This is a genomic window from Pantoea sp. 1B4 (assembly GCF_016925765.1).
In the GTDB taxonomy this organism is placed as follows: domain Bacteria; phylum Pseudomonadota; class Gammaproteobacteria; order Enterobacterales; family Enterobacteriaceae; genus Pantoea; species Pantoea agglomerans.
The window spans coordinates 1-115,343 of record NZ_JAEUWZ010000003.1 but is presented as its reverse complement, the minus strand read 5'-3'; the positions used below and the strand labels follow the sequence as shown (position 1 = coordinate 115,343).

The 115,343-nt window shown below is 53.4% G+C and carries 93 protein-coding genes and 16 pseudogenes (1 of these 109 running past the window's edge); 53 read left to right on the top strand and 56 right to left on the bottom strand.

Annotation, left to right across the window (positions count from 1 at the left end; genetic code table 11):
* The 3 genes from JNO11_RS20290 to ssuD all read right to left on the bottom strand — a co-directional run.
* On the bottom strand, positions 1-70 hold the start of the coding sequence (locus tag JNO11_RS20290) for an LLM class flavin-dependent oxidoreductase (RefSeq protein WP_325177754.1). 1,340 nt of this gene lie to the left of the window's left edge; only the first 70 of its 1,410 coding nucleotides appear in the window; the start codon lies at positions 68-70; the stop codon falls past the left edge of the window.
* Positions 71-138: 68 nt separating this feature from the next.
* Positions 139-1,551, bottom strand: a complete 1,413-nt coding sequence (locus JNO11_RS20285; protein ID WP_325177753.1) for an FAD-dependent oxidoreductase — start codon at positions 1,549-1,551, stop codon at positions 139-141.
* 19 nt (positions 1,552-1,570) lie between these two features.
* Positions 1,571-2,743, bottom strand: a complete 1,173-nt coding sequence (ssuD, locus tag JNO11_RS20280) for an FMNH2-dependent alkanesulfonate monooxygenase (protein ID WP_033774089.1) — start codon at positions 2,741-2,743, stop codon at positions 1,571-1,573.
* A 274-nt stretch (positions 2,744-3,017) separates the two neighbouring features.
* Here ssuD and JNO11_RS20275 point away from each other — a divergent pair.
* From JNO11_RS20275 to JNO11_RS20250, 6 genes and pseudogenes are all read left to right on the top strand, one after another.
* Positions 3,018-4,909: pseudogene (locus JNO11_RS20275) on the top strand (sigma-54-dependent Fis family transcriptional regulator).
* A 95-nt stretch (positions 4,910-5,004) separates the two neighbouring features.
* Entirely contained in the window at positions 5,005-5,955 is a 951-nt protein-coding gene (locus JNO11_RS20270) for a sulfonate ABC transporter substrate-binding protein (protein ID WP_325177752.1), read from the top strand.
* 369 nt (positions 5,956-6,324) lie between these two features.
* The gene (locus tag JNO11_RS20265) at positions 6,325-7,458 is read left to right on the top strand and encodes a glutathione-independent formaldehyde dehydrogenase (RefSeq protein ID WP_325177751.1); all 1,134 of its coding nucleotides are present in this window, start codon (positions 6,325-6,327) and stop codon (positions 7,456-7,458) included.
* Positions 7,459-7,758: 300 nt separating this feature from the next.
* Positions 7,759-8,010 carry a type II toxin-antitoxin system Phd/YefM family antitoxin gene (locus tag JNO11_RS20260; protein WP_033774093.1) on the top strand — a complete coding sequence of 84 codons (252 nt, stop codon included), beginning with the start codon at positions 7,759-7,761 and terminating at the stop codon, positions 8,008-8,010.
* Complete coding sequence (locus tag JNO11_RS20255) at positions 8,007-8,294, top strand: type II toxin-antitoxin system RelE/ParE family toxin (RefSeq protein WP_010257115.1); 288 nt, start codon at positions 8,007-8,009, stop codon at positions 8,292-8,294. Before JNO11_RS20260 ends, JNO11_RS20255 begins: the two co-directional genes overlap by 4 nt.
* A gap of 362 nt (positions 8,295-8,656) precedes the next feature.
* Positions 8,657-8,971 carry a hypothetical protein gene (locus tag JNO11_RS20250; RefSeq protein WP_033759977.1) on the top strand — a complete coding sequence of 105 codons (315 nt, stop codon included), beginning with the start codon at positions 8,657-8,659 and terminating at the stop codon, positions 8,969-8,971.
* Here JNO11_RS20250 and JNO11_RS20245 read toward each other — a convergent pair.
* Positions 8,968-9,786, bottom strand: a complete 819-nt coding sequence (locus tag JNO11_RS20245; protein WP_089415112.1) for a DUF4225 domain-containing protein — start codon at positions 9,784-9,786, stop codon at positions 8,968-8,970. The two genes, JNO11_RS20250 and JNO11_RS20245, sit on opposite strands and share 4 nt — an antisense overlap.
* 258 nt (positions 9,787-10,044) lie before the next feature.
* Here JNO11_RS20245 and JNO11_RS20240 point away from each other — a divergent pair.
* Both JNO11_RS20240 and JNO11_RS20235 read left to right on the top strand, forming a co-directional pair.
* A pseudogene (locus tag JNO11_RS20240) lies at positions 10,045-10,275 on the top strand (helix-turn-helix domain-containing protein); the annotation flags it as partial.
* A gap of 19 nt (positions 10,276-10,294) precedes the next feature.
* A pseudogene (locus JNO11_RS20235) lies at positions 10,295-10,932 on the top strand (integrase core domain-containing protein); the annotation flags it as partial.
* 227 nt (positions 10,933-11,159) lie between these two features.
* Here JNO11_RS20235 and JNO11_RS20230 read toward each other — a convergent pair.
* Positions 11,160-11,294: a hypothetical protein gene (locus JNO11_RS20230; RefSeq protein WP_277950497.1), complete on the bottom strand. Its 135-nt coding sequence runs from the start codon at positions 11,292-11,294 to the stop codon at positions 11,160-11,162.
* A 206-nt stretch (positions 11,295-11,500) separates the two neighbouring features.
* Between JNO11_RS20230 and JNO11_RS20225 the strand changes: the two genes are divergently transcribed.
* The 3 genes from JNO11_RS20225 (at position 11,501) to JNO11_RS20215 (ending at position 13,718) form a co-directional block, all read left to right on the top strand.
* Entirely contained in the window at positions 11,501-12,094 is a 594-nt protein-coding gene (locus JNO11_RS20225) for a GNAT family N-acetyltransferase (RefSeq protein ID WP_325177750.1), read from the top strand.
* A 21-nt stretch (positions 12,095-12,115) separates the two neighbouring features.
* Positions 12,116-13,096, top strand: a complete 981-nt coding sequence (locus JNO11_RS20220) for an asparagine synthetase A (RefSeq protein ID WP_325177775.1) — start codon at positions 12,116-12,118, stop codon at positions 13,094-13,096.
* Between the two features lie 61 nt (positions 13,097-13,157).
* The gene (locus JNO11_RS20215; protein ID WP_325177749.1) at positions 13,158-13,718 is read left to right on the top strand and encodes an MFS transporter; all 561 of its coding nucleotides are present in this window, start codon (positions 13,158-13,160) and stop codon (positions 13,716-13,718) included.
* A 717-nt stretch (positions 13,719-14,435) separates the two neighbouring features.
* Here the strand turns inward: JNO11_RS20215 and JNO11_RS20210 are convergent.
* Complete coding sequence (locus tag JNO11_RS20210; RefSeq protein WP_325177748.1) at positions 14,436-15,173, bottom strand: metallophosphoesterase; 738 nt, start codon at positions 15,171-15,173, stop codon at positions 14,436-14,438.
* 716 nt (positions 15,174-15,889) lie between these two features.
* Between JNO11_RS20210 and JNO11_RS20205 the strand changes: the two are divergent.
* Positions 15,890-16,477 (top strand): annotated as a pseudogene (locus tag JNO11_RS20205) (DUF2913 family protein).
* Positions 16,478-16,550: 73 nt separating this feature from the next.
* Here JNO11_RS20205 and JNO11_RS20200 read toward each other — a convergent pair.
* The gene (locus JNO11_RS20200; protein WP_325177747.1) at positions 16,551-17,471 is read right to left on the bottom strand and encodes an Rpn family recombination-promoting nuclease/putative transposase; all 921 of its coding nucleotides are present in this window, start codon (positions 17,469-17,471) and stop codon (positions 16,551-16,553) included.
* 461 nt (positions 17,472-17,932) lie between these two features.
* Here JNO11_RS20200 and JNO11_RS20195 point away from each other — a divergent pair, with 461 nt between their 5' ends.
* On the top strand, positions 17,933-18,142 hold the full coding sequence (locus tag JNO11_RS20195; RefSeq protein ID WP_111534873.1) for a DUF6434 domain-containing protein: 210 nt from the start codon (positions 17,933-17,935) through the stop codon (positions 18,140-18,142).
* Between the two features lie 236 nt (positions 18,143-18,378).
* Here JNO11_RS20195 and JNO11_RS20190 read toward each other — a convergent pair whose 3' ends face one another.
* Both JNO11_RS20190 and JNO11_RS20185 read right to left on the bottom strand, forming a co-directional pair.
* Positions 18,379-18,669 (bottom strand): XRE family transcriptional regulator, encoded by a 291-nt coding sequence (locus JNO11_RS20190; protein ID WP_010257118.1) that lies wholly within the window; start codon positions 18,667-18,669, stop codon positions 18,379-18,381.
* A gap of 30 nt (positions 18,670-18,699) precedes the next feature.
* Positions 18,700-18,966: pseudogene (locus tag JNO11_RS20185) on the bottom strand (SAM-dependent DNA methyltransferase); the annotation flags it as partial.
* Positions 18,967-18,980: 14 nt separating this feature from the next.
* Between JNO11_RS20185 and JNO11_RS20180 the strand changes: the two are divergent.
* Positions 18,981-19,181: a hypothetical protein gene (locus JNO11_RS20180; protein WP_325177746.1), complete on the top strand. Its 201-nt coding sequence runs from the start codon at positions 18,981-18,983 to the stop codon at positions 19,179-19,181.
* A gap of 104 nt (positions 19,182-19,285) precedes the next feature.
* Here JNO11_RS20180 and arnF read toward each other — a convergent pair whose 3' ends face one another.
* The 7 genes and pseudogenes from arnF to arnB all read right to left on the bottom strand — a co-directional run bounded on the left by arnF (position 19,286) and on the right by arnB (position 26,636).
* Positions 19,286-19,651, bottom strand: a complete 366-nt coding sequence (gene arnF, locus JNO11_RS20175) for a 4-amino-4-deoxy-L-arabinose-phosphoundecaprenol flippase subunit ArnF (RefSeq protein ID WP_010257128.1) — start codon at positions 19,649-19,651, stop codon at positions 19,286-19,288.
* Positions 19,648-19,968: a 4-amino-4-deoxy-L-arabinose-phosphoundecaprenol flippase subunit ArnE gene (arnE, locus tag JNO11_RS20170; protein WP_033770065.1), complete on the bottom strand. Its 321-nt coding sequence runs from the start codon at positions 19,966-19,968 to the stop codon at positions 19,648-19,650. Before arnE ends, arnF begins: the two co-directional genes overlap by 4 nt.
* Positions 19,968-21,637: pseudogene (gene arnT / locus JNO11_RS20165) on the bottom strand (lipid IV(A) 4-amino-4-deoxy-L-arabinosyltransferase). The gene arnE and the pseudogene arnT overlap by 1 nt, the downstream one beginning before the upstream one ends.
* Positions 21,637-22,539 (bottom strand): 4-deoxy-4-formamido-L-arabinose-phosphoundecaprenol deformylase, encoded by a 903-nt coding sequence (gene arnD / locus JNO11_RS20160; RefSeq protein ID WP_157354176.1) that lies wholly within the window; start codon positions 22,537-22,539, stop codon positions 21,637-21,639. Before arnD ends, arnT begins: the two are co-directional and overlap by 1 nt.
* Positions 22,539-24,518, bottom strand: a complete 1,980-nt coding sequence (arnA, locus tag JNO11_RS20155; protein ID WP_325177745.1) for a bifunctional UDP-4-amino-4-deoxy-L-arabinose formyltransferase/UDP-glucuronic acid oxidase ArnA — start codon at positions 24,516-24,518, stop codon at positions 22,539-22,541. Before arnA ends, arnD begins: the two co-directional genes overlap by 1 nt.
* Positions 24,515-25,498 carry an undecaprenyl-phosphate 4-deoxy-4-formamido-L-arabinose transferase gene (gene arnC, locus JNO11_RS20150; protein WP_325177744.1) on the bottom strand — a complete coding sequence of 328 codons (984 nt, stop codon included), beginning with the start codon at positions 25,496-25,498 and terminating at the stop codon, positions 24,515-24,517. Before arnC ends, arnA begins: the two co-directional genes overlap by 4 nt.
* A gap of 1 nt (position 25,499) precedes the next feature.
* On the bottom strand, positions 25,500-26,636 hold the full coding sequence (gene arnB / locus JNO11_RS20145; protein WP_325177743.1) for a UDP-4-amino-4-deoxy-L-arabinose aminotransferase: 1,137 nt from the start codon (positions 26,634-26,636) through the stop codon (positions 25,500-25,502).
* Between the two features lie 699 nt (positions 26,637-27,335).
* Here arnB and JNO11_RS20140 point away from each other — a divergent pair.
* Positions 27,336-27,915, top strand: a pseudogene (locus tag JNO11_RS20140) (YceI family protein).
* A 22-nt stretch (positions 27,916-27,937) separates the two neighbouring features.
* On the opposite strand, the gene JNO11_RS20135 reads toward JNO11_RS20140, so the two are convergent.
* The 4 genes from JNO11_RS20135 to JNO11_RS20120 all read right to left on the bottom strand — a co-directional run bounded on the left by JNO11_RS20135 (position 27,938) and on the right by JNO11_RS20120 (position 30,950).
* Positions 27,938-28,723, bottom strand: a complete 786-nt coding sequence (locus tag JNO11_RS20135) for a hypothetical protein (RefSeq protein ID WP_111534878.1) — start codon at positions 28,721-28,723, stop codon at positions 27,938-27,940.
* On the bottom strand, positions 28,720-29,220 hold the full coding sequence (locus JNO11_RS20130) for an RNA polymerase sigma factor (protein WP_080701328.1): 501 nt from the start codon (positions 29,218-29,220) through the stop codon (positions 28,720-28,722). Before JNO11_RS20130 ends, JNO11_RS20135 begins: the two co-directional genes overlap by 4 nt.
* A gap of 36 nt (positions 29,221-29,256) precedes the next feature.
* Positions 29,257-29,793 (bottom strand): tetratricopeptide repeat protein, encoded by a 537-nt coding sequence (locus JNO11_RS20125; RefSeq protein ID WP_325177742.1) that lies wholly within the window; start codon positions 29,791-29,793, stop codon positions 29,257-29,259.
* Between the two features lie 143 nt (positions 29,794-29,936).
* A complete protein-coding gene (locus JNO11_RS20120) occupies positions 29,937-30,950 on the bottom strand; it encodes a Gfo/Idh/MocA family oxidoreductase (RefSeq protein WP_033774157.1) in 1,014 nt (337 codons plus the stop codon).
* A 107-nt stretch (positions 30,951-31,057) separates the two neighbouring features.
* Between JNO11_RS20120 and JNO11_RS20115 the strand changes: the two genes are divergently transcribed.
* The 3 genes from JNO11_RS20115 (at position 31,058) to JNO11_RS20105 (ending at position 33,553) form a co-directional block, all read left to right on the top strand.
* On the top strand, positions 31,058-32,068 hold the full coding sequence (locus JNO11_RS20115) for a LacI family DNA-binding transcriptional regulator (RefSeq protein WP_301250219.1): 1,011 nt from the start codon (positions 31,058-31,060) through the stop codon (positions 32,066-32,068).
* A 603-nt stretch (positions 32,069-32,671) separates the two neighbouring features.
* A complete protein-coding gene (locus JNO11_RS20110) occupies positions 32,672-33,115 on the top strand; it encodes a PACE efflux transporter (RefSeq protein ID WP_033744181.1) in 444 nt (147 codons plus the stop codon).
* A 234-nt stretch (positions 33,116-33,349) separates the two neighbouring features.
* Complete coding sequence (locus tag JNO11_RS20105) at positions 33,350-33,553, top strand: Hha/YmoA family nucleoid-associated regulatory protein (protein ID WP_010257166.1); 204 nt, start codon at positions 33,350-33,352, stop codon at positions 33,551-33,553.
* Positions 33,554-34,091: 538 nt separating this feature from the next.
* Here JNO11_RS20105 and JNO11_RS20100 read toward each other — a convergent pair.
* Complete coding sequence (locus JNO11_RS20100) at positions 34,092-34,304, bottom strand: DUF333 domain-containing protein (protein ID WP_223566314.1); 213 nt, start codon at positions 34,302-34,304, stop codon at positions 34,092-34,094.
* A gap of 713 nt (positions 34,305-35,017) precedes the next feature.
* Between JNO11_RS20100 and JNO11_RS20095 the strand changes: the two genes are divergently transcribed.
* The 3 genes from JNO11_RS20095 to JNO11_RS20085 are packed head-to-tail and all read left to right on the top strand — an operon-like array spanning position 35,018 to position 38,216.
* Entirely contained in the window at positions 35,018-36,979 is a 1,962-nt protein-coding gene (locus tag JNO11_RS20095; RefSeq protein ID WP_325177741.1) for a pertactin-like passenger domain-containing protein, read from the top strand.
* Positions 36,879-37,859, top strand: a complete 981-nt coding sequence (locus JNO11_RS20090; RefSeq protein WP_325177740.1) for an autotransporter outer membrane beta-barrel domain-containing protein — start codon at positions 36,879-36,881, stop codon at positions 37,857-37,859. The genes JNO11_RS20095 and JNO11_RS20090 overlap by 101 nt, the downstream gene beginning before the upstream one ends.
* Before the next feature lie 39 nt (positions 37,860-37,898).
* Entirely contained in the window at positions 37,899-38,216 is a 318-nt protein-coding gene (locus JNO11_RS20085; protein ID WP_033760000.1) for a NirD/YgiW/YdeI family stress tolerance protein, read from the top strand.
* Between the two features lie 64 nt (positions 38,217-38,280).
* On the opposite strand, the gene JNO11_RS20080 is transcribed toward JNO11_RS20085, so the two are convergent.
* The 14 genes from JNO11_RS20080 to JNO11_RS20010 all read right to left on the bottom strand — a co-directional run bounded on the left by JNO11_RS20080 (position 38,281) and on the right by JNO11_RS20010 (position 58,769).
* Complete coding sequence (locus JNO11_RS20080) at positions 38,281-39,525, bottom strand: HlyD family type I secretion periplasmic adaptor subunit (protein ID WP_010257175.1); 1,245 nt, start codon at positions 39,523-39,525, stop codon at positions 38,281-38,283.
* Positions 39,522-41,000, bottom strand: a complete 1,479-nt coding sequence (locus JNO11_RS20075; RefSeq protein WP_325177739.1) for an ATP-binding cassette domain-containing protein — start codon at positions 40,998-41,000, stop codon at positions 39,522-39,524. The genes JNO11_RS20080 and JNO11_RS20075 overlap by 4 nt, the downstream gene beginning before the upstream one ends.
* Positions 40,945-41,745 carry a cysteine peptidase family C39 domain-containing protein gene (locus tag JNO11_RS20070; protein ID WP_325177774.1) on the bottom strand — a complete coding sequence of 267 codons (801 nt, stop codon included), beginning with the start codon at positions 41,743-41,745 and terminating at the stop codon, positions 40,945-40,947. The genes JNO11_RS20075 and JNO11_RS20070 overlap by 56 nt, the downstream gene beginning before the upstream one ends.
* A gap of 206 nt (positions 41,746-41,951) precedes the next feature.
* A complete protein-coding gene (locus tag JNO11_RS20065; protein WP_325177738.1) occupies positions 41,952-42,755 on the bottom strand; it encodes a TolC family protein in 804 nt (267 codons plus the stop codon).
* Positions 42,756-42,771: 16 nt separating this feature from the next.
* Entirely contained in the window at positions 42,772-43,215 is a 444-nt protein-coding gene (locus JNO11_RS20060; protein ID WP_325177737.1) for a TolC family protein, read from the bottom strand.
* Positions 43,216-43,497: 282 nt separating this feature from the next.
* A complete protein-coding gene (locus JNO11_RS20055; RefSeq protein ID WP_325177736.1) occupies positions 43,498-45,759 on the bottom strand; it encodes a hypothetical protein in 2,262 nt (753 codons plus the stop codon).
* The gene (locus JNO11_RS20050) at positions 45,650-48,577 is read right to left on the bottom strand and encodes an Ig-like domain-containing protein (RefSeq protein ID WP_325177735.1); all 2,928 of its coding nucleotides are present in this window, start codon (positions 48,575-48,577) and stop codon (positions 45,650-45,652) included. Before JNO11_RS20050 ends, JNO11_RS20055 begins: the two co-directional genes overlap by 110 nt.
* Positions 48,531-50,408 (bottom strand): Ig-like domain-containing protein, encoded by a 1,878-nt coding sequence (locus JNO11_RS20045; protein ID WP_325177734.1) that lies wholly within the window; start codon positions 50,406-50,408, stop codon positions 48,531-48,533. The genes JNO11_RS20050 and JNO11_RS20045 overlap by 47 nt, the downstream gene beginning before the upstream one ends.
* Before the next feature lies 1 nt (position 50,409).
* Complete coding sequence (locus JNO11_RS20040) at positions 50,410-52,629, bottom strand: Ig-like domain-containing protein (protein WP_325177733.1); 2,220 nt, start codon at positions 52,627-52,629, stop codon at positions 50,410-50,412.
* Between the two features lies 1 nt (position 52,630).
* Positions 52,631-56,272, bottom strand: coding sequence for an Ig-like domain-containing protein (locus JNO11_RS20035; RefSeq protein WP_325177732.1), 3,642 nt, complete (start codon positions 56,270-56,272; stop codon positions 52,631-52,633).
* A gap of 363 nt (positions 56,273-56,635) precedes the next feature.
* The gene (locus JNO11_RS20030; protein ID WP_325177731.1) at positions 56,636-57,355 is read right to left on the bottom strand and encodes a hypothetical protein; all 720 of its coding nucleotides are present in this window, start codon (positions 57,353-57,355) and stop codon (positions 56,636-56,638) included.
* 140 nt (positions 57,356-57,495) lie between these two features.
* Positions 57,496-57,762, bottom strand: a complete 267-nt coding sequence (locus tag JNO11_RS20025; protein WP_325177730.1) for a helix-turn-helix transcriptional regulator — start codon at positions 57,760-57,762, stop codon at positions 57,496-57,498.
* 40 nt (positions 57,763-57,802) lie between these two features.
* Positions 57,803-58,132: a hypothetical protein gene (locus tag JNO11_RS20020; protein WP_325177729.1), complete on the bottom strand. Its 330-nt coding sequence runs from the start codon at positions 58,130-58,132 to the stop codon at positions 57,803-57,805.
* A 301-nt stretch (positions 58,133-58,433) separates the two neighbouring features.
* Positions 58,434-58,769 (bottom strand): hypothetical protein, encoded by a 336-nt coding sequence (locus tag JNO11_RS20010; RefSeq protein WP_325177728.1) that lies wholly within the window; start codon positions 58,767-58,769, stop codon positions 58,434-58,436.
* Between the two features lie 1,027 nt (positions 58,770-59,796).
* On the opposite strand from JNO11_RS20010, the gene JNO11_RS20005 reads away from it, so the two are divergent.
* The 13 genes from JNO11_RS20005 to JNO11_RS19945 all read left to right on the top strand — a co-directional run bounded on the left by JNO11_RS20005 (position 59,797) and on the right by JNO11_RS19945 (position 71,401).
* The gene (locus JNO11_RS20005) at positions 59,797-60,114 is read left to right on the top strand and encodes a hypothetical protein (protein ID WP_010256762.1); all 318 of its coding nucleotides are present in this window, start codon (positions 59,797-59,799) and stop codon (positions 60,112-60,114) included.
* 9 nt (positions 60,115-60,123) lie between these two features.
* Entirely contained in the window at positions 60,124-60,345 is a 222-nt protein-coding gene (locus tag JNO11_RS20000) for a hypothetical protein (RefSeq protein WP_010256766.1), read from the top strand.
* A gap of 94 nt (positions 60,346-60,439) precedes the next feature.
* Positions 60,440-60,970, top strand: a complete 531-nt coding sequence (locus tag JNO11_RS19995; RefSeq protein ID WP_010256772.1) for a fimbrial protein — start codon at positions 60,440-60,442, stop codon at positions 60,968-60,970.
* 62 nt (positions 60,971-61,032) lie between these two features.
* Complete coding sequence (locus JNO11_RS19990) at positions 61,033-61,770, top strand: molecular chaperone (RefSeq protein ID WP_325177727.1); 738 nt, start codon at positions 61,033-61,035, stop codon at positions 61,768-61,770.
* A gap of 158 nt (positions 61,771-61,928) precedes the next feature.
* Complete coding sequence (locus JNO11_RS19985) at positions 61,929-63,266, top strand: fimbrial biogenesis outer membrane usher protein (protein WP_325177726.1); 1,338 nt, start codon at positions 61,929-61,931, stop codon at positions 63,264-63,266.
* Positions 63,226-64,389: a fimbria/pilus outer membrane usher protein gene (locus JNO11_RS19980; RefSeq protein ID WP_325177725.1), complete on the top strand. Its 1,164-nt coding sequence runs from the start codon at positions 63,226-63,228 to the stop codon at positions 64,387-64,389. The genes JNO11_RS19985 and JNO11_RS19980 overlap by 41 nt, the downstream gene beginning before the upstream one ends.
* Before the next feature lie 12 nt (positions 64,390-64,401).
* Positions 64,402-65,457 (top strand): fimbrial protein, encoded by a 1,056-nt coding sequence (locus JNO11_RS19975; protein ID WP_325177724.1) that lies wholly within the window; start codon positions 64,402-64,404, stop codon positions 65,455-65,457.
* A 214-nt stretch (positions 65,458-65,671) separates the two neighbouring features.
* A complete protein-coding gene (locus JNO11_RS19970; protein WP_325177723.1) occupies positions 65,672-66,181 on the top strand; it encodes a response regulator transcription factor in 510 nt (169 codons plus the stop codon).
* A gap of 34 nt (positions 66,182-66,215) precedes the next feature.
* Positions 66,216-67,538, top strand: a complete 1,323-nt coding sequence (locus JNO11_RS19965; RefSeq protein WP_010256785.1) for a TolC family outer membrane protein — start codon at positions 66,216-66,218, stop codon at positions 67,536-67,538.
* Positions 67,539-67,563: 25 nt separating this feature from the next.
* Positions 67,564-67,839: a hypothetical protein gene (locus JNO11_RS19960; RefSeq protein ID WP_325177722.1), complete on the top strand. Its 276-nt coding sequence runs from the start codon at positions 67,564-67,566 to the stop codon at positions 67,837-67,839.
* A 145-nt stretch (positions 67,840-67,984) separates the two neighbouring features.
* A complete protein-coding gene (locus JNO11_RS19955; protein WP_241773197.1) occupies positions 67,985-68,824 on the top strand; it encodes an HlyD family efflux transporter periplasmic adaptor subunit in 840 nt (279 codons plus the stop codon).
* A 16-nt stretch (positions 68,825-68,840) separates the two neighbouring features.
* Positions 68,841-71,054: a peptidase domain-containing ABC transporter gene (locus tag JNO11_RS19950; RefSeq protein WP_325177721.1), complete on the top strand. Its 2,214-nt coding sequence runs from the start codon at positions 68,841-68,843 to the stop codon at positions 71,052-71,054.
* Positions 71,018-71,401 carry a DcrB-related protein gene (locus tag JNO11_RS19945; protein ID WP_325177720.1) on the top strand — a complete coding sequence of 128 codons (384 nt, stop codon included), beginning with the start codon at positions 71,018-71,020 and terminating at the stop codon, positions 71,399-71,401. The genes JNO11_RS19950 and JNO11_RS19945 overlap by 37 nt, the downstream gene beginning before the upstream one ends.
* A gap of 164 nt (positions 71,402-71,565) precedes the next feature.
* Here the strand turns inward: JNO11_RS19945 and JNO11_RS19940 are convergent, their stop codons facing one another.
* From JNO11_RS19940 to JNO11_RS19910, 7 genes and pseudogenes are all read right to left on the bottom strand, one after another.
* Positions 71,566-72,063, bottom strand: coding sequence for a FidL-like protein (locus tag JNO11_RS19940; RefSeq protein ID WP_033774010.1), 498 nt, complete (start codon positions 72,061-72,063; stop codon positions 71,566-71,568).
* Positions 72,060-72,578, bottom strand: coding sequence for a hypothetical protein (locus JNO11_RS19935; protein ID WP_325177719.1), 519 nt, complete (start codon positions 72,576-72,578; stop codon positions 72,060-72,062). Before JNO11_RS19935 ends, JNO11_RS19940 begins: the two co-directional genes overlap by 4 nt.
* On the bottom strand, positions 72,529-72,894 hold the full coding sequence (locus tag JNO11_RS19930; protein ID WP_325177718.1) for a winged helix-turn-helix domain-containing protein: 366 nt from the start codon (positions 72,892-72,894) through the stop codon (positions 72,529-72,531). Before JNO11_RS19930 ends, JNO11_RS19935 begins: the two co-directional genes overlap by 50 nt.
* Before the next feature lie 200 nt (positions 72,895-73,094).
* Positions 73,095-74,016 (bottom strand): annotated as a pseudogene (locus JNO11_RS19925) (substrate-binding domain-containing protein).
* A 68-nt stretch (positions 74,017-74,084) separates the two neighbouring features.
* On the bottom strand, positions 74,085-74,864 hold the full coding sequence (locus JNO11_RS19920) for a TIM barrel protein (RefSeq protein ID WP_010256807.1): 780 nt from the start codon (positions 74,862-74,864) through the stop codon (positions 74,085-74,087).
* Positions 74,864-75,877, bottom strand: coding sequence for a Gfo/Idh/MocA family oxidoreductase (locus JNO11_RS19915; RefSeq protein ID WP_033774013.1), 1,014 nt, complete (start codon positions 75,875-75,877; stop codon positions 74,864-74,866). The genes JNO11_RS19920 and JNO11_RS19915 overlap by 1 nt, the downstream gene beginning before the upstream one ends.
* A complete protein-coding gene (locus tag JNO11_RS19910; protein WP_010256816.1) occupies positions 75,874-77,337 on the bottom strand; it encodes a sugar porter family MFS transporter in 1,464 nt (487 codons plus the stop codon). Before JNO11_RS19910 ends, JNO11_RS19915 begins: the two co-directional genes overlap by 4 nt.
* A gap of 189 nt (positions 77,338-77,526) precedes the next feature.
* Between JNO11_RS19910 and JNO11_RS19905 the strand changes: the two are divergent.
* The 4 genes and pseudogenes from JNO11_RS19905 (at position 77,527) to JNO11_RS19890 (ending at position 82,887) form a co-directional block, all read left to right on the top strand.
* Positions 77,527-79,486: pseudogene (locus JNO11_RS19905) on the top strand (sigma 54-interacting transcriptional regulator).
* Between the two features lie 144 nt (positions 79,487-79,630).
* Positions 79,631-80,245: a TetR/AcrR family transcriptional regulator gene (locus tag JNO11_RS19900; RefSeq protein ID WP_325177717.1), complete on the top strand. Its 615-nt coding sequence runs from the start codon at positions 79,631-79,633 to the stop codon at positions 80,243-80,245.
* Between the two features lie 237 nt (positions 80,246-80,482).
* Positions 80,483-81,767, top strand: a pseudogene (fabF, locus tag JNO11_RS19895) (beta-ketoacyl-ACP synthase II).
* A gap of 241 nt (positions 81,768-82,008) precedes the next feature.
* On the top strand, positions 82,009-82,887 hold the full coding sequence (locus tag JNO11_RS19890; protein ID WP_010256830.1) for an ROK family protein: 879 nt from the start codon (positions 82,009-82,011) through the stop codon (positions 82,885-82,887).
* Positions 82,888-83,001: 114 nt separating this feature from the next.
* On the opposite strand, the gene JNO11_RS19885 is transcribed toward JNO11_RS19890, so the two are convergent.
* The 3 genes and pseudogenes from JNO11_RS19885 to JNO11_RS19875 form a co-directional block, all read right to left on the bottom strand.
* On the bottom strand, positions 83,002-83,952 hold the full coding sequence (locus JNO11_RS19885; protein ID WP_029519683.1) for an Rpn family recombination-promoting nuclease/putative transposase: 951 nt from the start codon (positions 83,950-83,952) through the stop codon (positions 83,002-83,004).
* 330 nt (positions 83,953-84,282) lie between these two features.
* Positions 84,283-84,405: a hypothetical protein gene (locus tag JNO11_RS19880; RefSeq protein WP_254920079.1), complete on the bottom strand. Its 123-nt coding sequence runs from the start codon at positions 84,403-84,405 to the stop codon at positions 84,283-84,285.
* An 8-nt stretch (positions 84,406-84,413) separates the two neighbouring features.
* A pseudogene (locus JNO11_RS19875) lies at positions 84,414-85,200 on the bottom strand (MipA/OmpV family protein).
* Positions 85,201-85,329: 129 nt separating this feature from the next.
* On the opposite strand from JNO11_RS19875, the gene JNO11_RS19870 reads away from it, so the two are divergent.
* The 4 genes from JNO11_RS19870 to JNO11_RS19855 all read left to right on the top strand — a co-directional run bounded on the left by JNO11_RS19870 (position 85,330) and on the right by JNO11_RS19855 (position 91,462).
* Entirely contained in the window at positions 85,330-86,028 is a 699-nt protein-coding gene (locus JNO11_RS19870; RefSeq protein WP_010256840.1) for a response regulator, read from the top strand.
* Positions 86,025-87,194, top strand: coding sequence for an ATP-binding protein (locus JNO11_RS19865; protein WP_325177716.1), 1,170 nt, complete (start codon positions 86,025-86,027; stop codon positions 87,192-87,194). The genes JNO11_RS19870 and JNO11_RS19865 overlap by 4 nt, the downstream gene beginning before the upstream one ends.
* A gap of 93 nt (positions 87,195-87,287) precedes the next feature.
* Entirely contained in the window at positions 87,288-88,421 is a 1,134-nt protein-coding gene (locus JNO11_RS19860) for an efflux RND transporter periplasmic adaptor subunit (protein ID WP_325177715.1), read from the top strand.
* Complete coding sequence (locus JNO11_RS19855) at positions 88,418-91,462, top strand: efflux RND transporter permease subunit (protein WP_325177714.1); 3,045 nt, start codon at positions 88,418-88,420, stop codon at positions 91,460-91,462. Before JNO11_RS19860 ends, JNO11_RS19855 begins: the two co-directional genes overlap by 4 nt.
* Before the next feature lie 50 nt (positions 91,463-91,512).
* On the opposite strand, the gene JNO11_RS19850 is transcribed toward JNO11_RS19855, so the two are convergent.
* Positions 91,513-91,758 (bottom strand): hypothetical protein, encoded by a 246-nt coding sequence (locus JNO11_RS19850; RefSeq protein WP_010256845.1) that lies wholly within the window; start codon positions 91,756-91,758, stop codon positions 91,513-91,515.
* Positions 91,759-91,829: 71 nt separating this feature from the next.
* Positions 91,830-92,735, bottom strand: coding sequence for a LysR family transcriptional regulator (locus JNO11_RS19845; RefSeq protein WP_022624205.1), 906 nt, complete (start codon positions 92,733-92,735; stop codon positions 91,830-91,832).
* 104 nt (positions 92,736-92,839) lie between these two features.
* Here JNO11_RS19845 and budA point away from each other — a divergent pair, with 104 nt between their 5' ends.
* From budA to JNO11_RS19810, 6 genes and pseudogenes are all read left to right on the top strand, one after another.
* The gene (gene budA, locus JNO11_RS19840) at positions 92,840-93,622 is read left to right on the top strand and encodes an acetolactate decarboxylase (protein WP_033781025.1); all 783 of its coding nucleotides are present in this window, start codon (positions 92,840-92,842) and stop codon (positions 93,620-93,622) included.
* Positions 93,623-93,636: 14 nt separating this feature from the next.
* Positions 93,637-95,316 carry an acetolactate synthase AlsS gene (gene alsS, locus JNO11_RS19835; RefSeq protein ID WP_010256852.1) on the top strand — a complete coding sequence of 560 codons (1,680 nt, stop codon included), beginning with the start codon at positions 93,637-93,639 and terminating at the stop codon, positions 95,314-95,316.
* Positions 95,317-95,338: 22 nt separating this feature from the next.
* The gene (locus JNO11_RS19830) at positions 95,339-96,112 is read left to right on the top strand and encodes a (S)-acetoin forming diacetyl reductase (protein WP_010256854.1); all 774 of its coding nucleotides are present in this window, start codon (positions 95,339-95,341) and stop codon (positions 96,110-96,112) included.
* Positions 96,113-96,317: 205 nt separating this feature from the next.
* Positions 96,318-97,770, top strand: a pseudogene (locus JNO11_RS19820) (flagellin).
* A 341-nt stretch (positions 97,771-98,111) separates the two neighbouring features.
* Positions 98,112-99,426, top strand: a pseudogene (locus JNO11_RS19815) (CitMHS family transporter).
* 169 nt (positions 99,427-99,595) lie between these two features.
* The gene (locus tag JNO11_RS19810; protein WP_325177711.1) at positions 99,596-100,399 is read left to right on the top strand and encodes an MBL fold metallo-hydrolase; all 804 of its coding nucleotides are present in this window, start codon (positions 99,596-99,598) and stop codon (positions 100,397-100,399) included.
* 88 nt (positions 100,400-100,487) lie between these two features.
* Here JNO11_RS19810 and JNO11_RS19805 read toward each other — a convergent pair whose 3' ends face one another.
* Positions 100,488-100,802: a HigA family addiction module antitoxin gene (locus JNO11_RS19805; protein ID WP_325177710.1), complete on the bottom strand. Its 315-nt coding sequence runs from the start codon at positions 100,800-100,802 to the stop codon at positions 100,488-100,490.
* Between the two features lie 99 nt (positions 100,803-100,901).
* Positions 100,902-103,440, bottom strand: a pseudogene (locus JNO11_RS19800) (excinuclease ABC subunit UvrA).
* Positions 103,441-104,103: 663 nt separating this feature from the next.
* Between JNO11_RS19800 and JNO11_RS19795 the strand changes: the two are divergent.
* A pseudogene (locus JNO11_RS19795) lies at positions 104,104-104,232 on the top strand (STM2901 family protein); the annotation flags it as partial.
* A 17-nt stretch (positions 104,233-104,249) separates the two neighbouring features.
* On the opposite strand, the gene JNO11_RS19790 reads toward JNO11_RS19795, so the two are convergent.
* Positions 104,250-105,397 (bottom strand): IS3 family transposase gene (locus JNO11_RS19790; protein ID WP_088234235.1). Its coding sequence is split into 2 segments (ribosomal slippage): positions 104,250-105,160 and positions 105,160-105,397, totalling 1,149 coding nucleotides; the frame shifts between segments, so codons are not numbered across the junction.
* A 64-nt stretch (positions 105,398-105,461) separates the two neighbouring features.
* Between JNO11_RS19790 and JNO11_RS24870 the strand changes: the two are divergent.
* From JNO11_RS24870 to JNO11_RS19780, 3 genes and pseudogenes are all read left to right on the top strand, one after another.
* Positions 105,462-105,796 (top strand): annotated as a pseudogene (locus JNO11_RS24870) (STM2901 family protein); the annotation flags it as partial.
* The gene (locus JNO11_RS19785; protein WP_325177709.1) at positions 105,790-106,083 is read left to right on the top strand and encodes a DUF1493 family protein; all 294 of its coding nucleotides are present in this window, start codon (positions 105,790-105,792) and stop codon (positions 106,081-106,083) included. The pseudogene JNO11_RS24870 and the gene JNO11_RS19785, both read left to right, overlap by 7 nt.
* 99 nt (positions 106,084-106,182) lie before the next feature.
* Positions 106,183-107,276 (top strand): IS3 family transposase gene (locus tag JNO11_RS19780; protein WP_187501847.1). Its coding sequence is split into 2 segments (ribosomal slippage): positions 106,183-106,414 and positions 106,414-107,276, totalling 1,095 coding nucleotides; the frame shifts between segments, so codons are not numbered across the junction.
* A 213-nt stretch (positions 107,277-107,489) separates the two neighbouring features.
* Here JNO11_RS19780 and JNO11_RS19775 read toward each other — a convergent pair.
* From JNO11_RS19775 to JNO11_RS19765, 3 genes are all read right to left on the bottom strand, one after another.
* Positions 107,490-108,968 carry a DUF2382 domain-containing protein gene (locus JNO11_RS19775; protein ID WP_325177708.1) on the bottom strand — a complete coding sequence of 493 codons (1,479 nt, stop codon included), beginning with the start codon at positions 108,966-108,968 and terminating at the stop codon, positions 107,490-107,492.
* Positions 108,969-109,252: 284 nt separating this feature from the next.
* A complete protein-coding gene (locus JNO11_RS19770) occupies positions 109,253-109,375 on the bottom strand; it encodes a hypothetical protein (protein ID WP_325177707.1) in 123 nt (40 codons plus the stop codon).
* A gap of 49 nt (positions 109,376-109,424) precedes the next feature.
* Positions 109,425-109,823, bottom strand: a complete 399-nt coding sequence (locus tag JNO11_RS19765; RefSeq protein WP_325177706.1) for a pyridoxamine 5'-phosphate oxidase family protein — start codon at positions 109,821-109,823, stop codon at positions 109,425-109,427.
* Positions 109,824-110,083: 260 nt separating this feature from the next.
* On the opposite strand from JNO11_RS19765, the gene JNO11_RS19760 reads away from it, so the two are divergent.
* Entirely contained in the window at positions 110,084-110,668 is a 585-nt protein-coding gene (locus JNO11_RS19760) for a GNAT family protein (RefSeq protein ID WP_325177705.1), read from the top strand.
* A gap of 55 nt (positions 110,669-110,723) precedes the next feature.
* Here JNO11_RS19760 and JNO11_RS19755 read toward each other — a convergent pair whose 3' ends face one another.
* The 3 genes from JNO11_RS19755 to JNO11_RS19745 form a co-directional block, all read right to left on the bottom strand.
* Positions 110,724-112,859 (bottom strand): EAL domain-containing protein, encoded by a 2,136-nt coding sequence (locus JNO11_RS19755; RefSeq protein WP_325177704.1) that lies wholly within the window; start codon positions 112,857-112,859, stop codon positions 110,724-110,726.
* A gap of 405 nt (positions 112,860-113,264) precedes the next feature.
* A complete protein-coding gene (locus tag JNO11_RS19750) occupies positions 113,265-113,504 on the bottom strand; it encodes a hypothetical protein (RefSeq protein ID WP_010256895.1) in 240 nt (79 codons plus the stop codon).
* A 361-nt stretch (positions 113,505-113,865) separates the two neighbouring features.
* On the bottom strand, positions 113,866-115,299 hold the full coding sequence (locus JNO11_RS19745) for a methyl-accepting chemotaxis protein (protein ID WP_325177703.1): 1,434 nt from the start codon (positions 115,297-115,299) through the stop codon (positions 113,866-113,868).
* Positions 115,300-115,343 lie beyond the last annotated feature (44 nt).

Genomic DNA, 115,343 nt, shown 5'->3' with positions numbered 1-115,343 from the left:
AGCCGGGCGATTGATGACCGACACAGTTCATATCGAAAGCATTCAGGCGAATTTCACGTTGCGATGACATAGCGACTCCTGGGCGGATGCGGCAATCGCTTGCCGCCCACCTTTTAGTGATTGTTCCAGAAGGGTGATTCAGTAGATGAGTGAGCCGGGACATCGCTCGCTGATGGGCAGCGGCGTGGTGGAGAGTAGCTGCCGTGCTACGGACTCAGCATGTTCTGCAACCTGCGGTAATCCCATGAGTTCGCCAAAGCGACCACGCGCGGCAGGCCCGGCTACATAGAGATGAGGATTGGCATCACCCTGCGCATTCAGCGTCTGTGACAGCGCGTTAACCTGGATGCCCAGCGCCAGCGGGTCGGGCTGAATCACGCCGTCGCCGTGGAGCTGGCGCAGCAGCGCGTTACTTTTAAGCAGTGCGTTGTGCGCTGGCCCGGTGGTGACAATCACTTTTTCCACCACCCGGATTTCTGATTGCGCTCCACGCCGGCGCAGCGTCAGCTGAAGATTGTTTCCCACCGCTTCCGCGCCCATCAGACGCGCCGCCAGCAGTGACAACTGACCGCTCGCCTGCTGCTGGTTGAGTATCTGGCTTACCTGCGGGGCAATCCGGTAGCGGTGAACATCCCACCAGGGGCGTAGATGGTGCAGAAAACGCTGCTGCTCATGCAGTGAAAGGCTCTGCCAGATACGCTGGCCGTTACGGCGGATATCATCCAGCACCAGCTGCCAGGGGAGATTTAACGCGGCTGCCTGTTTTACCTCCTGACGCACCCGATGTAACCAGCCACGTGCGCTGGCGGGCTGTGGCTGACTGTAATCCAGGGTGTAGCTCTCATCGCTGCCGCTCAGGTTGGCTCGCGGCAGCTGTCCACGGCGTGAGAAGGCGGTAATCTCTCCGCGATGCTGCTGGCGATGCAGCGATGCCACCACATCGGACATGGTCAGCCCTGAACCGATAATCGCTACCCGATCGTCAGGTGCGACCTGTGCCAGCGCGCCATTCTGCCAGGGATTGGCAATCAACCCCGGATGCCCCTGTAAGGGCTTCAGCAGCGCAGGCAGGTCCGGCAGTGGATGGCTGATGGCCAGCACCACCTGATCGGCCCGGATCTTCTGCCCTGAGGCTGTGGTCACTACACCATGCTGCAGCGCAACCGCGCTATCACGCAGATGACTAAGTTTTACCGGCGAATGCTGCTGCTGATGCACAAACTGCGCATTGACCCAGCGACTAAACTCCCCGCGTTGCGGGTAGACATTGCCGTCACGCCACAACGCGTCCGGGTCGGCCTGAAAGGCGGGCGATGCGCGATAGTCGCGGTCAAATATGCCCTCCTCATCCCCAGCGAGCTGCATTCTGGCGGCTGGCACATTGATGCGGTGGGCCGGATCGGTGGTGCCGTATGCCACACCCTGAGCAAGCTGCGCTCGTGGTTCAATCACCGTCACATGCAACCCTGCCTGGCCAGCCCGGGCCAGATGGATCGCCAGCGCGGTGCCGGTAAAACCACCGCCGATAATGACTATCTGCTGCTGTGACATAAGCGAACCTTCTCTTCTGTTAACTGGCGCTGGCCTGTTTATCAGGACGACGGTCGCCGCCAATGGTTTCACCAAAAGGACCGGTGTTCACGCTGCGCTGTTTCTTTTCGGCGTTGGCAGCCAGCGGTAACAGCGGCATCACCAGTTCAGCGAAACGGTGCGCCTCTTCAAGGTGCGGATAGCCGGAGAAAATAAAGTTCTCGATCCCCAGCGCCTGATACTCCCGGATGCGATCGGCTACCTGCTGCGGACTCCCCACCAGCGCAGTACCCGCACCGCCGCGCACCAGGCCGACGCCTGCCCAGAGATTGGGGCCAATGCGCAGGCTGTCTCGCGAGCCCTGATGCAGCGCGCTCATCCGCGCCTGTCCGGCTGAGTCCATGCGGGCAAAGATCTTCTGCGCGGCGGCAATAGTCTCTTCATCCAGATGAGAAATCAGCCGATCGGCCGCCGCCCAGGCTTCCTCTTCGGTTTCACGGACAATGACATGCAGCCGGATGCCGTAGGAGAGGCTACGGCCACTCTCCTGCGCCCGCTTACGAACTACCGCCAGTTTTTCCGCTACCTGTTCAACCGGCTCGCCCCACGTCAGATAAGTGTCGATCTGATTCGCCGCAACGTCGATAGCGGCATCAGACGAGCCACCAAAATAGAGCGGTGGGCCATTTTCCTGCACCGGCGGAAAGAGGATCTCAGCGCCTTCCACGCGGATGTGATCACCCGAAAAATCGACCTTCTCGCCTTTCAGCAGGCGCGAGTAGACCTCAAGAAACTCTCTGGTCACCTGATAGCGCTCTTCATGACTCAGAAAGATGCCGTCACCTTTGTTCTCCACCGGATCGCCACCCGTGACCACGTTAATCAGTAAACGTCCGCCAGAAAGCCGATCCAGCGTAGCCGCCATACGCGCCGCCAGGCTTGGCGGTTGCAGGCCAGGACGCACGGCCACTAAATAGCGCAGCTTTTTGGTGATCGGTGCCAGCGCAGAGGCGACCAGCCAGGAATCCTCGCAGCTCTTACCGGTCGGGATTAATACACCGTAGTAGCCCAGATTATCTGCCGCCAGCGCAACCTGCTGTAAATAGGGTAAATCGACTGCTCTGCCGCCTTCGGTGGTGCCAAGATAGCGCCCATCGCCATGGGTGGGCAGAAACCAGAAGAGGTTGAGGTTTTCCTGTGTCGCATGACTCATTAGCAGATTCCTTTATAACGATATTTGAATTTAATACATAGGCATAAATTCTTTAGTTATATAGCTGTTAGCAGGATGCGTGCCAGTCTGCTACTTAATATTTATCTCATTAATTCAACGATATATTCATAATTTCGCTTGATGCATATTGCTGCATTTGCGACAGGTAAAGTTACAGCCTGCTGCATTGGCAACAATCCGGTCCGGTTAGCCTCTCGTTTCCGCGTTAGCCACGCGGTATGGTCATGGCTTTCCTGTTAACCCGGTAAATGAGATGCAGATTACCAGCCCTGAGTTGATTGACCCCGCATCGCGCGCCTTTAAAAGCGTGCTGGATCAGCTTGCGCCTACCGACGCGACGGTGCTGATCATTGGTGAAACCGGCACCGGCAAAGAGGTGATGGCGCGCTATCTGCATCATCACAGCGCCCGCAGCAGACAGCCATTTCTGGCGGTCAACTGTGGTGCCCTCACTGAGAGTCTGGCGGAGTCGGAGCTCTTTGGTCATGAGAAAGGGGCATTTACCGGCGCACAGGATCGGCATCGCGGCTGGTTTGAGGCGGCAGAGGGCGGGACGCTGCTGCTGGATGAAGTCGGTGAACTGAGCGCGTCGCTGCAGGTAAAGCTGCTGCGCGTGCTGCAGGAACGCGAGATTACCCGTGTGGGTTCCTCCCGGGCTGTAAAGGTCAATGTGCGGGTCATTGCGGCCACCAACCGCGACCTGGCGGTGGCGATTCGTGAACGGCGCTTCCGGGAAGACCTTTACTACAGGCTGAATGTGGCCAGCGTCACGCTGCCGCCGCTGCGCCAGCGATGCGAAGATATCCCGGTGCTGGCCACTCACTTCCTGCAGCTCTATGCGCGCCGTCTGGGCCGACCTCAGTTACGTCTCAGTGAAGATGCTGTCGCCACGCTGATGAACTACAGCTGGCCGGGCAACATCCGCGAGCTGGAGAACACCCTGCATAATGCCGTCCTGCTCAGCAAAACCTCGCTGGTCACGCCGCAGCAGCTTCGGCTGAATAACCTCACGGGTAGCGAGCTGCCACCGGGAGAGGAGGCGCTGGATCAGTTTTTACGGCAGCAGATGCAGCAGAGCGAAACACCGCTCTATCCCCGGGTGATCGAGGCGCTGATAAAGAATGCGCTGGAACTCACTCAGGGCAATCAACTGCAGGCCGCCGCGCTGCTTGGCATCAGTCGTCATACACTGCGCACCCAACTGGGCCATCTGGGAGTGATTAAACCGCGCCGCACTTCACTGCGTCAGCGCGACACTTCTCTGAATCAGCAGCCCGAACGGGAGCGGGAACTGCGCATCGGTTATCAGAAATTTGGCAACCTCGGCATCCTGAAAGCGCGCCAGTCACTGGAACAGCAGCTGGCCGATAGAGGCGTCAGCGTGCTGTGGAGTGAGTTTCCTGCGGGTCCGCAGCTTCTGCATGCGCTGAACCAACAGGAGATCGATTTCGGGACGACCGGTGAAGTTCCCCCCCCTTGTTTGCGCAGGCCAGCAACAGCCCGATGGTTTATGTTGCCTGGGAACCCGCCGCGCCGCAGAGCGTGGCACTGCTGGTACCGAACAGCAGCCCGGTTCAGCAGATTGGCGATCTCAGAGGAAAACGCATCGCCGTAAATCGTGGTTCCAACGTTCACTATCTGCTGCTGCAGATTCTGGATGAAGCGGGTTTAGGGCTGGATGATGTGCGCATCGTCTATGCACCGCCCAAATATCCGCTGACGCCCAGCGATCTCAACGCAGTGGATGCCTGGATGATGTGGGATCCGCTGCTCAGCGATGCAGAGAACAGCGGACAGTTCAGGGTGATCGCTGATGGCACCGGCCGGGTCAATAATCATCAGTTTTACCTTGCCGAACGCGGGTTCGCCGCGCAGTCGGGCGATCTGCTGCAGGTTCTGCTCACCGCGCTGGAGCAGACTGGCCGCTACATCGATGCACACCGTGCTGAAGCCGCTGCGTTGCTCTCCACCGAACTCGGGATATCAGCGCCTTCACTGATGCATGCCTTAGCGCGGCGCAGCCACCAGACCCAGCGCATGAACTTAGCCATCATCCGGGAACAGCAGACCATCGCTGACCGCTTCTATGCACTGGGGCTATTGAGTCGCGCCATTCGGGTACGTGAGTCGGTCTGGCATCCATAGCGTTTTTTTCGCTAAGCATCGAACATTTGATCGCTAAGCGCTTCAACCTGCGTTTGTTATGTTGCGCTGACAACAACCAGACTCAGGAATGAGAGATGAAAAGAGTTTTGCTTAGCGCATTAATTATTGCCGCCCAGGCGGGATTAGCGTTCAACACCCAGGCAGCAGCAGAGAAACCCGAAACAGTTAACATTGGTTTTCAGAAAGCCAATATCTTCGCCCTGCTGAAATATCGCGGCACGCTGGATCAGGAATTTAAGAAACAGGGGATTGCGGTTCACTGGATTGAGTTCCCGGCCGGGCCGCAGATGCTGGAAGGCCTGAACATCGGCAGTATCGATCTGGCCGCAACCGGCGACGCGCCACCGACTTTTGCTCAGGCCGCACAGGCCGATCTGGTTTATCTGGCACATTCTCCCGCCAACCCCAAAACTGAGGCGATTGTGGTGCCCGCCGACTCCCCCATTAAAAGCGTGGCGGATCTCAAAGGCAAACGCGTGGCGCTGAATAAAGGCTCTGACGTTAACTATCTGCTGGTCACTGCGCTCGAACAGGCGGGGCTGAGCTATAAAGACATTACAACGGTCTATCTGCCACCCGCGGATGCGCGTGCCGCTTTCCAGCGCGGTGCAGTGGATGCCTGGGTAATCTGGGATCCTTACTACGCAGAAGTTGAAACCAACGCCCACGCGCGGCTGATTAAAAATGCCGAAGGCCTGGTGCCACACTACACCTTCTATCTTGCCAGCCGTAAGTTTGCGGAAACCTGGCCGCAAATCGCCAGCCAGGTGGTGGATGAGCTTGGGTCGCTAAGTACCTGGGCCAATCAACATCAGGAAGAGGCGGCAAAAATCATGTCCACCTCAACCGGTCTGCCGCAGCCGATCTGGCAACGGGCGCTGGCAAGGATGCCGTTCGGGGCTGAGCGGATGACACCTGAAGTCTTCACGCAGCAGCAGGCTCTGGCCGATAAGTTTACCCAGATTGGTCTGTTACCAGTGAAGGTCGATATCCGCAGTGCAACCTGGTCGCTGGATAAGCAGTAAGGTAGGGCCAGGCGGAGTGTGTTATGACAAACTCTGCCTGTTTCCGTGTGTTCATCCGGCATTATCGACAGCCATGAAAAGAGAAATCGGGGGCTCGATAATCTCTATCAGGCAGGAAAAGTAGTGCGCTGTTTAAGGTGCTGATGCCTCGATAAACAGAGGAACCAAATGAGAATTTAACGAAGCGGCGCCTATATTTCAAAGAGTTACAGCATGTTTGTTTCACCCGACCGCTTCATAAACTGTTCTACACTCACATATTCCATCAAGCAGTTTGATGGAAAAAGCAGCATCACGAAGAGGGTCGCGACAGCAAAAAGTCATGCAGTCGCCGCCATCAAAACTGATCATGCATGAGAGGAGAACACCATGAAAGCAGTTGTCTATAACGGACCTTTTGACGTTTCAGTCAAAGACGTTCCGGATCCCACAATCGTTCGTCCCACCGATGTTATTGTCCGTATTACCACCACCAATATCTGCGGTTCCGACCTGCATATGTACGAAGGGCGAACCAGCTTCGAGCAGGGGCGCATCTTTGGCCATGAGAATCTGGGACAGGTTATTGAAATCGGCAGTGGAGTTGAGCGAATTAAAGTCGGTGACTATGTCTGCCTGCCCTTTAATGTCGGCTGCGGATTCTGCGAAAATTGCGAGAAAGGATTAACCGGTTACTGTCTGACGGCAAATCCGGGTACGGCCGGTGCCGCCTATGGCTTTGCGGAGATGGGTGAATGGGAGGGTGGACAGGCTGAGTTACTTCGCGTTCCCTTTGCTGATTTTAACTGTCTGGTACTGCCTCCGGATGCGTCAGAAAAGGAGGAAGACTACGTTATGCTTTCGGACATTTTCCCTACCGGCTGGCATGCCACTGAACTGGCAGGATTACGCCCGGGAGAGAGTGTTGCCATTTACGGCGCTGGCCCTGTCGGCTTAATGGCAGCGCATTCGGCGATGATTAAAGGCGCATCGCAGGTGTTTGTGGTCGATACCCATCCAGACAGACTGGCATTAGCCGAACAAATGGGCGCTGTGGCAATCAATGGTGTGGGTGATGATGCGGTAAATAAAATCCTTGAATTAACCAATGGCCGCGGCACGGATTGTGGTTGCGAATGCGTAGGTTATCAATGCTGCAATAAACATGGCCACGAGGATAACTCCGCCACACTAAATAGCCTTGTCGCTTCAACCAAAGCCACGGGCGGCATTGGTACGGTAGGCGTTTTTGTTCCACAGGATCCCGGAGGAGCAACCGATCTGGCTAAAGAAGGTAAAGTGCCTTTCGATTTTGGTACTTTCTGGTTTAAAGGTCAGTCAATGAAGACCGGCCAGTGTAATGTGAAAGCCTATAACCGTCAGCTCGCAAGGCTTATCCATCAGGGCAGAGCCAATCCGGCACAGATTATCTCGCATCGTCTTGCACTGGCAGATGCTCCCGAAGGCTATAAGCATTTCGATGATCGTGATAATGGCTGGACAAAAGTCATCCTGAAGCCCTGAATGGTGAGCCACAGGACATAAACCACATTCAGGCCGTGGTGAGAAGGAGAACTAAAAGCCTGTCTGTGGTTTGGTGCTTTTCATCGTTTGTCATGCTGCTCTTGGGAAAGAGGAGAGGTGAAAGCGGCAGGGGGTTGCGAAAATTGTACTCAACAGTTTTTACTGTTAACAGAATTAGCGTTTACTTTTTTTTGAAGCGAGTAAGTGTTTACACTAACGAATTCTGTAAATGGGAAATGACTGGTTAACTGGTCTCCACCCTGATAATATTAAAACCTGTTAAGCAGTCCTGGAGGCCCTATGCCAAACATGATTTTAAGCGATATCAGTGCCAGCGTAAGCGAACTGAAAAAAAATCCAATGGCTACTGTTAATGCCGGGGACGGTTATCCGGTCGCCATTCTCAACCGCAACCAGCCTGCATTCTATTGCGTGCCAGCTGAGCTTTATGAGCAGATGCTTGATGCCCTTGACGATCAGGAACTGGTTAAGCTGGTCAGTGAGCGCAGCGGCCAGCGTCTGCTTGATGTCGATTTGGATGCGCTTTTGTGAGTTATACCGTCAAATTCAGGGAAGAGGCATTTAAAGAATGGCAGAAGCTGGACAAATCTCTCCAGCAGCAGTTTGCCAAAAAACTGAAGAAATGTTGTGACAATCCCCATATTCCTTCTGCCAGACTACGTGGGATTAAAGACTGCTATAAAATCAAACTCAGAGCGTCCGGGTTTCGCCTGGTTTATCAGGTAATAGACGACCAGCTGGTGATTGCCGTTGTTGCTGTGGGTAAACGCGAGCGCAGCGATGTTTATCATCTTGCCAGTGAAAGGATGCGGTAGGGAGGGCGGATTTGGCTGTACACACCTATTTTTGACAGGGCTACAAATCTTATCAGGATTTACTACTAATAAGGGTCAGGAGGATGTTGGCATCAAAAACGTATATTGTGTTGGCAGAGATGAAAACGTTAGCTACGGTCTGTTTTGATACGCCGTAAAACCCGAAAAAGCTGGAACACATGACAAATTCCTTCCTGGCTGTGCGATGACTTAGGTGTAATATTATCAATAATTTGTAGGGGAATCTCACGTATGACATCTAATAGTAGTCGGGTCAATGTGGGGAAAACCGGGATCGATAACCGGACCACTTTTTGTTATATCTTGTGGTGTTCCCTGGAGCATTTTAAGGATGAAAAGCAATGATAGTAAGTGAAGATGCCCTGCTGCGCTCAGGCTTTAGCTCCGCAGACCTGCGAAAAGTCAAAAACAACCTGGAAAGTTATGGCGGTTCCCTGGGGGATGCCATTCAGGATCTGTCCAGACGCTTCACAATAGCGCTGACCGTTGTGCTGTGTTGTCTTGCTATCTTTATTTTTTTGCTCTTTGCTGGCTCCAGCGAGACCGTTTTTTCCGGCGGAATTGCGCTGCTCTGCGGTTGTGCGGTTGCCATTTTTGTACAACCGCCTGTGTTGTCTTATAAGTCCTGGCGATACCAGAGAGCGAACAGAAATTAGCGACTCTGCTGATCGGTCGTGAGAAGGTCAAAAACCACTTTCGCTTTGACGCCATAGTCCACGATTTTCATCGTTAATTTTGGTCTGCTCATGGTGTCAACTTTCCGGTAATAATCACGGGGCAACCACCGGAACAGACGCCACGCGCCGGGTTTTCTTGCCAGACCAAAAACACTGTAAACACTGGCGCTCAGTGTAGCCGCATTGTAAAGTGCCATTCCTGTATTCGGGCTGAATCCCATGAACTGCGCAGCCTCTATTACCCCATCTGCAAAAATTCCTTCAGAGTGCGACTCTTTGCCGTAACGGAGATGACTGACTTCCTTCGATATGCCATTTACGCCGTCAATGAACAGCGTGGCACCGGCTAGCATACCGATGGGGATCATGGAAGAGATCATGATCATCCCGCCAAACATGGCAACCCCGGATAAAACGATATGTACCGCAGATATGACGTACCCGACAATTTCGTTATTGTCCCGGACAAACTCCACTTTAGCGATGAGTTTTGCGGTCTGCATCCGTAGCAGGCGATCCTGTTCACGAAGGTTCTCAGTCTCTTCCCGTAGGTTTTTTATACAGGCTATACAGTCTTCGTCGGTCCTGGCCTGACGTGCTGCGGCAAACTGTTTCTCAACGACATCCCTGATCTCCTGAACAAACTGAAGTCGCGTGAGGCTGTCGCGCAGATGAAAGCCTGAAATTACGTTAGCGGCTTCTACCAGCTTTCTCGCTTCCAGATTAACCATTGTTTCGGCCCATGCCCGGTTGCGGCCACCTGAACGCATCATTGAAAGTAGTGCAGCATCCATTTTCACTCTCCCTGTGTAGATTTTACCGTTCCAGAGATAATAAATTATTCTCTCAATGTGTAAACCGTACGACAGGGAGGGAACGAGAAGAAGTGATAATGGAGTATATACAGATGCTGTTTAAGAAAAGAAGAGAGAGCAACAACCCTTCACACTATCGCAAATCATTAATATTTTACATATTTATTATTATGCGCATATTGCTTATGCAGGCAAAGCTAACCTGGCCGCTTCGGGCTACCTGCTGAGTATCCTGATATGACGGCTTCTTGTGCGGAGTTTTTCACGATGAACGAAGTTAACCGGCTTAGAGTTATTCAGGACGTTGTCGACCGGCGGCTGACAACCCATCTCGCTGCTGAGCGTCCAGGTATTTCAGACAGGCACTGTCGTCGCCTGCTTCAGCGCTATTATACAGACGGTCCGCTGGGTATGGCTGACCGCCGCCGTGGCAAGCAAGGCAACTATCAGCTGCCTGCAAGCCTTGCTGAACGCGAGGTTCAGATAGAAGCGGGAAGCCGTGGAGGTCATGTGTGATGAAGCGGGACTGTCGCAACGGCGTGCCTGCAGGCTGGCAGGTCTGTCTCTTTCAACCTGCCGTTATTCGGTTCAGCGTCCCGCTGCTGACGCACAGCTGTCTTTACGCATCACAGAGCTGGCACCTGAACGCCGTCGCTTTGTTTACCGGCGCATCTGGCTGTTATTGCGCCGGAAGGGCCTTCACGTCAACCACAAGCGGGTATACCGCATCTATCACCTTAACGGCCTGGGTGTAAAGCGCAGGCGACGCCGTAAGGGGCTGGCGACTGAGCGGCTTCCGATTCTTAGCCTGGATGCGCCGAACCTGACATGGTCGATGGATTTTGTCATGAATGCACTTGCCAGCGGCCGCCGGATTAAGTGCCTGATCTGCGTGAATGATCTCACAAAAGAGTGTCTGACGATCACCGCCGCTTTCGGGATGAATGTCTGAATGAGCACTGGTTCAGCGATGTTCTTCATGCCCGGAAAATTATTAATGACTGGCGGCAGGACTATAAAGAGTCAAGACCTCATTCATCGCTGAATTACCAGACTCCAGCTGAATTTGCAGTAGGCTGGAGAAATGGAAAATCAGAAGGTAAACAAACCGACATTAGTAACTGATCGTTGTATCTAATACTGGGGGCAAATCAGTTCTGAAACTCCGAGTGCCAATTAACAGGCCGCCCCCGCCCCGGCCCGAAGGGCCGGAACAGGAGTGGCTGTAATGAATGGTGTAACTAATCCTCTAAGCTTTACTGTTCATAATGAACAGTAAACCTAAGACCCCGGAAATCACGGGCTGTACGTCGCTCTGCGCCGTACAGCCCGTGATTTCCGGGGCTCTGGGATTAGATAACCGTAATCATCGCTTTGAGGCCGTCTGGCTTAACAGGAAGGGGTTGGGTAGCGCCATATATCAGGCCGTAACCGACTTCGCCGGGCGTACGGCGTCGTCTGACCACTATACCCTGCTCTGACATCATCTGGCGCCTCCATGACGCTAGCGCGTCATTCATAAGGCCAGCTGCGCACTGCTCGCTGGCCGTTAAAAAAAGAAGCTGAATTGGATTATCATCAAACACCAGTATTTGAAAATATCTCATATTCTTAACAGTTATTCTGCTTTTAGCAAAAATGTCATAATTGGTATAACGGAGGCTCACTGAGTGATTACGGAAGGAGTCATTACATGGGAATTAACCACAAAGGTACTTTATTAATTGATTCTAAAGATATTATCTTAAGACCTTTTACAAAAAATGATTCAGCCAAGGTCTACGAGAATTGGGCGTATGATCCTGAAGTAGCGAAGTATCTTACCCGGAAAGCACATAAAGATATTAATGAAACTAATGCAATAGTAAGTGGATGGGTTGAGAATTACAGTAATAAAGAATTCTATCTCTGGGCATTAGAACTTCGCAATTCAGGAGAGGTTGTGGGCTCTGTGACCCTAAGTCATGTCGATAATTTCAGAGAAAGCGCCGAACTCGGCATCGCTTTGTCACAGAAGGTATGGAGAACTGGAGTAGGAACGCGGGCGGCCGGACTTGTCATAAGTCATGCTTTTAATGTGCTTAATTTCAAACGCATCTCTGCGAATCATCAGCCAGATAATCACGCATCTGAAAAACTGCTCACTAAACTCGGTTTCAAACTTGAAGGTGTTGCACGTAGTTATACAAAAAACAAAGATGGTGAACTAACTGATGTAGTACAGTATGGATTGCTAAAAGAGCCAAAGGTAAAAGAAACGAGCCGTTTCAGAACAGATCAAACCTGAAAAGATACGCGCAACCATTATCTGAAAGTGCTGGGTAAGCCATGGTATCAATTGTTGGCGGAACTTCAGAATACACTATCTTTTGCTACTTTTGATTTTTACAATCTGCGAAAAATAAAAACACTTCATCTGCCTATTACAACTGGATCTATTTCCAGCCCGATGGGTAAAGGCAGTGACTCGCTTCCGGTTAAAGTAAAAATGTTTGAGCAGGATGTTTATCTCGCCGACTCAATGCAGTTTATGCTTGAATACGGTACAAGATTATTCGGAAATGGTGCATGGTACATTATGCCATCTTTCCGTGGTGAAGATAACGATAAACGCCACCTCTCTCAGTTTTACCATAGTGAAGCTGAAATACCGGGTACGATAAATGATGTGATAGTACTTGTTGAAGATTATCTTGTTCATCTCGCAAGACATATATTGCTTCGACATGGTGACTTATTGAATGAAAAGTTAGGTGACATTTCTCATTTAATTTCTCTTGCGGAGAAGAATACTCCTTTCATACAGATAACATTAGATGAAGCTGATGACCTACTTAAACAGCTATCGCCTGATAATTACACTAGCTACATTGAAGACGTCGGTGAATTCAGGAATTTAACTCATGCGGGAGAACGGCGTCTCATAGAACATTTTGGCGGGTTTGTATGGGTAACTAACTATGACATTCTGAGTGTTCCATTCTATCAATGCAGGGATCCCAACAAACCGCATTCTGCACTGAATGCAGATTTATTATTTGGTATTGGCGAGGTGGTGGGAGCAGGTGAACGTCATAGTGATGGCGCCGGGGTGAGAAAAGCACTCGAAGAACATCAGGTTGCACCTGATGATTATGAGTGGTACATCAGAATGAAAGAGGAATATCCAGTAAGAACCGCAGGCTTTGGGATGGGGATTGAAAGATTTTTAATGTGGGTAACAAGAGAAAATGATATTCAGGATTTCCAGTTGCTTCCACGCGTTAATGGTGAAAATATTGTACCTTGAATGAACGATAACGCTACCGGATGGTAGCGTTAGTTTTTCTGATTATGTAGGGAGAATAATTGTGCTTAAAAGCAGTGCCGCCGTCAGATTCACTGGCATAATGTACTCCGGTGTAAGGATGTTGATTGGTGCATATTCTGTTATATATATGCTCCAGAATGGTCTTTCCGTTAGCCAGGTAGGCCTGCTAAAGACATTTCAGGGAATCATTATCGTCTTTTTGGATATACCCCTTTCTTATTTTTCTGACCGCTATAGCAGAAAGTTTTCAATCAGCGTCAGTATACTTTTCTCTTCTGCATGGCTGCTTACTATGGCAGTGGCAGATAATTTTTGGTTTTTCATGCTGGCCGAACTCTTCAACGCCTTATCTTTGGGAATGATGAGTGGTACATTTGATAGTTATCTTTATGATCATAGTAAAAATGAGAACAATAATATCTCTTCCCAAAAAATATTTTCCTTATATTATAAATATCAGTTTATGTTTATGGGAGTGACATCTCTTATAGGAGCGACTGCTTATTTTTATATAGGGAAGTCTTCTATATTTATATCAGCTTTATTAATGTTTATGATTTTTTTTAATGTCAGCCTTCTTACCTTCCGATCGTCAATTTAAAAGTGAGGAAAAATCAAAGTTTTTTTCCTTCACCATGCTATGTAATAGTATCCGGCAGGTTTTCGCAGGTCGTACAGGATTGTTAACGTTATTAACCGTCATTATATCTTCATTCTTCCTCCAGTCTCTCATTCAATACTGGCAGGTTATAGCAGGACAAGATCTACCGGAAGATGGTCAGGCTATAATTCTCGGTATCGTTTTCTTTTTAATTATGCTTGCACAGTCCACAACGGGCTTTGTGACAGAGACTCTACCTTCATCTTCTAATGCTAGATTTCATTTTATATTTTTCCTTTTGGTTATAATTTCATCAGTGTCTTCTCTTTATTTTAACAATATCTACATGTCAGCGTTTTTCCTCTGTATTATCTTCTTTTATATCAATTTTGTTCAAATTATTTCTTATGCCAGGATGGTGTCACATACTGAAAGCAGTCTGCGATCTGTCACATTGTCTACTATTGCTACAGTAAATAAGATAGTGATGTTTGTCATGATTGCACCTTTTGGTTTGTTACTACAAACGTACGATTGGTTATTCATAATCCCTGCTTTTTTTAATAATCACCCCTCTGTTTTTCTTATATTTTAGAAGTGGCAGGTGAGATTTATGTAGAGCCTAATTAATTTTTCCCCTGCCCTTTAGACAGAAGAATATAAAGATAAAGATGAAAGCGTCAGGCAAAACGCTTTCTTATTTCAGAGGATAAATAATCAGGTACAGACATGGTGACTGCTGATTTTCCCCTGATCATACCGGTGAATCATCAGCATGGGGTTTTCTCTGACTGGCGGAACATTTGCTGAACCGAACCATAATGGATTGGCTGGACAGACCGAACCACAGATATTTGCCGGGATCCCCGCAAAGTTGCCAGCAACAGGTCGGTGGACATGTCCTGAAGAAACAGCCAGTATCCTGTCAGGATATCTTCTTATCAGGTCTTCAAACTCACTCAGTCCCCTGCACATCGTTTCATCAAGAGTGGGTATGCCGGAAGGGAAAATGTGATGGTGAAGAAACAGCAGAAACGGAGCACCATCAGCCTCGCCAAGTTGCTTTTCCAGCCATCCCATACGTCCCGAAAGTGATCCATAGCTCTGTCCGCTGACGGTTGAGTCCACGCCCGCCAGGCTTATTACGCCCGCGTTATAACTGAAGTGCAGCAACTCTCCCGGTGAGTCAGGCAACCAGAGTTTATTACCCCACGTTTGTCGCATATAGTTTCGATCGTCTGAATTTCCGGGCAGCAGCAGGTAGGGGTAAGCCTGTTTTTCCAGTTGAGCAGCTATCTGCTCGTATCCCTCATCCCAGCCTTCATCCGTCAGGTCACCACTAAGAATCATTATGTCCGGCCCCACCTGTTCAAGCCACGACAGCGCCTGCCCGAAGCGCTGAAGATGATCATTATCGGGAGCGGCGTGGATATCTGTTATCTGTGCTATCAGCATGAATACCTCACGAAGAGCCGATGCCGGCAGTCATTTCAGAATCAGACCTGGGTTGGTCAGCGAAAATTATGACCCGGCCTCATGCAGCGACAAAGCAAGGCGTTCGTGGTAAACGCCCATCGCCTCCATATTCAGGTAAACGTCACCGGGTCCGCTGTGCTGCAGGGGCAGCCAGCAGAATATACTGGCTAACGCGCTGCGGTCATTTTTTTATCTTTTTTCCCCGTATGCGTTCTTTTATGTCGTAATACAGTATGCAGAGAACAAGAGTGTCTTTACTTACGTCTATGCCTACAGGAAACATCGTATTTCTCCTCTCACAATGGCCGTCACGCCTGTTAGCCTTGTACATACGGAGTCGGGCACCCGGTAACCGCTCAACAAAATGTGCTGGCGTGAAAAGTGAAAAAAGGGGGCCATAAAGCTGCCAGACGGGATCGATAATTAAATCGTGCGCTGGGAGGGGACTGGCTCACTCTGCTTCGTGTGATGGTAGCTAATCACCACATAATGTTAGATACAAGGATGGGGTTGGGTCGCGCTACATATCAGTCCGTAATCGGCTACGCCGGGCGTACGGCGCCGTATGACCAATGTCCTGCTCTGACATCATCTGACGCCTCCATGCCGCTAAGCGGCATACAGAGCACAATATTTATTGTTTTACTAATTATTAAGTAAATTTTCCGTACATGAATTATTAGGAGGACAGACTAGTGACGCTGACACATAAATCTGGTCATCTGGCCTGGTGCGCTCTGACAGCCCTTGCACTAGCACGTCAGGACGGTACCGTTTGCTCTGCTGCTCAGGAAAATCTCTTTCTGACACGCTGGCTGGCAACCGCCCTGAAGCAGCGTCGCTTTTCCCGTGAGGTGGCTCCCGACATTGAGTGGCTGCTAACGCAGGGGCGCTAGTATGGCGTTGGCGCAAAGCTTGCCGGCAAGCTGGACTACCTATGGCGTTCATGCACAGGCGAGCTGTCCCAGCAGAATGACCTGTTCCGTCTGACATATGCTTTAGAGATGGCGAAAGATATGTGCTGGGCTTACCAGCTGTTCAGCGACCGGGAGTGGTCAGAAAGGCATGCCGCTGTCCTGAACGCTGCCGTAAACGGAATTTATCTGTCCCGGAGCAGCCTGGATGCTGCATTTGACGATGACGGCCAGCAGGTCGCACCGGTGATGGCGCGACTGACAGGGCGCGTGCAAGGGCTGGAAACGCTTCTTAACCGCTGTGGATGGCAGATGGCTATTGATGGGCCTTCCGGGTTTTATGTGCTGACGGCAGAAAAATTGAAGTAACGATGGGGCAGTGAGCCCCTGTGCGGCTGTACCTGGCGGATCAGCAGTGCAGCCGGAGAGGCCGCTAAATAGGTCAGTGGCGGATCTGCGCCAGGTCGTCTTCAGTCAGTCCGGTCATTTTCATGACGGTATTAGGGTCAAGACCGTTCTGCAGCATGGTTCGGGCAACTTCCAGCTTGCCTTCATTCCGGCCTTCCTGCCTGCCTAGCTGGATACCCTTCTGGATGCCATTCTGTTCGAGCTGTTGTGCGATGGTCATAAGTGCGTCTCCGTGTTGCGGCACACGCTGTGCCAGTTCGCGTACAAAACCTTCGGCGTCGGCTGTTTCGCCTGCCTGTACAATATAGTGTACCAGCGATATCACCTGTGATGAAGACAGATAGCCGGCCAGCAGAATGGGCGCCAGCCGGTCAGTCAGTTCTGCCAGGTCCCGCTGATGAATATGTTTCTGCAGCAGGGTCAGGGCGGCCATGCTGCGATGGCCGGCGATTTCATCATCAGGAATGACGGTAACGTCAACCAGCGGGAAAGCGCTGCTGTAGAGTTTGCCTGCCAGCGCCGGATCATCAAACTCATTCAGCCACCGGGTGGAGTAAGGATACGGGCTGCGTTTACCCGTATAGAACAGCACGGGTATCACCAGTGGCAACTTCTTATGGCCCGCCTCAAGGTGGCGCTGCATGGCAGCCACCGCATAACGCATCAGGCGAAAAGCCATGTGTTTATCAGGTGAAGACTGGTGCTCAATGAGCACGTGGACATAACCCTCACCGGCTGTGGTTTTCAGACTGTAGAGCACGTCGCTAAAGTACTGCCTCAGGTCATCCTCGACGAACGAGCCGGATTCCAGCTTTAGCGTACTGAGGTCACAGATAGCACGCAGCTCTGCGGGCAAGTGGAGTTCCATGAAATCACGGGCGACATCCGGGTGGGTCAGAAACTGCCGGAACGTGGCATCGTGAGGAGTTGGTGTGCGGTTTTTCTTCTTCTTCATCAGTCCCGGCTCTGAAAAATAACCGCTGTATGTTACCACAGGCAAAAAACCGTCTGTATTGATGGTGAACAGATCTGCAATGCCTGCAGGTAGCCGTTCGGATTATTTTTAATTTTTTCGGATACACTGCTTCATCGTACGATCTCTAATAATCGAAGCATAATCATTCTTCGACTCACTTCGCAAAGCCAGATGAGTGATGGAATCATAAAACACCGTCAATACGGCTGGGAGATGTGGCTGTACCTGCTATAATTTAACATAATAAGTATTATGCGTATTCATGCATATGCCCAAATTGGAAGTGCCATTTTTTAGTTAGTTCATAATGTTACCTAAATGCGGTACTTTTGCCATCCCTTCTGGGAGCCCCTGCAGATGCCAGAGATCATGTAGAAAAACGCCTGCGTCACCTTGATGCAGCTTCAGAGGTAGCGTTTGTTTAATACAGGAGCCAACAAGTGAACATCGACTGGCATAGTTCTTCATTAACACGCTCTACAATCGTGGATAAAGACTACAAAAACACACAAAACGTTCGCCGTTTCATGGTAAATGAGTGTGGTCCAGATTTCCGGTTTGATCGCGAGTTTATGGCCTGGATACGAAATGACGTACCAAAAAATCTGGGTGATGTAGTTGATGAGTGGAAGCGCAGACATCCATTTTAGGGCAGGAACGTTTCTTCGCTCATACCGGAACGACCCGGCAACGCCAGGGAGCCGAAGGGGCAATGTTCAAGCAGTGACAGAATCAGCCAGGATAGCAGAAACGGCAAGCTATCAGCGTCAGATGGGAAGGGATGAAGACGGTCAGGTGAAAGGGTATAGCCGGTGCATCAGCACCGGGTTTATCCTGCCCCGAAGGGGCTACCGTCCTGGCAGTTCGCGCGATGCAAAAAGGCAGCTCAAGCTTCCTCTGGTTCGCTTATCTCAATACTGGTTATGTGCAGTCCGGCATGTGACATCATGCTGACCAGCTTATCAATTGAAAAGCAGTTGATCCGACCTCCTGCCAACTCGGACACTCTGGGTTGTGAAACGCCCAGCGCAGCAGCAGCAGTGGCCTGATTCAGGCCATTACGTTTAATCCAGCTATTCAGGCGGCCTACTAACTCGGCGCGGAGTTTCATATTTTCCGCCTGCTCTGGCGTTTCGCTGATAACGTCCCACACATTATTAAAAGTCTGAATATTCATTTTGTAGTTTCCTGCTGTTTTGTCCATTCCCTACATTGCCCTGATAAAAGCCAGCATCGCCTTGATCCGGCGCTGGCTTTTGAGAAGTTCTTCAAAATCGTTGAGATAGTAAGCCGGTGTATAGCGCACCCAGTTAAACTCCAGCGTCAGCGTATTACCGGTGACAACCTCGGCTGCAATGCCCAGCAGGGAAAACTGTATAAACGCCATATCCGCCGCGACAGGATCAATATCAATGCAACTGACGAACATCTGAACGGAAGGGGTAAGCCCGGCTTCAATCAGGCACTCTGCATAAGGTAGCGTGGGTCATGAAAGAGATGGGCAAGCCCGTCTCAGAGTGCATGATGGTGGCTGCGCATGGCTGGGATGTGGGTGGAGCAAAACGTGCAGGCATGAAAACTGCATTTGTTACCCGCAAAGGGCAGGCACTGTATCCGCTGGCGCCTGTGTCTGATCTGATCGTCAGCGATATTGGCGAGCTGGCTGCAAAGATAAAACCGCTTTGCTGACCCGCCGTTTATCGCAAATACTTTAATGCCGCGAGAGTTACTCGCTGCCCAAAAACGCTAATAAAAGGCGTAGTTGATGCGAAAACACTAACAATATTCTTAAATCAGGGCTTAACCACGATACACAGCAGGCCGATGACAATAATCACTACGCCCGCCAGGCTGTGCCAGCTGAACGCCTCATGGAATACCGGCAGACAGACAGCCACCAGCCACACCAGCACATAACTGAGGCTGAGCAGCGGATAGACGCGGTTCAGCGGAAAATAGCGCAGCGCCCGAATCCAGCAGAGCATTGAAACACCATAAGCGCCCAGCCCGGCCAGCAGCAGCAAGGCGGGCAGCAGGGCAACAGCAGGCAGCGACGTTATGCTGCTGACATCGGGCAGACGCGGCATCGCCCAGCGCATCATCAGCTGTGCCGCTGAGACCAGCAGCACGCTGCATGCGACCCATCCATACCCTTTCATAGCTGGCTCGCCATCAGCGCCACACCCGTCACCACCAGTAGCGTGCCGAAGATCTGGCGCAGCGTCAGGCGCTCGCGCCAGAGGATGCGTCCTGCCAGCGCAACGAAAATGAAGTTAAGGCTCAGCATCGGATAGGCCTGGCTGACAGGCACCCGCTGCAGCACCAGCAGCCAGAGAAGCATCGCGACACCCAGCAACAGCACGCTCACCCCAATCCAGCTTAAACGGACCTGGCGCGATGCCGCATGGGTCGCCTGTTTCTGGCACAGTTGCGCACTGCAGCTGAGCAGACTGACCAGTATAATCAGCAGCAGCATCACTTCATCTGACTGTAATAGAGACAGACCAGCCTGCCCTGGCGATAGACGGCGTCCGGCACCGGAACATCCTCGCCGATATCACTGTGTACTGAATCAACCAGCAACAGCAGTGATACGCTTCCCGTACGGCGATGATCGGCAAGCCAGCCGCCGAAGTCTGCCTGAGAGACAAAGCGGGATTGCGCATCCGGGTAGCTCAGCCCATATTCCAGCTCGCCTTTGGTGTCATAGAAGCCGATATCGCTACGTTGCAGATGCCAGGCTGCGGTAGATGCCACGCCGGGATTGTCCGCCAGGATAAAGTGACTTGAGGCCAGACGCTGGCTGATCGTCGAGACAAAACGCTGCGGCTGTTTGGCGTCGCGGATTTTATCCGGGATTGCCGTGCCAATAAACAGCGCGACGCCCAGCGGGCAAAGCGCGGCCGCCAGCCAGCGGCGCTGTGCAGAGCGGCAGCTATATGCGCCCACCAGCCCCCAGATGAGAAATGCCAGTGCCCCCCAGCGCAAGCTTCAGCATCTCGTGCGTGGCGAACAGCGGATGATGCGTCACACTCCAGGGAGCGAGCACCAGCACGACCGTTGCCAGGGTAATGATGCCGAAAATCAGGTTGAGCCCGCCATTGACTGTTAATGCGCGCCCTGCCCGCTGTGCGGCGTTCAGGCCATAGTGCGCCATCAGCAGCGACAGCGGCACAAAACAGGGCAGGATATAGGTTGGTAGCTTGCCTTTTGCCAGGCTGAAAAACAGCAGCGGCATCACCGTCCAGCTCAGCAGATAGAGCGCACCGGGATGCTGCTGACGCTCGCGCCAGCCGGTCATCAATGCGCCCGGTAACAGCGCCAGCCACGGCAGCGTTCCCAGCAGCAGAACCGGCAGGTAATACCAGAAAGGCGCTTTGTGCTGGGCATTGTCCTCAGCAAAGCGCTGAATATGCTCAACCCAGAAGAAGTAGAGCCAGAAATCCGGTGCCTGATGATAGATCGCCAGCGCCCAGGGTGCGCTGATCGCCGCGGCTGAGAGTAGAGCCAGCGGACCGAAGCAGAGCAGTTCGCGCAGTCGCTGCCGCCAGATCGCCCAAGGCAGAATCGCCAGCACAGGCACTGCCAGCGCCAGAAAGCCTTTGGTCATAAACCCCATGCCGCAGGCGAGACCCAGCAGCAGATAGCCGCCCGCCCGCCCGGCGCGTCCGCTGGCCTCCGTCGCCAGCCAGAAGCTGCACATCGCGGCCGCCAGCCAGAGCATCAGCATCGGATCGAGCACCGCATAGGTGCCAACGCCATAGACCAGCAGCGAACTAAGGAAAATAATCGTGCCGACGGCAGCCGTGCGTGCCGAACCAAACAGCCGCCTTCCGAGCCAGTAGATCAGCACGGCGGTCATCGCCGTGGAGAATATCGATCCCGCCCGCACGCCAAAGTTGTTGTGGCCAAACAGCCACTGACCCAGCGAGTTGATCCAGTAGCCAGCAATTGGTTTTTCAAAATAGCGCAGACCGAAGAAGTGTGGCGTCACCCAGTTACCGGTTGCCAGCATCTCCCGGCTGATCTCCGCATAACGGGTCTCATCCGGCTGCCAGAGATCGCGGAACATCGGCGGAAGCAGGTAATAGAGAATAAAAAAAGCTGAAAAAAAGTAGCCACTTCGTGTTGTTACGTATCCGCACTAGTTCGCCTCTTCAGTCAGTTTCTGGCAGCCCAGCCACCCTTCCCGTCCGGGGATTTCGCCTCTGACTACTTTGCCCACCGGCAAGGTGCTCAGATCGTCGGGCAGCAGCTCGCTCAACGGGCAGAACTGAATGCCATTACGGGCCGCAGCAGCCAGCAGCTGGTCAAAGTCCGGGTAGCCAATAATCCCTTCGACTTCGGCATGCACGGTGTAGACCGCCCCATCGTTAGAAGAGAGCATTTTCGCCAGAATGTAGTCGTTATAGCCTTCTGCGCTGACCTCGCGGCCAACCACTTCATCCCATGTGGGCAACGTCACCGGAATCTGTACAGTACCAATCTGTCCATCCGGCAGCATGGGCCGGAACGGGCCGCTGCCGCGACAGTCGCTGTTGTAGTGAAAGCCAAAGTCCTGTTTGGCGGCGATCACCCGGCCATCGGCTCGCCAGCCCGCGACGGCCGAACAGCTGACAGGATGACCGAGTATCTCACTCAGCGTTTCGGTGCCACGTGCTATCTGCTCAACCAGCTTATCCTGCGGCCAGACACCGGCCCAGGTCTGCCAGGCAAAATGGTCCCAGGCGTGCAGACCGACTTCGTGCTGACGAGTGGCGTCCTGCATGATGTGCCGCAATCTCCGTCCCATCTGTTTTCCCGGCCAGGCCGTTCCGGCGAGCAGGATGTCCCAGCCATAGAGCGACGCGGCACGGGAGCGCAGCATCTTCATAAGAAACGCCGGTTTCACCAGCCGCCAGAGATGGCGGCCCATGTTGTCTGGTCCCACGCTGAAGAAAAAGCTGCCCCGCACCGCATGACGCCGGAACAGCTCAAGCAGCGCCGGCACGCCCTGCTTCGTGCCGCGCCAGGTATCTACGTCAATCCGCAGACCGATCTTCTTCATCACTTATCAGCCTGTGGCTCAACGGTGCGCAGGAAGAAGTCGAGCGTGTTGTCGATAGTGACATCCATCGTCACGGTCGGTGTCCAGCCGAGCAGGCGACGCGCATTGCGGATAGCCGGTTTACGGTGTTCCACATCCTGATAGCCTTTGCCGTAGTAGCTGCTGCTTTCTACTTCGCGGAAACCGGCAAACGGCGGGAACTGACTGCGCAGCGGATGACGTTCAAAGCTGGCCAGCAGCTGCTCGGCCAGCTCTTTGATACTGGCTTCGTTGTCCGGATTACCGATATTGATGATCTGACCATCACAATTCAGCTGTTTGTTTTCGATAATGCGGAATAGCGCCTCAACGCCATCCTGAATATCGGTAAAGCAGCGCTTCTGTTTGCCGCCGTCAATCAGCTTAATGGGCGAGCCTTCTACCAGGTTAAGAATGAGCTGGGTTATCGCGCGGGAACTGCCGATGCGCGCTGCATTAAGGTTATCCAGACGCGGTCCCATCCAGTTGAACGGACGGAACAGGGTAAAACGCAGCCCCTCTTTTTCGCCGTAGGCCCAGATAACGCGGTCCAGCAGCTGTTTGGATACCGAGTAGATCCAGCGCTGTTTGTTGATCGGCCCGACGACCAGATTAGAGCAATCCTCATCGAAGCTGGCATCGGTACACATGCCGTAGACTTCTGAAGTGGATGGGAAAATGATGCGTTTCTGATACTTCACGCAGTCGCGAATGATTTTCAGGTTCTCTTCGAAATCGAGTTCAAACACGCGCAGTGGATTGCGGGTGTACTCAATTGGCGTGGCGATGGCTACCAGCGGCAGGATGACGTCGCATTTTTTGATGTGATACTCAATCCATTCGGAATGGATAGCGATATCCCCTTCGACGAAATGGAAGCGCGGATGATCCAGGAAGCGGCTGATCGCGTCTGAACTGATATCCAGGCCATAGACCTCGAAATGCTCATCCTGTAACAAACGCTCAGTGAGATGATTACCGATAAAGCCGTTAACGCCAAGGATCAGCACGCGGGTACGACGTTGCAGCGCTGACTGCGGTTTTGAATAGAGCAGTGCGCCAGGGACGATGCCCAGACTCTGCGCCAGCTGGCTGCCATTCATGTAAACGCCATGCTCGGACTGGCCGGTCTGGATTTCCAGCGCGCCTTCGCCACAGGCGATCAGGAATGGCTGCTTAGAAAGTACCGTCCCTGGCTTTGCCTGATGCTGCTGCGGATGAACCCGGCTCTTCCAGACGATAAATTTAACCGAACCGGCAAAGGCGAATGCGCCAGGCCACGGATCGGTAACCGCTCTGACCAGATTGTGAATCATCTGAGCAGGCTGATTCCAGTCAATGCGGCCATCCTCGGCCGTGCGACGATCTACCCGTGTCGCCTGACTTTCATCCTGTGGCCATTCACTCACCTCACCCTCGCGCAGACGAGGTAAAACGTCGCCGAGCAACTGCTCTGCAGCCTGGGTCAGTTTACGATGCAGTGTCAGCGCGTTGTCCTGATCCTCAATAGCGACCTTCTGCTGCGCCAGAATATTACCGGCATCCGCGCGCTTTACCATGCGATGTAGCGTAACGCCCGTTTCAGTTTCGCCGTTGACCAGCGCCCAGTTCAGCGGTGCCCGGCCGCGATATTTTGGCAGCAGCGAGCCGTGCAGGTTAAAAGCACCCTTTTGAGCGCATTGCAGGATCTTATCGCTCAGCAGATGGCGATAGTAGAAAGAGAAGATCATCTCTGGTGCCATGGTACGGATGCGGTCAAGCCAGATCGGGTGATTCGCCTCGTCAGGTGCATAGACCGGAATGCCATGCTCTGCCGCCAGACGGGCCACTGAGCCGAAAAAGTGGTTTTCGGTCGCCACATCGTTGTGAGTAAAAATGGCGGTGATCTCATAGCCTGCACTTAGCAGCGCATTGATGCCGACACAGCCCATGTCGTGATAGGCGAAAACAACGGTCTTCATGATTGAATATCCTGTACTGAAGGCTCTTCTGGAGCGTGAACAATGCGTTGAACGAAATAGCGCGGACGCGCCCGAACGTCGTTGTAAATGCGCCCGATGTACTCCCCGAGCAGTCCCATACCCACAAACTGGGCGCCGATAAACATGAACAGCACGGCGAACAACACGAAGACGCCGTCACCCGCCCAGGCCGCACCAAAAAAGAGTCGCAACACGAGCAACACCAAAGAGAAGGCGAAGCCTGAGAGCGCAATCAGGCTGCCGACCACGCTGAGCAATCGCAGCGGCGTGGTGGTCAGACAGGTCACCAGGTCATACATCAGGTTAATCAGGCGCATAAAGCTGTATTTCGAATCGCCAAAAGCGCGCTCGGCATGGATCACCGGCAGCTCAATGGTGTGTCGGGCAAAGGTGTTGGCCAGGATCGGAATAAAAGTGCTGCGTTCGTGACAGTTGAGCATCGCCTCGACGATGTGGCGACGGTAGGCGCGCAGCATGCAGCCGTAATCGCCCATCGCCTTGCCGGTGACCCGCTGAATCAGCCGGTTGAGCGTGCGTGAGGCTTTACGACGGAACCAGCTGTCCTGGCGCTGCTGACGGACGGTACCCACCACGTCATAACCCTGACGCGCGGCGTCAACCAGCCGCGGGATCTCTTCCGGCGGGTTCTGCAGATCGGCATCCAGCGTAATAATCAGATCGCCACGAACCTGGCTGAATCCGGCCATGATGGCGGAATGCTGACCGTAGTTGCGGTTGAGCAGCACGCCGGTTATCCGGCTGCCGGGAACGGTGGCGGCCTGTTCAATCAGTTCGGCAGAACGATCGCTGCTGCCGTCATCCACCAGCAGAATTTCATACTCAATCTTAATTGAGTCACAGGCGGCGCAGGTGCGCTGAAGCAGCTCCGGCAGACTCTCCTGCTCGTTATAGACCGGGATGACCACGGAGAGCATATTGATCGGTTTGATATCGCGCATCTCAGGCTCCGGCAATGTCATGTAAAGCCTGAATCACACGTTCGACATCCTGATCCGTCATTGACGGAAACAGTGGAATCGAACACATCTGCTGGCTGTTAAGTTCACTGGCGGGAAGACGTAAATCGGGATAGTGCTCGCGGTAATATTTATGGGTATGCGCCGCACGGAAATGCAATCCGCTGCCGATATCCCGCGTCTTCAGTGCCTGCATAAAGGCATCGCGCGACAGACCGCAGCGCTGTTCATCAATGCGAATAATAAACAGGTGCCACGCATGCTGATGTGGCCAGTCGGGCAGTGACAGCGGCGTGAACGGCAGCGTGCGCAGCGCTTCAAGATAGCGTTCAGCAATCTCACGGCGGCGGGCAATAAAGCCCGGCAGTTTCTGTAACTGCACCAGCGCAATCGCCGCGCTGATATCGGGCAGATTGTATTTAAAGCCCGGCATCATGACTTCCGCCTGCGGCAGACGCCCCTGGGTCTGACGATCAAACGCATCTACTGCCAGGCCATGAAACTTCAGGCTGCGTATACGATCGGCGAGAGTGGCGTCATCGGTCACCACCAGGCCCCCTTCCGCGCAGGTGATATTCTTGATGGCGTGGAAAGAGAAAATCGCCGTACCGCGCTGCCCGACCAGCTTTTCGTGATAAGTGGTGCCCACCGCGTGAGCCGCATCTTCAATGATGGCAATCCCACGCTGCTCAGCCAGTTGATAGATTGGCGCGAGATCGGCAGGTGAACCAGCGTAATGCACCGGAATAATCGCGCGGGTGCGGGGCGTAATCGCCTGCGCTATCCGGTCCGGCGTGACCATCAGGTTGTCGGGATCCACATCAATCATCACCGGCGTGGCACCCAGAAGCGTGATCAGATTCAGGGTAGAGACCCAGGTCATGGACGGCGTGATCACCTCATCGCCAGGCCCGATCCCCATCGCCATCAGCGTGACATGCATTCCGGCAGTGGCAGAGCTTACTGCAATGGCGTGCTGGTTGCCGGTCATCTGAACAAAGGCCTGCTCCAGTTCGGCGCATTTTGCGCCGGTCGTTATCCAGCCAGAGTCAAATACCGCTTTAACAGCAGCCAGCTCTTCATCACCGAATGAAGGCCGGGAAAATGGCAAAAAATCCATGCTAAAACTCCTGCAGATCAAACCCATAAGCTGTCGCGCGTTGTTAATCAGGCACAACGCCGGAAAATAATTGAAATAGCGAATGACTCACAGTCGGCCAGGGTGTTATCGACACCACGCTTTCCCGTTCTGGAATTAAGGTTACCGGACTGCTAATACAAACTACCGTATGAAAGTTAACTGAACATTAAATGAAGAGTGTGAATTGAAATAAAATCAAGGGAGAGCAAGTTAAGGATTTCAGAAAAAGTTCACTATTAAATGGCTAATAATAGCCCTGACCTCAACTCTTTTTGATTTATTGATATTTTGTTTAAAATCAGCAGGCTCTGTCAGTCACCAGAGCATGATTCAGCTCATCCGAATGAAGTCACTTCTGGAGAGAAAAATTAACACGCTGAAATTGCTGGGCTAAATTCAGTCTGCTACTCACAGTATCACATCGAAAAAAATAGCGCTCCGCTCATCTCAGGATGAATCACAGATTAATAAAGCCGTCTTAATGTATTCTTAATATTTTTCGTTATTAATGTTCTGCCCTTGCAATAATCATTACACTTTGGTGATTCTCAGGTGACAGTCAGTTAATATCTGTCAGATTATCTGTGCCTGTAAGGTAAAAACAGTGCTAAAAAAAGTGAATAGGATCGCGGTTTCAGGCGTTAACGTTGGGTCTGCCTAAAAAAAGAGAAAATAGTGATGATGCGTGCCGCCTGTTTATGCACTCTGTTAGCCCTGCTCAGCCCGGTGCTTTACGCCGCGCCGGTAACCTATGCCATTACCCCCCGATAAAACGTCGATAGGCCTTTCATGGCGCGCCTTTGGTCACCAATTTTCGCAGGCCAGACTGCAGGGTGTGAGCGGCACGGTGACACTCAACCCTGATGAAGACCGTGACGATCGTATTGAAGTGACTATTCCGGTAGGGACGCTGGTGGCCTCGAACAGCCTGTTAACCTGGCAACTGAAAAGTAACCTGTTTTTTGATGCAGAGCGTTACCCAAACATTCACTTTGTCAGTAGTCGCGTGGCCTCACTGGGTGGCGGCAATTACCGTATTTTTGGTGTGCTGACGGTTAAAAATGTCAGCCGGCCAGTCGTGATGCTGGCCTCGCTGGACAGCGGAAAGACAATTGATCCGGCTTCAGGTTCGCTGGCGCTACATGCCTCCACCGCCATCTCCCGCTCAGCCTTCGGAATGGATCGGCTGGTCGGGGTGGTTGATGATCGCGTCAACATTGCGCTGGCCATTGCCGCGCAGGGCAGAAAGCCGCTGTAGCGGTAACCGCTGAAGGGTCCGATTAACTGAGTGCTGTCTGCAATGTTTCCGCTGTGGCAGCCAGTTGAGCCGGTGGGTTGCGGCCAATCAGCACATATTGATAGCCGTCACGCTTCCACCAGGCCAGTTGCATGCCATGGCGCTTTTCATGGGCGATGGGATTCGCGCTGTCCGGCTCAGGCGAGATACAGAGCGCCATCGGGCCATAATCAGCATGCAGCCAGGCGATTTGTGCAATCGACGTCCGTTCGTAGCGCAGGATCCGCACCATTTTCAGTTCAGCCCCTGGCAGGCTGAGTTGCTGAGGATGCAGCTGCAATCCTAAATCGAGTCGGGTACGGTCCAGCCCCCTTTGCAGCATGGCGGCGTCATCAGGCGTATCGGCCAGCGTTTCAGCACTGTAGAGCGACATATAACGCGCCTCCAGATCGCGGATATTCTGGCTTTCATCTTTCTCATCATCTTCCGGTCTTGCCAGGAAACCGATGCCACTGCCCACCAGCATAAAGCTGACAGACGCAGCAATCAGTGCCCGACGGCTGTAGCCTTTGGCTGGCATTGACTCTGGTGCCGTGATGGCTGCCAGTTGCTGTGCCATTCTGGCCTGCGGTGCCTGTTCCAGCAGCGGCGCAAAAGCCTGTTCAAAATCGAGATTACTGTGCTGTAAATGCTCAACCCGTGCCGCCAGTTCGGGATCCCCTGCCATCGCCTGCTCAAACTGCACGGCTTCCTGTGGCGTCATCTCACCATCCAGCCAGGCAACGATTGCCTCATCGCGCCACGGTGGCGTAAAAGTTTCCCTGTTCATCTCCGTTTCTCCTGCGGTGCGGGCGAGGTCGCCGGCTGTCTGGCCAGCGTGGCACGTGCGGCGGCCAGACGGCTCATAATAGTGCCAATGGGAACCGAGAGCGTCTCTGCCGCCTCCTGATAGGTCAGACCTTCGACATACACCAGAAACAGTGCATTACGCTGCGCCTCGGGTAAGGCGTTAACCTGTAGCATAATGCGCTGGAAATGGCGGTTGTCGTCGCTGTTGGTATGGTTGTCTGCGGCCAGCAGCGCATCGGGATCCACGAATCCCTGTCCCTGCCGGACCTTTCGCGCCCGTAAATCACTGGCCCAGATGGAGTGAAGGATCGAAAAAAGCCATCGATCAATGCGTGTGCCCGGCGTGAACTGCGCGCTGCGTTCCAGCGCGCGTACGCAGGTTGACTGCACCAGCTCTTCTGCCATGTCACGGTTGTGTGACAGCACATAGCCGTAACGCCAGAGCCGCGTCAGATGTTCCGCAAGGTGCTGACGGATGTCACTGTGAGTGATTTTTCGCTCCTCCCTGCCGCATCAGACCTCGGGGTGACCATTGATTGCGGCCTGCAGATCGCGGTACTCCTCGCAGTCTGTGCCACAAATCCCGGCAATGGTTTTTAACTGTTCACGCGCCAGATCCGGACGCCCTTTGATCATCCAGGCTTCGCCCAGATATTCACGCACTTTAGCGTAACGGGGATCAAGTGCAATGGCGCGCTGATAATAGCCAATGCCCTCGTCCGTGCGGCCCAGTTTACGGGTGGCGTAACCACGATAGCTCCAGGCTTCACGGGTATCCTGATTTTTCAGCGTATCCAGCAGGTTCAGCGCCGCCTGATATTCGCCCTTTTTCGCCAGATGCCAGGCATAGCGGGTTTTATCGTCGTCACTCAGCTTGCTGGTCTTCTCAGGCACACAACTTTTAGTGTGACTGTCATAGACCTGACCTTTGGGGCAGTCAGGCGTCTTTTTATCACTGTCATTGTCGCCCATCGCCATACTCAGCGGAGAGTGCAGCATCAGCAGCAGTGCCGGAACGGCAAGCAGAGAAAAACCAGAACGCGTTGTCATAATTTATCCTTATCGGGTCTATGAGACAGGCGATAAAGCCCGCCGGATGCAGTCCGCTAGCGCGGCGCTGTACGGTAAACAGCTCAGCGCCGGTTTCTATTCGATAAAAATAAAATTATTTTTTGCCAGGGTGCCACGCTGAATCAGAACGGTAGTTTTTCCACCGCACAGAAACGCCGTTCCGCCAGGGAGATCACCGCAGCTTCCGCAATCGCCTGGGCTTTCAGTCCATCCTCAAGGCCAGGAAGATCGTCAACCTGCTCACCGTTCAGCGATCGGATAAACGCATCCAGATGAGCATAGTAAGTTGGCTGCACCCGGCTGAACCAGTCGGGCAACAAGCCTGGCTGCTGAATCTGCGCACCCTGATAGCAGCTGACGCCGCGCTGTGGCTGAGAGGCTGATTCCAGCATCCCGTGCGGTCCCATCACACTGATGCGTTCATCGTAGCCATAGCCGGTGCGGCGGACATTATCGAGCTGTGCCAGCGCCCCGCCCTGCAGCCGCAATAGCAGCGTGCTGGTGTCCACGTCGTCAAATTCGCTGATCGAGGGCAGAGCCAGCGCTGCACCCATCGCTGCCACCTCGGTCACCTCCTCTTCAGTCAGCCAGCGCAACAGGTCAAAAAAGTGGATAGCCTGATCGCGCATCTGTCCTCCGGACGCCTGAAGATAGGCCAGCGGCGGCATGGCTGAGGAGCGGCAGACCATCTGAATCAGTTCCGCCGGGCCGATCCGCCCCTGGCGGAGTTGTTGCTTCAGCTGCTGATGGCTGACATCAAAACGGCGATTAAACCCTACTGTGACCGGCACGTTGTAGGGGAGAACATTAGCCACGGCAGAGCGGGCCCGCTCAAGAGAGAGATCGACCGGTTTTTCACAGTAGATGGCTTTACCGGCGCGGGCTGCGGCTTCCAGTAAGTCAGCATGGGTCGGCGTCGCGCTGGCGATCAGCACCATATCAATCTGCTCATCATTTATCGCCTCGGTGACAGACGCGGCCCGGGCACCAAAGCGGGTCGCAAAGGCGGCGGCGCGCGCGGGATCTGCATCCGCGACCCATACCAACTCAACTCCGGGGTGCGCCTGAAGATTCGCGGCATGAACTTCACCAATAAAGCCACACCCCAGCAGGGCAACACGTTGCTTTTTATTCATTTTTTGAACTCCATCATAGTCCGGCAGAAAGATGCATCTGCAGGATAACGCTGCGTTTTACACTGGCGGCACGGTGTTTTGAGGTGTTTACCTCACAGGAGATCGGCATGTCGCTGAAAGAGGTCGCCCGACGGGCAGGTGTGGGACTGGCAACCGTGGATCGGGTGCTCAATGAACGTGGCGGCGTCGCGCCGGAGACGGTTCACAGGGTGCTGCAGGCAGCACGTGAAGTGGGGCTGAAGCGGATCCTGCCGGAGGAGCATCGTCATCCGTGGCAGATAGAACTGCTGCTGAGCAGCAACGATTCATTTTTCTTTAAGCAGCTGGCACAGGATTTTACTGAGGTTGCCTCGCATCTGGGCTATCGCCGGTTAACGCTGCGCCGCACTTTTGTCCCCGAGGCTCAGCCAGAACGTCTGGCAAAGCTTATCAGGCAGGGCGGTGAAACGCGGGATGGTCTGATCGTTTTTGCCCATGAACATCCGGCGATCTATGAGGCGCTGGACCATTGCCAGGCACGTGGCGTACCGGTGATCTCGCTGGTCACCGATTTACCCGGTGCCGCCCGGCTCTGTCATGTGGGGATCAATCAGTTGCAGGCCGGACGTACAGCCGCTCAGCTGATGGGCAAAATGCTGCATCAACCCGGTGAGGTGTTGATGGTCAGTGGGCACCGGGATTACAGCGCGCATCGTCAGCGTATTGAAGGGTTTCGTGACCTGATAACCAGTCGGTTTCCCCATCTTCAGTTACGTGAAGTTCTGGCCGCCCAGGAAAATCGCGACACCCTCAGTAAGTTGCTGGAGAAGCAGCTGGTTCAGAGCGGTCATCTGCAGGGCATTTATAACACCGGGCTGGGGAATACCGAGATCGGGCAGGCGCTGGCACGACATCGTCGGCTGAATCAGTGCATATGGATCACTCATGAGCTTTACGCCACCACCCGCACGCTGATGGCGCAGCAGAGCGTTGCGCTGACACTGGATCAAAACACCCGGCAGCATGCCCAGCTCGCGCTGCAGCTGATGCTGAATTATCTGGAGCAGGGAGAGAGACCCGATATCTACATTAACGGAAAAGTGGATTTCATCATTTATACGGCAGAAAACTGTCTGTAAAGATTGCCCGTTGTGTCATATCCACCGGTAAAGAAATATGCTTTACCTGCCGTCGATCATTGCATTCAGCACTATTTCCCGCGCGAGACAGTGCCCGGGAAAGTGGCTCACTGGCTCAAAAGTGCATAAAAAAACAGCCTGCCACAGATAATCTGATCGCAGTGACAAGCTGAAACCGCCCCTTTATGTCAGATAAAAAATCTAACTATTATCTAAATATTAAAATATAAATCTATATATGCATTTTTTATGGTTTTAATATTCAGATGCAGAGTAATGACGTTAATATCGTATCCGACTGAACAAACAGCGAAGTGAAACGGGTGAATTAATGTGCGACAGAGGTGCGGAAACAGAGCAGGAATAACACTCGCAGTCCTGAACGGTTAGCCATTAAAAGCGTACTTTGCAGAGTTGATCAATATCAAAACTTAATGGGTTTTTATCGTCATATTCCTATTGGGTTTCACTTTCTGCCGGGTTGATGCTAAGTTCTCGTCGGTTTAAAACAGGGCAGTATGAAGAACCGTTTCACTGATATTACGGCCACCCTGAATTTTTCCTGCGCCAGTTCGGTGCCTGACTAATTAATGAGCGTATGATTTGGAAAAGTGTTTATATCCGGTGCGTACCAGAACTGAGAGAGTGCTGCACGCGGTGGTATTCGAAGTTGTCGCTAATGTGCTGGTTTTCTTTATCCTGATTATTTTTACCTCCGCAGCACCATCGCAGTCGTTGTTGCTTACATTGGTTTCATCAACTCTGGCTATGGGATGGAACTACCTTTTCAACCTGATGTTTGACAGTGTTCAGCTAAAAACAGGATTTAAAAAGAACTTGCGAGTGAGATGCCTCCATGCCGTTCTGTTTGAGGCGGGTCTGTTATTAGTGTTAATCCCCTTTGCAGCATGGTGGCTGGATATTACGCTATTCTCAGCATTGAGACTTGAATCCGGACTGGTGCTATTTTTTCTGACCTATGCTTTTCTGTTCAATTTGTTATGGGATTGGGGAAGATCAGCAAAATCAATGAAGATATTAAATTAATGTATCATGCCATTAAAATTTACTTTCAGAAATTAACCTTTCGCTTAGCCGGCTAATGGAACTTCGCGTGCGAGTGATCGCGCCCGAATGTATCCGATGCGTAAGGAAACAAGTATATCTGTTGTCAGGAGAAGCTTACTCTCGCCTGGCAGCATTGATATAACGGCGCGTCTGCATAAATTAAGTTCAGACTGCGTATAAGCTCATTTCACAGGTTAAAGCAGCAAGAATATTATGGACAAAGTCTACTATCTGAATAAGTTAAGGAACTGCCCGTCAACCGATATTCTGGATATCGTAACAAGCTATATGCGGAAAAAACTTCCTGGTGACGACCTCTCTTCATTTGAAGGCGCTTACGATCATCGTAAAGCCGAACTAATAATGAATGAAACCTACAGTGAAGTTCCTTCAGAAGTATGGAGACTGGTGTGCTGAGGCGAAAAAAGGAGGGCAGGATCACTCATAACCCATTATCTGCTGAGGGCTGATCACCCTGCAGATCATCAATTCCTGATAATCCTGGCGCGATGCATTTTGATCTCCGTCGGGCAGAATCGATGAACAGATAAATCAGAGCATCACCTTTAGTGCTGTGATGCTCTGTCATTCTCAACAAACGCACGACATAAAGCGCTGTAAGAAATAGTAAGACAAACCTGCCAGGCCACTGTAAACCGTTTTAAATATGACGTCAAAACTGGCTTCGTCTGTCATATTCAGAGAAAGCTCGTACTAATAATGCCTTCCGGACTCACACGACTACGATAATGATTATCTGTTCAGGCGATATGCTGCCAATTTAGCTCATGCTCCACCAGCACCGATCCCGGAACGGCAAATCGTGTCAGGGTGATAAAAAAAGCTGCTCAGTCGTTAAGCAAGGGTGTATTAAGCAGATTCAGATGATGCAATACCATTAAATTTAAATGTTGTTCGCCCGAACAGGGAGCATGCAGGCGAACAAAACGGGAATTCATTTCAGATGGTCACGATGATACAGAGCCCACTGCTCAATCCTTTCTCCAGAGGGTAGCAGGCAATAGGTTGTTATACCTGCCGAAGATTTTTCCTGGACCTGCTGACCACCGCGATTAACGCAATATTCACTGGCTGGATTACGCATTGTTAAACGCTGCGGTTCCTTGCTGTGCGGTGTGCAGGCGATAAGTAGTGAAGCCAGTAACATCAGTGAAACTCCTGCTAACCTGTTTGTGACGAACATAAAACCTCTCTTAACCTTATTTTTGTGAATTAAGCATTTACCCTCCAGTGGTGTGATTAAATCTGATAGCACAACAACGACTTTATCAGTAATCCTCCTTTCTCCTGCCACATGTTAACCTCAGGGGTGACAATCATCATTTTTCCATTCTGCCGTCCACTCTGCACTCACCACTATGGGTAGCGATACATAATTATAGCGTGCTGCCACTAAACCCGCGCTTAACAACCTTACGCGACACATAAGCAGACAGACCTTTAATGCAGTGATTAAAATGAATAAAGCCAAAATTAGAATGCATGTGACGATAATTAACAAAAAACCCATTATTACAATCGATGCATTATCTTAATTTTCAATGGAAATTCCTCGCGAATAGGGCATCGTCTTTAACGTTTACTTAAAACAGGCACACTTGCGATGCCTTTACATAAATCCTTTTCCCGCTGCATAATCCCGCAACATTTGTATGCGCACTGCCATTAATGGGATCAATAAAACCTACAACTTATTGGTATCGCTTAAATATCGCTGCTGCTTAACACCTGAATAACAACTCATGATTCAGGTGCCATTTAACGATCAGACTATCAATAAAATCTTAAGGAAGAGTGACTGAGATGAATAATAAATTCCCGCGAAATAAAATCGCAAAAGCATTAATGCTGGCAAGTGGGATGGGGGTTGTGCCTCTGATTAGCTATGCTGCAGTCATCGGAAGCCAGACAGGCAATGAGATCATCTTAACTGATGGCACCACGCTGATTGCCGACCAGTCATCTGGCGACGGTTATTATGGCATCCTGGTTAATGGCGCTACTGCCGCAACGGTTACCATCGGCAGCGGCAGCACAGTTCGCGTGACAGATGCTGAACGTTATGCAAAAGGGATTTTTATTGAAGCGGCAAACAGTGAATTTACTGCAGATAAGTTAACCCTCAACGTTTCCGGTAAAACAGCGGTCGGCATTGAGTTCGGCGGAAAAAATGTAACCGCCAGTTTAGGATCAGGTTCCTCGGTCACCACGGTAGCATCAGGTGATTCTTTCGCAGAGGGCGTCGTTGTCAGCAATAGTTCCTCGCTGCAGGCAAACAACCTGCAAATAAGCACCCAGGGCACTGGCGGAACGGCTCTGCGCGTCAGCGGTTACGGAAGTCACGCCAGTCTGGGCGACGACAGTAATTTACAGACGAATGGTCTTAACAGTAATGCCGTTCAGGTTGATAACCTGACCGGTGAGTCGATTAATGGCGTGGCCACGTTGAAAGCAAATGCATTGACGATCAACACCCTTGGCAATAATTCGCAGGGTATTAATATCCAGGATAATGGTTCGGTTGATCTGGGCAGCAACTCGACCATTATTACCACTGGGGATCTTTCTGCTGGCATCTGGAGCTGGGGTGAGCTGAAGGCCGATCATCTGACAATCAGTACTGCGGGTGAGACCTCTGCAGGTCTGTCAGGCCGTGACAACAGCCTGTCAAACATTGGTGCCGGTAGCGTGATCTCCTCTGATCAGACTGGCGGCATTGTGGCTATGGGCGACAATGCCATCGTTAACTTCATTGGCAGTGAAGAAGAACGCAATACGGTCTATTCAGCAGGTTTTTATGGCGTATCCGCACAGTCAACCGGCGCAACCATTAATCTGCAGAACACCGATATTATGATGAAAAATGTGGATACCATGACCCTGGGTATTTGGTCCACAAGCGGTGGCACAGTTAACGGTGATGCAGTGACCATTACCGGCCCGGAGAATGCTACAGGTGTCTACGCCATGGCTGGTGGTAAAGCGAATCTTACGGGTGATTTGACCATTGATATGGGCTCCCCGGATGGGATAGCCATGGCTACGCGATATGATGAAGGTTATACAGCAGGTGTCATCACCACCGACGGAAAAGCGCAGATCGTTGGTAGCGTTTTATCCCGGGCCGGACTCATCGACCTCAATCTGACATCAGGTTCACTCTGGTCTGGCAGCGCCAGCAGCGATAACGTCAATAATGGCCATCTGAACGTTAATCTGACCGACAGCACCTGGAATGTATCGCGAACATCCAATGTCGATAATCTGACATTGAGTAACTCGCTGGTTGACCTCTCTGCAGCCTCGGATGACGCAACCTATTCAACATTGACTATCGCCAACCTCAGCGGCAGCGGCGACTTCGCCTTGCGAACCAATCTGGCAGGCGATGGTGCTGGCGTGAATAACATTGGCGATAAAGTTGTGGTGACAGAGAGTAGTTCCGGTGATTACGGTCTGACCATACAGAACCGCGGCAGTGCCGTCACCACTGGCAACGAAGTACTGACTGTGGTTGAAACGACTGATGGCATCGCCACCTTTAAAGGCAACGCCGACGTGGAACTTGGTGGCTATGTTTACTCGGTCAATAAGCAAGGCAACAACTGGGTACTCTCCTCACCTAAAGCACCAGAAACCCCTGAAGCAGATGATCCGGCCGTTATCCCTGCGGATGAGCCTGCCGCGACTCCTGCTAATGAACCTGCCGCGACTCCTGCTAATGAGCCTGCCGCGACTCCAGCCGATAACGGTGGCACGGCGCCTGCCGGGCAAGACAACGCAACTTCCCCCCATTACCAGCACGGCCAACGCAGGGGCTAACTTCCTCAACACTGGCTATCTGATGAACTATGCCGAAATGCAGACGCTGATGCAGCGTATGGGTGATGTTCGTCAGGGGAAGACAGCCGGAAATGTCTGGCTGCGCGCTATAGATGGACGGTTCAGCGGCTTTGATAATGGCAAGCTGAGCCGTTTCAGCCTGAACTACACCGGTTATCAGTTTGGGGTCGATAAACGTTTGTCCGATGAAATTCCGATCTATCTGGGCCTGTTCATGGGGGTAACTGAAGGATCGCCTCATTACCAAAATGGTAACGGCAACATCCGTTCTGAGCATTATGGCTTCTACACCACCTGGGTAAATGATGCCGGTTTCTATGTTGATGGCGTTGTGAAAGTCAATCGGCTGAGGAATCAGTTCAATGTTCACGATACACAGAATAACCAGGTATCCGGTAACGGTGTCTCTTCAGGTCTGAGCGGATCGCTTGAGGCGGGCAAAAAGTTCAGCTTCTCTGATCGGCTGGCAGGTTTTTATCTTGAACCGCAACTACAGCTGACAGCAGGTCATCAGGATGGTGCTTCCGTAGGTGCGTCTAATGGTCTCAATATCACACTTTCAAGCTACAAATCACTGATGAGCCGGGCAAGCGTGCTGGCAGGGTATGAAATCAATCAGAGCAATTACAAACTCAACACCTATGTAAAAACGGGTGTAATGCGCGAGTATGCCGGGGATGCTGCTTATGCTCTGAACGGATCAAATGAACGTCTTTCCTTTAAAGGAAATGGCTGGAATAACGGCGTCGGCCTGAGTGCCCAAATCAGCAGCCATACGCTCTTCCTGGAGGCAGATATGGTAGACGGAAAACGTTTTAACCAACGTCAGGTTAATGCTGGCTACCGTTTTAGTTTTTAGAATCAGCGTGCAGCAAGCGCTCGTATACAGGAGGTGTTAATGAAAAAAACATTATGGATGCTACTGGCCTTGATCTGCTCAGGATCCGCTTTCGCACGGCAGGAGTCCACCATCGCAGAAGCAAAAAACATGCGAGACGAACGTCATGTTACCCTTACCGGTACGATTAGTGGACGGGCTGACGATGACCACTACTGGTTACAGGACTCAACGGGTCGTATCCGTATTGATGTCGACGAGGATGACGAAGACGACGACGGCTTCCTTATTGGTAAAAAGGTACGGATAACGGGTGAGGTAGATCGCGATGACGGGCATAGCGAAATCGATGTTGATCGGCTCTTCATTCTGAAATAATTCCGGACTTCTGTGTAAAAAAAGCCAGCTATAGCGCTGGCTTTTTTTACATTCAGGGCAGGTTTTACTTTTCGCGAAACGCTTCCTGTACGCGCAACAGAGGACGCAACAGATATTGCAGCAGGCTCTTCTCGCCCGTACGAATATCAACGGTGGCCGTCATACCGGGAATCACCCGTAGTTCCTGACTGCCGCTTTTCGTCAGCGTATTATTTTCCGTTAATACCATTACCCGGTAATAAGTATCATCGACGCCTGGCCTGCGGGCAGCTTTACTCTCCTCATCTTTTAGCGCGCCCGAACTGATACTTTGAACATGTCCGGTCAGGCCGCCATAAATCGAATAGTCATAGGCAGAAATTTTTACCACAGCTTCCTGACCGGGTGCCAGAAAGGCCACATCAGAGGGCCGGATACGGGTTTCCACCAGCAGCTGGTCATCCAATGGTGTCACCTCCATTATTGCGGCACCAGGCTGGATCACACCGCCAAGCGTATTGATTTTAATACTGTTAACAATGCCTCGTACTGGCGTGCGGACTTCAGTACGCTCAAGCGTATCATGGCGGCCATGGGCAGTTTCCTGCAGGCTTGTCATCTCAACATCGACTTTGGACAGTTCATCGTTAGCCTCGTTACGGTAGCGGTTTTTTCGCTCGGTAATTTGCAATTCGGCATCATTCATCTGACGCTCAAGTTTCAGAACCTCAGTTTTTGACAGCAGCGATCTGGCTGAGAGCTGTCGCGCCATTTCAAGCTCTTTCTGCAGCAATGTTTTTGACTTCAGATAGCCTTCAATTGACTCATTTACCGCCCTTTTACGTAGTTTCCAGGCATCGGTTTCACGGGTAACCAGTTCAGGTACTTTCATGACCTCTGGCGGGAACACAAGCTCGCTGCCGGTCGCTTCTGCTTCAAGACGCGCGGCCTGGGCTTTCAGTGCCAGCAGGCGGTTAGCGCTTTCGCGGAAGGAGGCTTCGGCGCGCGTGGGATCGATTTTGGCCACAACCTGACCTTTTTCAACCGTATCGCCTTCATGCACCATTAACTCCTGCAAAATACCGCCCTCAAGGCTTTGCAAAACCTGTTCGCGGGAACTGGGAACAATTTTGGCTGACCCGGTTGTCACCTCTTCGATGTTGAAATTGGCGGCCCAGACGATTACCAGCACCATTAACGCCACGCTGCCCCAGGCAATAAATAGCCAGCCTTCCCAGCGATCCTGACGGGCGGCCCTCACCATGTCACTGGCTGTATGTTCGGTCAGGCGCTTTTGATCAACGTTTTTATCAGGGGACAGGCTGCTCATACTGTTACCTCGCCAGATTGTGGCTGACGCTCTGTGCTTATCTCAACGCCAGCATGTTTCGCTGCGTTACGCAGCACCGATGCGGCCGGGATCTTCCCGCTGTTTAATAAACCGATAATCTCTTCACGCGGCCCATCAGCTACTTTGATGCCTTCATCCATCACAATCACCCGATCAACGTATTTCAGCACTGCCGGACGGTGGGTCACGATAATCACGGTTCGGCCTTCCATTGCCGGGATGAGCGCCTGCAGGATAGTGCGTTCCGACCCCATATCCATCCCCGATGTAGGTTCGTCCAGTAGCAGAACATCCGGATTCGACAGAATGGCGCGAGCCAGGGCTATCGCCTGCTTTTGTCCACCGGAAAAGTTTTCACCACGCTCACTGACAGGCATACCAAAGCCCATGGGATGGGCCGCGACAATATCACTCACCCCGGTCATTTTTGCAGCGGCCATTAGTTCTTCGTCGCTGGCATAGGGTGCTCCCATCACCAGGTTGTCACGCAGCGAACCATACATAAAACGTGGTTCCTGATTGACCAGCGCGATACGAGTCCGTAATTCCACCGGCTCGACCTGGCCTATATCTACGCCAGCAATGGTGATCGTGCCTGTTGTGGGTGGATATAGCCCAACCAGCATGCGCAGCAGCGAAGATTTACCGCTGCCCATTTTACCCAGTATGGCAACCCGCTCGCCCTGACAGAACCGGACATCTAGCTGCTCAACGATGGCCGGTAAATCGTCTTTATAACGTAATGAAACGCCCTGACAGACAATCCCGGTCTGGCTGCCCTGGGGAAGCTGCACATAAACCTTCTCATTATCGCGTTCAGCAGGGGCCTGCATCACTTTATTGAGGATGGCCAGCGAGGTTTTTGCCTGCTGAATACGCAATCCCAGCGCGGCAAGCGTTGCTATGGGCATTATGGCGCGCCCCATCAGGGTCATAGTGGCAATGATGCCTCCCATTGAGATATCACCATCACCGACCAGATAAGCACCCCAGACCAGCAGAATAACGGTACCAAACTGCTGGGTCGTCTGAATAACGCTTGAGCCCATAGTGGCAAGGAACCGCGATTTCATATTCACTGTAGAGAGTTTTACGCTGGCAACATCGTGTTTAGAGGCGACCAGGTTTTCAGCACGCAGAACTTTGATGGTTTCAAGATTATCCAGTGATTCAATAACCAGACCGTAACGATTACTGCCTATTTTCATTGACTCTTCAGCGTGGCGTTTCAAAGGGATCTGCATCAGCAGCACCATCGCCACGATGACCACTAATATCAGGATCACACACCAGACCAGTGGCCCGGCAACCAGATGGATTACAACCAGGAAGAGTAAAACAAAGGGTAAGTCAGCAACCGTCGTTAAAGCGGCTGACGTAGTAAGCTCGCGGACGCTGTCAAAGCTTTGCATGACATTGCCAAATGCACCGCTGGATTGGGCTCGACCCGACATTTTGCCGTTCAGCACGTGACGAAAAAGTTGTGCGCCCAACACCAGATCGATCTTTTTTACCGGCGCGATCGGTAATCCAGGCCCGACCCAGCCGTGCAGCCAGTTCAAACAACAACGCCAGACTCACGCCGATAGCCATCGTCCAGAGTGTTACGTAGGTCTGGTTAGGCAGTACCCGGTTATAAACCGTCATGGTGAATACGGACATCGCCAGAACGAGCAGGTTAATAACGACTGACAATGCGGCGGCTTCAAAGATATAACGTTTGAATCCCCACAAAGTATTCCAGAACCAGTGCCCTTTACCGACATGGACAATGTCATCGGCACGATGATCAAGATAAGACTTAGGTCGCAGCAGCAGCAACTCGCCGCTATAGTGCTGAGCCAGGCGAGCGAAATCGACCTCAACAGGCTGGCTGCCCAGTGCGGGATCGATAATGGCGCACTTCTTTTCGCTACACTGTGTCAGCACGCAATAGCCCGCTTCCAGACGCATGATGGCGGGGAGAACAAAGCTTTTCACATCCGTCAGGTCAATCTTCTGCCAGGCAGCACTCATGCCGCGGCTCTGCAGCGTGCGCAATGCCCAGTCATTCTGGGCGCTGATATCAGCGTCTGGTGGAAATGCAGGCATACCCACACGTAAAGCATTTAGCGTAAGCCGGACGTCAAACAGGCGCAGTGCGCTTTGCAGTGCAACCAGCAAAGTCTCCTGCGTATCTGATGGCGATCTGGATAACACTCTGTTTTCAGCATTCAGTTCAGAGCCAGCAGGCTCAAATTGTATATCAGTCACAATGGCGTCCCCTGGACAACTAATTCATTCTGGTCTGGCGGCAAAGCATGACAGCGGCCAGAAATACTCGTTTTTTACGTCAGCGTGATTAGTGCACCGCTTCGATGGTATTCGCTGGTAAAGCGTTAACCTTCTGCACCAGTTGGCTGGTTTTACCCAGTGCCGCAACGATGTTCCATTGCGCAGCCAGATACTGCATCTGCTGCTCCTGATAACTTGCGAGACTGGAGTAATAGTCGGTAGCAAACGAGATTAAATCCGTTAACGGGCGCTGCCCCGCGAAGAACTGCACTTCCCCCCGCTTTCCAGGTTTTCAACGCGGTTTCTGACTGTCTCTGTAATGCATTGAGCTGGCGTTCACGAAGCGGTAAGGAGACCCACAGCTGATCCAGCTGCTGTTTCAATGTCCGGAGTGTTGCATCCTGATCCGCCTCTGCAGCAATGAGTCGCTGAGTTTCAGCTTTGGCATTTGCCCTGCCAGCCCCACCATCCCAAAGATTGATATCGCTGCTCACCTGTAACGTCACCGCTTTAAACGGTTCCATTTCACCGTTGCGCTTTGGACTGTCCATACTCAGTTGCACACTCCATTTCGGCCTGTTCCACTTAGAGGCCAGATCCACTGCGGCTCTCGCTTCCTCTTTACGCTCGCGTGAGACCGCCCAGTTGGGATTTTCTTTCAGTACCTGTTGTGCCTGTGCCAGTGACGCGGGCAACAGACCCGCTTTTTTCAGATCGGGCAGGCCTCTGGTGATAACAATCTCGTGGTTCAGCAGCGAGCTGAGTTGCTGCTGCGCCTGTATATAGGTGGTGTAGCTCATTTCACGACTGGCAATCACCGAATTGAGGCGAGTCGCAACCTGATTGATCTCAGAAGCTCTGCCGCTATCAATACTGGCAATATTCTTTACCCGATTAAGCAGATCCTGCAGTGCTTTAATTTCTTTATCCAGCACAGCGACCACTGTGGCATTAGTGGCTGCAGAGGTAAAAAAGAGAAAGCACCTGCTCGTTGAGATTTTCGCGCGTGACATTTACCTGAGCCTGCTGCATGGAATAAGCAGCCTGCTTTCCGGCAACGCTCGCATCAGTACGTCCGTGATCGTAAAGTAATTTACTTACAGTGATATGCGGGGAGACCGGATTATTCTCATAACCGGGTTGACCTGAATATCCTGATGCGCTGATACCCGTGCTGACCTGAAAACCATCAGCGGCTTTTGCCTGATCGATATCATACATAGCACCGGTGCTGTTTGATAAAGCAGACTTTACCGATGGATGGTCGGCTGTCATACGAATCATTTCAATAAAGTCCGTTGCATGGGCATTTAACAGGGGATTAAAAAATAGCAATCCCGCAATTAAACCATGCAGCGAACATCTGGATTTTGTAGTAAACAAGTTTTTTTTCATAGTTAACTCAAAATAACAAATAAAGTGGGATGGCTAATTTTCTCTGTCGCTAATTCAATCCTGCGACCGGAACTGTTTTAACCGCCCGACATGTCATATGGCAACGTTAATTCTGCTAAAAATAAATATTTAGGTTTTACATGCTGCTCACATGTATTTATTTATTTTTTTCATCTGTGCAATCAGATCTGGGGCTCACCTGATGGGCCTGCCTTAAACAGGCCCATCAGGTGAGTTTGATGTGAAAAAAGCTGGCGATGACCGAAGTCATCGCCAGTTCTATCAGATAACGTTTAAGCCATGCTGGATTAACAGCTTGACAGTGGTGTCATCATTATTGGTATAGACGTCATAATTAACGCCATTTTCAGTTTGTGCGGCTGAAGCCGTCCATTCTGATTTTCCAATATTAACGGTATCAGTTGCATTACTATTGTTTGAACTTCCCACACCTCCCGTAATATGTAATGTGTTCGCTTCACTACCATTATCTTTAGTAATTTCGAGCACATCGCTGACGCTGATAAATAATGTCTGCGCCGTGTTATTACCCAGATGGATAGCTTCAATTCCACTAATTTTTCCTGATACCGTTCCGAGTTCTAAATCGTTATTAGAATCCCAGACCAGCGTATCGTGACCTTCTCCTCCTTTCACACTGCTAAAATGAGTACTGTTAATGACGATAGTATCATCGCCCTCTTTTGCATCGACGGAATTCGCGCCGCGTGCATCCAGTACATCATTACCTGAAGTGCCATTAAGATCGTACTGAGCAGGTTGATACTCAATATGCGTCGATCCCGTTTCAGACGTCAGTCCCAGTGTCTCGTTCAGATCAACTAAGCGGCCTTTTATTGCTGAGCCATCGCCGTCGCCCACGCCCTGATCGGTCCAGGTCACGTAGAGCTGACCGCCCGCCAGGAAGGTCGCATCGACTTCAACCTGCTCACCATAGGTCAGCTGGTTGATCTGGATCTGCTGACCCACTTTATTACCCGCAGCATCAAAGTACTGTGCGTAGATACCGCTGGTACCTGCACCCGGCGCGATGTCGGTTGTTGACAGGAAAACGGCAATAAAGCTGCCGTCAGCCTGACTGACCACCCTCGCCATGTGCTGATCGCCAGCCGTCGTGGTGTTGATCAGGAATTCGCTGGTCAGCGCCGTACCGTCTGCCGCGTAGATGCGGCCCCAGACGCTGTAACCATTCTGATCCGGTCCGCTGGTATCGTTAGAGTCCCAGGTCACCACGTAGTTACCGTTTTGCAGCGCACTGACTGCGGATGACGCCTGATTGTTAGTCAGGGTCTGGTTCGCTACGAAGCTGCCTGTTACAGCATGCGTTGACGGATCATAAACTGACACACCAACATCATATCCGGTGGCTTTAATCGCATAAGTAATCGCAACCTGGCCATTTTCCAGCGTTGTAACAGATGGCAACGGCTCCCATTCAGGAATGATGGCATTTGCGTTCAGGGTCGTGGTTGCCAGCACGGTCTCCGCCGTGACCGGCGTGCCGTTTGCGTCATACTGACGGCCATAAACCGTCCAGTTGCCGTTCAGGCTCGCTTCCCAAACCACCAGATAACCGCCGTCTTCCAGCGAAGTGATCACCGGAACGCGCATTTTGCTGGCGGCGGTGCTGGAGTCCACATTGTACTCTGCGCCATTAGTCACGACGCCGTTCACGTTACCCGCACCGTCGTAGCTGTAGGTATAACCCTGACCCTTGATATGCGCACCGGAATCCGTGCTCCACACCACTTCGATATGGCCGTTCGTCAGGACCGTAACCTGCGGCGTGATCTGGTCGCCCGCCGTGGTGGTGTTCACCGTGAACTCCGCCCCGACCGGCTGACCTTTCGCATCCAGCAGCTGACCCTTGACGCAGCTGCCGGCGCCGTCTCCGCTCGCCGACTGCCACACCACGATGGCGCCGCCGTCCGGCAGGCTGGCTACCGACGAGACCGTCTGCGCTCCCGTGGTGGTGGTGTTCACCGTGTACTCGGAGTAGAACGCCGCATCCACGTCAATCACGATACCTTCAATGCCGGTTCCCGAACCGTCCACGTTGTCCGACTGCCACGTCACGTATACGCTGCCGTCCGCGGTCAGCACGGCGTCAAAGATGTGCGTTGCATCCACCGAGTCGCCACCGGTACCCTGGTTGCCGCTCGTGGTGGTGTTCACCAGGAACTCGCGTCCCACCCTGTTATCGTTCGCATCAAAGCGCTGTGCGTAGATGGCCGAGCCATCCCCGTCGCCGCCTTCGGAGCCCCAGATAAGCAGGTAGCCGCCATCATCCAGCGCCACGCCGACCGGCTTATACTGCTTGCCGCTGGTGTAGCTGTTGACGATGAAGTCACCGCTGCCGACCAGCGTCAGCGTTCCGGTGGCGGCATCCACGCGGTAGTGCACTGCGCGGATGTCAGAGCCGCTGGTGCCGCTGTCGCTGCTGTCCCAGAACACCACGATGCTGCCGTCGTTCAGGGTGATAACGTCCGGATAGTTCTGAGAGCTGTCCGTGGTGGTGTTCACCTGGAAGTTCCCCCCCCAGTGGCGTGCCGTCTGCGGCAAAAATCTGCCCGACAACCCCGCTGCCGCTGGTGTCACCCGGACCGCTGGTGGCGTTCCACACGGTCACGTACATGCCGCCGTGCGCCGCATCGGTAAAGGCCGCCATTTCCGGACCGCCTGAGCTGCCCATGCCCTTGCCGGTTGCCACCGTCACTTCGCCCGTCACCGGCTGGTTATCCGCCCCGTAGCTGCGCTGCACGATGCCTGTGCCCTGGTCTTCCCAGCTGATGATGTAGCCGCTGTCGGCGGTTGCCATCGCACCCGGACGGTTCTGTGCACCGCTGTAGGTGGTGTTCACCTGGAACTCGTCGGTCACCGCCTGGCCGTCGGCGCCGTAGCGGCGCGCCATCACGCCGTCGCCGCTGTTGTCCAGTCCGTTAACGTTGGACTCGTAGACAATCAGAAAGCCGCCGTCGGTCAGCGCGATCACCTGCGGGCTGTCCTGATTGTTGGCCGTGCGCTGGTTCACCTGCTGCTCGGTGCCGATTTTATGCACACCGTCTGCCTCGTACAGCTGCATGTAAACCTCGGTGCCGGAGGTGCCGTCACCCTGCCACGTCACCACGATGCGGCCGTCCGCCAGCCGGGTGACCGACGGGTTGAGCTGATCGCCTGTGGTAGTGGTATTCACCTGCGCGCTTTCATTCAGCAGATCGTAAGCACTCAGTGCGGCTCCGGAGATCAATACTGGCTGGCTCTGGTTACCTGCCGCGTCAATAGCCGAGAGCGTTCCGTTTTCACCGACACTGAGTGGGTTAGGTACAATACTCCATACACCCTCAGCATCTGCCACCGTGGAGTAAACCGTTCCAGCCGCATTCGTCACGATAACAGTAGCGCCTGCTTCGGTCTGGCCACCCAGAGTCTCCTTAGTATTGGTAGAGAGGCCCACGTTCGGCGGCAGTACATCGGTGTCGCTCGACGCTGGTGTCGTCGCAGGCTGATAGTCAATGGTCGTCGGATCGTTGTTGTCCGGCGTCATTTGCTCCAGTCCCAGCGTTTCAACCAGATCCACAACGCGTCCTTTAATCGCCGAGCCTTCGCCGTCACCCACACCTTTGTCAGTCCAGGTCACGTAAAGCTGACCGCCCGCAAGGAAGGTCGCATCGACTTCAACCTGCTCGCCATAGGTCAGCTGATGGATCTGCATCTGCTGGCCCACTTTGTTACCTGCTGCATCAAAGTACTGCGCGTAGATGCCGCTGGTACCTGCACCCGGTGCCGTATCTGTTGCAGACATAAAGAGTGCAACGAAACTGCCATCAGGACGGCTCACGACTTTCGCCAGATGTTGATCGCCTGCTGTTGCCGTGTTGATCAGGAACTCGCTGGTCAGCGCCGTACCGTCTGCCGCATAGATGCGGCCCCAGACGCTGTAACCGTTCTGATCCGGTCCGCTGGTATCGTTAGAGTCCCAGGTCACCACGTAGTTGCCGTTATCCAGCGCGCTTACTGCAGGTGACGCCTGATTATTAGTCAGGGTCTGGTTCGCTACGAAGCTGCCGGTTACCTCATGCAGTGAAGGATCGTAGATCGACACGCCTGCGTCATACCCGGTACCTTTAACGGTATAGGCGATAGCGACCTGGCCATTTTTCAGTAACGTAACAGACGGCAGCGGCTCCCAGTCAGCGCCAAAGCCCAGCACGCCGTTTACGCTCAGCGAAGTCGTAATCAGTACAGTCTCCGGCGTGACCGGCGTGCCGTTTGCATCATACTGGCGGCTGTAAATCGCCCAGTTACCGTTCAGGCTTGCCTGCCATACAACCAGATAGCCGCCATCTTCCAGCGAGGTAATGGCGGGTTCAGTCAGTTTACTTGCCGTGGTACCGGTGTTAACGCTGAACTCTGTGCCATCAGCCACCAGACCATTTACGTTACCCGCACCGTCATAGCTGTAGGTATAACCCTGACCCTTGATATGCGCACCGGAATCCGTGCTCCACACCACTTCGATATGGCCGTTCGTCAGGACCGTAACCTGCGGCGTGATCTGGTCGCCCGCCGTGGTGGTGTTCACCGTGAACTCCGCCCCGACCGGCTGGCCTTTCGCATCCAGCAGCTGACCCTTGACGCAGCTGCCGGCGCCGTCTCCGCTCGCCGACTGCCACACCACGATGGCGCCGCCGTCCGGCAGGCTGGCTACCGACGAGACCGTCTGCGCTCCCGTGGTGGTGGTGTTCACCGTGTACTCGGAGTAGAACGCCGCATCCACGTCAATCACGATACCTTCAATGCCGGTTCCCGAGCCGTCCACGTTGTCCGACTGCCACGTCACGTATACGCTGCCGTCCGCGGTCAGCACGGCGTCAAAGATGTGCGTTGCATCCACCGAGTCGCCACCGGTACCCTGGTTGCCGCTCGTGGTGGTGTTCACCAGGAACTCGCGTCCCACCCTGTTATCGTTCGCATCAAAGCGCTGTGCGTAGATGGCCGAGCCATCCCCGTCGCCGCCTTCGGAGCCCCAGATAAGCAGGTAGCCGCCATCATCCAGCGCCACGCCGACCGGCTTATACTGCTTGCCGCTGGTGTAGCTGTTGACGATGAAGTCACCGCTGCCGACCAGCGTCAGCGTTCCGGTGGCGGCATCCACGCGGTAGTGCACTGCGCGGATGTCAGAGCCGCTGGTGCCGCTGTCGCTGCTGTCCCAGAACACCACGATGCTGCCGTCGTTCAGGGTGATAACGTCCGGATAGTTCTGGGAGCTGTCCGTGGTGGTGTTCACCTGGAAGTTACCCCCCCAGTGGCGTACCGTCTGCGGCAAAAATCTGCCCGACAACCCCGCTGCCGCTGGTATCACCCGGACCGCTGGTGGCGTTCCACACGGTCACGTACATGCCGCCGTGCGCCGCATCGGTAAAGGCCGCCATTTCCGGCCCGCCGGAGCTGCCCATGCCCTTGCCGGTTGCCACCGTCACTTCACCCGTCACCGGCTGGTTATCCGCCCCGTAGCTGCGCTGCACGATGCCTGTGCCCTGGTCTTCCCAGCTGATGATGTAGCCGCCGTCGGCGGTTGCCATCGCACCCGGACGGTTCTGCGCACCGCTGTAGGTGGTGTTCACCTGGAACTCGTCGGTCACCGCCTGGCCGTCGGCGCCGTAGCGGCGCGCCATCACGCCGTCGCCGCTGTTGTCCAGTCCGTTAACGTTGGACTCGTAGACAATCAGAAAGCCGCCGTCGGTGAGCGCGATCACCTGCGGACTGTCCTGATTGTTGGCCGTACGCTGGTTCACCTGCTGCTCGGTGCCGATTTTACGTATACCGTCGGCCTCAAAGAGCTGCATGTAAACTTCGGTGCCGGAGACACCTGCGCCCTGCCACGTCACCACGATGCGGCCGTCCGCCAGCCGGGTCGTCGACGGGTTAAGCTGGTCTCCAGTGGTGGTAGTGTTCACCTGCATACTTTCATTCAGCAAGCTATACGTAGCCAGTGCAGATCCCTGGAAGGCCACTGTATCGCCCTTGCTCCCTGCTGGATCGATAGCGTAGATCTCTCCTGACTCGCCAGCTGAGATTGGGTTAGGTGCTATCACCCACTTACCCTGCTGATCGGCTACTACGCTATATTCCGTGCCGTTCTTATCGACAATGACAACCACAACGCCAGGCTCAGTAACACCGCTCAGTGACTCCTCTGAGTTTCCTGAAATCCCAACATTAGGCGCTGTGATATCGATAATAAAATCCCAGCTACTGCTGATTTCACTGACGTTACCTGCAGCATCCGTTGCCGTCGCCGTAATACCGTGTGTCCCTTCCAGCAGGTTAGTGGTCGGCGTATAGCTCCACTCACCCAGTGCATCTGCCGTCACTGTCGCAAGCAGGATGCCATTGTCATAAAGCGTAACCAGCGAGCCTTTTTCCGCCTTGCCGGTAAAGGTCGGCGCCGGATCGTCAATGACATTACCTGCCACTGGTGAGGTGAACTGCAATGTACCCACGTCATCCTGTAATGACTGGATGATCACTGGTTCTGGCGGTGTGGTATCCACATTCAGGGTAAATTTCGCCTCGCTGCTGTTGCCCGCTGCGTTGGTTACCGATGCCGTAAAGACGTGCTCACCGTCTGCCAGCTCCGCCACCGCGAACGTCCATACGCCGCTGCTGTTTGCCGTGCTGCTGCCCAGCACCGCGCCCGATTGGTCGCTGATGGTCACCACCGCGCCCGCCGCCGCCGTGCCCTGCAGCTCCGGCGTGCTGTCGTCGGTCAGGCCGCCGTTCAGTACCGCGCCGGTGATGCTTCCCGCATCGTCGTTCGCCTGGTCAATGCTCAGCTCCACGCTGCTGCTGTCCAGCCTGAAGATCGCGCGCTCGCCGCGGGTTTCGTTCCCCGCCGCGTCCGTCACCTTCACCTGCCAGCTGTGCTCCCCGTCCGTCAGCGTGCCCAGCGCCAGTGTCCAGTTGCCGTCCGCGTCCGCCACCGTGCTGCCTGCCGGCGTGCTGCTGTTGTCCAGATATACCGTCACCGTCGCGCCCGCTTCCGCCGTGCCCTTCAGCACCGGCGCGCGGTCGTCGGTTACCCCGCCGCTGGCAACTTCGCCCTGCACCTCACCCTGGGCGTCCATCAGCGCCGCCACGGCCGCCTCCGGTGCCACGGTGTCCAGCACCACGTTAAACGCGCCGGTCTCCGCCGAGGAAACCCCCCGCCGCGTTCACCGCCGTCGCCGTCAGGTCATAGCGGCCGTCCTCGCCCAGCGCCGCCGTGGTAATGCTCCAGCGGCCGTTATCATCCGCCACGCCCGACCCCGCGTTTACCCGGTTGCCGTCCGCATCCGTGGCCCACACGATGACCGTCAGCCCCGCGCCCGCGGTGCCGTTCAGCGTCAGCGTGCCGTCGTTGGTGAACTGGCCCTTCTGCAGGAAGCCGCTGTCCGCGTCTTCGCCCTGGCTGTAGTCGTCCACCACGTTTTCAATCGCCGGCTGCGCCGGGGCGCTGGTCAGGACGCTGAAGTCCCACGCCGCATCCGCCGTACCGCTTACCTGCGGACCTTCATTGCCCGCCGCGTCCACCGCCGCGACCGTCAGGGCGTGTGCCCCGCTGCTCATTGCGCTGTCCGGCGTCCAGCTCCACTTGCCGTCCGCCTCCACCGCTGCGCTGCCGATCAGCTTGCCACTGTCATAGATATTGACGCTGACCACACCCTGCACTATTCCTGCCGTGCTCACGCTACCGCTGTAGGTCGGGCGTGCATCATCAGTCGTTGCACCGTCGGCGATCTCGCCCCGTACCGGACCGACGTCATCGGTCAGCGTGATGCTGCTGTCTGTAAAGGCGTCGGTATCCGGCGCAGTGGTGTCGACGGTAAAGCTCCAGCCATCGTCATCAGTGCCGCTCACCTGCGGGCCTTCGTTACCCGCCGCGTCCACCGCCGCAACCGTCAGGTCGTGTGAGGATCCGTCCGCCATATCCTGCTCCGGCGTCCAGCTCCACTTGCCGTCCGCGCCCACCGCTGCGCTGCCGATAAGCTGGCCGTTATCATAGATATTGACGTGATCGATGTCGGCGGTTGCGTCGCCGGAGAAGGTCGGCCGTGCGTCGTCGGTGACGCTGCCATCCAGGATCTCGCCGGTAATCGCACCGACGTCGTCGGTCAGGGTGATGCTGTCGATGACCAGGCCCGAGGTCTGGTTATCCGGCGGCGTGCTGTCTGCCGGGCCGTCGATCACAACGCTGTTGCTGTTGCCCGCCTCGTCGGTGGCTTCCACCACAACGTCTTTGGCGTCCACGCCCGCCGGATTCGGCTGGATGCTCCAGTGGCCGTCCGCGTCCGCCACCGTGCTGGTCACGCTGTCGCTGACCGGATCGGTGATTACGATCACCGCGCCCGGCTCGGCGTTACCGGCCAGCTCGTCCTCGGTGTTGTTCGTGATTTCCGGAGCCGCCGTGCTGGTATCCAGCTTAAACGGCCATTCTGCGCCAGGCGCGGAGATGTTTCCTGCCGCGTCCGTGCTAACGGCTTTGATACTATGATCGCCGTCTACCATATTGGTGGTCGGCGTATAGCTCCAGTTGCCCTGCGCATCCGCCCGAACGCTGCCCAGCACGCTGTCGCCGTCATACAGCGTAACCAGCGAACCTTTTTCTGCCTTGCCGGTAAAGGTCGGTGCCGGATCGTCCGTTACGCCACCACTGGTCGTAGACGTGCCCTGTACAGTGCCTACATCGTCAATCATCCCGGTGATGGTCGGCAGGACAGGTGCGATGGTGTCAACGGTCAGGGTAAATTTCGCCTCGCTGCTGTTGCCCGCCGCATTGGTTACCGATGCCGTAAAGACGTGCTCACCGTCTGCAAGCTCCGCCACCGCGAACGTCCATACGCCGCTGCTGTTTGCCGTGCTGCTGCCCAGCACCGCGCCCGATTGGTCGCTGATGGTCACCACCGCGCCCGCCGCCGCCGTGCCCTGCAGCTCCGGCGTGCTGTCGTCGGTCAGCCCGCCGTTCAGTACCGCGCCGGTGATGCTTCCCGCATCGTCGTTCGCCTGGTCAATGCTCAGCTCCACGCTGCTGCTGTCCAGCCTGAAGGTCGCGCGCTCGCCGCGGGTTTCGTTCCCCGCCGCGTCCGTCACCTTCACCTGCCAGCTGTGCTCCCCGTCCGTCAGCGTGCCCAGCGCCAGTGTCCAGTTGCCGTCCGCGTCCGCCACCGTGCTGCCTGCCGGCGTGCTGCTGTTGTCCAGATATACCGTCACCGTCGCGCCCGCTTCCGCCGTGCCCTTCAGCACCGGCGCGCGGTCGTCGGTTACCCCGCCGCTGGCGACTTCGCCCTGCACCTCACCCTGGGCGTCCATCAGCGCCGCCACGGCCGCCTCCGGTGCCACGGTGTCCAGCACCACGTTAAACGCGCCGGTCTCCGCCGAGGAAACCCCCCGCCGCGTTCACCGCCGTCGCCGTCAGGTCATAGCGGCCGTCCTCGCCCAGCGCCGCCGTGGTAATGCTCCAGCGGCCGTTATCATCCGCCACGCCCGAGCCCGCGTTTACCCGGTTGCCGTCCGCATCCGTGGCCCACACGATGACCGTCAGCCCCGCGCCCGCGGTGCCGTTCAGCGTCAGCATGCCGTCGTTGGTGAACTGGCCCTTCTGCAGGAAGCCGCTGTCCGCGTCTTCACCCTGGCTGTAGTCGTCCACCACGTTTTCAATCGCCGGCTGCGCCGGGGCGCTGGTCAGGACGCTGAAGTCCCACGCCGCATCCGCCGTGCCGCTTACCTGCGGGCCTTCATTGCCCGCCGCGTCCACCGCCGCGACCGTCAGGGCGTGCGCCCCGCTGCTCATCGCGCTGTCCGGCGTCCAGCTCCACTTGCCGTCCGCCTCTACCGCTGCGCTGCCGATCAGCTTGCCACTGTCGTAGATATTGACGTAACTGATGTCTGCGGTAGTCGTGCCTGAGTAGGTCGGACGTGCATCGTCAGTGACAGAGCCATCTTCAATCTTGCCCTGTACCGGACCGACGTCATCTGTCAGTGTGATGCTGTCCGCCACCAAACCCGATGTCTGGTTATCCGGCACCGAAGTGTCAACGGTAAAGCTCCAGTCGCCGTCTGCCTGCGGGCCCTCATTGCCCGCCGCGTCCACCGCCGCAACCGTCAGGTCGTGAGAGGTGCCGTCCGCCATATCCTGCTCCGGCGTCCAGCTCCACTTGCCGTCCGCGTCCACCGCTGCGCTGCCGACGAGCTCGCCGTTGTCATAGATATTGACGTGATCGATGTCGGCGGTTGCGTCGCCGGAGAAGGTTGGCCGTGCGTCGTCGGTGACCGAGCCGCTGGCAATCTCGCCGGTGATCGCACCGACGTCGTCGGTCAGGGTGATGCTGTCGATGACCAGGCCTGAGGTCTGGTTATCCGGCGGCGTGCTGTCGCCGGGGCCGTCGATCACAACGCTGTTGCTGTTGCCCGCCTCGTCGGTGGCTTCCACCACGACGTCTTTGGCGTCCACGCCCGCCGGATTCGGCTGGATGCTCCAGTGACCATCCGCGTCCGCCACCGTGCTGGTCACGCTGTCGCTGACCGGATCGGTGATCACGATCACCGCGCCCGGCTCGGCGTTACCGGCAAGCTCGTCCTCGGTGTTGTTCGTGATTTCCGGAGCCGCCGTGCTGGTGTCAACGGTAAAGCTCCAGTCGCCGTCTGCCTGCGGGCCTTCGTTGCCCGCCGCGTCCACCGCCGCGACCGTCAGGTCGTGGGAGGTGCCGTCCGCCATATCCTGCTCCGGCGTCCAGCTCCACTTGCCGTCCGCCTCCACCGCTGCGCTGCCGACGAGCTCGCCGTTGTCATAGATGTTGACGTGATCGATGTCGGCGGTTGCGTCGCCGGAAAGGGTCGGCCGCGCGTCGTCGGTGACCGAGCCGCTGGCAATTTCGCCGGTGATCGCACCGACGTCGTCGGTCAGGGTGATGCTGTCGATGACCAGGCCTGAGGTCTGATTATCCGGCGGCGTGCTGTCGCCGGGGCCGTCGATCACAACGCTGTTGCTGTTGCCCGCCTCGTCGGAGGCTTCCACCACGACGTCTTTGGCGTCCACGCCCGCCGGATTCGGCTGGATGCTCCAGTGACCGTCAGCATCCGCCACCGTGCTGGTCACGCTGTCGCTGACCGGATCGGTGATTACGATCACCGCGCCCGGCTCGGCGTTACCGGCCAGCTCGTCCTCGGTGTTGTTCGTGATTTCCGGAGCCGCCGTGCTGGTGTCAACGGTAAAGCTCCAGTCGCCGTCTGCCTGCGGGCCTTCGTTGCCCGCCGCGTCCACCGCCGCAACCGTCAGGTCGTGGGAGGTGCCGTCCGCCATATCCTGCTCCGGCGTCCAGCTCCACTTGCCGTCCGCGTCCACCGCTGCGCTGCCGACGAGCTCGCCGTTATCATAGATATTGACGTGATCGATGTCGGCGGTTGCGTCGCCGGAAAGGGTCGGCCGCGCGTCGTCGGTGACCGAGCCGCTGGCAATTTCGCCGGTGATCGCACCGACGTCGTCCGTCAGGGTGATGCTGTCGATGACCAGGCCCGAGGTCTGGTTATCCGGCGGCGTGCTGTCGCCGGGGCCGTCGATCACAACGCTGTTGCTGTTGCCCGCCTCGTCGGTGGCTTCCACCACGACGTCTTTGGTGTCCACACCCGCCGGATTCGGCTGGATGCTCCAGTGACCATCCGCGTCCGCCACCGTGCTGGTCACGCTGTCGCTGACCGGATCGGTGATCACGATCACCGCGCCCGGCTCGGCGTTACCGGCCAGCTCGTCCTCGGTGTTGTTCGTGATTTCCGGAGCCGCCGTGCTGGTGTCAACGGTAAAGCTCCAGTCGCCGTCTGCCTGCGGGCCTTCGTTGCCCGCCGCGTCCACCGCCGCAACCGTCAGGTCGTGAGAAGTGCCGTCCGCCATATCCTGCTCCGGCGTCCAGCTCCACTTGCCGTCCGCGTCCACCGCTGCGCTGCCGACGAGCTCGCCGTTATCATAGATATTGACGTGATCGATGTCGGCGGTTGCGTCGCCGGAAAGGGTCGGCCGCGCGTCGTCGGTGACCGAGCCGCTGGCAATTTCGCCGGTGATCGCACCGACGTCGTCCGTCAGGGTGACTGAGTCACTGACAATGCCGGAGTTGATGTTATCTGGAGGAGTTATGTCCGGTCGGGAACCGTTGGACGGCGGAGAGACATTACCCGCAGGATCGACAACCACGATAGTTACGTCGGTATCCCCTTCATGGACAGGGTTAGGCTGGATACTCCAGTCACCATTTTCATCAATTACAACCGTGGTGGTTTCACCGGTACTGCCATCGGAAATAACCACAGTTGAACCAGGTTCTGCTTTACCTGAGATTTGTTCATCATCATTGCTATTTATAACCGCCGCTTCTGGCGAAGAGGTGTCAGTAAACTCTTCAGTCAGGCTACCGCTATTGCCCGCACTATCAGTTACCGTAACAGTGACGGTGCCATTTGGTTGTGAAGTCGGTGCTTCCACATACCAGTTACCTTCACTGTCCGTCTGGGTCGTGATCTGGGTGCCATCAGGCAGTTGAATGACAACCTGTGAGTCAGGGCTATTCGATGTTCCGGAAAACTCTGGACGACCATCATTATCACTGTCCGCAACAGGATCAAGTGTCACCGATACACTCTTAGCGGAAGAGTCATGGCCACTGCTACCACGCCCGGACGCACCAATAGCAACGCCGCCTGCCGCGCCGCCCAGCAGCATAAAAGGCAACCAACCAAAATTGTTGTGACTGGCAGTCAGCGGATCGGCACTGGCATATCCTTCACCACCTAATACCTGTTCACCGCTCTGACCTTCAGTTAAAGCTGGCGGGTATTCAGCCACATCGCCGGAAGTCGGCACATATTCATAAAATTGACCGTTTTCGCCCAGCCCAATCAGATGAACGTTTTCATTATCATAATAATCTTCCAGTACAATATCAGGATGCTGAGAATCATCCTGGCTAAAGAAAAGCTGCAGATTATTGCCAACGCGCCTGGTTACAACCATTTGCGGAGCATGTCCTGTAGCGCTATCGATCAGTTCTATATTTAATGCACCCTGATGCGGAACTTTGATCGTTGTAGGATTTTCAGATTTTGTATCAACAGTGTATGAAGAGATAATACCCTTCACACCACGCAAGTTCACTTTCAACATAACAACCTTCTTAATTAACGAGGATTGATTAAATTCAATAGAAATAAGGCTTTCACAAACCCTTAATCTCTATATTCATATACTTCGAATAACCGTGATTTTATGACGAGATAATCTGCAATCCTGACATTGCTTCCAGCACAACTCTTGATTCTGGAGTCAGTGAACGGCATTATCAGAACTGATTAATAAAAAATATGGTGCCAGATTGCATCAATGCAGTGAGTATGCAGCGCCCTGAGCTTTACTGCTTTTATCAGCTATCTTCATAGCATTGCTCTGAGCATGACTACTGTCAGAATTTAATAGTGAAGAAGCCACCGGGTGATTCAATAGTTTTGACTCGCCCGCTTCAGAACAAGAACATTCATTCACTACACGCGATAACGTACGTGATTGTGCTTTGAGACTGGTTAAAACAGATTCAGCTTCCTTTGCAGGCACCAGACGCGCCGTGATTTTCTGCTGATCATTTACCGCTAACTGATAGTAATAGCGCTCACCTGATTTCAGCTCTGGTGTGGGTACTTCAATTTTTGCTGGCTGGACAAAATCATGCTGGCTGAACATAACGTCCAGTTTTTTCTGGCCAGGACACACACTAATTTCAGTCCCTCTATCACCTGACATTACGCTAGTATAGTATTGATTATTAACAAATACGTTAACGACGCGTTTTGATGCGGCAGGATTTTTTTCATCAATACGGTAGACAATAATGTGCGCACGCGGGTCGTGTATCTGCTCCGGCGCCTTGTCATTTTTGACTTCTTTAAACAACGATGGCGCAGGAGCGTTCTGCAATGGCGCCGCCTCAACATAATTGCAGTACAGGTAGCCTGTAAGTAATAAAACCATACTCAGCATTACTCCCTGCATAAATTTAAAGGGACTATTCGATGCTTTGCATGTTAAACGTGAATTATTTTCCATATAACTCTCCTTAAGGTGCTTAATCACTATATTTAAAACACCTTATATCCGATGTTGAACAGGAGTTGACAACTCCTTAAAAAATAAAAAATGGGAAATTTAAACAGCGCAGAAGGGTGAGCCTACGCCTCTGGATAACGTTAAATCTCATTTACATTGATAACTCCTTTGTAAAGTTCAAGCAACGAGACATCATTGATAAATGCATTAAATTCTTTGTCTCCTTTCAGAGCGAACTTTCTCATCACATTATATTTATGTGCATAGATTGTTTTAACTGACAAATCTAACCTTTTTGCTGTCTGGATTACACTGTATCCTTTCTTCAAAAAACTAAGCACCTGAAGTTGCACCACGGTGATACGTGCAAATTCGCACCGTAAACAGTCTGAAGGCAGATATCCCATAACTCTTCCCTGAGTGTTTAACCAGGCCTTGGTTATTTTCTCAGTGATTAAACGTACCGAATCCCTTTTTTGACACTTCAAGCAAAGATTGATAACAAAATGGTAACGGGTTTTTAATTTTCTCTCCGAAATCATCGGTAAATACCAATATGATACTGCCAGGCTTTCGCTCGCGATAAGCGGGTTGACACATATAAAGACGCCATTGCGAAACATTGATCAGGATGAAGTCAGCCTGCCGCAGGTTATGACTATCAAAACCTGATAAAAATTTTACTTCTGCATCAGATAGCAGTGCCTCCTCAATTACCTTTGATATGCCCAGTCTGAAGAAGTAATTGTCATCCGTACAAACCACATTAACATCCATTTTTTCCCTTCAGTATCACAAAATTCACGATGACAAATATTATATTCAGGTGAACTTACCGTTAATCAGTACCAATTCGCCTTTCTCTTTTAGTTCCTTGAGCACTCTGCAAATGGAACTTTTTGATAAATGAGAACTATTTTCAATAAGATATAGTGCTGAAAATCGTTTCTTTAAATGAGTCGGCAGTTTTTTCCATCTTTCAATCAAAGAAAGAACTTCATCATATGAGTTACTTTTTGGTAACTGAATGTAATTCATCAGATCAGAATACTGTCCTGATAAAATAGACATTGCGTCATTAAAAAAGATCTTTCTCAAAAACCAATCGCCAGAACACGTCATAGTCAATGAAACTGACTTTTCCATAATCGACTCGTTCCAGATAGACAGGCGGCTCGTCTAAAGCTGGAGTTACGCCGACAACAAACGGAGCGGATAAGATATTCAAAACCTTATTCTCGCCTTTAAGTTTAAGTAAAAAATCGCCGTCAAGAATGAACATAACGCGACGTACATGATCTTTAGTCAAATGATAACGGCGCTTGCCTCTTGAAATTTCATCTGGATTAGCAATCTGCGTAAATCCTGCTAATGCATCGATGATCCGTTCATGATTTTCAGTCACTCTATACATATTAATTAACTCAATCTAACTGACGCATTGGTCAGTGATTAGCAACAATTCGTAAAATCAGTTTTTTTATAGTCTCTTTCTCTTTCGCCTGGTGTACTCGCTTACCTGAGCTCGCCTCCATAACTCGGGCAGTTAAAAATAGTCTTTATCGGTTCCACTATAATAAAACCGTCCCAACAAAATTCAAAACCGCAAATACAAATAAATAAAGACATTCAGGCTAATAAAAGAAACAATAACCAGATCTTACACCATTCAAACGCTGTTTAGTTAGCACATAAATCTACTTTGTAGCACCTTACGGGCAGTGTTATAACTTTTTTCCTAAAAAAAGAATTTCCCATTACCATTTGAAAGATGATGTTATGAGCATGCTATTTTAAAAGCACGCATTTAAACACCTCTCTCAATTTTCCAGCATGGCTGAAAAGAAACAAATCAAATTGGCATCAATGTTAATGCTCCTTACTAAAGTTACGCTGTCTGGCAGCATTGCATGGAAGGAATTAAACCACGGCACCCATCGAACAGACACTTAAATTGATTATCTTTAAATATTTAGTTTTTTTACCCTGACAAATATGATTTAATTAGCTTAAATCACCAGAAACTGGCAAATGGGATTTTTCCCTTTTTAATTCCACTTCTCAAATGACATCACATTCAGGCAAGTGAAATCATTAACTCATGACTTTATGCACAAGCTTATTCATAGATAAATCAGTTTCACTGAACCGCGTTCATGGCATGCGCTTCCCGGATGCCAGATAATTTTAAGCATCAGGCATAAGCAGTGCTGTTAATGGTTAAATCACGCATAAGAATAATTTACGCTCAAAAAATTCCAGAATACCAACAGCAGTTAATATTATGTAAAAATATAATAGCCATATCCTTGCTTACGATAACAAAAGAAGAATTATGGATGTTTTACTATTTCATTTTTTATGACCACCCATTCTAATAGCGCCGTTCGCTAGAAGCGGCATAAATAATAATATTGAAAAAATGATACATGGAGATATCGATGAGAGAGTTAACATCTTTTGAAATGCAAAACGTTTCAGGAGCAGGTTTTTTTGACTTTATTGGCGCTGTAGTTGTCGGTGCCGTTACGGGTATTAGTTCTTTTGGTCTTAAATGGGGAATGAGTGGCGGAAGCACCGGTGGCGTGTTAGGCGTTGGTATTGTCTCTGCCGGTGTAGGTCTGATTGTCGGCGCAGTCCTTGGTCTTGTTGATGGTGCTTTATATGGTGCTATGAATGGCTGGGATAGCACGGCAGGCTGGTTTAACGCGGTCGTTGAAAACCAGTTTGATCCTAATGCATCTGTAATTACAGCTTAAGGAAACAACATGCGTGAATTGAACAATAAAGAAATCGAAGGCGTTAGCGGTGGTTCATTAACTTCGGTGATCCTGGATTTCTTTAAGCAGCTAGGCGCAAGCTCAGAAGAGAAAACTGAATGGACGCGCCCAGACTCAATTCCAGCAGCGAACCCGGTTAGTGGGTCTGCCTTTGGCATGGGTATTGTTGGTGTCGCAGCAGCAGTCGTATTTGGATTGCTGATTTTCTAATTCTCTTGTGAGGAATGAATCCTCCAGGGAAGTGAACGATTATTAAATCGTTCATTAATTGATGTTATTAATTATTTTATACAAAGGAAAGTATATGAAAAAGTTATCTATGGTTGCTCTTGGTCTGATGCTGGCTGCTGCTCACGTTAATGCTGCTGAAGCTTCAGATGGCACCATTAACTTCACAGGAAATATTGCGTCTCAGACTTGTACTGTAAGCGTAAACGGCGGCGGCAGCACTGCAACCGTTACACTGCCTAAAGTAGCAAGTAGTATTTTAAGCACATCTGGTCAGACTGCAGGTAACACTCGCTTCACTATGGCGCTGAGCAATTGCTCAGCTACGACTGGTGACGTGTACGCTTACTTTGAACAAGGTGCCAACGTCAATGCTGATGGTCGTTTGACCAATACTGGTACTGCAACGAATGTTGACCTGCAGCTGCTGGATAGCGGAAATGGCGTGTTGAACGCGGGTAGCACTGAGCAGACCACCTCTCCAAAAACTGTCGCTCTGACTGCTGGTGCAGGTACTCTGACCTATTCTGCTCAGTACTATGCAACTGGTGCAGCTACTGCTGGTACCGTCTTATCAGCTGTGAACTATTCAATCAATTACCTGTAATTGATTATGGTGGGAGCATCTGTTCCCACCTCTCTTCCTCTATCATCATTTCTGTCAAAATCATGAAAAAAAAAAGTTTTAAATTTTTGATCTCCTGTCTGCTGGCTTTTACGGTGACCTCATCGGCTTTTGCCAGCGTGACGATTATCGGCACCCGGGTAATCTACCCCGCAACAGAAAAAGAAGTCACAGTCCGCTTAGATAACCATGGCAATCAACCTGCGCTGGTACAGGCCTGGATTGACAATGGAAATCCTGATGAAGCACTGGATAAAATAAACGTACCGTTTGTCTTGCTACCGCCTGTTTTCCGTATGGAGGCTAACAAAGGACAGACATTACGTATCGTTTATACCGGTTCAAACCTGCCCAAAGATAAAGAGTCGGTATTCTGGCTTAACGTACTCGACATCCCTCCTCGCGATAAAAGCCTTGCGAATCAAAATCAGTTGCAAATGGCTATTCGTAGCCGCATCAAAATTTTCTTTCGCCCAGCCCGGTTCGATGCGATGCAAGCCACAGAAGCAGCGTCGGGTCTTATCTGGCATCAAGGGGAGAAAGCGAATCAGCTGACAGCAACCAATAACTCTTCGTTTTACGTCAACGTTTCACAGATCAATGCCGAGGATAACGCGGGGCGAAAAGTAGTCAGTGAAAAGGGAGATATGCTTGCACCAGGCGAAACAAAAAGCTTCTCCCTAAAAGTATTGAACGCAAATCAAATAAAAACAAACTTTCATTATCAATATCTGGATGATTATGGCGCTGCACGCAATGTAGACGCCAAAATTAGTCAGTAACTTTGGTAACTCATCAGGGGTAATAATGATGGCAAGGATGATTAAAAATAATAAACCAACGGCAAAAATATTTTACCGATCTTTTCTGGCGCTTTTTTTTAACTGCATCAACAGGCGCCGCATTTGCAGAAAATTCGTATGATTTTGACGAATCATTTGTGAAGAATTTACCGGGCGTTAAAGTTGATGTGGCCCGCTATGCAACCGGTAACCCTATTGATCCTGGTACTTATACGCTGGATATTTTCCTGAATGGTCGTCAGATTGGTCGGGAAAATGTTCAGGTCATTCGTGAAGGGGCGGGAACCAAAGCGTGCCTTTCCTATGATCTGGTCAAAAGCTTGTCACTTAAGGACACAGTTTTTAGCCCGGGACAAGCTGAAAATTTGCGCTCTGGTAAACAGTGTATGGCGCTGGAGGAGGTGGTTAAAGAGAGTCATGCAGCTATCAATTCTGCCGATATGCAGATGGATATCTCAATTCCGCAAATTTATCTGTTGCGATCTGCGCGCGGCTACGTTGCGCCAGAATTCTGGGATAAGGGTGAAACAGCACTTACGCTAACCTATAACACCAACTATTATCGCTCTGTAAATCACGGTCAGCCATATGACTCATTTTATGGCCGTGCGCTGGCGGGCTTTAACCTTGGCGGATGGATGTTCCGTCACGATGGTTCTCTCAGCTGGCAACGTCAAAAAAACAACGAGTATCATCATTACGATGCAATTAATACCTATGTGCAGCGTGATATTCCGCAAATAAAATCACGGCTGTTATTAGGTGAAGGCAATACCAGTGGCGAAATTTTCGATACGCTTTCTTTTCGTGGTGCGCAAATATCTACAGTTGACCAGATGTGGCCAGACTCTCAGCGAGGCTATGCACCAGAAATCCGCGGCGTAGCCCGAACCAACGCTCAGGTAACTGTATCGCAAAATGGCAACAAAATTTATGAAACGACGGTTTCACCAGGCCCTTTTAATATCACCGATCTTTATCCTACAGGCTACGGTGGTGATTTAGACGTGACCGTGAAAGAAGCTGACGGCGGTGAGACCCGTTTCTCAGTTCCTTACGCAGCGATGACGCGTCTGAAACGTCCGGGCATGACTTTTTATAGTCTGACCGGTGGTGTATCCCGAAAAGACAATATGGTTTATACACCTTCGGTCTATCAGGGCACTATTCAGCATGGTTTTAGCAATAGTCTGACCGGTTACTCAGGTATTCTGGGATCAGATAACTACACCTCTGTGCTGTTGGGAGGTGCATTTGGTTTACCTGTTGGTGCGATCTCACTGGATATTACTGGGGCTCAGACAAAATATGGTGATGAGAAAAAGCAAGGTGTAAGTTATCGGGCAACTTATAGTAAGAAGGTTTCTCAGACTAACACGAATTTTACTCTGGCGGCTTACCGCTTCTCATCATCCGGTTATTACAGTTTTGATAATGCATTACAAATCAATAACTATTATAAAAAAAAATCATAAAAACAGTTCGTCAAATTATCTTTCGCGCCCCAAACAACGTTTTTCTATGACGGCAAGCCAAAATTTTGGGGAGTCATATGGGAATATCTATCTTACTGGTTTCGTTCAGAATTACTGGGATTCTGCCGGAACAAATACGCAATTTCAGCTGGGTTACAATAATACAATTGGTCGGGTCTCCTATACTTTATCAGCAAACCGATTATTATATTCAACCGGCGGGCATGACACTCAACTGTCACTCGACTTCTCGGTGCCAATTGGTAGCGATAGTCAAAGTTATGTAACCGGAAGTGCGACACATAATAAACAAGGTGTGAATGCACAAACAGCAGTTAATGGTGTTCTGGGTGAACATGACCAATATAACTATAACGTTGGAATAGCGCGCGATACTGATAATGAGAAGTCCGGTTCAGTTAGTGGGCAGTACCGTTCGCCCTACAGTATGCTGACGGCGTCTTATACTAAAGGGGAAAACTATTATTCTGCCTCGGGTGGTATCAGCGGTGCGGTAGTCGCTTTACCTGGTAGCATTAATTTCAGCGCTTATCAGTCTACGACTTATGCTGTTGTTACCGCAGAAGATGCAGAGGGCGCGCGTGTACTCGGCTATCCCAATATTGTGTTAAACGGCAGCGGCAAAGCTATTGTGCCAAACCTTAACCCGTACCGGATAAACGAACTGGCCATCGACCCAAAAGGAATTCCACTGGATGTTGAGCTTGAATCAACTCAGCAGCGCGTTATTCCTGTTGAGGGTGCAGTCGTCAGACTTGATTATAAAACCAGCAAAGGAAAGCCACTGTTAATTCGGGCTAATCAGCCGAACGGAAATGCCTTGCCATTTGGTGCAACGGTTAATGATGAAGACGGTAACCTTATCACCACTGTTTCACAGGGTGGTCAGATTTATGTGAGGTTAAATAAAGATGTCAGCCGCCTGCATATTTCCTGGGGTAAAGCAGCCAGTGATAAGTGTCTGGTTAACCTGGAGTCTGGTGTTGTTAATTCCAGTGAAAACAACACCCTTGCAAGGCTCACAACAACATGCAGCAGCGATCAATCAAAACCTGTTCGCTACGTGTCTAACGGCGAAATGAACAAAGATAATCAGGGTTAATCGGGTGACATTATGATGTTTATTAACTTTAGAAGGACACTGACCAGAATAGTCAGCATCATGACTATGATATCTGGTTTCGTCATGCTAGCACCAATTAATGCGAACGCGGCAGATGATGTCACACTGACGTGCAAAAAATCTCTTTCTGATGCGGTATTAGATTTCCGCTCACTGGGGATAAACATTTCGGCAGCTGTTCCGGTTGGCACGGTCGTTTATAGTGGCAATTTAACAGTCACGTTCAAATGTGCCCTGGATAATCTGCAACAGTTTTTAGATGGATTAACAGCAGAGGTTTACTTAAAGCGTAAAACAATAGCTGAAGATGCACTTGGTTATGGATTGACCATTTATACTGGTTACGGTGGTGAAATGTCCACCGACGCTGCAAATATTCCTACCGGCAACAAGATCGCTACTTACGCGTTAACCAGCGGCGGTACAGTCGGTGCTTATACTGATGTCACATTGAATGTGCCTTTTCAGATTGTGCGGACGTCAAACTCGATGGCTGGCCCCAATTTGCTTCCGGACTATGTCAACGTATTTGATGTAGGCTCATTGGTACCAGGAAATGACCTGAAACTTTATGTCAGATATATTAAAAGCGGCATCACTGTGAGGGATCAAACCTGCTCAGCAGCAGGCGATGTTAACCCGAGGGTGTCATTAGGGAGTTACACAGCGAATACCAGCAGTGGTTTGGGTTCCGGTATTGGACAAACCAGCCCATCTACCGCTTTTAATCTTCAGCTTAACTGTGAGGCACTTCTTTCAGGTACCTTTGACGTTATGATGCAGTTGGATGGGGATGCAGCTGATGGGCTATCGGATGTCGGCGTAGTTTCTCTGAATTCGACCTCAACTGCCAGCGGAGTGGGTGTTCAGATTCTGAATGAAAGTCAGCAACCTGTTGCACTGGCAGCACCATACAGAGTTGCAGCTTATCCACTGTCGTCTGAATTAATAACAGTGCCCTTATATGCACGTTATTACCAGACTGCTGCCACAATAACCCCTGGTAGTGCTAACGCAGTTGCTACCTATACCATTAGTTATCAGTAACCATATGGGCTCTGCGGAGCCCTTTACCAGACTTTATAAACTGAGAAAGGATTTTATCAGTGGATAGACTATTTAAGGAAAGGAGGTTTAAAGTTGGTGTCTCTGATGAGAGTCCTTTTATTTTTTTATTCAATACAAAAAATACTCTCAACAGGATTTCACAACCTGGACATTGCAGCATACCCGGTAGAAGCAGAGAATCTTTTTTGTAAAAATGAATAGCGATACTCCTGATATATTAATTACTGATTTTTGCTTTAACTTTGAACGTAATGATTTGAACGGCGTTAGAAAACTAGAAGAAATTTACAACCATAATGCTAACCTTAAAATCATTATCTTTACGGCACAGAATAGCCCGGCCATTTTGAAAAGAATATTGCAAATTCCGGTAAATGCAATAGTGAGCAAACGTGATGATATACGGGATCTGGTAGAAGCTTTGCACTGGGTTTGCTCATCGAATTCTGAAATATTTTATTCAGAAAAGATGAAAGATCTGGCGTATTCTGCTTCAGAGGAGCCCGCACAGACTCTTTTATCACCCGCAGAAGTTGAAGTAATCAGACTTTTTGCTATCGGGTACAGTTTAATGGAGATAGCTAAAGCACGTAAACGTAGTATCAGTACGGTTGCAACGCAGAAATATAACGCCATGCGTAAACTTCAGCTGCAGTCTAATACTGATTTAATTAAATATGTCTTTGCCCAGCAACTCATATAATTTCGGGCTTAATTTTTAAGAAACAGCGAGCATCATGAAATTTTATAATTTTAAAATTGCATTTATTGTACTGTCCTGCGTGCCATTTGGATCTTATGCGACCAGCTTACAGCAGGCTGCCCGAGCCGCATTAACCTATGACTCTGCATTGCAATCCAGCCAGATGACCAGTGAAGCCGATCAGCAAAAATACTGGCAGGGTATGGCCGGAATGTTGCCCACATTGACGCTCGAAGGAAACTGGGATCGTCAGGAACAACCGGATAAAAAATATCAAAGTGGTGTAACAAATCACAGTTACGATCTCAGTGTCAGACAACCCCTGTTTGATATGAGTAAATATGCTGGCTGGCGTAAAGGCGTTGCTATTGCCAATACCGCTGAAGCCCAGTCAAAAAAAGCTGAAGAAAAGTTATTAAATGCGATCAGTAATGCCTACTTTTCGGTGCTCTATCAGCAGGAAGTTTTACAGGCTGCGAAAGCTGCCAGTCACAACTTCAAACAACAGCAGCAAAAACTGCAGGCCGGTATTCTGAATGGACAAAACACTCGTACAGAGCTGGATGAAGCTAAGGCCAATTACGCTCTTGCTCAGGCCAAAGAAATAGAGGCGAGTAGTCAGTTATTGCTGGCTGGAGAAGCATTTCGTCGCTTATCAGGTGTCAGCCCGGACACTGTCGAGCCGGTAAACTTTCAGTGCCTTAACGCTTCGCCCTACGCTTCTTTAACTGATGCGATTAATGCCAGCCAGCAACGTAACACTGAAATCAAAATTGCCCTGTTTCAGAATGATCAGGCCGATGCTGATGTATTGGCTGCAGATGGCGCACATATGCCTGTCGTGTCACTTTACGCCAGATATGGCAAAAACTGGAGCCGTAACGATAACGACGATAATTTACTTTATGATGCTATTTTTGGCACTAACTCTAAAAGTAATAATCTGCAGTATGGCGTTAACGTTTCTATTCCATTATTCGCGGGTGGCAGCCAGATTTCACAATCTTATGAAGCAGCCTATCGCCGTCAGGCAGCGAAATATTCCACCATGGAAGCACAACGCAAAGCGGCTACAGATACACGTTCAGCATGGCTTAGTCTTACGAATGGAAAAGCGTTAATCAACGCGCAGAAAAATGCCGTCGAGTCTTCACGCGAAAAAGTGGTGTCTGTTCAATATGGCAGGGAAATGGGTTTCCGTACGGTAAATGATGAGCTTGATGCCCAGCAAAAATATTTTAGTGCGCTTAAAGATCAGGCTGAAGCTCGCTTCAATTACCTGAACGCCCTCATTAATCTGGCACAAAGTACCGGATCACTATCAATCGACATGCTGAATTTTTTTCAGTGCCGTTAATCCCTTACTCATGATGATTATATAAATGGAACAGTCACTATTCCGTCAGGAGGCACTTGATGCAGCCAACCGTGGAAACCTGGGCATTGTGGCACTCTATTGCCCACCTTATCGCTGGTTAGTTATTTCCGTTGTAGTGCTGATCACTGCCGCGACAGCGCTGTTTTTTATATTTGGCAGCTATACAAAATATGAATCCTCTACCGGAGAACTGCTGCCTAAAAATGGCATGCTGATCATTCCGCCCCCCCGTAAGCGCTACGGTGGTCGATATTCCGGTAAAAGAGGGCCAGCATGTTGAAAAAGACGATGTGCTTATGGTGTTGTCATCAGAGGTTTCAACACAGTTAGGTCAGACTCGTCAGGTTATTGCCGAGAATCTGAAAGGCCAGCGTGAAAGGCTTCAGCAGGATCTGGTGACGCTTGAAAAGCTTCATCAGGTTGAAATGAAGGGCCTGACCGACGCTATCGCCAGTCTGAAACTGCAGCAGGAGCAGTTGAAGCTGCAACTGACACACCGTCGGAAACAGGTTTCCCTGGCGAAAATGCAGTTGGACAAGCTGGAAGCCATGCACAACGAAGGGTATGCCTCAAGCCGTCAGATGGAAGAGCAGGAGTCTAATCTGCTCGATAGCCAGGCGCGCTACCAGGAATATCAACGTCAGCTGTTGGACATCTCGCAAAAAATTGTTCAGACCGAGCAACAGCTGCATGAAAAACCGCTGGATGACGAGAAAAAGCGTAACGATATCGAGCGCCAACTGGCTGATAACCGTCAGTCGATGGCTGAAAATGAAGCGCGCCGCTCGTTTGAATTACGTGCGCCTAAAAGCGGGTATGTCGGCATGATTATGGTCAAAAATGGACAGATGCTCACCGCCGGTCAGTCAGCCATAGCAGTTTTGCCAAGCAATACTGAACTGGTCGCCCGCATCATGGTAAACACGCAGTCCATTGGTTTTATCCAACCGGGACAGCGGGTGGTGCTGCGCTATAAAGCGTTTCCTTATCAAAAGTTTGGTCAACAGTATGGAAAAGTTATCGAGGTTTCACGCACCGCTCTGTCTCCTCAGGAAGTCACTACGTTAACCGGCAAAAACAATATTCAGGAACAGCAGTACCGCGTGCTGGTCTCCCTGGACAAACAATCAATTACTGCTTATGCGCAGAATGAAAAACTCAAGCCGGGTATGGCGCTGGATGCTGATTTTATCGTCGACAAACGTCGTCTTTATGAATGGGTGCTGGAGCCAATTTTTGCGCTTGGACACAAAATCTCTCTCTGATTAAAAGGTCTGTTCTGTGTTGTTATTAGAGAAACTCAATTTTAAATGGTTTAACCGCCTGCCGATGATTCGTCAGTCACAGGCGACGGAATGTGGTCTTGCTTGTCTGGGGATGATTGCCAATTATCACGGTCATGAAATCGACATGATCACCCTGCGTCGCAGGTTCGCAACGTCGCTTAAGGGCGCAACACTTAGTGATGTCATTGCCATGGCACAACAACTCAATATGAGTTCCCGTGCGTTACGCGTTGATATGGAAGAGCTGTCTAAATTACGCATGCCCTGCATTCTGCACTGGGAATTGAACCATTTCGTTGTGCTAAAAAAAGTGCGCGGCAATAAGATCACGCTTCACGATCCTGCACGCGGCATTCGTGAACTGACATTTAAAGAAGCATCACCGGCGTTCACCGGCGTTGCACTGGAGCTGGTTCCCTCCTCCACTTTTGAGGTCAAAAAAGAAAAAGAAAGCATCTCGATGATGAAGCTGGTGGGCAGTGTGACAGGGGTGAAATCTGCCTTTGCCCAGGTGCTTATCCTGTCCATCGCTCTGGAGCTTTTCGGCGTACTCTCCCCCTTCTTTATGCAGTGGGTGATGGATATGGTGCTGGTCTCCGCAGATTACTCACTACTCTCCTTGCTCGGGATCGGCTTTATCATGATTGCGTTGTTTCAGACCATGATTACAGCGCTGCGCTCATGGGTGATGAGCTGGTTCTCAAGCCAGCTCAGCGTGCAGTGGACGGTCAATGTCTGTCACCATATGTTAAAGCTGCCACTTGAATGGTTCGAATCCCGTCACGTTGGTGACATTCTGTCCCGCTATGGCTCGCTGAACACCATCCAAAGTACGCTGACCAGCCGCTTCATTAGTACTGTGCTGGATGGGATAATGTCGATCGTGACAGTAGTGATGCTGTTTATCTATAACGCTAAGCTTGCCTGGCTGGTAATTGGCCTTTTTGTCGCCTATGCACTGTTACGCTTCATGGCTTATGATCCTGTTCGCCGCGCCAACGAAGAGCAAATCATCAGTTCAGCCCGCACGCAATCTTCATTACTGGAAACGCTTCGCGGTATCCAGGCGGTAAAAACCAATAACAAGCAGGTGCCTCGTCTCTCCGCCTACATGAATTTCCTGGTGGATACGACCAACAAAGGCATTGTGATTCAGAAGCTTAATATTTTGTTTGGTTCCGCCCAGGGATTGCTCACTTCTGTAGGCAGGGTCGTACTGGTCTGGCTGGCTGCGCTGCAAGTACTGGATGGCAACTTCTCTGCAGGTATGCTTACCGCCTTTATTAGCTTCTCAGATCAGTTTATGAGCCGCGGTGCAGGTCTGATCAACGCCGTAATCGACTTCAGAATGCTGCGTATGCATGGTGAACGACTGGCCGATATCGTGTTGTCAGAAACTGAAGTCAGCTCAGAAGCCAGTCCGGTACTGGTGAGTAAAGATACGCATGATGAGACAGAAACGCCGCAGGATATCGAACTAACGGATATCCGCTTCCGCTATGCACCTACCGAACCCTGGGTAGTAAATGGTGCCAGTCTGGAAATTAAGGCTGGCGAAAGCGTTGCGATTGTCGGCCCTTCAGGTCAGGGAAAGACCACCATGGCCAAAATCATTCTGGGTCTGCTGCACCCGGAAGGTGGAACAATCACCGTGGGCGGAATGGACATTACCCAGACAGGACTTGAACACCATCGTAACCGTATCGGCTGTGTTATGCAGGATGACATCCTGTTCTCAGGCTCGATCAGTGAAAATATTAGCTTCTTTGATAATAATCCTGACCACGCAAAAATTACCCGTGTAGCACGCCTGGCGCAAATTCACGGCGATATCATGAAAATGCCGATGAACTATCAAAGCCTTGTCGGTGATATGGGATCGTTTCTCTCTGGCGGGCAACTGCAGCGTATTCTGCTAGCTCGCGCCCTCTACCGCGAACCAAAAATACTGGTACTGGACGAAGCAACCAGTCATCTGGATATCTATAACGAAGCGCAGATCAACAATGCAATAAAGCAAATGAAAATCACCCGAATCATGATTGCACATCGCCCGGAAACCATAAGAAGTGCAGATAAAATCGTCCTGTTAAATAACGGTACGCTCAGTGAAGTTACCGCAGAGCAGTTATTTGGCCAGACAGAAAAAACTAAAAAAAATGGAGATTACACATGGATAAAAATATTTGCCGGTTTAGCGAAGGTATGATTACTTTACCGGAAGGCTACTGCGAGCGAACCCTGAACACGCTGGCGGATCCCCGTTCAGCGATGCCACCCGTCACTATTTCTCGTGATAAACTGGCCAATCACAACAATCCAGAAGAATATATCAGCAGCCAGCTCGCTATTCTGCAGAGACAAATGAAAGACTGGCAACAGCAAGAAAATCAACCCGTGGTGTTGGGCGATAATCTGAGCACAGGCATCATGATTACTTATGATTTTCTGCGCCCGGATAATATCCGGCTTTATCAAAAACAGGCGATTTTCACCTTAAACCTGGAGGATGTATTAATTTTCTCTTTGTCAAAGGCTGCCCCCCCTGACCGATGAAGAAATTCAGCTGTTTAATAATATCCTGAAGAGTTTCCAGAGCTGGCCCTGATGCTTTTCCTCAGCAAAGCCTGACGACATAACGTTAAAAGAAAAACCGGGCAGGATAAACCCTTCCCGGTTTCATGCATTCTGAACACCGCTAAATTAGCCGTTTACAGAGCTTAGTAACGCTGGCAGGTAAAGAGATAGGAGATCGGCCCACCGATAATATAGGTATTTTTATCAATCTTATCGACATCCAACTGCAGATGCGTTGGATCCAGCGTGATCTCTGCTAACAACTTATTAAAGATGACATCAGGAGTAGTATCAGTATTCGAAGTGACAACTTTGCTGATCTGATACCGGTAAGTATCATCGGAAATTTTAGCGCCATTGATTAATGCAACCCTTCTGTTAAGAATAGTAACACCGTCATTGCTCGTTGCCTGCCCATTCAGCAAAAGATAGCCTGAATCCTTTTTATCAAAACGTAAATCCTGGGCAACAGCGAACTCAATTCGTTTATCATCATTACGACTGAGATCGTAACGGCTAAACGCTGAGCATCGAAAAGGAAAATCTTTGGCCTGATGTGTTAAGTAATAAACCCCTGCAAAAGTCACCATTAATAGCGCAGCCAGCATGAAGATAATATTAACACCAATGCTCCGCTTCATCCCATTCTCCAGTCAAGATAATAAAAATTGTCGCATGAGATGATATGACCATCGCTATTAATTTTACACGATGAAAGAATCGTTCTTCCGAAATTCTTAGTAGTAAAAGATGTGTTTTTATCAAAAATAATCCGGTGACCCGCATCGCAGGTTTGATTATTTTCCCTTAGAATTTGCACTATTTGCTTACCCAATGCCTGTCGTTCAACCTCATCCAGACCCTGCAATAATACTGCTTCGCAGCCACCTTCAAGTTTAATGGCACTCATTGGAATAATTTGCTCGTCAGGACGCGATACCGTGAAATACCAGAGCACCATGCCCAGCAATATCAGAGCAACAGAAGCAAACCAGTATCGCCGGGTGACGTTAACGGACGTAGCTGGCAGCTGATTACCGGGCGGAGTGGCAGGCAGAACAACGTTTTCAGCAGACCCTTCAGTTATACTTCCTTCCGATATGTCATCAGTTAAAACCTCCGTCCCCCCCCATGACCGGGGCTGATTGACGTTCAATTTTAATATCGGTATTCAGGCGTATACCAATTTTCGGGATGGTGATAATCAGATTTTCACAACCATAAGCCGCGAGTGCCCTGCGCACAATACTCAGATATTGATTCAGATTACTATTCGATCCACGCAGGCCATATTTATCCCAGACCTCGGTCAGCAACGTATCACGCGCCAGTATTTCTCCCCCGGAATTCAGTAACTGCTCAAAAAGCCGACCTGAAGAAATACTGAGGCTCAGCGACTCCTGAGTAGGAATGTGGCTAAGCGTGCAGTCATCAGAATTGTAAGAAACCTGATCATCGATTATGTAAATCATTAAGAAATCACTGAATTTCCGCTCATTTATCGACAGTATAATTCAGCTTATATGAAGAAGCACTACAGACGCGTTAATCAGGCGATTAAGGAAATTTTTACAGATTAGCCAGCAGAACGGGCCGGGCAGAGTCCGCCCCTGCCCGGCAGCTGGTTAATAATTTAAGAAACGACAAAGAATCATAAGGTTAGCGGCGATTTTTATGGCTGATTAGCGGCAGCAAACTCCGCATAATTACTTTGAGTAATGATTTTATAGGGGATCCAGTTCAGTGATTCGACTTTCTGTTTATCCAGTAACGCTTTCACGACTTTCACAGCGCCTGTCGCCTGCTCTTTCGCATCCTGGAAAATAGTCAGCGTCATCTTTCCATTTTTGACGAACTGCTGACCATCAGGCGTGCCATCGATCCCGGCAACCAGAATGTGGCTGTTTTTCGCCTGATTCAGCGCCATAATAGCCCCGATAGCCATTTCATCATTATTGGCGGCGATTGCATCGATCGGTCGCTGATTAAGCAGCCAGCCCGAAACTACGTCTACCGCTTCATTACGCTGCCAGCGTGCAGTCTGTTTTTCGATTACCGCCATTTGCTTATATTTAGCGATCACCGCTTCAACGGCACGCGTCCGTTCCCGCGCTTCTTCATTTGATAATGCGCCCATTAAAATGGCGACATTGCCCCGATAGTTCATCTGTTTTGCCAGCGCTTCCATCTGCATCTCACCCCCCCAGGGCAGAGTCAGAACCGACATAGGCCATACTGGACGGTAATTTCACTTCCGGTTTACGGTTAACAAACACCAGCGGAATGCCCGCCGCTTCTGCCGCTTTCACCATCGGCAGTACGCCCTGTGTATCGACCGGGTTGAGAATAATGGCATCCACGCCCTGATTGATAAAGTCTTCAACCTGCTGTACCTGAAGAGCTACATCCCCTTTGGCATCGACGAACTGCCCATCCATTTTCAGCGCTTTTATCTCATCCACCATCTGCGTCCGCAGAATCGATACGAAGTTAAGATCGAAATTAGCCAGTGCGACACCAATTTTAGGTGTTTTAGCCCAGGCGGTAACGCTGATCATCAGGCTGAGCAGCAGTGCTAACATTTTGGTTTTCATCGCGTAATCCTGTAGGGTTTATTATTGATAGAACCGCCGGGCAACAGGCAAATACCCGGCGGCAGAGCTCACAACGTAAAGTGATCGCGGAACTGTGCCAGGGCTGTTTCGCTGTCGCCTTCGGCCCAGCCCTCCAGCGCAACGACGCCGCAATAGCCGACCTGCTCCAGCGCACGGGCAATGGCGCGATAGTTAATTTCCCCGGTGCCAGGCTGCATGCGCCCCGGCACATCAGCCACCTGGATTTCACCGATAGCGGGGCCGCAGCGTCGTATCAGCTCTATCAGGTTGCCCTCTCCAATCTGGGCGTGATAGAGGTCCAGATTCATCTTCAGTGCCGGGCTGTTGACCGCTTCGACCAGCGCCAGCGTATCGGCAGCCCGTGCGAACGGCGTACCCGGATGATCAACTGCCAGATTCAGGTTTTCGAGAGTAAATACCCGCCCGGCCTGCTCGCCGAGCGCAGCGACACGCCGCAGGGTGTCGGCCGCTTTAAGCCACATCTCACCGGTAACCACCTCAACCGGACGAACCGCCTGGCCGTGAGCATCCAGCCCGGTGCCATGCAGATTCAGGCTCGGGCAGTTCAGACGATCTGCAATCGCCAGTGAGGTTTCTGCGCTATGCAGCAACTCTGCAATCTCATCATCATCAGTCAGGTTACCGTTGAGGTAGCCGGTCATGGAGGTAAAACGCGCACCTGTCGCCACCAACGCGTCGATATCTTTGTTGGCCCAGTTCCAGATCTCCACGCCAAATCCCAGCGCATGAATCCGCTCAACACGCGCGATAAAAGGCAGTTCGAGAAACACCATCTCCGCACAGACTGAAAGCTGATAACCGGCCATTAGCGTTCTCCCAACAGAATGGGTTTGCGTTGCTGCACCGATTCAATACAGGCCAGCGCAATTTCCAGCGCGTTACGCGCATCAGTGCCAGTAGCGCGCGGCGTGTCACCGTGCAGAATCGCGCGGGCGAATTCTGCCATTTCAGCAACATAGGCCTCACGCAGCAGATCGGTATCCATTCGAGACGTTGCGATGGCAATACCCTCGGCGTGATAGCGCACACAGTTGTCCTGATTGATGTTGCCAGCCTGCAGCATACCTTTACTGCCAAAGACCTCACCGCGAACGTCATAACCGTAAACTGCCTGGAAGTTGGCTTCCGCAGTGGCAATGGCACCGTTATCAAAGCGGATGGTCACCACCGCGGTATCAAGTAATCCCTTATCTTTAAAATCGGGACGCACCAGCGCATCAGCCAGCGCATAGACCTCAACCGGCCGGGAACCCGGATTGAAGTGCAGCAGGGTGTCGAAGTCATGGATTAAGGTTTCAAGGAAGATGGTCCACTGCGGGATCGGGGCCGGATCGCGCAGGCCAGGGTCGCGTGTCACCGAACGGCTTAGCTGGGTGGTGCCATTGGTGCCTGCTCTGACAGCTTCAATAGCTGCGGCGAAGCCTGCACTGAATCGACGATTGAAGCCGACCTGCAACACAACGCCCGCATCCTGTGCGGCGGCAATAGCCCGATCTGCCTCATCCAGCGTTACCGCCATCGGTTTTTCGCAGAACACGTGTTTGCCAGCCCGGGCTGCAGCGATCACCAGTTCGGCGTGAGTGCGAGCCGGCGTAGCAATAGCAACGGCATCGATTTCGCTGTCATTGAGTAACGCCTGGATATCGGTATAGTCTTTCTCCACCCCCAGCCGGTCTGCCAGTTGCTGCGCTGCGCCGGGTTGTAGGTCGGCGACCGCTGTCAGCCGTGCCCCAGGCACCCGCAGCGCCAGATTCTCTGCATGAAAACTGCCCATGCGGCCAGCACCGATCAATCCCACTCGTACTGTTTTAAGGTTCATAACTGCTCCTGTTTTTTGTTGTCAGCCCAGTCAGGCTGAATAGGGTGTCCGGATGTCGCCTGCGCTTTGGCGGCAAAACGACGGGATTTTGAAAGCATCAGCGGCTCGATGTGCTCCAGTGAGATGCCTCGGGTTTCAGGCAGAAAACGTTTTACAAACCAGAAGGCCACCAGGCAACCAGCGGCGCAGAGCATCAGTGGAAAAGCACCATGGAAGTGATCCATCAGCAAACGGCTACGGTTCATCATCGGGAAAGTCTGAGTAACGATGAAATTGGCGAGATACATCGAAGAAAAGGCGTAGCCCATCGCGACGGCACGAATCCGGTTGGGAAATATTTCAGAGATCAGTAGCCAGGCACCCAGACTCCATGACATACCAAAAATCAGTACGAACGCCACCAGGCCCACGACCGGCAGCAGGCCACCGATCTGCGCTATAAAGGCCCAGGCCGTAATCACCAGGCTGACAGCGCAACCCAGCGCTCCCCAGCGCAGCAGACGCGTCCGTCCCCAGCGATCCACTGCGTTCAGACAAAACGCTACTCCGACCAGCAGCGCCAGTCCGAGGAAAATGCTGTGATAGAGGGAGGTCTGTGTATCCGGTGAGATGTTCTGCAGCAGCGACGGTGCGTAATACAGCAGGATGTTGATGCCCGAAACCTGCTGCAGAATTGCAATCGCGCAGCCGATCAACAGGATGTAACGCATTCTGGCGTCGCGGAGCAGACGGGTTCCCTGCTGACGGGTAACAGAATCCGCGTCCGGCGCACTGATTTCTGCCAGCAGACGCCGCGCATGTTCAGGCGTCGAAAGCCGGGTCAGCACTGCCAGCGCGCGTTCACGCTTGCCGTTTAACGCCAGCCAGCGTGGTGATTCCGGCATAAAGGGCACCAGTGCCAGAAACAGCAGGCAAGGCACCACACCCGACGCCAGCATCCAGCGCCAGCCTTCACTGACTATCCAGGCATGGGGCATACCGCGTGCAATCAGGTAATTCACCACATAGACCGTGACCTGACCGCCAACCATCAGCATCTGCTGCAGCCCAAGCATGCGCCCTCGCCAGTCCTTAGGTGAGACCTCTGCGATATAGAGCGGCGTAATTGCCGACGCCATCCCGACCGCCAGGCCACCCACCAGTCGGTAAATCACAAAACCGGTTAGTGAATCTGCCAGCGCAGAACCCACCGCAGACACGGCAAACAACAGCGCGGTGATCACCAGTGTAGGTTTACGCCCGATCCGATCTGAGATCGCGCCGACACAGCCAGCGCCGACGATACAGCCGAGAATGACATTTGAAACAGCCCATCCACTTTGCCACGGCGTTAGCGCAAGGTGTTCCGTTAATGGCTCAATAACGCCGGAAATCACTGAGGCGTCATAACCGAGGATCACCCCGCTCAATGAGGCGATGGAACAGATGAACAGCAACAACTTCAGATTATGTTTACGCATAACACCTTAACTTTCCCATTGTTTTTGACAGGTGAGAGTTAATGTCAGCGTTGCAAAGTGGATGCCAGTTTTAAAGCGGGCTTTTATGTGAACGCGCTCGCAGATGACGCGTCCTGATTGAAAATAAAATTTACATGTCAACTTAACATGTCATTAAAATGGACATTCCATCGACCACGGGAGAGTGAAATGCAATCTCTGCATGATTTGCTGCCTAATAAAGAAGAGAGCGATGCCATATTCAGCCTGCCGGAAGGCGGTGATGCGGCACAGTGGGAAGCTCGGTTTGCCCGGGGCTGGCAGGCATTTAGCCAGGGTGAACAGCCGCACTGGATCCGCCGCAGTATTTTGCAGTCATGGAACCGCTCGCACGAACATGGCATCGATCCGGTATCTTTTGAGTACAGTGCCTCCGATCCAACGGAGCTGGCCGCCGTTCTGCGCCATAACAGTGAGCTGATTACTGTGGCGCATAGCGTGATGGAGAACCTGCTGGCTTACAATCCCGACGGTCATATCAATCTTACAGATGCGCAAGGCATTGTACTGAGTTTTTGCGGCAGCGACCTGACTCCGGTCGGCAGCATCCTGCGTGAGGAGGTGCTCGGCACCAACTGCACCGCGCGCTGCCTGCGAGAGCAGCGGCTGGTCTATGTACTCAGCGGAGAAAACTGGAAAATCGCGCTGCGTGAACGTAACCGGCAGTGCGCTGCAGCTCCTATCCGTGATGCCAGCGGTCGTATGACTGGCGTACTGACGCTGACCGCCACGCCTGACAATTTCAGTGCCCATACGCTGGGCACCGTGCAGGCTGCCGCAGAGGCAATTGGCCAGCAACTCACCTTACGCCGTCTGCTGGCCGAGCAGCAGTCGATACTGGAGACCCTGAATGAGGGCGTTGTGGTCTGCGACCGCGACGGACGCATCAAAACCCTGAATCGCTACGCTCGTCAGATCTTTGCCGGTATTGATACCGACAACGCCCTGATTGATCAGGTGCTGCAGCCCCAGTCCGGTTCATTGCTCACACTGCCCTGCTGTAATGACCGCGAGATGGTGTTCCGCCCCGATGGCAGACCCAGTGTTTCATGCCTGGTCTCGCTGATGCCGGCACCGGACGGCGGTCGCATCCTGTCGCTGCGGGAAAATCAGCGCATCCGTGCCATTACCCGTCGTGTGCTTGGCGTCAGCGCCAGCTATACCTTTGAGATGATTCGTGGTCAGGCACCCACGCTGCAGAAGGCTCTTCAGGATGCCCGCGCCAGCAGTCGCAGTGACAGTACCGTTCTGCTAACCGGTGAAAGCGGAACCGGTAAAGAGCTGTTTGCTCAGGCGATCCACAATGCCAGCAGCCGGGCGCATGAGTCCTTTGTCGCGGTTAACTGCGGCGCACTGCCGCGTGACCTGGTGCAGAGTGAGCTATTCGGCTACGTCGATGGCGCGTTCACCGGCTCACGGCGCGGCGGTTCGGCAGGTAAATTTGAGCTGGCCGACGGTGGCACGCTGTTTCTGGATGAGATTGGCGAGATGCCACTGGAGGCACAGACCAGCCTGCTGCGCGTGCTGCAGGAGAGTGAGGTGCTGCGCATCGGAGCGGCGCATCCGCTGAAAGTGGATGTCCGCATCGTGGCGGCAACCCATTGCGATCTGCTCAGTGCAGTGGAACAGGGTGCTTTCCGCCGTGACCTGTTCTATCGCCTCAATGTTATCTCCCTGACCATCCCTGCCCTGCGTGAACGCCAGAGCGACATTCCTGATCTGGTGAATACCTTCATTCACGCCCTGTGTCAGCGGCTGAATAAAACGCCTCCGCAGGTGAGCATTGAAGCAATGAACGCCCTGCAGGCATGGCACTGGCCCGGCAACGTGCGCGAGTTGGAAAATCTGGTCGAGCGGATCGTTAATCTTTGCCAGAGCAGCATCATCGACCTTGCCGATTTGCCGCCAGCGATGGTGACGCGCGCAGCCGAAAACAGACCAGCGGCCAGCAGCCTGTTGCAGGATAATGAACGAGCCTGCATCCTGCAGACCCTTCGCGCGCAGGGGGGGTAATCTGCGGCAGTCCGCTAAGCTGCTGGGCATTTCTCGCACGGCGCTCTATAACAAGCTCAATCAGTGGAATATCTCTATAGATACGCTGCGCCAATAACCGGCTGGTGGCACTCAGCAACACCAGCATACATTCAGCCCGTTCAAAATATGGCTTTTGATCGCAACAGGGCCTAAAATGTGACCACCCCTAACAGTGGTCACTGAATTTTTTCACCCACCTTTGATCTGCCAGGTTCTGACAATGACTCAATCCGTAACGGAAAATGGCACACGCGGCCCGGCCGGGCACAATGTGCGTGACCAGATTGTCGATGCTGCCATGCAGCACTTCGCGCATTATGGTTACGAAAAAACCACCGTCTCCGATCTCGCCCGTGCTATCGGCTTTTCCAAAGCGTATATCTACAAGTTTTTTGAATCAAAACAGGCGATTGGCGAAGTGATCTGCTCCACCCGGCTTGCGATGATTATGCAGCACGTCGAAGTCGCTATCGCCGATGCGCCTGGAGCATCGGAACAACTGCGGCGACTGTTCCGCACGCTTTCCGTCACCGGCACTGAACTCTTTTTTCACGAACGTAAACTCTATGATATTGCTGCCGTCGCGTCGCGTGACCGCTGGCCATCGGCGATGGCGCATGAAGAACGACTGCTCAACCTGATTCAGCAGATCCTGCGACGGGGTCGTGAATCCGGTGAGTTTGAGCGTAAAACCCCGGCTGACGAAGCGGCGGAGGCAATCTATCGGGTGATCAAACCCTACGCCAGTCCGGTACTGCTGCAGTACAGCCTTGATGACGCTGAAGAAGCCTCTGCACAACTGGCAGCGCTGGTGTTACGTAGCCTTGCGCCCTGAACATTGCGCATTATGTGACTATTGACTTATTTAGTCACAAGAGCAACGATAGCACTCTGTCTGGTTATCGCTCAGGATTCTGATGCTGCTAAGCTTATCTCTCTCTGCTCTATTCCATCCCTGCGTTCGTCCATCGCACCATTCTACGCAGGGTCTCACCTTCCGCACTCAAGGCTTATATCCATTGTCTGCGGTAGCAATTCAATCACTGTCCGGACTCTCTACGGGAGCAAAATTATGAGTCACTTAGCCTCATCACAACGCATTGTCATTACCGGCGCGGGCATCGTCTCGCCACTGGGTTGTGGCGTTGAAACCGTCTGGCGGCGATTAACAGCAGGAGAATCAGGTATACGTACCCTTCCCGATACGCTTACTGCTGGCACCGGTATTTCAGTAGGTGGCAGCGTGCCGGGCATCGATGAAGATCCGCTGGCAGGTTACGACCCCGAGGCGTTCATTGCGCCGAAAGAGCGTAAAAAAGATGTCGCGCTTTATAGAATTCGCGCTGCTGGCAGCAGAAGAAGCGCTGAATCAGGCGGCCTGGCATCCTGAGAATGAGGCAGCGCGTGAACGTACTGCGACGATTATTGCTTCAGGCGTCGGCGGCTTTGGTGCCATTGCCGACGCGGTGCGCACCACCGATGCACGCGGCCCGCGCAGGCTCTCACCCTTTACAGCACCTTCGTTTCTGGCCAACATGGCCGCGGGTCATGTCTCGATCAAACACGGCTTCACCGGCCCGCTGGGTGCGCCCGTTACCGCCTGTGCGGCGGGAGTTCAGGCGATTGGTGACGCCGCAAGGTTAATAAGAAGCGGTGAAGCGGACATTGCTATCTGTGGCGGCACAGAAGCGGCGCTGGATCGCGTCACGCTGGGCTGTTTCGCGGCTGCACGTGCGCTATGTGTGGGCTATGAAGATCAGCCGCACCATGCCTCACGTCCGTTTGATCGTGACAGAAACGGCTTTGTGATGGCCGAAGGTGCAGGCCTGCTGGTGATTGAGTCACTGGCCCATGCCGAAGCACGCGGCGCGACACCGCTGGCGGAGATTGTCGGCTATGGCACCAGCGCCGATGCATACCATTTAACCGCGGGTCCGGAGGATGGCAGCGGGGCTGCACGGGCGATGAGAACCGCCCTGCGTCAGGCGGGCATTAGCCCGGAAGACGTGCAGCATATCAACGCACACGCAACCTCAACTCAGGTTGGCGATCACGGTGAGCTGGCGGCTATTCGCGCAGTGTTTGGCGATGATTCGCAGGTCGCGATCGCCTCAACGAAATCCGCCACCGGCCATCTGCTGGGTGCGGCAGGCGGCGTTGAGGCGATATTCACCCTGATGGCGCTGCGGCAGCAGCTTATTCCGCCGACGCTGAACCTCCATCATCCCGATGAAGCCGCAGGCAATCTGGACCTGGTGGCGCTCAATGCACGTCCCACGGCGCTGACTTATGCCATGTCGAACGGTTTTGGTTTTGGCGGCGTCAACGCCAGTCTCCTGTTGCGTAAGTGGCAATGACTGCAGTGTGACGATTAAGCCCGCGCTGCCAGACACCCTCTTAGCGCGGGTAATACATCGGACGTCCTGAAAAATCATGCACAGCTGTTCCCTGTGTGCCGGGGTTTATCAAAACACCCTCTGTACAACACTCGCTTTATAAATCTGTACCTTTCCTGACAAAATTGCCTCCGCCAGCCCTCCTGCCCTTTTTCTTTCAGCACTACAATTAATCGGATGAAAACAACCTCAGAGAACGTTAATGAAGATTGCAGCTTTCGATATTGGTGGTACCTCTTTAAAAATGGGCGTGATTGATGAGCAGGGAAATATTCTGACCAGTGAGAGTGCTGATATTTCCCATAATTCACGCGACAAAATACTTGATGAGATCCTGGCCTGGCTGGAGAAAAATCCCGGCTGTGCTGGCATCGCCGTCAGCACGCCCGGTTATATTGATGCAGAAGCTGGATATATCGCCATGGGTGGCACCATTCGGGACTTCGACCAGTTTCATCTGAGCCAGTGGCTGACGGAAAAAACCTCACTGCCTGCCACGGTCGAAAATGACGCCCACTGCGCCTTACTGGCTGAACAGTGGCTGGGCAAAGCAAAAAAACTCAGTGATTTTCTGATGTTAACTATCGGCACAGGATTAGGCGGAGCGGCCTTCTGCAACGGCGCGCTGATCCGGGGCGGTCGTAACCGCGCGGGCGAGTTTGGCTGTCTGCTGACTTCGCGCCCCACCAGCAGCAATATTGAACGCCATACCATGAGCCAGAGTTGTACCATGACGGCGCTTCGGGAGAATTACAGCCAGCTCATCGAAAAATCTTCCGACGACGTCACGGGTAAAGATGTCTTTGACGCATACGATCGCAAAGAAGAAGCCGCGCAGCAGGTGGTGAATAAATTCTACCAGGATCTTGCAGCCTGCTTATATAACCTCTTCAGCGTGTTCGATCCGCAGATGATATTTATCGGTGGTGGAATTACCGAGCGGGAACCGTTCCTCGAGGAACTGGCAGAGCAACTGGCAAAATATGATCTTGATATCCGCATTGATACCGCGACCTACGGCAACGACTCCGGCATGTTGGGCGCAACCTGGAATTTCCTGCAGCGTCAGCCAGACAAATAATGGCTTGTAGTTCAGGACGTATGCAGGTTACACCTTTCTGATAATTATGATGATTTATCTGGTGCGGTATTCAAAACGATAACCCGGTCATGACCGGGTTTACTCTTGTTTATATTAGTGTCGTATTTGCGCCAGATCGTCTGACGTCAGGCCGGTCATTTCTATGACAGTTTTACGATCAAGGCCGTTTTGTAGCATAGTGCGCGCAATTTTCAGGGTAGCTTCACGCTGTCCTTCAGTACGACCTTTCTCAATACCACGCCGTTCACCAAGCTCGATACCTTCTGCGCGACCTTTTTCGATCCCTTTTTGTTCAAGCTGCTGTGCGATGGTCATCAGTGCGTCTCCGTGTTGTGGCACCCGCTGTGCCAGTTCGCGAACGAAAGCTTCGTAGTCAGCTGACTCACCAGCCTGCAGTAAATAGTGTATCAGCGTCATCACCTGGGGTGAAGAAAGATAATCGGCCATGAGTAGCGTGACCAGATGGTCAGTCAGGCTTGCAATGTCGCGTTGATGAATATGTTTCTGCAAAAGCGTCAGGGCGGCCATACTGCGATGAGTCATGATCTCATCATCCGGGATGACCGTAATGTCCACCAGCGGGAAGGCGCCTCTATAAAGGCTTTCCGCCACTACCGGATCATCAAATTCGTCGAACCAGCGGGTCGACCACGGATAGGGAGTGCGCTTACCGGTATAGAACAGTACAGGTATGACTAAAGGCAGCTTTTTATGGCCAGCTTCAAGGTGGCGCTGCATAGCGGCTACCGCATAACGTATCAGGCGGAATGCCATATGCCTGTCAGGGGTGGATTGGTGTTCAATCAGAACATGAATATATCCGTCACCGGTTGAGGTTCTGAGACTGTACAAAACGTCACTGAAGTATTGACGCAAATCGTCTTCAACAAATGATCCGGACTCAAGCTTCAGTGTGGTGAGATCGCAGATTTTAAGCAATTTCTCCGGAAGGTGGATTTGCATAAAATCTCTGGCAACATCCGGATGCGTAAGAAACTGTCGGAAAGTAGCATCATGAGGTGTAGCACTATTTTTATTTTTCATCAGTTCAGCCCCTGTAAATTCCATGCGCTGCTACCACAGCGAAGAGGCTATCTTAATAGATCACATTTTAATTTATAATATTTAAATCTTGCCCAATTTATATAGATTAACTACACCAATGCTCTTTTAAAAAATTTATTAGCAAGATGCATTATGACGCAATCTAAATTAACCACCTTAATCAATTTATATAGCGATAATTAAAACATCCGGATGTACCCGAAACTTCTAACGCTGACCATTAATGTCTGAACCGCTTTACGAAAAGTTAATTTTCTATTTAAGTCACGGCATAACCAGCCCGATCACGCTGTTTATACCGCTCGCTCCCTATCCCCGTCCCGGCGCATCCAACAGGCTAAGCGCAACGCCTGTCAGGGTATAGACCACTACATACAACAGAATCAGTGCCGCAAGCAAAAGGCGGTGGCTGCGCATCTCACTTTTCTTCATGGTGCCATTCAGAAGGTGTAGCTCAATGCCAGGGTGGCCGATGCGCCGTTGTGCCGTGCAACGATGGGGCTATCTGAAGCATGCTTATCCAGCCAGCTGTAGTCACCGATCACACTGGCAGCCCAGGCAGGCGTGAACTGATGGCTCCAGGTCAGGCTGGTATCGGTGCCATAAAATCCACCCGCGGCGTCGTACCGTTCAAATCCGCTGCGCGCACTTTGCTTGCTGTTAACGCCATACCAGGTATTCATATAACGCCCGTCGCCAAACAGTCCCGCCACCTGCAGTGCCACGGTATCGTCACTGGTCTGCCATGGGATCAGGGTAACGGAAGTGCGGTACTGCACACCCTGACTATCACTTAATGGCAGCGTCGCTTTGCCCTCCAGCACCAGCCACGGCGTTACCGACCATCCCAGCGCCAGCGCGGTGTTCATCGTTGCGTCGATGTTCCCCATGCCTCTGAGCCGGTCATCCCCATCTCGCCAGGATGAATTCTGGTCAGAACGGCCCAGCCCGTAGCCCAGCGTATGTTCCAGATACAGTCCATTATCTGCCTGCAGGTCATAGCCAATGCCTTTCTGTGAGTCTAAAAAAGAAGGCCCCGTCGCGTGCCTGGATCACCGGCATCAGCTGCCAGTGCTGCTTATCTGCGCCGCTATAGCGTGGTGCATTGATACCTGCAATGCCCAGCGTGACGCTTGGCGGCGGCGTAGTCTCATCAGCCATGGCAGTCGCGGCACTGAATCCCAGCGAAAAACAGACCATGTGCAGCGTTATTTTTCCGGTTATCATCACGTTTCCTCATTATCACATCAGGTGCGGAGCTGAGGGGTTCAGAGCCGCGTCAATGGCCGGAGTATGCGAGGCGAGTGTCAATTAACGACCAGGGATTTATGAAGAAACAGTCAAGGTGATCCGAAAATGCAGTCAAAACGTGTACTGATTATTGAAGATGATGCTGATGCGGCGGGCGTACTTGAGGCCTACCTGAAACGTGAAAATTATGAGGTCATGATTGCCGGTGATGGGCCAGGCGGGCTGGATGCCGCCAGACGCTGGCAGCCCGATCTGATCCTGCTGGATATCATGCTGCCCGGCATGAACGGCACTGAAGTGCTGGCAGCGCTGCGACGTCGTGACGATACCCCGGTGATCATGGTAACCGCGATGGGTGATGCGCCGGACCGCATCGGCGCACTGCGCTATGGCGCGGATGACTACGTGGTCAAACCCTATCATCCGGGCGAAGTGGTGGCGCGCGTTCAGGCAGTACTGCGCCGTAGCCAGCAGAGTCAGGTACCCGCTGCAGAAACCCTGCGCTGGGCGGGTTTAGTGGTGGACCCGGTGGCGCTCACCGCAGTGGTCGATAGCGACAGTGCTTCACCGCGCCGCCTCGATCTGACACCGACCGAATTTTCCCTGTTGGTCACCCTGATGCGCGCTCCGACGCGTCCGTTTACCCGCCTGTTTCTGCTGGAGCACTGTCTGCCGGAAAGCGATGCGCTTGAGCGGGTGGTCGATACCCACGTCTATAACCTGCGTCGCAAACTGGAAGCCGCGGGCATCTCTGATGTCTTACCGGCAGTGCGCAGCGTCGGTTACCGGTTCAGACAGCCATGAAGAACGATACGCATACTTCATTGTGGCGCTGGATCTGCATCCGGGTGCTGTTTCTGGCGATTGGCAGCGTGGTACTCATCGCCATCTGTATGTGGCTGCGCTTCGCAGTGCAGGCGTACTGGGTCTATTACCGGATGCCGCCCGCGCTGCTGGAGGAGTTCACCCAACTGCGCCACCACCCTGCCAGCGATCCGGCACGCTTTCATCAGATTATCGACCAGTGGTGGGGTATCAACTTCTCGGATCCCTCGCTGGCCTCGTCGGACTGGCTGACCGTATTCGTGCTGGTGGTGGTCATGATCCCGTTTATGGTGGTGATGGCGCTGCGTTTCGCCCGTCCGCTGTCGGCGCAGTTCAGCCAGCTAGCGACCGCAGCGCGAGCGGTATCGAAAGGGGAATTTGGCCGAACGGCGGCGGTGGTGAAAGAAGCGCCACAGGAGCTGGTGCGCTTTACCGAAGATTTTAATCAGATGACGCAGCAGCTGGCGCGTTACGAGCGTGAGCTGCGCACCTCGCATGTAGCGATGGCGCATGAACTTCGCTCGCCACTGACGGCCGCAATGGGCCGCCTGCAGGGCATTCTGGATGGCGTCTTTCCTGCCGAACCGCAACAGCTGGCGATGATCATGAAGCAACTGATGCAGCTCAGTCGCCTGACAGACGAACTGCATCTCTTGTCACTGGCGGATGCCGGGCAGCTTACCCTGAACCACGAGTGGTTTAATCTCAGCGAGTTACTGCGCGAGCGCTCCGGCTGGCTTCTGCCGCAGGCAGAACAGGCGGGGATTGCCATCAGCGTGACATCACCCAACGATCTGCGGCTGTATGCCGATACCTTCCGGCTGGGCCAGGTAGTGACCATCATCTGTGAGAATGCAATGCGCTACGCTGCCGACGGTGGCGCGTTGCTGATCACGGCCAGCCAGAACGATCAGGCGATCATAATGACCTTCCGCGATTATGGTCAGGGTGTGGAGCCGGACTTCCTGCCGCAATTGTTTGACCGCTTTACCCGCGCTGACTCCTCACGCGCCCGCCACTCCGGCGGCAGCGGTCTGGGACTGTCGATTGCCAAAGCGATTGTCGAGGCGCACGGCGGGTCGCTTCATGCCACACTGCCCGCCGACGGCGGTCTGCTGATCGGGATAACGCTGCCGACGAGATAAATTGTTCTGGCTTGACCATTTCTTGATGGTTCATGGAACGTTTCTGGACACATGCCGGGTTCAATGAGCACAACTCATTAAAGGAACCCGGTTATGACAGACTTCTTATCGGATGCTGCCCGCCAGGTGTGGCGTCATCTCTTCGGTATTCACATCTTTGCGCCGATCATCTTCGTGCTGCTCGGGGTATTCATCATGACCGGTTGCCGGGACAATAGTTCTGCTCCGCCTGCCGCCCCGCTCCGCCCGGTTAAATCGGTGATTGCTCCACCGCTCAGCAGTGATGCATCGCTGGTGCTGACTGGCGAAATCCGCGCTCATGAAGAGGTCGCGCTGGCCTTCAGACTGGATGGCCGGGTGGTGAGCCGTGCGGTTGAGCTGGGCGATCGCGTCAGCGCCGGGCAATCGCTGGCAGCGCTGGAAAATGATCAGTCACGCAATCAGCTAAGCAGCGCACGGGCCGATCTCGACAGCGCACGCGCCGCCGAACGGGTCGCCGCGCTTAACCTGCATCGGATGCGGCTGCTGATGCCCGGAGGGGCCATCGCCCGCAGCCAGCTGGACAGCGCACAGGCGGACTGGCAGAGCGCACAGGCCCGCCGTCTCAGCAGCGAAGCGGCACTGAAAAATGCCCAGGATAACCTCAGCTGGAATCAGCTGACTGCGCCTGCAGCAGGTCGGATCACCGCCATCACGGTTCAGCCAGGTCAGGTGGTCAGCGCCGGACAAAATGTGATGACCCTGGCAGCAGGGGATGCACGCGATGCAGTGTTTGACCTGACAACGCCTGCGCTGCTGCGCCCTGATGACCGGACACCGCTGAAAGTGACGCTGCTCGCCGATCCCGGCGTGCAGGCCAGTGGCACAGTGCGTGACATCAGCCCGCAGGCCGATCCGCAGACCCGCACGTGGCGGCTGCGCATCTCACTGAATCAGCCGCCTGAGGCGATGGCACCCGGTGCCACAGTCATTGTCAGCCTTCCCGATGCGCAGCCGCCGGTCATCGCCCTGCCCGCCAGCGCCCTGACGCGCTCCGCAGACAAACCCGCGCTGCTGGTCGTTGATGCGGCGTCACGCCTGCAGCTTCGTCCGGTAGTGCTGGCCCGCTTTAACGCGCAGCAAATCTTCGTCACTGCCGGGATCAAGCCAGGAGAGCGCGTCGTCACCGCCGGCGTCAGCACCCTGCAGCCTGGCGAAAAAGTGGCGCTTTCGCAGGAGGCTCCATGAAAAAAACGTCTGGCTTTAACCTCTCCGGCTGGGCGCTGGCGCATCAGCAACTGGTGATCTTTTTCATGCTGCTGGTCATGGCGGCGGGTGTGCTGAGCTATGAACATCTGTCACGCAATGAAGACCCGGCGTTTACTATCAAAACCGCCGTAATATCAGCCCAATGGCCAGGCGCTGATGTGAACACCACGGTGCAACTGCTCACTGACGTACTGGAACAGAAGGTGCAGGAGATCCCGTCGCTGGATGCGGTTGAGAGCGAAACCCGCGCCGGACAAACCGTCATCTATGTCAACCTGCGCGATGACACGCCGCCCTCTCAGGTGGCCGGCATCTGGTACCAGCTGCGTAAAAAGATGCAGGATGTTGCCCCTTCACTGCCGCAGGGCGTGCAGGGTCCGGCCGTTAACGACGAGTTTGATGACACCTTCGGCACCATTTATGGCTTCACGGCGGAGGGTTTTACCGCCAGAGAGCTACGCGACCGGGTCGATAACCTGCGTCGCAATCTGGCCAGTCTGCCCGACATCGGTAAAACCAGCCTGTTAGGTGTACAGGAGCAGCAGGTGGTTATCGCCTTTTCGCCGCGCAAGCTGAACGGCATGGGGCTCGATTTACAGCAGGTCAGCGACGCCATTAAAGCTCAGAACGATGTCGTCCCGGCGGGCAGCCTGCGTACCGACCGCGAGAATATTGCGCTGCGGGTCAGCGGCACCCTGACTTCGGTTGAAAATCTGCGGGCGATTACCCTGCATATCGGTGAGCGTTTTATTCCGCTGACCGATCTGGCCACCATCAGCCTGCAACCTGCCGAACCACCAGTCCCGACGTTTCGGGTTAACGGCGTTCCGGCTATCGGGCTGGCGATCTCCATGGCCGGCAGCGGCAACATGCTCGATTTCGGTCAGCAGCTCAGTCAGCGCATGCAGATGCTGGCCAGTCAGTTACCGCACGGTATTACTATGACCCGCGTGGCCGACCAGTCTTCCGTGGTGAAAAACGCGGTCAGCGGCTTTGTCCGGATACTGGGCGAAGCAGTCGTCATCGTGTTAGCCGTCTCCTTTGTCTCACTGGGACTGCGTGCCGGTCTGGTCGTTGCGGCGGCGATCCCGCTGGTACTGGCAATGACCTTTACCGGCATGTTAATGGCAGGCATCGGACTCCAGCGCATCTCGCTTGGCGCACTAATCATCGCGCTGGGGCTGCTGGTGGATGATGCCATGATCACCGTCGAGGCAATGGTGGCGCGACTGGAAGCGGGCGACAGCAAGTGGCAGGCCGCCACCTATGCGTTTAAAACCACCGCCTTTCCGATGCTGACCGGTACGCTGGTAATGATCGCCGGGTTCATTCCGGTCGGGTTCGCCGCCTCCAGTGCCGGAGAGTATTGCTACTCATTGTTTGTGGTGATTACCCTGGCGCTGCTCTGCTCGTGGGTCGTCGCGGTCATCTTCTCTCCGCTCACCGGCTGCTGGCTGCTGTCGGCCAGGCACATCAAGGCCGATAAGCCGCCGGGTGTGCTGACGCGCAGCTATCACCGGCTACTGGAGGTGATTCTGCGTCACCGGCTGGTGACGATTGGCACAGCGATGGCGGTGCTGCTGGTCAGCCTTTACGCCACCACTTTTATGCAGGGTGAATTTTTCCCTGCGTCGGATCGGCCCGAGCTGCTGGTCAGCCTGACGCTTCCCGCCAGTGCAGCCCAGGCTGAAACCACCCGCCGTACCGCACAGCTGGAACAGATGCTGCGCAACGATCGGGATGTGGCGAACTACACCAGCTACGTTGGCTCGGGCGCGATACGCTTTTATCTGCCGATGGATGTGCTGCTGGATAATGAAAACATCGCGCAGCTGGTGGTGGTGGCGAAAGATCTGGCGGCACGCGATCGGCTGCGCAGCAGGCTGGAGCAGAAGCTGGCGGTGGATTTCAGTGATATCACTACCCGGGTATCGCCGCTGGAGCTGGGGCCACCGGTCGGCTGGCCGCTGAAATATCGCATCACCGGCCCGGATAATGCCAGGGTGCGTCAGGCGGCCGATCGGCTGGCGGCGCTGATCGCCCGCTCATCGCTGACACGCGAGGTCAATCTTACCGCCGGAGAGCCAGAACGGGTCATGACGCTGGCGGTGAACCAGACCGCAGCCCGCGCAGCCGGACTCTCTTCCGAAACGATAGCCACCTCGCTGAATACTCTGATGTCCGGCAGCGTGGTGACCACCCTGCGCGATCGTAACCGCCTGATCGACGTCGTGCTGCGCAGCAATGACCCGGAGCGGCAGGACACTGGCACACTGGCAGGATTGATGATCACCAATGCCAGCGGACAGAAAATCCCGCTGCGACAGGTGGCAACCCTGAACTGGGGAGTGGATGACCCGGTGATATGGCGACGTCAGCGGCTGGCTTACATCACCGTACAGACCGATATTGCGCCCGGTCAGCGGGCTGAACAGGTCTCGCAGCAGCTCGCACCAGCCGTCGCCGCCCTGCGCGCCTCGCTGCCGGCCGGATACGGTATTGAAGAAGGTGGCGTGGCAGCCGAATCGGATAAAGGCAACGGTTCAGTGTTTGCTCTGCTGCCGGTGACGATCTGCGTCATGCTGGTCTTGCTTATGATTCAGCTGCAACGTTTCTCCGGCATGCTGCTGGCACTGAGCATGGCACCGTTTGGCCTGCCCGGCATCGTATCCGCAATGCTGCCGGCTGGCACACCGCTGGGGTTCGTGGCGCTGCTGGGGATTATTGCCCTGGCGGGGATCATCATCCGCAACGCGGTAATCATGATCAGTGAAGTCGATGCGAATAGCCGGGCCGGCCTGACCGCGGGTGAGGCAATCCGGCAGGCTGCCCATCACCGTGCACGTCCCATTCTGCTGACCGCCTGTGCGGCAATACTCGGCATGATCCCCATCGCCCATCAGGTTTTCTGGGGGCCCATGGCACTGGCGATTATTGGCGGTCTGATCAGCGGTACGCTGGTAACGCTCACGGTGCTGCCCGCCGCGTTAAGTCTGTTGATGCAGCGCGGCTCACGTTAAAACAACACCCGGCGATCCCGTGCTGAGAACGGCCGGATCGCCGGAAAGGATCAGTTCATCACCTCGACCAGAATCAGCGGGCACTTTCTGACTTTGCAGGCCTGACTGTAGGCCAGCGAGCAGACCGAACAGAGATCGCGCACGTCAGACTGGTACTCATACTCCATGAAATAGCGGAACTGGCCGCCCGCCGAATCTGTTCTCCAGAATCGCTGCGGCTCCAGAATTTCATCCAGTTGCCTGAATGTCAGGGCTGACGGGTTGTGAAACCCGACTCTTACGCGGTATGTAGTCATGCACCGATTATTGGCATCCCGGCCCCGTGCCGCCAGTTGATTATTGTTTTCAGTTCAATAGCTGGCGCTTATCAACCCGCTTCGCCTGGTGCGGCAGGCTGTTCTGCCAGCAGCGCCAGCAGGTGCAGTACTGCTTTTGACGGGTGAAGCCGACGCCAGGCAAAGGCAACATCGGTAAATAGCGTGTTGTTCTCGATATCGCAGAAGCTGACCCCGGGGTTATCGACGCAGCGCATCGACTCCGGCACCAGCGCAATCCCGCAGCCCGCCGCCACCATGCCCAGCGACGTAGTGATCTGCGGAGCCTGCTGAAAAGTGTGGCGCGAAAAGCCCGCCCGCAGACAGGCAGTGACAATCAACTCATACAGGCTGGGCGAGACGTCGCGCGGGAAGATCACCAGGGTTTCTCCTGCCAGCGCGGATAGTGCCACGGTGGGTGTGCCGCTGAGGGGATGGCAGCGCGGCAGCGCAATCAGCATCTTTTCGGTGGAGATGACGCGCAGATTAAACGCCTTGCTGCTTTCACACGGCAGCCGGATAAAAGCGGCATCCAGCAATCCTTCCTGTAAATCCTGCATCAGCAAAGACATATTCTCTTCGCGGGTCAGCAGCTCCATCGCCGGATAACGTTCTTTAAACTGGCGGATCAGGGTGAAGATGCGTGGATTAAACGCCACCGAGCTGGCAAAGCCCAGCGACAGCTGACCACTGATCCCGCGCGCAATACCGCGTGCGTTCTCCAGCGCCTGATCGGCCAGTTGCACAATCTGCCGGGCATCCGCCAGAAACGCTTCGCCCGCTTCGGTGAGTTCCACTCCGCGCGTCAGGCGCTTCAGCAACGGTGTGCCAATTTCCTGCTCCAGCCGCAGTATCTGCTGACTCAGCGGCGGCTGCGATATGCCCAGTATCTCGGCGGCACGAGTGAAATGAAGCGTCTCGGCTACGGCAACAAAATAACGCAGGTGGCGAAGTTCCATATCAAAAACGTCTCAAAGTTAACAGGTTTCGCTATTGGACCCACCGACTGAATCGGTTCACCATTAGGTTAACACGGCTTAACGGTTAATCGATGAGGCATCAAATGAGCAATTGTGTAACTGATTGTTCCTGTGAGGATCAACTAAAACATACTGTCCTGACGCTTTCACAGGATGCACCAGAAAGCGTTATCTATCAGACCTCTTTAATGAGTGCGCTGCTGAGCGGCGTTTACGACGGCAATGTCCGTATTGCCGACCTGCTGCGTAAAGGGGATTTCGGCCTGGGTACCTTTAACCGGCTGGATGGCGAGATGATCGCGTTTGACAGCAAGGTCTATCAGCTGCACGCCGACGGCAGCGCGCACCCGGCCGATCCGGCGCAGAAAACTCCGTTCGCCGTGATGACCTTTTTTAAACCGCAGCATCTGTATGAATTTGACCGGCCGATGTCGCGTGAGGCGATCCATCAGGTGATCGACAACGAAATCACCTCCGATAACCAGTTCTGCGCGCTGCGCATCAGCGGTCGTTTCAGTCGCGTCGAGACCCGCACCGTGCCATGCCAGTGCCGTCCCTATCGCTCAATGCCGGAAGTGCTGGGCGATCAGCCGACCTTTGCCTTCAGCCAGCGTGCGGGCGAACTGATCGGATTCCGTACACCGCAATATATGCAGGGCATTAACGTTGCAGGCTATCACGAACATTTTATTACCGACGACCGCGAAGGCGGCGGCCACATTCTCGACTATGCGCTGGAACAGGGCACCCTGACCTTTGGTGCCATCAGCAAGCTGGTCGTGGATTTGCCGCAGGACAGCGATTTTCTCAATGCCGACCTGAACCCCGCCAATCTTGACGCCGCGATTCGTGCGGTAGAAAGCTAATCAGAGGAATGACGATGAAAACTCCAACCGATACCACACTCTGGACCTGTGGCGCTGACCTGGTGGTGGCGCAACTTGAGGCACAGGGCGTCCGCCACGTCTTTGGCATTCCTGGCGCAAAAATTGATAAAGTCTTCGACTCACTGCTGGATTCCTCCATCCAGACCATCCCGGTTCGCCACGAAGCTAACGCTGCATTTATGGCCGCCGCAGTGGGCCGCCTTACCGGCAATGCGGGCGTGGCGCTGGTCACCTCCGGGCCGGGCTGCTCCAACCTGATCACCGGCATGGCCACCGCCACCAGCGAAGGCGATCCGGTGGTGGCTATCGGCGGTCAGGTGAAGCGCTCCGACAGCGCCAAGCAGGTTCATCAGAGCATGGACACGGTTTCAATGTTTCGCCCAATCACTAAATATGCGGTTGAGGTCACCGACCCCGCTGCACTTTCTGAATGCCTGTCGAATGCGTTTCGCCACGCCGAACATGGCCGGGGCGGCGGTGCCTTTATCAGCCTGCCACAGGATATTGTCGATCAGCCGGTTACCGGCAAAGCGTTGAGCAGCAAAGGCCGCCCTGTACTGGGCGCCGCACCTGACTCAATGATCGACGCCGTCAGCGAGGCCATCGCCGGGGCTAAAAATCCGGTCATCCTGCTGGGATTAATGGCGAGCCAGACAGAGAACAGCGAAGCGATTCATGAGCTGCTGACACGCAGTCACATTCCGGTCACCAGCACCTATCAGGCAGCAGGAGCGGTCAGACAGGATCACTTCTCACGCTTCGCCGGGCGCGTCGGGCTGTTTAACAACCAGGCGGGCGACAGGCTGCTGCAACAGGCTGACCTGATCGTCACCATCGGCTACAGCCCGGTGGAATATGAACCGGCGATGTGGAACAGCGGTAACGCCACCCTGATTCATATCGACGTAATACCCGCTGAGACCGACAACCGCTATCTGCCGGATGCAGAACTGGTGGGTGATATCGCCGCCACGGTGCGTAAACTCGCCGCGCGCATCACTGCCCCACTCCAGCTGACCCCGGAAGCCGCCACCATCCTTGAGGATCGTCAGCAGCAGCGCAAATTGCTGGCGATGCAGGGTGCCAGCCTCAATCAGTTTGCTCTGCATCCGCTGCGCATTGTGCGCGCCATGCAGGACATCATTAACAGTGACGTCAGCCTTACCGTCGATATGGGCAGCTTCCACATCTGGATCGCCCGCTATCTCTACAGCTTCCGGGCCCGTCAGATCATGATCTCCAACGGTCAGCAGACGATGGGTGTGGCCCTGCCGTGGGCGATTGGTGCCTGGCTGGTCGAGCCACAGCGCAAAGTGGTTTCAGTTTCCGGCGATGGTGGTTTCCTGCAATCCAGCATGGAGCTGGAAACTGCCGTTCGCTTAAAAGCCAACATTCTGCACATCGTCTGGGTCGATAACGCCTACAACATGGTGGCGATGCAGGAAGAGAAAAAATATCACCGCGTCTCGGGCGTCAATTTTGGGCCGGTCGATTTCAAAGCCTACGCGGAAGCGTTTGGGGCAGCGGGCTTTGCGGTGACCAGTGCGGCAGAGCTGGAGCCGACGCTGCGTAAAGCGATGGATGTTCAGGGACCCGCCGTGGTCGCGGTGCCGGTCGATTACACCGACAACCCGCTGCTGATGGGTCAGCTGCATCTGAGCCAGCTTCTTTAATTTCTCAAAAAAGGAAATCATGATGAAAAACAGAGTGGCATTTGTGACCGGCGCAGGCCAGGGCATTGGTGAAGCGATCGCCCTGCGTCTGGCGAAAGATGGACTGGCGGTTGCAGTAGCCGATTTTAATCAGGAGACCGCACGCCAGGTCGCGGAGAAGATCAACCAGCAGGGTGGCAAAGCGATTGCGCTGAAAGTCGATGTCTCGCAGCGTGATCAGGTGATGGAAGCGGTAGAAGAGGCGCGCCGCACGCTGGGCGGCTTTGACGTCATCGTTAATAATGCCGGTATTGCGCCCTCCACGCCGATTGCTGAGATCACCGAAGCGGTGGTCGACAAGGTCTACAACGTCAATGTCAAAGGAGTGATCTGGGGCATGCAGGCCGCGATTAAAGCGTTTGCTGCAGAAGGTCACGGCGGCAAAATTATCAACGCCTGTTCTCAGGCGGGTCATGTCGGTAATCCGGAGCTGGCGGTTTACAGCTCCAGTAAGTTTGCCGTGCGCGGCCTGACGCAGACCGCTGCGCGCGATCTGGCACCTGCCGGCATCACGGTCAACGCCTTCTGCCCTGGCATTGTCAGAACACCGATGTGGGAAGAGATCGACCGCCAGATCTCTGAAGCAGCCGGCAAGCCCGCCGGCTACGGCACCGAGGAATTTGCGAAACGCATTACGCTGGGACGTCTTTCTGAACCGGAAGATGTGGCTGCCTGCGTCGCCTACCTGGCCAGTCCTGACTCCGATTACATGACCGGTCAGTCGCTGTTGATTGATGGCGGCATGGTGTTTAACTGATCTTCGTTCGCCTGCTGCGTCATCGCGTGGCAGGCGTTTTTCCTGACCGGGTTGAACCGTTAATTTTTTTTATCTGAAAAGCGGTTAACCATCAGCCTCTTGACCGTCTGCCCCCGTATTTCCTGCCTTTTTGTCGCCACAGAGATTAAAGCTGCTTATCACCCTGCCGATAAAACAGAGACTCCTCTCCCTGTTCGAAGCGACCATGTTAACGATCAACCATAACGAAACCGCCGCGATTACGAACAAAACGCGGTACAGCACTGACTCTGTTCTGGGACGAACGGTTGAACGGTTATCATCAGGGATGAGAATTAACAGTGCCAAAGATGACGCGGCAGGTCAGGCGATTGCCAACCGCATGACGGCCAATATCAACGCCGATGCGGTGGTAGCGCGTGGCCTCAATGACGCCATCAGCTATTCCCAGACCGCCAGTGGCGGCCTTGGCAGTATCGTCGATCTGCTGATCCAGGCGCGCACCCTGTCGGTCCAGGCAGCCAACGGCACGCTGTCGGACGCCGATCGACAGAGCATCAACGGCCAGTATCAGCAGATTATGGCAGGCATCAATGAAGTGGCAAACCACACCGAGATTTTTGGCCGCTATCCGCTGGCGACGAATAATCCCGATCTTCCCCCCTGCGAAACTGGGTAACGTTGACCCTATCAACACGAAGTTTCCGGTGCCCGGCAAGAATTACTCCTTCACCTCGGGCGTGATTCCGCTGGCCTATATCCCGGCAGGCTCGACGGCGATAAGCATCACCATCGACTCACTGGGTATGGATGACGATCTCCAGCTCTTTACCCGCGACGGTAAACACCTGGTCGGTACACCACTGGACGGCAGTGCGCCTGATTACACCTGGGCCAGCAAAAGCATCACTAATTCGGCTACCGCGGATAGTCGCCTGCTGACCAGCAGTAACGGATTTGCCAGCGGTGCGGCTTATGACAGCTCGCAGTTGCTGGAGGGCGGCCCGAGCTGGACGCTGGCGGGCAGTAACAGCAGCACCTACAACGGTATGAACATCACTTACAGCGGTGACGGCGATCGCTATGAGGATGTCGCCAGCGGCGATTTCAACAACGGCACCATCACCAGTAACCGGCTTGAGCGCATCACGCTGGATACCGTCAGCGAGGATTTGATTGTGGTGGTGGTGGGCAATGGCTCCTTCACCGGTAATCTGACCTGGGGAAATCTGCCGGAACCCAAAGGTGTGCCTGCGACGCCGCCGAAGAAGAGCGAACCTATGGAGGTGGTCACCAGCGCCGATTACGGTCAGCCGATCCAGTCGGATACTATTCCGGCAACGCCATCGGATACCAAAACGCTGGGGCTGAACAACACAACGCTGCTTACAGAGGGCGATATCTCAACCACCATGAAGGCACTGGATAGCGCGCTCGAGAAGATCAGCGGCTATCAGTCGATCTATGGCGCAAAGATCAACCGTTACGAGTCCAACCGTAATGTGTTATCGCAGCAGGGTGTGGATACCTCAGCGGCTCGCAGCCGCATACAGGATGCGGACTATGCTGAAGAAGCAAGCCAGCTGGCACGCAGCCAGATTATTCAGCAGGGTCAGACTGCCGTCAGCAAAATGGCGAATAAAACCCCTGAAATGATTATTCAGCTGTTAGGCAGTTAATAACGTTAACCGGCTGAGCATCAAGGCTCAGCCGGTTACCCTGTTTCTCCACCACTCTACTACCCGCCTGATTCAGCCCCCAGCTGGCCCGAAACCCCGGTTACACTTCGACACCCTTTGATCTCAGTCACACAATCTCGTTTAAGAACCGTTTAAAGATGATCATGATCACCCTTCTTTGTTAAAGAAATGCTAAATACTGACAACTATTTATTATCATCTTTGAATGCAGGGTTAATTAAAACAACAGGTTAATCATTACCACGCTAAGTAATTACCTGAATTTTCCTGCCGATATGTAACTTTTTCATTACTTTTCCGCCATTGCGAGGGCTGTTAATTTGCTGACGATACTGGGTTTTTCCATGGTTGTTTGCTTCATGTATCTGATCATGACCAAACGCATGTCAGCCTTGATTGCGCTGATCCTGATACCAACCATATTTGCGCTGATTGGCGGCTTTTACGCAGGCCTGGGTGCCATGATGTTGGACGGCGTCAAAAAGCTGGCCCCTACCGGCGTGATGCTGACCTTCTCCATTCTCTATTTCGGTCTGATGATCGATGCCGGATTGTTTGACCCACTGGTGCGCTTTATTCTTCGGATGGTGCGCGGTGACCCCCTGAAAGTGCTGGTCGGAACGGCGGTACTAACACTACTGGTTTCGCTGGATGGTGACAGCTCTACCACTTACATGATCGCCATTGCCGCATTCCTGCCGCTCTATCACCGGCTGGGCATGAACGTGTTGATGATGACCTGTCTGGTGAACCTCGCCAGCGGCATCATGAACCTCTCACCCTGGGGAGGTCCGACAGCCCGTGCCGCGGCGGCACTGCGCATTGACGCCCTTGATATCTTTATTCCGATGCTGCCAGCCATGCTGCTGGCCTGTGCCAGCCTGGTGGCGATGGCGGTGCTGTTTGGCCTGCGTGAGCGTAAGCGCCTTGGCGTGATGACCATGAAAGATCATCATCTCGACAACATTGAGCTGGGGCTGGGCGATGCCGAAGAGTGCGCAGCCAATCGCCGTCCGAAAATGTTCTGGCCTAACTTCATCCTGACCACCGTGCTGCTGGTGCTGCTGGTGATTGGTTTAATGCCGATTCAGATCCTGTTTATGCTGGCGTTTGCGATAGCGGTGATGCTCAACTATCCCACGCTGGAGGAGCAGAAAGCCCGCATCAGCTCTCATGCCGGTAACGTGCTGGCGGTGACCGCATTAATTTTTGCCGCCGGTATTTTCACCGGCATCCTCTCCGGCACCGGCATGGTTGACGCCATGGCGAAGAGCCTGCTGGCTGTGATCCCGCCCAGCTTCGGACCTTACCTGGCGGTGTTCACCGCGCTGGTCAGTCTGCCGTTTACCTTCTTTATGTCGAATGATGCCTTTTACTTCGGCATTCTGCCGGTTATCGCCCAGACGGCGGCCAGCTACGGCATTACCGCAGAAGAGATTGCCCGCGCTTCTATTGTCGGCCAGCCATTCCACCTGCTGAGTCCGCTGGTGCCGTCAGTCTACCTGCTGGTGGGTCTGGCGAAAGTCGACATCGGCGACCACCAGCGCTTTGCAATTAAGTGGGGGGATTCTGGTCAGTCTGGTGCTGATGGCAGGCGGTCTGCTGACCGGTGCTTTCCCGCTGTTCCACACCTGATAATCCTCTGCTTTCTGGCGGATAACCGGCAATTTTGCCCGGTTATCCGCTTCACCGCTCCGCCTACTGTGTCATCCCTCTCTACACTCTATAGCCAGGCTGATGTGCTGCGCGCCGGACAGGGCGTAGCCTCTCAGAAATATCCCCCCATTGTCCCTATGGAGGCCCGATGAAAATTCACCACCTTAACTGTGGCTGTATGTGTCCGCTGGGCGGCGCGTTCTATGATGGATTCAGTAAAGGCCTGAAAGCACATCTGGTCTGTCACTGTCTGTTGATTGAGACGGATTGCGACGGGCTGGTGCTGGTGGATACCGGCTTTGGTCGCCAGGATATCCATACGCCCGGCAGCCGCCTGTCCGGCTTTTTCCGCGCATTAAACAATATTCAGCGCCGCGATGAACTGACCGCACTGTCACAGGTTACGTCACTGGGTTTCCGGGCTGAGGATGTGCGGCATATTATTCTGACCCATCTCGACTTCGATCATGCTGGCGGACTAACCGATTTTCCGCAGGCGCGAATCCATCTGTTGCAGCAGGAGGTTGATACTGCGCATCAGCGCCATAGCTGGCTGTCACGGGAACGTTACCGGCCCGGACAATGGGGTGGGATCAGCAACTGGGAGACCTATCAGCCGCAGGGAGAAAAGTGGTTTGGTTTTGAGGCGGTTAATCGCCTGCGTGACTTACCGCCGGAGATTTTGCTGGTGCCGCTGGCGGGCCATACGCCGGGTCACGCGGGTATCGCGATTCAGCAACCCGATGGCTGGCTGCTGCACGGCGGCGATGCCTGGTTTTACCGCGGCGAAATGCGGCAGCAGACGCGACACTGCACGCCGGGACTGCGCTTTTACCAGTGGATGATGGGCATGGATAACGTGGCCAGACGACACAATCAGCAGCGACTGCGTGAGCTCTCCTGCCAGCGCGGCGGCGAAATCACCTTTTTTTTGCAGTCACGACGCCCGTGAGCTGGATGCGTTACAGGTTAATGCGCCGCTGCGCTGATGAGATAAAAGGTTTGTTTTGGCGATGAGGAAAGCCGCTTCGGGGCGAGAACTATACCGTCTCGTCCCGCAATAATGATGCTACGATCCCTGGATGCAGAGGAACGCCGGAAACATCTGTAGTTTCTCGCGCCTTATGCAGATCACATGCGGCCTGCATGGATAACCAGAGCCGTGCCGCAATACCCAGACCCGCCTCCAGCCGTACAGCCATTTCCGGGCTGACGAAGGCTTTACCGCTAGCCACTTTGCTAAGCGAAGCTGCGGAAACGCCCAGCTGTTTAGCCAGACTGCGCAGGCTGATGTCGTTATCTTCGAGATATTCCGCTATCAGGCCACCAGGGTGTGGCGGATTAAACATTGCCATCAGTGATAATCCTCAAGGTTGAGATTTGACGGGCTTTGAAGCCAGCCCCTGAGCCCTCAGACTACATCACCTTTAGCGGAAGATATCTCTACCGCCCGATTACTCCGGATCGCCCGCCCTCTTTTTCAGCTGTGCGGAAAGCCAGGGCGCAGTCAGACTCTCTGCAGATGCGCTGACCTCTTCCGGTGAGCCGGAGGAGACAACCCTTCCTCCTTTAAGACCCGAGCCGGGACCCAGATCAATCACCCAGTCCGCCTCTGCCACTATGCGCATGTTGTGTTCCGCCATAATTACGGTATGACCACGCTTTACCAGTTCATCCAGCACTACCAGCAGCTTATCCATGTCAGACGGGTGCAATCCTGTTGAAGGTTCATCAAGCAGATAAAGCGTGGGCGTACGCTGGACCCGCTGCAGCTCCCAGGCAAGCTTGATACGCTGGCACTCGCCGCCCGACAGTTCAGTGGCGGGCTGACCCAGGGTCAGATATCCCAGCCCCAGCGACGTCAGTGCCTTAAGCGAACGCTGGATCCCGTCATGTCCATGAAACACCTTAGTGGCGTCGTCCACGGTCAGATCAAGCACATCCGCTATCGTCAGGTTGTTCCATTTCACCTCCAGCGTTTCGGGGTTATAACGGCTTCCCGCGCAGACGGAACAGGTTGCGGTAGCGCTCGGCATGAAGAGCAGCTCAATCGAAATCTGTCCCTGCCCTTCACAGGCAGGACAGCGTCCGGCTGGCAGATTGAATGAAAACCGGCTGGCGCTGAAGCCTTTGGCTTTCGCCGCGTCGGTGTCTGCAAACAGCCTGCGGACGATATCGAAAAATCCGGTGTAAGTGGCCAGATTTGAGCGTGGTGTCCGGCCAATAGGACGCTGATCGATTCTGACCAATCGGCCGATGGCGTCACTTCCGCTGACAACCTGACCCTTAACGTGCGGCACCAGATCCTCTTCCTCGCCCTCCTCGATGTCAGGCGTTTTGTCAAAACGTCCGAGCATTTCCGGAAGCACGCGATTCAGCAACGTCGATTTTCCGGAGCCGGACACGCCGGTGACGGCCGTCATTCTCCCCATAGGGATGGCGATATCCACTCCGGCAATATTGTTGCAATAGACCTGTTCAAAGCAGAGCCAGCTCTCTGCGGGCCGGCGCTGGCGCAGCCCGGTATAGTTTCGTGAGAAAAGATAGCCCGAGGTGGGTGACGCACTGACTTCTTCAAGCCCTGCTGGTTCGCCGTTATAGACGATCTCGCCGCCATGCGTTCCCGGGCCGGGGCCGACCTCAATGAGCCAGTCTGCCTCGGCGATGAGGTCAATATTATGTTCGACGACCACCAGCGAATTACCGGCACGCACCAGGTTCTTCAGGGATGCGAGCAGCGATTTGACATCATCGGGATGCAGCCCGGCTGACGGCTCATCCAGCACATAAAGCACGCCAAACAGCCGCGATATCAGCTGGGTGGCCAGACGCACGCGCTGCAGCTCGCCGGATGAGAGTACGGTGGTACGGCGTCCCGGCGCCAGATGACCCAGACCCAGCGTTTCCAGCTGCTCAAGCCGCATACAGATATCCGACGCCATCCGGATGACCGCCTCACGCAGTGCCGCCTCTGCCGGCAGGTCCGGTGATGCGCCACGCGCATAAGGCTTCAGCAGTTCAGCGAGCTCAGAGACCGACAGCTCACTCAGGCTGGCAATGTCATGACCGGCAAAGGTCACGGACAGCGCATCCCGGTTTAGCCTTTTACCGTGGCATTCAGAACAGGGAGTGACCGTCACAAAGCGCGCCAGCCGTTTCTTCGTCGTCTCGCTGCCACCCGAATAACTCTGCAGCACGATTTTTGCTGCACTGGTGTACGTGCCGGTATAAGCCGGCTCTTCGCCCGCCGCCAGGGCGTTTTCGCGCTGCTCAGCATTCAGACCGACAAAAATCGGCACCGATGGCTGTTCGTCAGTCAGCAGTATCCACTGCTGGTCGCGGGCTGAAAGCGTATTCCAGGGCGCATCGACATCGTAGCCGAGCGTCTCAAGGATGCTGCGCAGATTTTTGTTATGCCAGCCTCTGGGCCAGGAAGCGATAGCCCCCCTGGCGGATGCTCAGTGAGCTATCCGGCACCATCGACTCGGTTTTAACGGTGTGCACTCTTCCCAGTCCCTGGCAATGCGGACAGGCACCTTCAGGATTGTTAGGCGAGAAAAAATCGGCGGTCATAAAGGGAACGCCTTCAGGCCTTACGCCCGCACGGGAAAACAGCAGACGCAGCGTGACAGAAATCCGGGTGAGGCTGCCCACCGTTGAACGCTCCTGCGCGCCAGCCCGGCTCTGCTGAAGCGCCACCGCGGGTGGAAGTCCGTCAATATTATCCACATCCGGTGCAGCAGCCTGATCGATCAGACGACGCGCATGTGGCGACACCGACTCGATAAACCGGCGCTGGGCTTCCGCATAGAGGGTATCAAAGGCGAGGGACGATTTACCGGAGCCTGAAACCCCGGTGAACACCACCATGGCGTTACGGGGAAATCGCAGCGAAACATCTTTGAGATTATGTGTTCTTGCACCCTGTACCGAGATATAAGGATCAATGTGCTCATCAGCGCGGTAATGATCGGCGTTGCGTTGTTCTGTCATGATTTCCCTGATTGATAATGCACGGCAGATTCACGATCGCCTGCCGTTAATGACTAAAAATTGCAGATGCTAATCCGGCGTTCAGGCTATCCGGCCCGTTTGGGGATAGAAACAACAGCAAGGGTAGTCAGGGATCGCGGTCTGCACAACGCGAGGGGGGGTTCATCGCTTCGTGGCAGCACAGACTGGTAAGCAGCATGTACAGGAAGCCTTCTTATCTCTTAAGAAAACCCTGGAGCAAACTTAAATAAGGCAAAGCCGTCACTAGCAAATCGCTTATGTGACTCTAATGTAGATTCCTGTGGTATCGATAAATGCAGGTCTATGTAAGGTATGGATATAGACAATGGGAAATGTTTAATACCCCAGGAACCTTTCTATAACCTTTATCTCTCTATGGCCAGGTATGCACCCCAGAGTGCCTGATGATGCCCCGCTCCCGTTATTCAGCGCGCTGACGGCATAAAAAATCATTTAAGACATAAGGATAGCGAAACCATGCCCATTTCTGAAATGATGCCGCGAGTGCCTGTAGGGAGATGAGGTGAAATTACCGTTTTTTTTTATCCTGTCCCAGACCGTCAGGTTGTCAAGCATGAACGCGCGAGGTATTGTTTAAAAAGCATCAGGATGATGAATGAAGTGAACTTGTGGGAGCTGGCAGTGGATACGACTGAAGAACTCAATAACACCTATTTCTACGCAGGTAGACCGAACCTCACCGCTGGTGAGCTCTTTTTCATGATTTTCTGTGAAGAAGTCGCTGAACAGCTGGGCATTGATGACTTCGGTGAATCGCCACGGATAATCTAGACACTTCCGAGCCGTTGATAATACTGGTTTTCATATTCTGTCGGTGGCATCTGATCGCTAGAACCATGCCGACGCTTACTGTTATAAAACATTTCGATGTAATCAAAAATATCGCTGCGGGCTTCTTCCCGCGTTCCGTAGATCTTTTTCTTTATCCGTTCGCGTTTCAACAACTGGAAAAAGCTTTCTGCAACCGCATTATCATGGCAGTTACCGCGACGGCTCATGCTGCCCTCCAGGCCGTGTGATTTCAGGAACGACTGCCACTCATGGCTTGTGTACTGACTGCCCTGATCCGAATGAACCAACACCTGTTTTTGGGGATTACGCCGCCATACAGCCATCAGCAGTGCGTTCAGGACAATGTCCTTTGTCATCCGGGATTGCATGGACCAGCCGATAATTTTGCGTGAGAACAGATCAACAACCACGGCAAGATACAGCCAGCCTTCGTGGGTCCTGATGTAGGTTATGTCCGTTACCCAACGCTCATCCGGAGCATCCGGATTGAACTGTCGCTGGAGCCTGTTGGGCGACACGATACTGGCCTCGCCTTTACGTGCCCGCGGGCTCCGGTATCCGACCTGAGCCTTTATCCCGACACGTTTCATCAGTCGCCAGACTCTGTTCACTCCGCACTGTTGCCCGCTGTCCCGCAGATCCAAATGGATTTTGCGATAACCATAGACGCATCCCGATTCCAGCCAGAACTGTTTAATCTGTCCTGTCAGTCTTAGGTCTGCCTGATGGCGTTGTGAATGCGGCTGCTGAAGCCAGGCGTAAAAACCACTGGGATGAACATCCAGCACCCGACAGAGCAGGCGAACAGGCCAGCAACAGATGTTGTCACGGATAAAGGCGTACCTCAGTCGGACAGCTTTGCGAAGTACGCCGCGGCTTTTTTTAATATGTCCCGTTCGTCGGTAACCCGCTTCAGCTCTTTCTGGAGACGGCGGATCTCGGCCTGAGCATCTGACTCTTCTTTATTAGTGGAAGAATCTGGACCGTACTTCTTTATCCAGGCGTAAAGGCTGTGGGTGGTGATATCGAGACGTGTTGCAACGCTGGCAACAGAATAACCGCGATCAACAACCTGTTTGACTGCTTCAATTTTAAACTCTTCGGGATAACGCTTACCGCTCATGGACACCTCTCTTTAAGCCATCTTAAATGACTCTGAGGTGTCTGTTAAACCCGTGGCGATTCACGGAGCGATCGTGGCCATCCTGTCTGGACGTAATGTCCTGACTACCCGCACCAAACCGCGCGATGCTCTCAAAGGTACCTCCTATGCCTCACGGGCAGCACGCAGAGTATTCCCTAACGCCAAGTTTCCTTTCGGCATACAGCTCCCCACCATCGTAGGGGGGATACCCGCCCCGGACCGCGCGTATCCTTTTTTACGCATAAGCTCAGCACCTTTGTTGGTCGGGCGATACCCGTCGTGGGCTGGGTGATTCTGGCAAGAGACGTTGCCGATATCAGTTTCAATTCGGTCAGACTGTACAATGCCATCGCTCGCGGGGAGGATAAGTTATGGTAGATGACACACAGGCACGCGTAATGGCACTCATTGAGCCGTGGAACGGCCGATCGCTGCTTACGTTCCGGAAAAAAACACTCACGCCAGAGATGTCGCTTAATCAGGACATGAAGCTTGACCCGGAGGACGCTGCGGGATGCCTTCAGAACGTCTTCGATGCGTTTGGAATGGATTCTGATCTGGTGACTTTCAGCCTCTACTATCCAAAAAACCCGCGCGAGGCCATCCCTCTTACTATCGGGATGGTAATCGAGTCAGCCCGTGCCAGGCGATGGTGCTATGACTGATATGACCTGCTCCCCGTTGATTAGTACACCCCGATGTTAGTAATGTCTTCATAAGCCACATGAGGGCATCCCCATGAAGAAGCGTTTTCCTACGAACAGATCATCAGTATCCTCCGCGAGGCCGAAGCCGGGGTTTCTGCACGGGAACTCTGCCGTAAGTATGCTATTTCAGACGCTACTTTCTACACCTGGCGCAAGAAGTTTGGCGGCATGGAAGTCCCTGAGGTAAAGCGGCTTAAGTTACTTGAAGAGGAGAACGTCCGCCTTAAGAAGCTGCTCGCCGAAGCCATGCTGGATAAGGAGGCGCTTCAGGTGGCTTTGGGTCGAAAGTTCTGACGACAGACCAGAAGCGGGAAGCCGTGGAAGTCATATGTGATGCAACGGGTCTGTCGCAACGTCGTGCCTGCAGGCTGGCAGGTCTGTCTCTTTCAACCTGCCGTTATTCAGCTCAGCGTCCGGCTGCTGACGCGCAGCTATCTCTACGCATCACAGAGCTGGCACCTGAACGCCGTCGCTTTGGTTACCGGCGGATCTGGCAGTTATTGCGTCGTGAGGGCCTTCACGTCAACCACAAGCGGGTATACCGCATTTATCACCTTAACGGCCTGAGTGTGAAGCGCAGACGACGTCGTAAGGGTCTGGCGACTGAGCGGCTTCCGCTGCTTCGCCCGGATGCGCCCAATCTGACCTGGTCAATGGATTTCGTCATGGATGAACTGGCCACCGGTCGCAGGATCAAGTGCCTTAACTGCGTCGATGACTTCACAAAGGAATGCCTGACTGTCACTGTTGCCTTTGGGATTTCAGGCGTGCAGGTCACGCATATTCTGGACAGTATTGCGCTGTTTCGCGGATATCCGGCTACGATAAGAACTGACCAGGGGCCGGAGTTTAACTGTAGAGCACTTGACCAATGGGCCTTTGAGCATTGCGTGGAGCTGCGGCTTATTCAGCCCGGTAAACCGACACAGAACGGATTTATTGAGAGTTTTAACGGACGCTTTCGCGATGAATGCCTGAATGAACACTGGTTCAGCGATATTGTTCATGCCCGGAAAATCATTAATGACTGGCGGCAGGACTATAACGAGTCCAGACCTCATTCATCGCTGAATTACCAGACGCCGTCTGAATTTGCAGCAGGCTGGAGAAATGGAAAATCAGAAGATAAACAAACCGACATTACTAACTGATCGTTGTATCTAATACTAGGGGCAGGTCACGAATAACGTACACACACTTAAGACGAGAGCTCTATACAACTTTCAATGTGGCCATTCTCCGTCAACGGGTGTCAGGTCTAAGTGATGCCATTAAATTGCCTACAGAATTTCAGTGTGATTTATGAAAAAAACCCGTCTGCGACGGGTTTTCAGGCATAGAAGGCGACAATCACCGCTCCGGTATTACGGCTTTTTAAACTTGTCTTCGACTTTCTCTTTCGCTTCTGCGATTTTATCACCAGCTTTCTCAGCAAAACCCTCTTTATGCGCTGGCTCGCTGCCTGGCGTTACCGGACGAGTGTCGTGGTCAGCGCGGGCCTGACGTGTGCTTTCAAGCAACGGATCGGCCACAGTACGATTCCCGGTCAGCCGATCTGCGCCGAGAGGATCTGTACTGGCATGGTCAATATCCACTTCCTGACGGCGTACCGAATCGTTGATAGTTTCAACCCGATCGCTTGTCTCTTTGCGTAACACCACCTCTTCAATGATCTCCGCGGTCTTATTAATCACGGGCTGCTCATGCGTCTCTTCCACTTCGACAGTTTTTTCAGACCAGTCAACATGGGTGGGTGAACCTGATTCATTCACCGGACGACGGAAGATTGCGGCGTGCTGCTCATGCAGCGAGACATTTTCTGAGACCTGATCGGTGACAGTGTAGCGGCGAACGCGGGTTGAACCTTCGCTGACCAGACGTTTACCCACTTCCAGTCGCTCCTCGGCAAGACGCAGTACATCCTCGTCACTTTCGTCACCGGTCAGGGCGGTACGGGCAGCGCCACGATGGGCAGGATCGGTAGAGAGCGGATCGACGGCGGCATTATCCTGAAGCGTTCCACTGGCAGATGAAGTCAGACCATCACTGGTCGCGTAACCGGGCGCGTAATCATCGGGCAGCGCCGCACTGCGCTCGGTAAGTTCTTCATGTGCATCAAGGATGCCCAGGGCGCGAGGTAACTCATCTTCATCGGCCCGCAGCGACAGCACTACTCCGCCGGTTCGCATCGCGTCTTCATACACTTCGGCCTGATCCTCCTCCAGCGTATTGCCGAACAGGCGTTGCCAGAAGCCAGGGTGACGGGCCTCCTGACCTTCGGTACGCAAACGATCACCGGAGATGATATCAATGTCATCATCCAGGAACCCGGCCTTGATCAGGTTACGCTTTGCACCCTCTGCCAGTGAGATATTGCTGAACATTGTTACGATTGTTTCACGCGCCATGTTGTGTTCCTCGGTGATGGATTCGGACGGCTCTGAATAGGGTGTTCGGGTCAGGTGAGCATGCTGTTTGCGCAGGGAAACAACCTGTTCTGTCGCTTCTTCACTGACAACTTTGCGGATATGCCACTCCTCTTTCAGCACCAGATGACGAACGATCTCGACTTCCTCTTCAACGACAGGAATGATCAGAACGCCATTTTCTTCACGGATTGCCGGCATCTCAGCCAGCCGTTCCGATTTAGGAATGCGTTCTATTTCCGCCGTCTGGTGCCGGAGCATCAGCGCAATCTTCTGCTGATGCTCAGTGACCTGTCGGGTAACCCTGACATGACCGTCGATGACCCGCTGTTTTGAGACCTCAACGGTTTCCTCCGCCAGGCTTATCACCTGGTCGCTACCCTCTGACCCTGGTTTTTCAGGAGGTTGATTGTTCATGTTTAACCTGCCTGTGATACAGAGCGATCATTTGTACTTTTCTTTACCTTGAGCATAAGTCACTGCTTTTCGGTTAGTTAAAGCCTGGCACAAACAATGACAAAAGATAGGAAAAAGCAGAAAAACGCCATTATATGAAGATAACGTGGTGCTAAAATCGATTAAGCGGTGCGGCAGATAAAAAACAGCTAACGAAGCGGCAGACAGTGAAATCTCTTTTATCGCGTGCGGAAAGAGGATCAATCAGGTGTTAACCCGACCCGAAGTGAATCAGGCATATCGGGTCAGGGGTTAAGCCATTCGCTTTCCTGCAGTTCGCCATTAGCCGAATAGCGAAACAGGGCGCGCTGATTTTCGTTTCGCTGAAGCTGATAGGCGTCCAGCACACTGGCCTGCAAAATCACCACGCCAAAGCGGGATTCCCCGGTTTCCGTTGCTGCCGCGTCAGGCGTCTCATCAGCCGTTGCCCGTGCTTCCCCCCGGAGGTCCGCCGGTGTAAGTCTGCCGCGTGTGCTGCGGTAACGCACGCCAGGCTGCCCGGGCAACATCACTTCCCGCCGCATAACACGCAACCCGCCCTGCCAGCCGTAACTGCAGGCGACGCTGATGGCAATATCCCAGCACGGTGACCTGCGGATTCGCCGCCATCTCCTGCCACTTCGGGCTGCGAACATCCGTATGAAATGTCAGCATCCTGCGGTCGTCGGCACACTTGCGCAGAACCACGGTGCGCGCCTGAGGTTGTAGCAGAGCATCGACCGTACAGAGCATCAGATAACGAAATCCACCCTGTGGATCGGTTGCAGATTCCTGCAGCGCAGCCCAGGCTCCAGTTTCAAACGTTTTCAATTCCATGGGGATTACTCTCATCAGGATCAATTTTCAGCCATCTGGCTAAAAGCGTAGCAATGAAGTGGGCAGAAGGCCTGACAGCGCAGCGATAAGAGCAAATGTGGCAAGCGGGAGCTGGACAATGCACGAGAGCAGGAGCTGTTGAGATAGCGTCGGGATTGCGGGATACCTCGCAGAGCGGCAAAAGCGCGTCCCGCCAGTCAGCCACTCTGTGTTATTTTTGCGCCATCGCCACAGAGATCCGATCCGCAGGGAGTTGCACGATGACAACTGAAGAGTCTGCTAAAGTACCGGCTGAAATACCGCTGAAAGTCACCTCGCCGCGCCTGACTTATCGGCCACTTCGTCAGGAAGACTGGCCCTTCTATCTGGCAGTCAGTCAGGATAGAGCGGTGATGCAGTACATCAGCGATCCGCGCAGCGCTGAAGAGATCAGAACCCACTCATTTGATGTCCGCCTGCCCGCCTGGTACAAGGGCTGCAGGCACTGGCTCTGTCTGGTTATCGGAGAAAAAACATCCGGTGCTCCGGCTGGCTTTTGCGGGTTTATCGATCGTGGAGAGGGTATTGCGGAGTTTGGCTTTATTCTGGCCGCAGATGCGCAGGGCAAAGGCTACGGCAGCGAGTCTCTGCATGCCATTATCACGTTCTGCTTTGAGCAACAGGAATACCGCAAACTGATCGCGACGGTGACAGCAGGCAATGCGGCCTCACGCCGGACCCTGATTTCAGCGGGCTTTGTGCAGGAGGGGACGTTGCGGCAGAACTTCTTCCTCAACGGCCAGTGGCAGGATGACTGGATCTTCGGCTTGCTGAAACAGGAATACCAGCCCGCACACTCACCCTGAGGCGCAGACTATCAGCGTCGGGCATCCTCCGCTACGCTCGCCACAATCAGACCGATTAGCGTGGCGTAACGTCATAACCGCTGGCGATAGCGATAGCGGGCGCACAGTGCTCCTCTCCGCACAGCATCGCCTCAAAGTCCGCCGGCGTCAGTGGCTGGCACAGGCCATTGCCCTGCATAATGTCGCATCCGGCGGCCGTAACAAAAGCGATCTGCTCTTTGTCTTCCACCCCTTCGGCGGCCACCCGGATACCCAGGCTTTTGCCGAGCGCGGTAATGGCCCGGAACATCATACGCACCCGCATGCTGGAACCCAGTTCGTGCGTCATCGACTTATCGATTTTAAAACCCGTCACAACGCTATAGCGCAGCAGGTTAATCGCCCCTAGCGTACGCCCGTAATGATCGATAACGAACGAGGCTCCCGTTCGGCGTACGGCGTCAACCTGAACCGGCATATCCTGCATCAGCACGGCCAGCAGTGGCTCATCCACTTCCAGCTCAACAAAACCGGCATCGCCTCCGGCACTCTCACGTATTACCGTCTCCAGGCTGTTCCCTGCCAGCTGGCGCGGAAACAGGTTAATGCTGACGCGAAGCTGAGGAGAGCGAACCTGCCACTGCCGGACCTGTGCCAGAGCACTGCGGATGATCCATTCACCCAGCGTGACTGAAAGCGGACTTTTAACCAGCATGCCGATAAATTCAGCCGGCAACAGCAGCCCGCGCGTCGGATGCTGCCAGCGCACCAGCGTCTCGCAGCCAATAAGCTTTCCGCTTTCAACGTCGTAGCGGGGCTGATAGTAAAGAGTGAACTGCTGCTGCCGCACCGCCGTTTCCAGTTCGCGCTCAAAACGGCGCCGCTGCTGCTCCGCTTCACGAAACGCGGGCATAAACAGTATGCTGCAGCCTTTACCCGACGCTTTGGCGCGATAGAGCGCCAGATCAGCGGCAGACATCACCGAAGAGGGATCCCTGCCGTGCTCCGGATAGGAGGCGATGCCGGTGCTGGCACCGACCACCACTGGCGAGTCGTGATAGCGGAACGGCGTCTGAACGGCCGCAATCAGTTTCTCCGCCGTGATCGCCGCCTCAGCGCTGCCGCCCGCTAACAGGATCACAAATTCATCACCGCCCAGGCGCGCAGCCGTCACAGCACTGGCGCAGACCGCACGAATCTGTTCGGCAACGTGACACAACAACGCATCGCCTGCAGCATGCCCCAGCGTATCGTTAACCTCTTTAAAACCATCGAGATCGGTCATCAGTAACGTATAGGGGACGCCCGCCCTGGTCAGCTGGCCGACCTGATCCATAAACGCGCTGCGGCTGGCGAGACGTGTCAGCATATCCAGTGAGGCCAGCTCACAGAGCCGCGCCTCACTCTCATAGCGGGCCGTGACATCGCGGATGATCATGCCCACCAGCCGTTCGCCCTCTTCACGCCAGCCCGAAAAAGAGACCTCTGCCGGAAATTCACGACCTTCACGCGTGACACCCCATATCTGCAAAGAGCGTGGGTGCGAGATAGCTGCTTCGTCAGAGGTAATCCGGACCAGTTCATTACGGTAGTCAGTCTGACAGCGAGCAGGGATCAGCTCGCTGATATACTGGCCGCGCATCTCCTCTGCGCTGTAGCCGAACAGCGCGGTGGCGGCCGGGTTCCAGAAGGTTATGCCACGCCGAAGGTCGGTGCAGACAATGGCGTCAGGCGAAGTGGATGAGATCGCCTCGAGTCGCTGCTGGCTGGTGTAGCGCAATAACTCCAGACGATGCATCTCCATGCGATCCATCACCAGGGCAGCAATATCGTTCAGATGCTTTCGATCCTCTGCAGTTAACGGCTCACGAGGATGGCTGTCGGTCAGGCAGACCGTGCCAATATGATGCCCATCCGGGGTCGAAAGCGGGATCCCCGCGTAAAAGCGGATAAAGGGGTAGCCGTGAACCAGCGGACTGTCGCGGAAGCGCGGATCTTTCAGCGTATCGGGCACGCAGAGGATATCGCCCTGCGCCAGCGTATGGTGGCAGAAGGCGACGTTGCGTGCCGTACCTGAAATATTTAAACCGTACCGGGAGGCGAAGAACTGCCGCTTTTCGTCGATAAGCGAGACAAAAGCGACCGGCACCCGAAACAGCCGCGCGGCAAGCGTAGTGAGGCGATCCAGCGCATCGGTCGGCGGTGAATCCATCAGATGATACTGCTTAAGTGCGTCGAGGCGAGCCGCCTCGGCATCATGATAAACTGGACGTTTCAGCGTAACTCTCCTCTGATGTTATCTGCTGTGGCTGGCCTGACACAGCATAAAGAGGACACGTTCAATCAGACAGAACGCGCAGAGTTCGCTGCCGATCCGTTGCCGGAAGAAAGGCCCGTCAGTAAACCCGGCAGCAACAGGTTGCCGCGCTGAGTCCGATAAAGCTGACACCGCAGACAGCGAGGCATCAGTTAATACGTTATGCCTGCCAGAGAGAGTGCGGCGGACCGCCCAGGATTATCTGGCCAGAGCATATCAGACAGGCGGTAATGCGCCTCGCTTAGCTCTCTATATCGGCCCGACATGACTTTACTTAAGAGAAAACAGAGGATGAACGCCTTACTTTTTCAGCTTTGGTACCAGTTGATAGTGCGGATGCTCTCCGGCGAGCAACATCAGCAGTTCATATTCTCCCTGGCTGAGCAGCGCAGGATTTTTCGATGCTTCTTTGGTCTGCCAGACACGCTGACTAAGATCGAAACGCTCGGCTGCAATCTCCTGAGAGAGACCGGCCGCAAGGCGTAGCTCACGTACGTTGTGCTGGACGGCGACAGGCCGCTGTAAAATTTGATTTCCCATATAAACGCTCCGCATACGGTGCCCCGGCGAGATGGCCGGGCGGAAGAACACGCCTGCGGCCAAAACATAAATTTGAGTTAAGTTTTAACAGCCCGGCGTTTTACACTTATCAGGAAAGCGTAACGCACCAGTAAAAACAGAGAAAATAACCTGAATTATATTTAAATCGCTGCCCGGATAATTTTTGCACCGCTGAGAATAGTAATTGCCATTCTGAATGGTTGCGTTGATCGAATGATGATCAACGTCAATCACACGCACAAAAAATGACCGTTTCATCCCTCTTTTAAAAAGAGTGAATATTAATCGTTATTCCGTGCCGGACAGACATTATCTACAGTTCAGAAAATATTTGTTCAGGCTATGCCCGAGCAAATGTTGCCCAGCCGCCTTTTTCATCAGGCGTGACGCGTTTAGGCTCTACGGCAAGGGGGTGGTGCGGCAGGGTAAAGCGCGTAATCACGCTGCCCAGCGTTTCAGTCTGTCCACTAAGACTGTCTGCTGTCGCCGAAACCTGCTGAACCAGCGTCGCATTCTGCTGCGTTACGCGGTCAAGTTCTGCAACGGCGACCGTGACCTGGGCAATCCCTTTACTCTGTTCATCCGAAGCCAGCGCAATCTGTCCGATCAGTTCATTCACGCCGCCGACGCCGCGCAGCACGGCCTCCATGGTGGTTCCTGCGCTCTCAGCCGCCCGCCGGCCATCGTCAACGCGTGCCACGGTATCGGCAATCAGCTCTTCGATCTCTTTAGAGGCAGCAGCACTTCGCTGTGCCAGTGAACGTACCTCACTGGCGACTACCGCGAAGCCGCGGCCCTGTTCACCCGCACGGGCAGCTTCTACAGCGGCGTTTAACGCCAGAATGTTGGTCTGAAACGCAATACCATTAATAGTGGTGGTGAACTGCCGGATTTTTTCTGATCCCTGAGCGATGCTGGTGATGGCTGCCGATACCAACTGAACGAGTTCCACGCCCTGCTGAGTCGTATCCGTGGTGCTGGCAGCCAGTTCACGTGCCTCGCGGGCATTCTGTGCATTGTGACGCACGGTGACGGTAATCTCCTCCATGCTGGCTGCGGTCTGCTCCAGTGCAGCAGCCTGAGTGGATGTCCGGTCGGAGAGATCGGCGTTACCCGCAGCAATGTCCCCCGCTTCACGATGAAGAATGGCTGCGTTGTCACGGATAGCGCTGACCGTCTGCAACAGACTGTGCTGCATCTCTTTGACCAGCGGCACCAGTTGCCCGACACAGTTGCGCCCCAGATCTTCCGGCTCGCGCGTCAGATCGCCATCGGCAATAATTTTTAAATGACCGCGAATTTTACCCACCGGACGCACCAGATGAACGACCAGATAGCGGTCGCAAAACAGCAGCAACGCCACTGCCGCCAGCAGTGCTGCCAGCAAGACGCCCTCAAGCCGATGCCGGTCAGCATTCAGCGGGGCCTGATTCCCGGCCAGCTGCTGCGTCACCTTGTCCAGCTGCGCACGGGCAACCTTTGCGTATTCTGAGGGAGTTGTCGTGAGTGCCGCGCGGACGTTATCCCAGTCAGCATCGGCCGGGGTTGAGGCGACAAGCGCGTTTTTATCGGCTGGCGTACCGCTCTGCATGACGATAGCGCTGTGCGCCAGAAAGCTCAGTTGCTGCGTCAGAACGGCTGAACGATCGGTTTGACGAAAGATATCGCGCACGACCTGGCTGCTGTAGCCGCCGGCCAGCACGACGATGCCCAGTGAGACGATCATCATCCACAGCACAACGCGGCGGATAGTGAAATGCCTGAGTGAATTCATGAGGTTTCCCCGATGTTGTCATTTGTGTAGTTAAAATTAAACAA

Bases quoted from the DNA above. Each gene is read 5' to 3' on its own strand.
- JNO11_RS20285 (WP_325177753.1), bottom strand. From the start codon at position 1,551: ATGTCACAGCAGCAGATAGTCATTATCGGCGGTGGTTTTACCGGCACC.
- ssuD (WP_033774089.1), bottom strand. From the start codon at position 2,743: ATGAGTCATGCGACACAGGAAAACCTCAACCTCTTCTGGTTTCTGCCC.
- JNO11_RS20270 (WP_325177752.1), top strand. From the start codon at position 5,005: ATGAAAAGAGTTTTGCTTAGCGCATTAATTATTGCCGCCCAGGCGGGA.
- JNO11_RS20265 (WP_325177751.1), top strand. From the start codon at position 6,325: ATGAAAGCAGTTGTCTATAACGGACCTTTTGACGTTTCAGTCAAAGAC.
- JNO11_RS20260 (WP_033774093.1), top strand. From the start codon at position 7,759: ATGCCAAACATGATTTTAAGCGATATCAGTGCCAGCGTAAGCGAACTG.
- JNO11_RS20250 (WP_033759977.1), top strand. From the start codon at position 8,657: ATGATAGTAAGTGAAGATGCCCTGCTGCGCTCAGGCTTTAGCTCCGCA.
- JNO11_RS20245 (WP_089415112.1), bottom strand. From the start codon at position 9,786: ATGGATGCTGCACTACTTTCAATGATGCGTTCAGGTGGCCGCAACCGG.
- JNO11_RS20230 (WP_277950497.1), bottom strand. From the start codon at position 11,294: ATGATGTCAGAGCAGGGTATAGTGGTCAGACGACGCCGTACGCCCGGC.
- JNO11_RS20225 (WP_325177750.1), top strand. From the start codon at position 11,501: ATGGGAATTAACCACAAAGGTACTTTATTAATTGATTCTAAAGATATT.
- JNO11_RS20210 (WP_325177748.1), bottom strand. From the start codon at position 15,173: ATGCTGATAGCACAGATAACAGATATCCACGCCGCTCCCGATAATGAT.
- JNO11_RS20200 (WP_325177747.1), bottom strand. From the start codon at position 17,471: ATGAAGAAGAAGAAAAACCGCACACCAACTCCTCACGATGCCACGTTC.
- JNO11_RS20190 (WP_010257118.1), bottom strand. From the start codon at position 18,669: ATGAATATTCAGACTTTTAATAATGTGTGGGACGTTATCAGCGAAACG.
- JNO11_RS20180 (WP_325177746.1), top strand. From the start codon at position 18,981: ATGAAAGAGATGGGCAAGCCCGTCTCAGAGTGCATGATGGTGGCTGCG.
- arnF (WP_010257128.1), bottom strand. From the start codon at position 19,651: ATGAAAGGGTATGGATGGGTCGCATGCAGCGTGCTGCTGGTCTCAGCG.
- arnE (WP_033770065.1), bottom strand. From the start codon at position 19,968: ATGCTGCTGCTGATTATACTGGTCAGTCTGCTCAGCTGCAGTGCGCAA.
- arnD (WP_157354176.1), bottom strand. From the start codon at position 22,539: ATGAAGAAGATCGGTCTGCGGATTGACGTAGATACCTGGCGCGGCACG.
- arnA (WP_325177745.1), bottom strand. From the start codon at position 24,518: ATGAAGACCGTTGTTTTCGCCTATCACGACATGGGCTGTGTCGGCATC.
- arnC (WP_325177744.1), bottom strand. From the start codon at position 25,498: ATGCGCGATATCAAACCGATCAATATGCTCTCCGTGGTCATCCCGGTC.
- arnB (WP_325177743.1), bottom strand. From the start codon at position 26,636: ATGGATTTTTTGCCATTTTCCCGGCCTTCATTCGGTGATGAAGAGCTG.
- JNO11_RS20135 (WP_111534878.1), bottom strand. From the start codon at position 28,723: ATGAACAGGGAAACTTTTACGCCACCGTGGCGCGATGAGGCAATCGTT.
- JNO11_RS20125 (WP_325177742.1), bottom strand. From the start codon at position 29,793: ATGACAACGCGTTCTGGTTTTTCTCTGCTTGCCGTTCCGGCACTGCTG.
- JNO11_RS20120 (WP_033774157.1), bottom strand. From the start codon at position 30,950: ATGAATAAAAAGCAACGTGTTGCCCTGCTGGGGTGTGGCTTTATTGGT.
- JNO11_RS20115 (WP_301250219.1), top strand. From the start codon at position 31,058: ATGTCGCTGAAAGAGGTCGCCCGACGGGCAGGTGTGGGACTGGCAACC.
- JNO11_RS20105 (WP_010257166.1), top strand. From the start codon at position 33,350: ATGGACAAAGTCTACTATCTGAATAAGTTAAGGAACTGCCCGTCAACC.
- JNO11_RS20100 (WP_223566314.1), bottom strand. From the start codon at position 34,304: ATGTTACTGGCTTCACTACTTATCGCCTGCACACCGCACAGCAAGGAA.
- JNO11_RS20095 (WP_325177741.1), top strand. From the start codon at position 35,018: ATGGGGGTTGTGCCTCTGATTAGCTATGCTGCAGTCATCGGAAGCCAG.
- JNO11_RS20090 (WP_325177740.1), top strand. From the start codon at position 36,879: ATGAGCCTGCCGCGACTCCAGCCGATAACGGTGGCACGGCGCCTGCCG.
- JNO11_RS20085 (WP_033760000.1), top strand. From the start codon at position 37,899: ATGAAAAAAACATTATGGATGCTACTGGCCTTGATCTGCTCAGGATCC.
- JNO11_RS20080 (WP_010257175.1), bottom strand. From the start codon at position 39,525: ATGAGCAGCCTGTCCCCTGATAAAAACGTTGATCAAAAGCGCCTGACC.
- JNO11_RS20075 (WP_325177739.1), bottom strand. From the start codon at position 41,000: ATGTCGGGTCGAGCCCAATCCAGCGGTGCATTTGGCAATGTCATGCAA.
- JNO11_RS20060 (WP_325177737.1), bottom strand. From the start codon at position 43,215: ATGAAAAAAAACTTGTTTACTACAAAATCCAGATGTTCGCTGCATGGT.
- JNO11_RS20035 (WP_325177732.1), bottom strand. From the start codon at position 56,272: ATGGTTGTAACCAGGCGCGTTGGCAATAATCTGCAGCTTTTCTTTAGC.
- JNO11_RS20030 (WP_325177731.1), bottom strand. From the start codon at position 57,355: ATGGAAAATAATTCACGTTTAACATGCAAAGCATCGAATAGTCCCTTT.
- JNO11_RS20025 (WP_325177730.1), bottom strand. From the start codon at position 57,762: ATGGGATATCTGCCTTCAGACTGTTTACGGTGCGAATTTGCACGTATC.
- JNO11_RS20020 (WP_325177729.1), bottom strand. From the start codon at position 58,132: ATGGATGTTAATGTGGTTTGTACGGATGACAATTACTTCTTCAGACTG.
- JNO11_RS20010 (WP_325177728.1), bottom strand. From the start codon at position 58,769: ATGTATAGAGTGACTGAAAATCATGAACGGATCATCGATGCATTAGCA.
- JNO11_RS20005 (WP_010256762.1), top strand. From the start codon at position 59,797: ATGAGAGAGTTAACATCTTTTGAAATGCAAAACGTTTCAGGAGCAGGT.
- JNO11_RS20000 (WP_010256766.1), top strand. From the start codon at position 60,124: ATGCGTGAATTGAACAATAAAGAAATCGAAGGCGTTAGCGGTGGTTCA.
- JNO11_RS19995 (WP_010256772.1), top strand. From the start codon at position 60,440: ATGAAAAAGTTATCTATGGTTGCTCTTGGTCTGATGCTGGCTGCTGCT.
- JNO11_RS19990 (WP_325177727.1), top strand. From the start codon at position 61,033: ATGAAAAAAAAAAGTTTTAAATTTTTGATCTCCTGTCTGCTGGCTTTT.
- JNO11_RS19980 (WP_325177725.1), top strand. From the start codon at position 63,226: ATGCATTACAAATCAATAACTATTATAAAAAAAAATCATAAAAACAGT.
- JNO11_RS19975 (WP_325177724.1), top strand. From the start codon at position 64,402: ATGATGTTTATTAACTTTAGAAGGACACTGACCAGAATAGTCAGCATC.
- JNO11_RS19970 (WP_325177723.1), top strand. From the start codon at position 65,672: ATGAATAGCGATACTCCTGATATATTAATTACTGATTTTTGCTTTAAC.
- JNO11_RS19965 (WP_010256785.1), top strand. From the start codon at position 66,216: ATGAAATTTTATAATTTTAAAATTGCATTTATTGTACTGTCCTGCGTG.
- JNO11_RS19960 (WP_325177722.1), top strand. From the start codon at position 67,564: ATGGAACAGTCACTATTCCGTCAGGAGGCACTTGATGCAGCCAACCGT.
- JNO11_RS19955 (WP_241773197.1), top strand. From the start codon at position 67,985: ATGAAGGGCCTGACCGACGCTATCGCCAGTCTGAAACTGCAGCAGGAG.
- JNO11_RS19945 (WP_325177720.1), top strand. From the start codon at position 71,018: ATGGATAAAAATATTTGCCGGTTTAGCGAAGGTATGATTACTTTACCG.
- JNO11_RS19940 (WP_033774010.1), bottom strand. From the start codon at position 72,063: ATGAAGCGGAGCATTGGTGTTAATATTATCTTCATGCTGGCTGCGCTA.
- JNO11_RS19930 (WP_325177718.1), bottom strand. From the start codon at position 72,894: ATGATTTACATAATCGATGATCAGGTTTCTTACAATTCTGATGACTGC.
- JNO11_RS19920 (WP_010256807.1), bottom strand. From the start codon at position 74,864: ATGGCCGGTTATCAGCTTTCAGTCTGTGCGGAGATGGTGTTTCTCGAA.
- JNO11_RS19915 (WP_033774013.1), bottom strand. From the start codon at position 75,877: ATGAACCTTAAAACAGTACGAGTGGGATTGATCGGTGCTGGCCGCATG.
- JNO11_RS19910 (WP_010256816.1), bottom strand. From the start codon at position 77,337: ATGCGTAAACATAATCTGAAGTTGTTGCTGTTCATCTGTTCCATCGCC.
- JNO11_RS19900 (WP_325177717.1), top strand. From the start codon at position 79,631: ATGACTCAATCCGTAACGGAAAATGGCACACGCGGCCCGGCCGGGCAC.
- JNO11_RS19890 (WP_010256830.1), top strand. From the start codon at position 82,009: ATGAAGATTGCAGCTTTCGATATTGGTGGTACCTCTTTAAAAATGGGC.
- JNO11_RS19885 (WP_029519683.1), bottom strand. From the start codon at position 83,952: ATGAAAAATAAAAATAGTGCTACACCTCATGATGCTACTTTCCGACAG.
- JNO11_RS19880 (WP_254920079.1), bottom strand. From the start codon at position 84,405: ATGAAGAAAAGTGAGATGCGCAGCCACCGCCTTTTGCTTGCGGCACTG.
- JNO11_RS19870 (WP_010256840.1), top strand. From the start codon at position 85,330: ATGCAGTCAAAACGTGTACTGATTATTGAAGATGATGCTGATGCGGCG.
- JNO11_RS19865 (WP_325177716.1), top strand. From the start codon at position 86,025: ATGAAGAACGATACGCATACTTCATTGTGGCGCTGGATCTGCATCCGG.
- JNO11_RS19860 (WP_325177715.1), top strand. From the start codon at position 87,288: ATGACAGACTTCTTATCGGATGCTGCCCGCCAGGTGTGGCGTCATCTC.
- JNO11_RS19855 (WP_325177714.1), top strand. From the start codon at position 88,418: ATGAAAAAAACGTCTGGCTTTAACCTCTCCGGCTGGGCGCTGGCGCAT.
- JNO11_RS19850 (WP_010256845.1), bottom strand. From the start codon at position 91,758: ATGACTACATACCGCGTAAGAGTCGGGTTTCACAACCCGTCAGCCCTG.
- JNO11_RS19845 (WP_022624205.1), bottom strand. From the start codon at position 92,735: ATGGAACTTCGCCACCTGCGTTATTTTGTTGCCGTAGCCGAGACGCTT.
- budA (WP_033781025.1), top strand. From the start codon at position 92,840: ATGAGCAATTGTGTAACTGATTGTTCCTGTGAGGATCAACTAAAACAT.
- alsS (WP_010256852.1), top strand. From the start codon at position 93,637: ATGAAAACTCCAACCGATACCACACTCTGGACCTGTGGCGCTGACCTG.
- JNO11_RS19830 (WP_010256854.1), top strand. From the start codon at position 95,339: ATGAAAAACAGAGTGGCATTTGTGACCGGCGCAGGCCAGGGCATTGGT.
- JNO11_RS19810 (WP_325177711.1), top strand. From the start codon at position 99,596: ATGAAAATTCACCACCTTAACTGTGGCTGTATGTGTCCGCTGGGCGGC.
- JNO11_RS19805 (WP_325177710.1), bottom strand. From the start codon at position 100,802: ATGGCAATGTTTAATCCGCCACACCCTGGTGGCCTGATAGCGGAATAT.
- JNO11_RS19785 (WP_325177709.1), top strand. From the start codon at position 105,790: ATGGTAGATGACACACAGGCACGCGTAATGGCACTCATTGAGCCGTGG.
- JNO11_RS19775 (WP_325177708.1), bottom strand. From the start codon at position 108,968: ATGAACAATCAACCTCCTGAAAAACCAGGGTCAGAGGGTAGCGACCAG.
- JNO11_RS19765 (WP_325177706.1), bottom strand. From the start codon at position 109,823: ATGGAATTGAAAACGTTTGAAACTGGAGCCTGGGCTGCGCTGCAGGAA.
- JNO11_RS19760 (WP_325177705.1), top strand. From the start codon at position 110,084: ATGACAACTGAAGAGTCTGCTAAAGTACCGGCTGAAATACCGCTGAAA.
- JNO11_RS19755 (WP_325177704.1), bottom strand. From the start codon at position 112,859: ATGGATTCACCGCCGACCGATGCGCTGGATCGCCTCACTACGCTTGCC.
- JNO11_RS19750 (WP_010256895.1), bottom strand. From the start codon at position 113,504: ATGGGAAATCAAATTTTACAGCGGCCTGTCGCCGTCCAGCACAACGTA.
- JNO11_RS19745 (WP_325177703.1), bottom strand. From the start codon at position 115,299: ATGAATTCACTCAGGCATTTCACTATCCGCCGCGTTGTGCTGTGGATG.